This is a genomic window from Pseudomonas sp. GW823-FHT02F05 (assembly GCF_058797315.1).
Genome location: NZ_JBXAJM010000001.1, coordinates 227,192 through 339,019, shown reverse-complemented (window position 1 = coordinate 339,019; position 111,828 = coordinate 227,192). Strand labels below are relative to the sequence as shown.

Here is a 111,828-nt window from a genome sequence, read left to right as displayed (position 1 = left end):
CTACAGCAGGGCTTTCTGTCATCGACGGGCATGCATACTGGAATAACCGTATTTCAGGAGCATCTCCATGATTCGCAGGGCATTACCCGCCGACGCAAGAGCCATTGCCCAGGTGCATATCAGTAGTTGGCAAGACGCCTACCGTGACCTGATGCCTGCCCAGTTCTTGAGCGGATTGCAAGCAACGCTGGCTCGACGCGAAGCCCATTGGGTTCGCTCGATTGCCTCGGGTGAGTCAACGGTATGGGTCGCCGAGGTGGGCCAGCAGGTGGTTGGCTGGATAGCCGTCGGCGCCAGCCGTGACGAATACGCCGTGCAGGCCAATGCAGGTGAGGTCATGGCCATCTACGTACTCGCCGAGCATTGGCACACCGGCGTCGGGCGGGGCTTGTGGAATGCCGGCCTGCAAGACCTGTTGGCGCAAGGCTATGAGCGTTTAACGCTGTGGGTCTTGGCCGGTAATGAAAGGGCGATTCGATTTTATCGCCGGGCGGGGTGCGTCGAGGAGGCCGGGACAGAGCGCCATCTTGAGAGGGGCGGTGTGGCGCTGGTGGAGGTGAGGTATGGTTTGCCGTTGAGATAGCCTAGGTATTTACGCAACTTGGGCATCAGTGGGATCTTTGTCGGCTGCCAGGCCGTCATCGCAGGCAAGCCAGCTCCCACATTTGGATCGCGGGGCATCAGTTATGTCAGCGTCGGCTGCCAGGTCGTCACGGGAGCAAGCTCCCTCGCCACAGGTGCAGCGCCGTACTGAAGGTAGGTGGATACCGATGGCGGCCATCTTCACAGGCGCATTCACACCTCCCTCATGCCTTACGCGCAGTCAACAACACCGCCGCGGCCGCTGACAACAAACCCGCGCAGCAGCGATTGAACAGGCGCTTGCTCTTCGGCTCGGCAAACCAGCGGCGCATATGCAGGCCCATATAGGCGTAGGCGCTGATAGCCACCCATTCCAAGGCCAGGAACATCACACCCAGCAGGGCAAATTGCACGGTGATGGGTTGGCCGGGCACCACGAATTGCGGGAGGAAGGCGGTGAAGATCAGGATCGCTTTGGGGTTGCCCGCCGCCACCAGAAACTCCTGCCGTGCCAAGGCCCACAGGCCCACCTTCCCCGTTGCGGTGTCCACCTGCTGCTGCGGGTCTGCGCGCCATAGCTGATATGCCAGGTAAAACAGATACGCCGCGCCGAGAATCTTGATCCCGTAGAACAACAACTCCGAGGTTTGCAGTACCACCGCCAAGCCAGCGGACGCGAGGGCGATCATGCCGGCGAAGGCCAGCAGACGGCCGAGACCGGCGAGGCAGGAGGTGCGGTAGCCATAGCGGGTAGCGTTGCTCACGGATAGCAGGTTATTGGGGCCGGGGGCCATGTTCAGGGCGAAGCAGGCGGGCAGGAAGAGGGCGAGGGTGGCGAGGTCCATGGCGGCTCCGGGTTGGTAGGTCGTAAGGCATAAAGCGTGGGTTAACACTCCGTGGCTGGGCTTATGGCCCCGCGAGCGCATCAGGTGTCAGGATTGGATGAGTGCTTGGCTTCAGGGGTTGCGCCAAATAACCGATCGGCAATTTGCCTGCCCCGTTCCAAGCCTTCCTGCGTCAACCAAGCTCGTGGAGTCGGTTCATTATTTGAAAGTCGTGGCCTTTCCATGAGTTGCCGTTATCAAAGCTGAAGGTGGTCAGCAGGGCAAGTACGGCTTCCTCAATCAGTTTTTCGTCGTATTCCATATTGGGTACTCCGCTTGAGTGACACAGACCCTGTTGAGTTTACGCTCAACATCACGCAGCACTCCACACCGCTAACTCATACCCATCCGGATCGGTAAAGTGGAACCGGCTGCCACCGGGAAACGAAAATGTCTGGCGGGTTATCACCGCTCCCAGCTGTTGAAGCCGCTGCTGCACACTGTCCAAGTCATCTGCGTACACGATAACCAAGGGGCCGCCCGGTCGCACAGGCTCGCCGGTGGTGAAACCACCCGTGAGCCGGCCATCGCTGAACTCGCTGTAGGTGGGGCCGTAATCGACGAAAGTCCAGCCGAATGCAGCGCCGTAGAAGGTTTTGCTGCGGGCAATGTCGCTTACGTTGAATTCGATATTGTCGATCTGTCGGTCTCTGCCACGAGTACTCATGGGGGCTTCCTTGGCCGGTGTGCAAGGCCGGAGTGTAGCGTACCTCACATCCTTTTCATTCATCGATAGGGCCTTTGTGATTAGCCAGTATCTCTGAACACTGCATCCAGCCAAGGTGTGCTTATCTTTGTCGAGGGCCACTCTAGAATGGCGGCGTACTTCTCCCAATTAAAGGAATGTCGTCATGCCTAATCATTCAATCAACGGCAAGGTTGCACTGATCACGGGTGGTGCGAAGAACCTCGGCGGGTTGATCGCCCGCGATCTGGCCAAGCATGGCGCCAAGGCTGTGGTCGTGCACTACAACAGCGCTTCCAGCCAGGCTGACGCGAACGCAACCGTCGCCGCAATCGAGGCGCTAGGCGCGAAGGCTGTGGCATTGCAGGCGGACTTGACCACGGCGGGAGCGATGGAAAAACTCTTCAACGATGCCGTCGCCGCAGTCGGCAGGCCGGACATCGCGATCAATACCGTGGGCAAGGTGCTTAAAAAGCCAATGGCTGAAATCACGGAGGCGGAGTACGACGAGATGATGGCCGTCAACTCCAAGACTGCGTTCTTTTTTATCAAGGAAGCCGGCAAGCACCTCAATGACAATGGCAAGATCTGCACTATTGTCACTTCACTGCTGGGCGCTTTCACGCCCTTTTACGCTGCATATGCCGGCAGCAAGGCGCCGGTAGAGCAATTTACGCGAGCGGCGGCGAAGGAGCTGGGCGTTCGAGGTATTTCGGTCACGGCAGTAGGGCCGGGGCCGATGGACACGCCGTTCTTCTACCCGGCCGAAGGTGAGGATGCGGTCAGTTACCACAAGACGGCTGCCGCGCTGTCGCCGTTCTCGAGCACGGGCCTGACAGATATCGAGGATGTGGTCCCGTTCATCCGTAACCTGGTGAGTGACGGCTGGTGGGTGACTGGCCAGACAATTTTGATCAATGGCGGCTACACCACCAAGTAAGCGGTCAACGCGCAGGCGCAGACGTGGTGAGCGCCGATCGATCCGTGCCCCCCGAGCATTGAGAGCCCATGGATAGAATCGAACAGTACCGCGTCTTCGTTCAAGTCGCAGAGCTTGGCAGTTTCATACAAGCGGCACGGCTGATGAGGCTGCCACGCGCGAGCGTGTCGGCCGCCATTCAACAGCTGGAGGCCAATGCTGGCACTCGACTGCTGCACCGGACAACCCGCAAGGTCTCCCTGACCGCCGATGGCACCCAGTTACTGCTGAAGGCGCGCCAGGTCTTGCTGGACATCGATGATATCGACCAACTGTTTAACAGCCATCAGGAACAGGTCATGGGCCGTCTGGAAGTGGACGTGCCCAGCCGCATAGCGCGGCGCCTGGTGATGCCTGCGTTGGCCGAGTTTCTCCGCCGCTACCCTGGGCTCCAACTCGGCCTGGGCTCCACCGATCGCGCCATTGATCTGGTACAGGAAGGCGTGGACTGTGTCATTCGTTTTGGCACCCCGCAGAACAGCAGCCTGGTGGTGAAGCCGTTGGGCAAGGTGTTGCTGGTCAATTGCGCGAGCCCCGCCTACTTGACGGAATTCGGGGTGCCCACACAGCCTTGCGATCTGCAAAACCGGCATGTCTGTATCGGCTACAGCACGAGCGCAGGCGGCCAGGAAACGGCCTGGGAATATTGCGTCGATGGCACCGCGCAGGCTGTCATGATGCCCAGCCGTGTGGTGGTCAATAATGCCGAAAGCTATATCGCAGGATGCTGTGCAGGGCTCGGTTTGATTCAGGTGCCGTTGTTCGATGTTCAGCATTTATTGGACAGCGGCGAATTGGTGGAGGTGATGGCGGCCTATCGGCCGGCCCCCATGTGCGTTTCAGTCCTGTACCCGACTCGCCGCCAACGCTCTCGTCGCCTTGGCGCGTTCATCGATTGGTTTGCCGCCTTGATGGCTCCGCATCTGGAGCCTTGATGCACTCCAGCGGTATGCCCACCTGTTCTCTCTGACTCGCCATGTTCCGGGTCGGGCTCAAGGATGAAACCTGCGCCCCAACGCATCCAGCCGCACCGCGATCGGTGGCAGGCGTTCGCTGCTGCGGGCGAGCGTCTCGACGTCGTCGGCGGTGTTCTGGGCGATGCTTTGCACCGACTGCAAGCGCTCGACGATCTCCAGGTTTGCCGAGGTCTGCTCGCGGGTGGTGGTGACGATGTGGCCGTTGAGTTGGTCGATGTGCGCGATGTCCTCGCCCACAGCCCGTAGCATGTCCACGGCCACTTGGCTGTCTGCCACGCAGCGCTCTACGCCTTCGCGGCTGGCGTGCATGGCTTCGACGGCTTGTCGGCTGCCGTGTTGCAGGCCCTCGATGATGCTCTTGATTTCCTGGGTGGAGAGGGCGGTGCGCTGGGCCAGGCTGCGCACTTCATCGGCAACCACGGCAAAGCCACGGCCTTGCTCGCCGGCGCGGGCAGCCTCGATGGCGGCGTTGAGGGCCAGCAGGTTGGTCTGGTTGGCGATGCTGCTGATCACTTCCAGCACCGAGCCGATTTGCTCTGCCTGCACCGCCAGGGATTCCACGGTCGACTCCGTGCCGTTGATGCGCGAGGCCAATTGGCTGATTTCATGTTGGGCGCGGCCGACGCTTTCCTGGCCGCGCACAATCTGCTGGCTGGCCTGGCCTGCATGTTCCACTGCCTGTTCGACCTGCACCGTAATGTGGCCCATGGCGTCTTCCATGCGCTGCATCGAACCGGTCATTTCGCCGATCTGCGCCAGTTGATGCCGTGCGCCTTTTTCCAGGGTGCCGCTCGCGCTGGCCAGTTCCTGGCCAAGCTGGCCCAAGCCATGGGAGTCGCGGGCGACGCCGTCGATCAGGTGGGTGAGTTGCTGCAGGAAGTGGTCGAACCGCTTGGCGAGGGACACGTGGGCCTTGCCTTCACCTTGGGCGGTTTCCACCGTGAACTGCGAGGTAACGGCGAGCATCTTCTCCAGCATTTCCTGGCTCTCCACCGCTTCGGCCTGGCTATGGACGGCCAGGTAGAGCAGGGCGACGGTCTCCATCACCACATAGAAGGCGTGGACGAACACCATCGTCCAGCCGCCGTGATGCTCCATCACAAACACAGGAAAACCCTGGTGCTGCAAGGCATGGAACACCACGTGATGCACCGCGATGGTCAGTGCCGCCACCAAAATCGGCAGCCAGTCACGGTAGAAGGTCAGCACCGCCAACAGCGCGAAAATGCCGAAGTGGGATTCGATCACCCCGTGCGCCTGGTTGATGTGCAACGCCGCCATCACCATCAAGCCGGCGCCCAGTGCACAGCGCATCGCGCGGGTGCCGCCGATGACGCGATACAGCGCCGTGAGCACCACGCCGGTGCCCCCACCGACGATCACGGCCTGCATGAGTGTGTCGTGCCAGAACGCCAGGCCGAGGGAGAACAGGAACATCAGCCAGATCAATGCCAGCATGATGCGGTCGGCCTTACGATAGTGCTCTAGAAAACGGACGGGCATTCACTCTTACTCCATGAGAGGGGGGGCGTCGAGGTCAAGCAAGCACGCGGTGTGCCACACAGGCGCATCGCTGTGGAGTGAAGCAGATATTCAGGATTGTCGCCGGTTACCCACGCGTTATCGGCATGTGGGCGTGGGACTTGAAGAACGGCTGCCCGAGCGGGCAGCCGAGGTGGGCATCAGGCTCAGAAGCTGTACTTGGCGGTCAGCATCATATTGCGGGGGCTGCCATAGGAGTCGCCACCATAGTCCACGTCGTTGGAGATGGACTGGTAGTAGTGGCGGTCGAAAATGTTGTTGGCATTGAGCTGCAAGTCCAAATGCTGATTGACCCGGTAGCCCGCCATCAAGTCGGTGACGGCGTAGCCGCCTTGCTGGAGCCGGTAGTTGCTGCCATCCGCTAGCTTGATGTCGTTGTACATGCGGCTCTGCCAGGAGATATTGCCGCCGACGCGGAGTTTTTCCAGCGGGCCCTGGAAGTTGTAGCGTGTGGTCACTTTGAACAGGTGCTCCGGGATGTCGGTATCGAACTGCTTGTTGACCTTCTGCGGGTTGGCGTCGTCCTTGATGGTGTGGGTGCGCGCATAGGTATAGCCGCCGCCGACCTGCCAGTTTTCGGTCAAGGCGCCTTGCAGTTCGAAGTCGATACCCTGGCTGCGGATTTCGCCCGAGGCTTCTGCACAGGACGCCTGCGGGCAGTTGGGCACCACCACGGCCACGGCGCGGTTTTCCTGGTCGACGCGGAACAGCGCCACGCTGGCATTCAGCGCGCCACCAAAATATTCGCCTTTGACGCCCACCTCATAATTTTTACCGACGATGGGTTTGAGCGGAGTGCCGGCTGTGCTCTTGTCTTTTTGCGGCGTGAAGATGTCGCTGTAGCTCACGTATACCGAATGCTGGTCGTCCAGATCGTAGATCAGGCCGGCGTAGCGGGTGAGGTTGCGGGTGACCTTGTAGTCGCCGGCGGCATCACGGTTGTCGTAGTCGTACCAGTCCAGGCGAGCGCCGAGGATCAGCTTCAGCGGGTCGGCCAGGCTCAGGCGGCTGGTCAGGTAGAAACCGTCCTGGGTGGTGACTTCGCGAACGTTGTTGGTGCGGGTGAAGTTCGGTTTGCCCGCATTGATCGGCCAGTTGAGGTCGTAGGGGCTGTAGTTGTGGGTGGTCATGTCGTAGATGCGCTTGCTGGCGCCCACCACCAGTTCATGGGTACGGCCGAACGCCTCGAACGGGCCGCTGGCAAAGGCGTCGAGCCCGGCCTGGTTTTCATCGTAGCTGGCCTGGTACACCGTGCGGGCGAGGGTGTCGTTGGTCCAGCGCGATTGGTAGGAGCCGGAGAACAAGGCGTTCTGTTCGGCATAGTTGGCGTTGACCTGCAGGCTCCAGTCGTTGGCCAGGCGCTGGCGCAGCTCAGCGAACACGGTGTTGATTTCCTGGTCCTTGTTCTCCCAATCGGTGCCTGGGTTATAGGAGCGCGACAGGCCCAGGTGGCGCCCATCCAGGCCGACCATCGAAGCGCCCCAGAAGTAGTTGGTCTTGTCCTTCTGGTTCGAGTAACCGAGGGTCAGGGTGGTGTCTTCGCTCAGGTCGGCTTCGGTCACGGCATAGAAAAGGCCATGATCCTGCTCGGCCTTGTCGATAAAACTGTTGGCATCGCGGTAAGAGGTGACGACGCGGCCGCGCCAGGTGCCACTGTCATTGAGCGGGCTGGAGGCGTCAAGCTCGCCACGGTAGTCGTCCCAGCTGCCGACCGCGCCGGTGAGGGTAACTTTCTGCTCATCCAGTGGCCGCTTGCGGATCAGGTTGATGGCGGCCGAAGGGTTGCCTGCGCCGGTTACCAGGCCGGTAGCGCCGCGCACCACTTCGACGCGGTCGAACATTGCCAGGTTCGGCTGGGCGCCTACCGACGCACCGTTGTAGCCGCTGGGGATACCGTCATACATGAGGTTGTCGATATCGAAACCGCGTGCGGTGAAGGCTTGTCGCCCAGGGCCGTTGGAATAATTGAGGAACAGCCCCGGCGTGGCGTTGACCACGTCGTTGATGCTGGTCATGGCCTGGTCATCCATGCGCTGGCGCGTGATCACGGTGACGGCCTGCGGGGTTTCGCGCAGGGTCAGCGGCAGTTTGGTCGCGGTCTTCATCGAGCCGGTGGTGTACGACTCGCTGCCTTCGGTGGTTGCGCCAAGCTGTTGGCCCGAGACCTGGGTAGCGCCCAGCTCGATGGTGGCCGGTGCTTCGGCGTCGGCGGCAATGGCCGCATTGGAGGTTGCTAGCGCGATAGTGATTGCCATCAGACTGGGTGTAAAAACGTTGCCGCCGCGTTGTTGCACAGACATGAAAGTAGGGCTCCCCAAGTGCCTTCCGTGGCGAATAGTAAATCTGTTGATAATTATTCGCATCAGTTTGGCAGATTGAGTCTGTAGGGAAAAGCCCTAACTCTGTAGGAGCGAGCTTGCTCGCGAAAGACTCACAGGCGCCGCGTTGATTCCGGAAACCCACGTTATCGTTGAGGTTTTTCGCGAGCAAGCTCGCTCCTACAGGGTGGTGTTCAGGTGAACAGGATTTCGTAGGGCTCGCGCATGCGCTCCAGCAATATCTGCGCGAGCATCGGTGGTAAGCCAATTTGTGGGTCACCCACCAATTGGCTGGCGTAGGCATGGGCGGCGTGCAACTTGCGCGCGACGGTCCAGGTGTCCAGGCGGACCTTGCGTGCACGTTGCCAGGGCATTACCGCGCTTTCCCGGGCCGGCCAATGCCAGGCCCAGATCGGCAGTTCATACAGTTGCGCACCTACCAGGCTGCACGCCCTGGCACTCGCGCGGCCGACGGCGTCGTGGTCGTCATTGCCGTCGTTGCGCCAGGTGGTGAACACCACATCGCCAGGTTGCAGGTAGCGCGCGATGAATTGGCTCATGGGCTGTTCACGGGCGGCCAATGCATCATCACAAAACCCGCCACGAATCCATTTCAGGCTGTGCAAGGGCATACCCAATCGGCGCAGGGCCTCTGCACTTTCCTGAGGTCGCACCACACTCAAGCGGCTGGCCGGCCATACCTGAGAGCCGGGATGGCTGGCGCTGCCATCGGTGATGGAGATCAATTGCAGCGGATGCTCGCGGGTGCTGAGCAGTTGCAGCAAACCGCCGCATGCCAGCACTTCATCGCCAGGATGAGGTGCGATTACCACGACGCGAGCACCGGGTGGTACCAGGCTGTTCAGGGAGATGATGGGTGTTTGCGCCAACTGCGGCGCACTGTTCCAGATTTGCACGGGGCCGCGACGGCCTTCGCTTAAGGAGGCAGGCTTCATGGGGTGTCACATCCTTGTCGGTTGATACCGGGTCGTGCTCCGTTGACGAGACGACGCTCTTGTCTTCACCGCAGGCTCCGCTGGGTGAGTGCGCAGCATGCCAATCAAGGAATGCCATGCAAGGCGTTAAGAGCATAGACAGGCATGGGTATCTGCACAACTTTGATGCGATGTTTGCTGGGCTGACGTCATCGCAGGCAAGCCAGCTCCCACAGGGGTCTATGTTGCCCACAATATCTGCGCCTGGCACGGATCCCTGTGGGAGCTGGCTTGCCTGCGATTTTGTTTTCACCCAGCCCGCATCAAGCTCTTCAAGTAATCACCAAACCCACCCTCAGCCCGGCAATCCAACCGCGCACTGGTCACCACCTGCGGTGCATGGCTCCAGGCAATGGAGGCACCGCAACGCTCCAATTCACGTACGAGTTGTACATCCTCATGGCATTCCAGCGGTTCAAACCCACCGGCCTCTACGTAGGCGCGGGCACTCACGCCCAGGTTGGCACCGTGGATATGCCGATGCCCATCGCGGGCGTGGTAGGCCTGCTGATAGCGAATCTGCGCGGCAGGGTCGAAGCCTTCGCTCCAGGTGTCCACGGTGACTGTTCCACACACCGCGTCGCAGCCTTGGGCCAGTTGGGCCACCAGCCAGTCAGGGGCGACACGGCTGTCGGCGTCGGTGCAGGAAATCCACCGCGCGCCTTGCTCCAGCAAGTACCCTGCACCCACGCCGCGGGCGTGGCCGACATTGCGGGCCTGCACGTGAAGGCAATGCACCTGGTGGGCCTGGGCAATCGCTGCACTGGCGTCGCTGCAACTGTCGAGTACTACCAGAATCTGTACCGCTTCCCCCAGCAAGCCCGGGTGGTCGGCGGCGATCCTCGCAGCTCGCAGGCAATCATCCAACAGGGCTTCTTCGTTATGTGCCGGGATCAGAATACCGATCATCGTAAACCCTCATGGCGAGCGACCGAGGTGCCATCGAGGCTCCACAGGTCGAGCAGGAAATCCGGGTCCTGGTACTGCACCAACGGTGCTACACCCAGACGCTGTTGCAGCACGGCGTGCACCTGTTCGGCGGTTTGCGGGCAACCGTCAATGGGCACTCGCCAATGGCAGGCCAGGATTTGCCCGTCAGCGGTCAAGGCGGCGAGTGCGCAATCGATCAGACGATTAAAATCACCTGCATCGAGGTAATAACAAAGCTCACTCAATAAGATCAGCTCGAATTGCCCGCCGGGCCATTGTTCCGGCAGGCGACGCTGCTCCACCCGGGCATGAGGAAAACACTCCAGCCGCGCTTGTGCCAGCCGTACCGCCGCAGTTGCAGTGTCGCAACACAGCAGGCGTTCACAACGCGGGGCCAACTCGGCACTCAGTTCGCCGTTGGCACAACCCGGCTCGAATATCGACGCATAGCGCGGCCGCGTCAGCACGGCCAAGGTCAGGGCGCGCTTGCGTTGTTCGTACCAGCGCTGACGAAAAGCCCAAGGGTCGTCATTGCCGGCAAACAACTGGTCGAAGTAGGGGGTTGCCACACTCATACGAACACCATCTCAAAAGGTTGCAGCAAGCGCTCCACCACATAGGGCGCCAGCACCGGTGGCAGGCCGATTTGCGGGTCGCCCTCCAACTGGCTGGCGAAGGCGTGGATCGCATGGCGTTTGCGTGCCACTTGCTCAGCGGTCAGCGGAATCTTGCGCGCCCGATGCCAGGGCACCTTGTGGTCTTCGGCGGTGGCCCAGTGCCAAGTCCACACCGGTAGTTCACACAGCACTGCACCGACGGCCTTGGCTGCCTTGGCGCTGGCGCGGCCCACGGCCTCATGGTCGCAATGCCCATCCTCGCACCACGTGGCGAACACCACATCGTTAGGCTTGAGGTGGCGCTGGATAAATTCGCAGAGCTGGGCTTCGCGCTCGGCCACATGGCTATCGGCAAACCCGCCGCGCAGCCATTTCAAACTGTGCAGCGGCAAGCCAAGGCGGTGCAAGGCCTGGGCCGATTCCTGCGGACGCACCACACTCAGACGCTCCACCGGCCAGCGCCGGGAGCCCGGGTGGCTGGCGCTGCCATCGGTGACGGAGATCAACTGGATAGGGCGATCCAGCGCAGCCAGCCCTTGCAGCAGGCCACCACTGCCCAGCACCTCGTCATCCGGATGCGGGGCGACTATCACCGCTCGATGCCCTGGCGGCACCAACTGCGCCACACTGATGTGCTGCAATTCGGCCAATCGTGCGCTGTTTTGCCAGTGACTCAACGGCGTGCCCTGGCCAACAATCGGATTGGGCCTCATAGCGCCCATCTCCCTGTGGGCTCGCCGGCGACCTGTTCACCGAGGGCGGCCAAGTCGCGTTCGGCATGACTTTGCCGCACATACACCGGTAAATCGGCCATCAACTGGGCAAAGTGCGGATCCTTGCAATACGGCCCGGCGCCGACCGCGCGGCCCACATGCTGGATCACCTGCTCGACTGTGTCCTCGATACACGCACGCGTCTGTTGCGCCAGTTGCCGCGCATCAGCGCGAGGCTCGCGGTCGATCTGCGCGGCGCTGGCGCGCAACACGCAGGCGGCGCTGTTCAGGGCGCTGTCGACCGCGCCGAGGTGGGCCAGCGCATGGGGCTCTGCACGTGTGGCGCACTGGGCGCGCAGTACTTCACCCAGGCGTTGCGCCGCGCCGTACCAGCACGCGGCAATGCCGATCCCACCGTGCCAGAAGCCCGGACGGGACAGATAGTCGCCCGGGCCGCCCACGGCAATTCCCCTGGCGGCGCTGAACAGGATGTCGACGCTACCGGTCGCCGCCATGCCCACCGCCTTCCAACCCTCATCCGTCACCGTGATGCCCGGTTGATCCATCGCCACGGCCACCAATTGCTGGCGGTCCTCTTCGTCCCAGGCCGTCAGCAAACCATGGCTGACCACCGCCGCACCGGAACACCAGGCCTTGCGCCCCTCGACGAGCAGCCGCTGGCCGTCGCGACGCACACGCACCTTGGCAGTCGGCGGCTCGGCCGCCCACATGCCCCAGGTGCTGCCCAGCGGCGGCAAGGGGCTGTCGAGTTCGGCAATGATCGCCAGGGCATCGGTATGGCCTTCGAACAACTTGCACAGGCGCAGGTCATGCCCGGCCACCTGGGCCAATTGGCTCAAGCGGGACAGAGTCTGGCCGCTGCCCGGTAACGGCAGTTGATCAAGGCCTTCTTCCTGAAGGGCCCTCAGGGCATTACCCAGGGCTTGCGTGTCGGCATAGCCCCGGTAGCCCTGAAGGAAACCGTGCAACGCCATTTCACACCTCGCCTTCGTGCTGCAGTTCAAACAGCAGCAGCGAGCGAGCGGTGACCGCGTACTCATGCTCGAAATCAAAGCGTTCCTGGCCACGCACAGCCGGGTCGTTGGTGTCGAGCAGGCACGTCCAGAACTCGCCCTCCGGCACCGGCGGCAGGCGGAAATTGACCAGGTCGTGATGGGCGTTGACCACCAGCAGCAACGTGGCGTCGGCCCCGGCACGACGAATCCCGGTTTCCTGGGCGCGGCCATCCATCAACATGCCCAGGCAGCGGCCCTGGCTGTCTTCCCATTGCTCGGTAGTCATTTCGTTGCCATCCGGCGCGAGCCAGGTGACGTCCTTCACGCCGATGTCTTCGTTGTAGTCGCCCACCAGGAAGCGCCCACGCCGCAGGATCGGGTACGCCAGACGCAGCTTGATCAGGCGCTTGACGAACTTGAGCAGGGCCTTGCCGTCATCGTCCAGATCCCAGTTGACCCAGCCGATCTCGCTGTCCTGGCAATAGGCGTTGTTGTTGCCGTGCTGAGTGCGAGCGAACTCGTCCCCGGCGACGATCATTGGCGTGCCCTGGGCCAGCAGCAAAGTGGCGAAGAAGTTGCGCATCTGGCGCAGGCGCAGCGCGTTGATCTCCGGGTCGTCGGTAGGGCCTTCGACGCCGTGGTTCCAGGACAGGTTGTTATTGCTGCCGTCCTGGTTGTTCTCGTCGTTGGCCTCGTTGTGTTTGTCGTTGTACGACACCAGGTCGTGCAGGGTGAAGCCGTCGTGGGCGGTGATGAAGTTCACCGAGCTGTACGGCCTGCGCCCGCGGTGATTGAACATCTCGCCCGAGGCGGTCATGCGCCCGGCGAAGTCTGCGAGTTGGCCGTCGTCGCCTTTCCAGAACGCACGCACGGTGTCGCGGAAACGGTCGTTCCATTCCACCCAGCCCGGCGGGAAGTTGCCCACCTGGTAGCCGCCGGGGCCACAGTCCCAGGGCTCGGCGATGAGTTTCAACTGGCGCAGTACCGGGTCCTGGCGGCACGCCACGAGGAAACTGTGGCGCTCATCGAACCCGTCGCGGTAGCGCCCGAGGATGGTCGCCAGGTCGAAGCGGAAGCCGTCCACGTGCATCTCGGTGGCCCAGTAACGCAGGGAGTCGGTGACCATTTGCAGCACGCACGGGTGGCTCAGATCCAGGGTGTTGCCGGTGCCGGAATCGTTGATGTAGAAGCGCTTGTCGTCGGGCATAAGGCGATAGTAGGAGGCGTTGTCGATGCCGCGCATCGACAGGGTCGGGCCGCGCTCGTTGCCTTCGGCGGTGTGGTTGTAGACCACGTCCAGAATCACTTCCAGCTTCTGCTCATGCAGGTGCGCGACCATCTCCTTGAATTCGGCGATCTTGCCGCTGGCCAGGTAGCGCGGGTCGGGGGCGAAGAACGCGATGCTGTTGTAGCCCCAGTAGTTGGTCATGCCTTTTTCCAGCAGATGCTGGTCGTTGACGAAGGCGTGCACGGGCAGCAGCTCGACCGAGGAAATGCCCAACTGGCGGATATGCTTGAGCACGTCATCTTCCATCAGGCCGGCGCAGGTGCCCCGCACCGACTCGCCAACCGAAGGATGGCGCATGCTGATGCCGCGCAGGTGGGTTTCGTAGATGATCGTGCGGTCCCACGGCACTCGTACCGGTTGGTCGTTGCCCCAGGTGTGCGCCGGGTCGATGACCTTGCACTTGGGCACGAAGGGCGCACTGTCGCGTTCATCGAAACTGAGGTCGTCGTCCGGGTGGCCGATGGTGTAGCCAAACAGCGCTTCGGACCATTTGAGTTCGCCCACCAGTTGCTTGGCGTAGGGGTCAATCAGCAGCTTGTTGTGGTTGAAGCGATGACCATTGGCCGGGTCATAGGGGCCGTAGACACGGTAGCCGTAAATCAGCCCGGGGTGGGCATCGGGCAGGTAACCATGAAAAATCTCGTCGGTGTATTCGGGCAGTTCGATGCGTTCCAGCTCGACCTCGCCGGTATCGTCAAACAGGCACAGCTCCACCTTGGTGGCGTTGGCGGAAAACAGCGCAAAATTCACACCCAGGCCATCCCAGGTGGCGCCGAGGGGGAAGGGCAAACCTTCACGGATCCGCGACGGCTCATGAACCGGCGTCGCTGTGGTGTTGTCGGGTTTGCTCATCGAGTTGCTCCTGCAAAAGGTCTTTTTTCGGGCCGAACGCCGCCGTACTGACGGTGCTTCAGCGCATGGCTTGGACGGAAAAGGGCCTGCAGCGCGCAATGCGTGCTGCAGGCCCGAGAAATCATGGGGCGGGCGGTTTGGGCTTCTTCGGGGCGGCGGGTTTCTTCGCCGCAGGTTTGGCGGCGGCAGGCGCAGCAGGTTTGGGCTTTGCCGCAGCCTTGGGCGCGGTTTTCGGCTTGGCGGCCGGTTTAGGCTTGCTCGGCGTCAGCGCCTCGGCTTCCGCCAGCTTGCGCGCCATCTCCCAGTGGCGATCGTGGGCGCCATCGGGCTTGCCTTCAGACTCCCAGATCTGATGCGCCAGTTCGCGAATGCGTTTGTCTTCTTTACTCATCACAAACTCCTCACAGAAAATTTTCAGCTTTCTTGATTATCAGGATTGATAAAGACATTGACCGGGAGATCCCCCAGGGCAGCGCTGATCAACAGCTCCTTGTTGGGTGTGACTACGCCCGTTTGAAAAAGTCCCTTCCAGTTTTGTGCAGGGGCGGCGAACGGTAATTTCACCCGAGTATCGCCCCAAACCTGCGCATTGATCTGGGGAAACATCCCGTTTTCAAGCAACGGATAAGACCAGCGCGGCACCACCACCAGTAACTGCTTGCCTTGATGTTCACGGTAGAACGCAACCACGCGCTCAGCGTGCTGGCCCACCACTTCCAAAGGCGTATAGCTGCCATGGCGCAGCAGCTCGGGGCAGGCTTTACGCAGGCCCAGTACCTGGGCGATCACTGCCTGTTTGATACGCCCGTCGCGCCAGTTGAACAACAGTTCGCCGATGTCCGGTGGTGCCTGCAAGGCACGTTGCCGCGCAGCGAAGTCCACCGGGCGCCGGTTGTCCGGATCGACCAGGCTGAAGTCCCAGAACTCATCGCCCTGGTAAATATCCGGCACACCAGGCACGGTCAGATGAAGCAAGGTTTGCGCCAGCCCATTCAGGGCGCCGGCGGGGGCGATGGCCTGCGCAGCGCTGTCCAACGCACTGCGCAGCGGCGCACCGGCCTCACTGAGCAGCAGGCGCTTGAGGAACGCTTCCGCCGCCTGTTCGTAAGCCTCGTTGGGCGCGCTCCAACTGCTCTGCAACTTGGCCTCGCGCAGGGCTTTTTGCTGCCACTGCCACAGGCGTTGCTGGTACGCCTCCAGATCGGGGTTGGGCTCCAGCGGCCAACTGCCGAGCAGCACCTGATAGAGAATCAACTCATCGCCAGCCGAGGGGCTGTCGGCGCTCTCGCGCAGGGGTTCGGCCAGACGGCGCCATTGCTCGACCTGTTCGGCATACCAGGGTGCGCACTCGCTGAGCACCGCCAGGCGCGCACGGGTGTCTTCCCCGCGTTTGTGGTCGTGGGTGGCGGTGGCCAGCAGGTTGCCGGGAAAGGTCTTCAGGCGCTGTTGATTGGCCGCATGGAAATCTGCCAACGGCGCACTGAATTGCTCGGTGCTGAAGCCCACATCGTTGCGCGACAACAACACCGCCGAACGGTAGAACGCGGTGTCTTCCACAGCCTTGGCGGCGGCGGGCGAGGTCAGTTGCTGGAAGCGCACGCAGGCATGCTTGAGCATCTTGCGCGCGCGGCCTACCGGGCGATTGCGCCAGGGCTGGCCACCCAACCATTGCTCCAGGTGGTCGAGCACCGGCCAGTCGCCTTCGTTGAGGGTACTGCGTGCACCCTCCATGGCGTGCTGGAACACCTTGTCGTCGGCCGCACTGCGGCCCTTGGCGCTGATATAGGTGCGGTACACCGGGAAATGCACGATCAGTTCCTGCAAGGCCCGGCGGATGGCACCCAGGGTCAGATCGCGGGTCATCACGTCATCGCGGGCCACTTGCAGCAGCGCCTGGGCTACGCTTTCGAAGTCGCCGCCCAACGAACCATTGAGGATCTGCTGGCGCGCCAGCCGCGCTTCCTCGCCGAAGGTTGAGGGCCGCTCGCTGTGACGCGTCCACATCTCAGCCAGCGCTGCAAAACCTTCGGGATGGTGCTGCAGCAATGACAACTGGTTCATGAACTCGTAGCCGGTGGTGCCATCCACCTGCCAGTCTTCACGCAGGGTTTCGCCTTCGCCAAGGATCTTTTCAACAAAGATGGGCAAGTGGCGTTGGGGTGACAGCGCGTCTACGCGGCGGCGCAATTTGCGGCAATAGCCACGCGGGTCGGCCAGGCCATCGATATGGTCGATGCGCAGCCCGTCGACCAGCCCCGCGCTGATCAGCTCGAAAATCTTGCCATGGGTGGCTTCGAACACCGCCGCGCGTTCGACCCGCAGGCCGCCGAGCTCATTGACGTCGAAAAAACGCCGCCAGTTGATGTCGTCTGCGGCTGTGCGCCAACTGGCCAGGCGATAGGTCTGTTGTTCGAGCAGGTGATGCAGGCGCTCGAAACCGTCGGGCTGGCGACTGTCGAATGCGATCAGGCGTTGTTCAATAGCGGGTCGCAGCTCGCTGGCGCGTTCGGCCAGGGCTTGTTTGAGCTCGGTGGCTCCGGCGTAGGCGTCGTGCTGATAGGCGAGGGCGGCGAAACGTTCGGCCAGCGATTTGAGTAACTCGTCGCTACCCAGAATCAAGCCGTAGTCCCTGGGGCAAATCGGAAAACGGTGTTCGTAATGCTCGACGTAGAAACTCCCCTGGGCGGCATCGAACTTGAGCGGAAGCGTGCCGTTTTGCAAGGCTTCGCCGTAATCGCTGCCGAGGAAGGGCATCAGCAACTGGCCCTTGAGCAGCGGGTCGGGGGAGTGCCACTGGATGTCGAAGAACTCGCTATAGGGGCTCAGGCGGCCCCATTCCAGCAGGTCCAGCCACCAAGGGTTATCCGCGCCGCCCACGGCCATATGGTTGGAGACGATATCGAGGATCAAACCCATGTCGTGCTCACGCAGCGCGGCGACCAGGCGACGCAACGCCGCTTCGCCCCCCAGTTCCGGGTTGACGCGGGTCGGGTCGACCACATCGTAGCCGTGCATGGAGCCGGCGCGGGCGCTTAACAGTGGTGAAGCATACAGGTGGCTGATGCCCAGTTGGGCAAAGTACGGCACCAGTGGCACCGCGTCATCGAGGGTAAAATCTTTATGAAATTGCAGGCGCTGGGTGGCGCGCAGGGGCAGTGCGTTCATCGGTCACGCTCATAGGCTTGGTTGCGCGCCACGGCCAGCAGTTCGAGGCGACGCGCCGCGCTGCCATTGTCGAGCAGGCTGGCGGCTTCGCCGGGCAAGCGTCGGCGCCAATTGGGGTGGGTGTCGAGGGTGCCCGGCAGGTTGGCTTGCTCCTCGATGCCCAATGCATCTTCCAAGGGCAACAACACCAGTGGCGCACGGGTATGGCCCAGGTAGCGCACGCTGGCGTCGATCATATGGTCGGTGTCGTTGCGGATCTCGTCGATGAAGTTCTGCGGGTCCTGGCTCAAGGCTTGGCGCAGTGCCTGGCGTTCGCGCAGGCGGTGTTCGCTCCATTGGTCTACGGTGGGCGCATCGATCAGGCCCAGCTGGATATTCCATTCGATATCGCGGCTGTGCCACCAGCCATTGAGGGTCGGCAAGTCGTGGGTACTGGTGGTGGCCAAGGCGTTGTCGGGCCAATCGAGGATGGGCTTGAACTGGCCGTCATGGTTCTGTTCGAACAGCAGCACACGCATGCCCAGGATCGAACGGGCGCTGAGCTTTTCGCGCAGGCCTTCGGGCACGGTGCCCAGGTCTTCACCGAGAACGATGGCCTGGTGGCGGTGCGATTCCAGGGCGAGCAAACGCAGCAGGTCGTCCACCGGGTAATACAAGTAGGCACCTTCACGGGGGGACGCGCCCAAAGGAATCACCCACAGGCGTTGCAGGCCCATCACGTGGTCGATGCGCAAGCCGCCGGCATGGGCGAAGTTGGCCCGCAGCATTTCGATAAAGGCGCGATAGCCATTGCGCTTGAGGCCGTCAGGGGAAAAGGCAGAGATGCCCCAGCCTTGGCCTGCGCGGTTGAGAATGTCCGGTGGCGCGCCGACGGTGAGGTCGGCCAGCAGTTCATCCTGGCGACTCCAGGCCTGGCTGCCGCCGCCGTCGGCGCCCACCGCCAGGTCGGCGATCAGGCCGATGCCCATGCCGCTGCCACGGGCGGCCTGTTGTGCGCGCTCAAGGCTGCGGGCAATCAGCCATTGGGTGAAGGCGAAATAGCCGATTTCGTCGCGGTTGTCCTCAGCGAACTGCGCCAGGGCCGGGCTCTGTGGCGTACGCCAGGCTTCGGGCCATTGGCGCCAGTCCAGGTCCTCACCCGCGGCAGCACGCTTGGCCTGTATGGCTTCGAAGCGGCAGTGGTTTTCCAAGGCTTCGCCGCCGGCCTGGCGGAAGCTTTGAAAGTCGGCATGCTGGGGATGCGCGCCGTGGCGAAAGTCTTCATACAGTGTGCGCAGCAGGCGTTGCTTGGCCTTGGCGGCGGCCGGCCAGTCGATCAGCGGGAGCTGTTCCAGGGCATGCAACTCGTCAGCCAACCCGGCCGCTTCGATGGCGTTGCGCACTTCACGTTCACCAAGGATGCACGCCGGCGAAGCATACAGGCTGTTGAGAAACAGGCGGCTGGAGGGTGAATAGGGGCTGAATCGCTCAGTGTCGGCGCTGAACATCGCGTGCATCGGGCTGATTGCCACGGCGTCGGCGCCGCGTTCGGCGGCGGAACGCACCAGGTGCTCCAGGGCAAGGGTGTCGCCAAAACCGCCATCGCCGAGGCGGCGCAAGGCATAGAGTTGGGCGCTCAGGCCCCAGGCGCGAGCGGGTTGGCTGTCGACCGCGTCGGCCACGCTATAGCAGTGGCTGGGCGCGACGGCCAGGGTGAAGGTTTGCCCGTCGATATGCACCTGGTGATAGCCGAGGGCAATCACGCCGGGCAATACGGCCTCGCCGTCCAGGCGCAGCTCCAGGGTTTCGCCGCCTTCCAGGTTGACGCGACACGGGGTGTCCGGGGCGAAATAGCGTGCCAGGTCCAGGCCCGCACCGCTGTCGGTGGTCATCAAGGGCGGCAGGTGCCGGTCCTGCTGCGCCTGCTCAAGTTGCAGCAGGCTCGCGTCGATCTCGGCATCGCTGTCGGCCGGGTGCCCCAGCCCTTTGAGGACGGCGCGCAGGGCATCAGGCTTTACATGTTGCGGGCGACCGTTGGCATCGATCCAATCGACGGCCAGGCCCGCGCGGCTGGCGAGAATTTCCAGGTTCGCTTCGCTCAAAGAATGTCTCCAACAGGGGATAAGCAAACGCGTGCGCTCAAGGGCGGTAAGTGCGCACCTTGCGGGGCAGGCGTTTGGAAAATAATCGGGTGGGGTGCCGGATGATCCAGGGGCTGTTCACTCAGGTTCAGGTCGATCTGCAGCACACGGCCGTTGCCCAGGCGCCAGCGCGCGGTGACGGCATGGTCAGCCAGCACGTGCGCGCCCAGGGCGACGGTGCCGGGCAAGTGTGGCACCACGTGCACGTGACGCAGGCTCAGCAGGTGGCGGTAGAGCTGGGTGTGGTCGTTCTCGACGAAAGAGGGCACCGACTGTAAAAAGGTTTGCAGCGCGTTGGGGTCGGGGATGCGCTGGCGTTGCTTGGGGTCGTGAAACGCCGCGAAGTCGGCAAATTCATTGCGCCGCCCCTCACGCACCGCCTCGGCCAGTTCGCCATGATGGTCGGTGAAAAACAGGAACGGCTCGGCGGCATTCACCTCGTCGCCCATGAACAACATCGGGATCATGGGGCACAGCAACAGTAGGGCGGTCGCGGCGCTCAGTGCCTGGGGCGAACACATCTGGTGCAGGCGTTCGCCGAGGGCGCGGTTGCCGACCTGGTCGTGGTTCTGCAGGAACGCGACGAAGGCGCTGGGGGGCAGATCCGCACTGGGTTCGCCGCGCGCATGGCCATGGCGTGTCGTCTCGCCCTGGTAGATGAACCCCTCGGCCAGGCAACGCGCCAGCTTGGCGGTAGGCTGCTCGGCAAAGTCGCTGTAGTAGGCGTCGGTTTCACCGGTGAGCAGCACATGCAGCACGTTATGAAAGTCGTCATTCCATTGGGCGTCGAAATCGTGCTGCAACAGGCTGGCCTGGTTCAGTTCGTTTTCCAGCATCAGCCACACGTGGCGCCCGCCGTCCACCTGCTGGCGTACCCGTTGTGCCAGTTCCTGCAGAAACCCAGGGTTGTCGATGGCGTGCACGGCATCCAGGCGCAGGCCGTCGAAGCGGTATTCGAGCAGCCACATCAAGGCGTTGTCGAGGAAGAAATCCCGCACTTCACGACGCTCGAAATCAATGCCGGCGCCCCAGGGTGTGTGCACGTCCTCCTGGAAGAAACCCTGGGCGTACTGGCCCAGGTAATTGCCGTCGGGGCCGAAGTGGTTGTAGACCACATCGAGGATCACGGCCAAACCGTGGCCGTGGGCACTGTCGATCAGCTGCTTGAGTTGCTCGGGAGTGCCGTAGGTAGCGTGGGGCGCATAGGGCAGCACGCCGTCATAGCCCCAATTGCGTTCGCCGGGAAATTGCGCCAAAGGCATCAATTCAATCGCGGTGACGCCTAGTTCGGCCAGGCGGGGCAGGTGTTTCTCGACAGCAGCGTAGCCGCCCATGGCGCCGACGTGGAGCTCGTAGATCACCGCCGTGTGCCACGGGCGACCCTGCCACTGGCTGTGGCGCCATTCATAGGCGAGGGGGTCGACTACTCGGCTCCACCCATGCACGTCCAGTGCCTGGGCCCTGGAGGCGGGGTCGGGCACTGTGTTTTCGCCATCGATGTTAAAACGGTAAAGCGTGCCGGCAGGGCACGCGATTTCGACTTCAAACCAACCACCGGCCTGGGGCAGCATGACGATGGTTTTACCCTGTTCCAATTCAACGCTGACATAAAATGCGTCTGGCGCCCATAACGCAAAGCGCGTGCGGTGCGCGTCCAGCATGATTGCGCCGTGGGGCCAGGTTTCCAGAGTCCTTGACGGCATCTATGAAGACCTCCCTTAGTTGTTCCAGTCGCTACTTGTTCGATTTCCCCAGGGCCTTGGCCACCAGTTGTTCGTAGAGTTCGGCGTAGGGTTCCACGGCCTGGCACCAGTTGAACGGCTGGGTCATGGCACGGCTGCGCATGGCATTGAGCAGACCGGGGAAGGCGAACACCTTGAAGGCGCGGCGCAGCGCCTCTTCGTAGCTTTGCACCGTGGATTCATTGAACAGGAACCCGGTGACGCCATCCTCAATGGTGTCCGCCAGCCCGCCGGTGTTACGCGCCACCGGCAACGAGCCGAAGCGTTGCGCGTACATCTGGCTCAGCCCGCAGGGCTCATAGCGTGACGGCATCAGCAGGAAATCGCTGCCGGCGAACATGCGGCGCGCATCGGTCTCGTTGAAGCCAATGCGTACGCCCACCTGGCCCGGGAAGCGCAGTGCCAATTCGCGCATGGCCTGCTCTTCTTCCGGCTCGCCACGGCCGATGATCGCAATCTGGCCGCCGTTTTCGACGATGAAACCGGCGACGGCTTCGGTGAGGTCCAGGCCTTTCTGGTAGACCAGGCGCGAGACCACAGCAAACAGCGGACCACTGGATGGCTGCAGCTCAAACAGCTCGCGCACGTGGGCGGCGTTGATGGCTTTGCCTTCCCAATCGCCGATATTGAAGTTGTGGGTCAGGTGCGTGTCGGTGGAGGTTTCCCAGCTTTCGTCGATGCCGTTGGGAATGCCGCTGAGCAGGCCTTGCTGGGTCTTGCTGGCGAGGAAGCCATCCAGGCCACAACCGAATTCCGGGGTGGTGATCTCCTGGGCGTAAGTGGCGCTCACGGTGGTGATATGGCTGGAATACGCCATGCCCGCCTTGAGAAACGACATCTTGCCGTAGAACTCCATGCCTTCCTGTTGCAGGGCGTGGGGCGGAATGCCCAACTCAGGCGTCGAGGCCAGGCTGACCACGCCCTGGTAGGCCAGGTTATGAATGGTGAACAGAGTTGGCGTACGTGACCCACGCCAGTGCATATACGCGGGGGCCAGGCCCGCAGGCCAGTCGTGGGCGTGCACCAGGTCTGGGCACCAGTGGATTTGTGCAAGGTTGGCGGCAATGTCCGCGGCAGCCAAGCCCAGGCGGGCGAAGCGAATATGGTTGTCCGGCCAGTCGCGGCCGTTGTTGGCGCCGTAGGGCGTGCCTTCGCGCTCATACAGTTCGGGGCAGATCAGCACATAGATGACCAGGCCGTCCTTGAGGTCCATACGCCCGATCTTGCACGGTGGCAACGCGGCATGGCCACCCAGTTCACCGACGATATGAATCGGGTTATCGCTTTCCATCACTTGCGGGTAACCCGGAATCAGCACCCGCACATCATGCAGGTGCGCCATGGCGCGGGGCAGGGCCGCGGAGACGTCGCCCAGGCCGCCGGTTTTCACCAGGTCCGCGAACTCGGAAGTGACAAACAAGACTTTCTTTCGATTCGGATTCTGACTCACGACCGGCCGCACAGTGTTGGGCAGGTCGGCCAAAGACTTTGGCCCTCCTGCCGGCTGACTAAAACGCTCTCCCTGAGTATCTACTGCGGCACTGATCATAATGCACTCCCATCTGTTGGTTGGCTAATGGCCCGCTGCCATCGGCTCCGAGTGACCGCATCCTGCGGCCAGGCACACAAGCGCTATACAAGCTGGCAAGGCGTATGCCAGTTGCAACGTCGGCTTAAAAAGATTGGATGAGCGGGCATTCGGCCTGAAGCGCGCGTGCTCGCCCTTACCTAAAACTTGACCAGCGGCAGGTTTCGAAAGTTTAGATTTTTTGCGGGGTTTTTGTTTTGGAACGGACCCATCGGTCATGAGTCTAGGACAGATCCCAGCGCCTGCTGGGTTTTCATGCAGATTTTGTAGGACAAAAAACTTTTATCGATATGCCCCTGTGGCGAGGGAGCTTGCTCCCGCTGGGACGCGTAGCGGCCCCAAAATTTTGGGAGCGCTGCGCACTCCAGCGGGAGCAAGCTCCCTCGCCACAGGGGGGGGTGCACTTTAATGGTGCGTCAGGCGAGCCCGCGAATGGGCACACCCTTGGCCCAGGCTTGGATATCTTCGATCATCTGCTGATAGAACTGCCGGTAATTCTGCTCGCTCACATACCCCACGTGTGGCGTTGCGAGCACATTGGGCAAGCGGCGAAACGGGTGGTCAGCCGGCAGCGGTTCCTCGGCAAACACATCCAGCGCCGCCCCGGCCAGGCGTCCGCTGCGCAATGCTTGCAGCAGTGCCTGCTCGTCCACAATCGGCCCGCGTGCGGTATTTACCAGGTGCGCTGTGGGCTTCATCCAGCCCAACGCTTGCGCATCCACCAGACCACGGCTGCGCTCGCTGAGCACCAGATGGATGGTCAGAATATCCGCCTGCTCAAACAGCTCGCGCTTGCTGACCCAACTCACCCCTGATTCCGCCGCTCGCTCGGGCGTGAGGTTCTCACTCCAGGCAATCACCCGCATACCAAAGACCTGGGCGAACCTTGCGACTTTCTGGCCAATGCTGCCCAGCCCCAGGACGCCCAATGTCTTGCCGTGCAGGTCGCCGCCCAGGCCGACCTGCCATCCGCCCGCACGCAGTGAGTTGGCTTCGGCGAGCAGGTTACGTGTAGAGGCCATGATCAAGGCCCAGGTCAGTTCCGGTGCGGCGTGTTTATAGCTGTCGGTGCCGCACACCTGGATGCCCAGGGCCTTGGCTGCGGGAAGGTCGATGGCGGCATTGCGCATGCCGCCGGTCACCAGCAATTTGAGCTGGGGCAGCCCTTGCAGCAGGGCTTTGTCAAAGGTTGAGCGTTCGCGCATCAGGCAAATCACCTCGAACCCTTTCAAGCGCTCAGTCATGGTGGCGGTATCGGCGGGGTAGTCGTGGAGAAAATGCACCTTGCCCACGCTGTCCAGCGCCGACCAATCTGCCACGTCGCTGGCCACGTTTTGCCAATCATCCATCACTGCGATCTGTATCGACATGCACGCGGGCCTCGAAAAGTGGCAATTAAAGGGCGTTCAACCCGTGCAACAGGGCTTTATGAAACTGTTCCGGCTCTTCCACCTGGGGCGCATGGCCCAGGCCGGGGAACTCCACCAACGTGGCGCGGGGAATCAGCTTGGCCACCTGCTTGCCCAGTACCTCGTAATGACCAATTTTGGCCTTGACCGCCGCCGGCGCCACATCTTTGCCGATGGCGGTAGTGTCGCTGGTGCCGATCAGCAGCAGGGTGGGCACCTGCAAGTCTTTGAACTCGTAGTACACCGGTTGGGTGAAGATCATGTCGTAAATCAGCGCCGAGTTCCAGGCAACCTGAAGATGCCCCGGGCCTTGGTTCAGGCCGGCGAGCATGTCTACCCAGCGCTCGTACTCGGGTTTCCAGCGCCCAACGTAATAGGTGTTTCGCTCGTAGTTGCGTACACCGTCGGCGCTCAGTTTCAGCTCGCGCTGGTACCACTGGTCGACGCTCTGGTAGGGCACGCCGAGGGCTTTCCAGTCTTCCAGGCCAATGGGGTTCACAAGCCCCAACTGTTCGGTTTGCTGGGGGTACATCAGCGCATAGCGTGTGGCGAGCATGCCGCCGGTGGAATGGCCGATCACCGTGGCCTTTTGAATGCCGAGCTTTTCCAACAGTTGATGGGTGTTGGTCGCCAGTTGCTGGAAGCTGTACTGGTAGTGGTCGGGCTTGCTGGAGGTGCAAAAACCAATCTGGTCCGGGGCGATGACGCGGTAACCGGCGTCACTGAGCGCCTTGATCGAACCCTCCCAGGTAGCGCCGCAAAAATTCTTGCCGTGCATCAGCACCACGCTGCGGCCGTTTGGAGTGCCGGTGGCGGGGACGTCCATGTAGCCCATTTGCAGGGATTTGCCCTGGGATTGGAAGGCAAAATGATTCAAAGGGTAGGGGTATGCAAAGCCCTGCAACTCAGGGCCGTAGGTGTCAGCTAACACGGGCGCCGCGCTGACCGAAAACAAACCGGCTACGCATAATGTACGGATAAAAGGCATGGGTTTTGGCTCCGAGACAGATGCCCGGATGCTCTTTGCCCGCGATTAACGGGGGATTAACGCCCACTGCAACGTCAGCGCTGCGATTACGCCATAGCGCAGGCTTTTCGCCAGGGTTACCAGCAGTAGAAAACGCCACAACGGCTCACGCATCACCCCAGCCACCAACGTCAGCGGATCACCAATGACTGGCACCCAACTGAGCAACAACGTCCAGTGCCCCCAGCGTGCGTAATGGCTGCGAGCCTTGTCCAGCTGATTGGCGCTCACCGGGAACCAGCGTCGCTCTTTGAAGCGCTCGACCGAGCGCCCCAGCAGCCAATTGACCAGCGAGCCCAGCACATTACCCAGGGTGGCGATGCCCAGCAGCAGCCAAAGGTTGTAATGCCCGCTGAGCAGCAGGCCGACCAGCACAGCTTCCGACTGCAGGGGCAATAACGTCGCGGCGCCAAATGCCGCGCCGAACAGCCCCAGGTACCCCATCAACACCGGTCAGTGAGCCGGGTAGTCCGCTACCACCACGTCTTCGCCGTCGCGGGTCAAGCCAATGATTTGATACGCCTCGCTGCGTCCGTCTACTTCCATGCCTGGCGAGCCCAATGGCATGCCCGGTGCGGCAAGGCCCAGCAGGTCGTTGCGCTTGCGCAGAGCCAGGACCTGCTCGGCGGGTACGTGGCCTTCGACGAACTTGCCGTCGATCACCGCGGTGTGGCAGGAGCCAAGGCGTGGCGCCACGCCCAAGCGTTGTTTCACCGCGCTCATGTCGGCTTCAACGTGGTCGTTGACCTTGAAACCGTTGCTCTCCAAGTGGCTGATCCACTTCTTGCAGCAGCCGCAGTTGGCGTCGCGGTGTACATCGATGGGGATCAGTTCGGCGGCCTGGGCCAGGGTGGTGGTAAACAGGGCACTGAGCAGGGCCAGTCGCAATGGGGTTTTCATCGTGGGTCTCACTGAAGGCGCGGCAATAAGCCGGGCATTCTCCCTGCTTTTGCCGGCATGTTTGCAATGTGACGTCGTGGTAATGTTTCTAAATTATACGAACCCCGGATTGTCCAGCCGCTGCTTGAGCCGGTCCAACGCAATCGCCGACAACGCGACCATGCGCTCATGCAAAGACGCCAGTTGCAGTTCAGTCTCGTAAGTCAGCACCCGTTTGAACAGGGTGCCTCCCTGATGAGCGCGCAAGCAGTAATGGATGCAACCGTCAACCGCCAGGGAGGTGAACACGGTCTTGAACTCGCTGGGGCGGCGGGCGATTTGTACGCGGTAACTCATGGGGACGCGTATGCCCAGCAGGTCGATGATTTCGGTAAAACGCGTGCCGACCGGTAATGAGCCGGTGGTGCCGGTGTCGGCGCTGAGGGAGGTGGGGTGCCACTCGTGCCAGCGGTCGGGCTGGGTCACATAGTCATAAACCGCCTCGATCGGCGCCTGGATGAAGCGTTCCTGACTGATCTGCTCCAAGCGGACCGAATGCTCAGTCGCGTGCATGACACACCTCCTGTGTGGCGGTTTTTACACTAGGAGTTGTGAGAATAGTCTGACTCCCATGCTTTGCACGAGAGTCGGCAGACCGTTGATCAATCCCGCTGAGAACGGCCCCCACAAGGGTTTCCAGCAAACGCTAGATATCCAGCATGGCCAGCACTTCCTTGGGGTAACGCAGGCCTGCGGTTGCATTGGCAGGGAAGATTGCGTCCAGCGCAGCCAGTTCGTCAGCGCTGAGAGAAATCGACAGCGCCTCCACATTCTCTTGCAGATAGGTGCGCCGCTTGGTGCCCGGAGTCGGGATGATGTAATCGCCTTGGGCCAATACCCAGGCCAGCGCCAGTTGCCCGGCCGTGACACCTTTGTCTGCCGCCAGGCTCTTGACCTGTTCTACCAGCAGCAGGTTTTTCGCAAAGTTCTCACCCTGAAAGCGCGGGCTGAAGCGTCGGTAATCATCGGCGCCGAAATCATCCGGGCTCTTCAAGGCGCCGGTGAGAAAACCTCGGCCTAGCGGGCTGTACGGCACAAACGCGATGCCCAGGCGCTGGCAGGCGGCGAGGCAGCCGTTGTCTTGCTGGTCGCGGCTCCACAGCGAATATTCGCTTTGCAGGGCACTGATGGGATGGACCTTATGCGCCCGTTCCAGAGTAGCGGCGGACGCCTCGCTCAGGCCCAGATAGCGCACTTTGCCCTGTTTCACCAAGTCGGCCATGGCGCCGACCGTTTCTTCGATGGCCACGTCGGGGTCGATACGGTGCTGGTAGTACAGGTCCAGCGTATCCACCCCCAGGCGTTGCAAGGTGCCGTCGATGGCGTTGCGGATATACTCGGGCCGGCCATTCACCCCGCGCACTACGGGGTTGGCAGGGTCGCGCACAATCCCGAATTTACTGGCCAGGAACACTTGGTCGCGCTTGCCGGCAATAGCCTTGCCGATCAGTTGCTCATTGGTGTGCGGGCCGTACATGTCCGCGGTATCGAGAAAGTTGACGCCCAACTCCAGGGCGCGGTGCAAGGTTGCGGTGGCTTCGGTGGTATCGGTGCCGGGCGTGTAGAAATCGGTCATGCCCATGCAGCCAAGGCCGATGGCGGACACATGCGGGCCGTTTTTACCGAGTTGTCGAGTGTGCATAGGGAAGCTCCTTGTGATGAGGGGCCCATTGTTACCCTTGAAAAAATGCAGATAAACCCGCTAAAAGTGCTATCACTGTTCGTAATATCTAAACAATTCCCCGCGGGAGCATTCTCTTGGATCGTTTTAACGCCATGCGCGTGTTCACTCGGATTGTTGAATTGGGCGGGTTTGCCAAGGCCGCCGACAGCCTGCAATTGCCACGCGCCTCCGTGACGATCCTGATCAAGCAACTGGAGGCCCATCTCGGCGTGCAACTGCTGCAGCGCACCACGCGCCACGTCAGCCCGACCCTGGATGGCGCGGCGTACTACCAACGTTGCGTGCAATTGCTGACTGATCTTGAGGAAACCGAGGCGGTGTTCTCCACGCGGCGCCAGAACCCCCGGGGCACATTGAGCATCGATATGCCCTCAGGCATTGGGAGCTTGATTGTGATTCCGGCCTTGCCAACGTTCACCGCGCTGTACCCACAGATCGAGTTGGAGATCGGCCTCAATGACCGGCCAGTGGATCTGATTCGCGAAGGCGTCGATTGCGTGTTGCGCGGTGGTCCGGCCCTGGATGAATCGCTGGTGGCACGCCCCTTGGCGATGATGGAACAACTGACCCTGGCCAGCCCCGCGTACCTTGAACGCATGGGCACGCCCACTTGCCTGGAGCAGTTGGCGGGTCACCAAATGGTCGAGTACGTGTCCAGCGCCAGCGGTAAACGTTTTGGCCTGGAATTTCTGCTGGGCAGCGAGTTGCATCCGATCAACCTGCCGAAAGTGGTTGCCGTGAACAGCTCTGCCGGTTACTTCGCTGCGTGCGAAGCCGGCTACGGGCTGATCCAGGCACCTCGTTATCACTTCCTGCGCCAACTGGCCGAGGGCACGCTGGTGCAGGTGCTCCCTGATGTGGCAGTGCCGAAGATGGCGCTGACTGCGTTGTACCCGCCTCATCGGCAGTTGTCGCAGCGGGTGAGGGTGTTCGTCGATTGGCTGGTGCAGTTGTGCGGTCGGCCCGGCACCGGCTTGCAAGGCTAGGCTTGCGCCCTGCGATAGGCGCCAGGCTGTTGCCCGGTGACTTTATGGAAGGCTCGGGTAAACGCCGCCACCGATTGATACCCGGCCGCCAGCGAAACCTCGGCCACCGTCTGGTCCGCCTTGAGCAACCCACAGGCGTGGCGCATGCGGATCATCAGCAGCACTTGCCCGGGCGACTGCCCACACAGTTCGCTGAAGCGCTTGAAAAACGCCGAGCGCGACAACCCGGTACAGGCCGCCATGCTTTCCAGGCTCCAGGGCTCGGCGGGGCGGGCGATCAATTGCTCCAGCAAATGTGCGAACGCCGGTGCCCGGCCCAGCGCCGCAAGGCCGCCAAGCTCGGTGTTGTCGAGCACTTGCTGGCGCAGCACATACAGAAACAGCAGGTGGCACAGGCGCTCAAGCAGCGCGGAAGAGGGCGCTGGGGTGCGTGCGCATTCTTGCAGGATCAATTCGAACAGGTTGCGTGCAGCCATCAGCGACGGGTCGCCGGCGCGCAGGATGATCCAACTGGGCAGGGTGTCGACGATCAGCGTCGACAATCCGGATTGGAAGTGAAAGAAACCGCAGACTAGTCCTACGCCGTCCGTGGCCGTGCTATCGAGAGGCAGCATCGAGCGGCGTGGGCACTGCTGGGCGCCGGCCGCCGTGGCTTGGCCGGAAAGCCTGAAGGCAAAGTCCCGCAGCAGGAACACCGCATCACCATTGTTCAGGTGTTGGGGCGTTGGATCACCGTCGATATGCAGCCAGCAATCGCCTTGCACAATCAAGTGGAAGCTCGCCTGCGCCAGGCCATGGGTGCTCGCGTGCCAGTCACCGCAATAACGGCCGACGTGAAACAGGCTGGTGTTGAGTTCGAGGCTATCTAATAACCAATCGACAAGTACATCGGACGAATTCATCTAATGGAAAGACTCAAGAGCAAGTAATCGCTACTTTAGCCTATTGAGCGCTTTTTTTAGAACCAACAGACTGGGGCATTCAAACCCAACAGGAGTCCACTTCATGTCCCGTGTACCGTTGCTCACGCCTGAAACCGCACCGGAAGCCGCCAAGCCCTTCCTGGAAAACGCGCTGAAAGGCTCGGGTTTTATACCTAACCTACTGGGCGTACTGGCCAACGCACCGGCTGCGCTGGAAACCTACATCACCGTCTCCGGTTTGAATGCCAAGGCCGAGCTGAGCCTGGCCGACCGCGAAGTGGTGCAACTGATTGCCGCCACTACCCACGGTTGTGATTTCTGCGTCGCCGGCCACACGGCGGTTGCCCGCAACAAAGCCAAGTTGCCCGAGGAGGTGATCGAGGCCTTGCGCCGCCGGGGTGAGTTGCCTGACGCGCGCTATGAGACACTTGCCGCGTTTACCCGTGAAGTGATCGCCACCCGTGGGGATGTGAGTGACGCGGGCTTTGAGGCGTTCCGCGCCGCTGGCTACACCGACGGCCACGCGCTGGAAGTCATCCTGGGTGTCAGCCTGGCAACCCTGTGCAACTTCGCCAACGTGTTTGCCCGCACCCCGCTGAACCCGGAGCTGGCGCAATACCGTTGGGAAAAACCGGCCAACTGATTCGGCGTTGGCCCACCTGCTGTAAAAGGAGAGACATGAATGCTTGACCCAATCTTGAGCCGTTGGCTCGATGTTCAAGCGCAGGCCCTGGACGTGGGCAGTTGCGATCCACAGGAAGTGCTGCCACGGCTGGCAGAAGCCAATATTCTGAGAATCGGCGTGCCCACCCACCTGGGCGGCCTGGGCGGCGATGTGGCGGGTGCGGTCGAGGCCATCGCCAATGTGGCCAGCCATTCCCTGGCTGCGGCGTTTGTGTGCTGGGGCCAGCGCTCGTTTATCGAGTACCTGCTGCAGAGCCCCAATCAGCGCTTGCGCGAGCAACTGATGCCAGACCTGCTCAGCGGCAAGTTGGCCGGCGCCACCGGGTTGTCGAATGCGATGAAGTTCCTGTCGGGTATCGAGACGTTGCAGATCAGCGCCGAGCCCAACGACCACGGTTGGATCCTCAACGGTCGCCTGCACTGGGTGACCAACTTGCGCAAGAATGGCTTTGTCGCTGCGGCGGCCATCGAGCATGCCGGGGGCGGCGCGCCATTTATCCTGGCGATTCCGGACTCGGTGGCCGGGTTGCAGCGCTCCCGCGACCTGGAGCTGCTCGGGCTGCAATCGAGCAACACCGCAGCGCTGGGCCTGGAAGGCGTGGAGCTGAGTCGCGAGTGGTTGTTGCACGAGGATGCGCGCAAGTTTTTACCGGCGGTACGCCCGGCGTTTCTGGGCTTGCAGTGCGGTATGTCGATTGGTTTGGCACGGCGTTCCCTGGCTGAAGTAGCCCACCATTTGGGCGCCAGTCGTACCGTGTTGCGCGACGAGCTGGAAGCCCTGCGCGCAACGCTGGATCATCTGGTCAGCGAGCTTGAAAAGGGGCTGTTGGCCGGGCGCTTTACCGCCGAGCCCATACCGCTGTTCAAACTGCGTATCGCCTTGGCCGAAACCGCCGCCAGCGCTGTACAGCTTGAACTGCAAGCCAGTGGCGGAAAGGCCTACCTTACCGCCCACGGCAGCGGTTTTGCGCGGCGCTGGCGCGAGTCGGCCTTTGTGCCGATTGTGACGCCTAGCCTGGTGCAACTGCGTACCGAGCTGCACCGCCAGGCCAGTCTATGAGCCAGGCGGTATTGACGGCCCAGGGCATTTGCCTGGGGTACGGCAGCGGGCCGGTGTTGCAAGGCTTCGACTTGCACTTGCAACCGGGTGAAGTGGTGTCGATCCTGGGCCCCAGCGGCGTGGGCAAATCCAGCCTGCTGCGGGTGCTGGCTGGCTTGCAGGTACCTCAATCTGGCCTTGTGCAGGTATTAGGCGAGCCATTGAGCGGCCCGCATCCGCGCGTGGTGGTGGCCTTTCAGGACCCGAGCCTGCTGCCTTGGTTGACCCTGGAAAAGAACGTCGCCTTTGGTCTGGATTTCGCCCGCCAACCGCACTTGAGTGGTGAAGAGCGCCGCCGGCGTGTTGACCACGCCATTGCAGCGGTAGGGCTGGAACCTGCGCGCCAGCAGTTCCCGGCGCAATTGTCCGGTGGCATGGCCCAGCGCACGGCATTGGCTCGCTGCCTGGCGCGTCAGCCGCAAGTGTTGCTGCTCGACGAACCCTTCGGCGCCCTGGACGAAGTGACCCGCGCCGACATGCAGCACCTGTTGCTCAAGGTCAATCGTGAGCAGGGCTCGGCGGCGGTATTGATCACCCATGACATCGACGAAGCGCTGCTGCTGTCGGACCGCATCCTGCTACTGGGTAACCGCCCGGCGCGGACGTTGGGCGAGTGGGCTATCGATTTGCCGCATCCACGGGAAGAACAGGTCGAGGCCATCGGCGCGCTGCGTATCGAAATTTTGAAAACCTTACGGCAGGCGAGCCGCCCTCAACCCAACCCCCTTGAACGACAGGAGTTTACTTATGTGTCTGGATGACCTGGCCCACTCGCGCCGTGACTTTCTCAAACTCTCCGCCGTGCTCAGTGCCGCCGGCGCCTTGCCTCTGCTGAGCAGCCTGCAGGCGCGTGCCGCCAACGAGCCCGACGCGCCGGTGCGTATTGGCTATCTACCTATCACTGACGCCACGCCACTGCTGGTGGCCCACAACAATGGCCTGTTCGAAGCCGAAGGTATCAAGGCCGAGCGCCCAGTGTTGTTGCGCAGTTGGGCCCAAGTGATCGAGGCGTTTATCTCCGGCCAGGTCAACGTGATACACCTGCTGTCGCCAATGACCGTATGGGCGCGCTACGGCAGTAAAGTGCCGGCCAAAGTCGTGGCGTGGAACCATGTGGGCGGTTCGGGCTTGACCGTATCCCCAGGTATTACCGACGTGAAGCAACTGGGTGGCAAGTCGGTGGCGATTCCGTTCTGGTACTCGATTCATAACGTGGTGGTGCAGCAACTGTTCCGCGATAACGGCCTCACGCCGGTCACTCGTGCCACCGGCAGTTCGATTGCCGCCAATGAGGTCAACCTGATCGTGTTGCCGCCCTCGGACATGCCTCCGGCCCTGGCCAGCAAACGCATCGACGGCTACATCGTCGCCGAACCGTTCAATGCCCTGGCAGAAAACCTCAAGGTCGGTCGCGTGCAGCGCTTCACGGGTGACGTGTGGCGCAACCACGCGTGCTGCGTGGTGTTCATGCACGAGCACGACCTGGCCAACCGTCCGGAGTGGTCGCAGAAGGTGGTGAACGCCATCGTCAAGGCCCAGGTGTGGACCCGCAACAACCGTGAAGAGGCGGTGAAGCTGCTGTCCAAGGATGGCCCGAACCGTTACACGCCCCATGCCGAACCGGTGTTGAGCAAAGTCCTGGCGCCGGCGGCCAGCGACCGCGCCTCCTACGTGGCCGACGGCGCGATCCAGCACGCCAACTGGGACGAGCATCGCATCGACTTCCAACCGTACCCGTTCCCCAGCTACACCGAAGAACTGGTGCGGCGCTTGAAGGACACCTTGATCGAAGGCGACAAAAAGTTTCTCACGGACCTGGACCCAGCCTTCGTGGCCAAGGACCTGGTGGACGACCGCTTCGTGCGCAACGCGATCGAAGCCGTGGGTGGCATGCAGACCTTCGGTTTGCCGGATGGTTATGAGCGGCACGAGGAGATCGGCGTTTGAACAACAGCAGAATCCCCGGCTGGTGGCTGGGGCTGAGTGGCTTGGCGGGTTTGTTGGTGCTGTGGTGGTTGGGCGTGAAAGTGTTCGGCGAGGCCGATGGCCTGTCGGCGCGCTTTTCCCTGGCGGCCACCGCCAGCAGCTTGTGGGAATTGCTCGGGCGGGGTGAGTTGTACCTGCATATCGCCGTGAGCCTGAAGCGTATTTTCGTCGGGCTGTTTATCGCGTTGTTGGTAGGCGTACCCCTCGGGCTGCTGGTGGGCAGTTCGCGTAACCTGGAGGCGGCGACCACGCCGGCGTTCCAGTTTCTGCGGATGATTTCGCCACTGTCCTGGATGCCGATCGTGGTGATGCTGATGGGTGTGGGCGACCAGCCAATCTATTTCCTGCTGGCCTTTGCCGCTGTCTGGCCGATCATGCTCAACACCGCAGCGGGCGTGCGTCAGCTCGACCCGCGCTGGTTACAGTTGAGCAAGAGCTTGAGCGCCACGCGTTGGGAAACCTTGCGCCGGGTGGTCATTCCTGGCGTGGTAGGGCATGTGCTGACCGGCGTGCGCCTGGCCATCGGCATCCTGTGGATCGTGCTGGTGCCCTGCGAAATGCTCGGGGTCAGTGCGGGGCTGGGGTATTACATCCTCGACACCCGTGATCGGCTCGCGTATTCGGAGTTGATGGCGATGGTAGTGGTGATCGGGGTGCTGGGGTTCGCGCTGGATGCGTTTGCGCGTTGGTTGCATCGGCGGTGGGTGCATGGCGGCTAAGTGGTTGAAACCGGCGTCGAGGCTCCGAACCCGCCTGACGAGTAGGTAATGTCGATGCAGTAACGCGTGAAGCCCCCAGGCGTGCTGCACGCGTTGTGCACGAAGCGTTATCCGGATGCAGATCAGCGGCGCTGGTAACCGCCACCACCCTCATAGCGGTGATCATGCCAGCCCCCGCCGCGCGGGAAGAAGAAACAACCGCCCAGGCTCAGCATGATCATCAGTGGAACCAGCAGGATGAGTCGTCGCAGCATTTCACAGTTCTCCAAGGGGTATTCGCAAGGCCTGTCAGGCGGAGGGCAAGCCAAAACTTTTCATCGCCTGTAACATAAGACCCTGCCGAAACCGCGCCATCCCCGTGACTGGGTATGTGCTTGGCATGCACGGCGATACACAGTGGATACATTCTTCAGGTTCAGGAACTCGTCATGACCCAAAAGCAACGCTTGAAATACTCGCTTCTGATTGCCCTGGCTGTACTGGGCGCGATGTTCGGCCTGTCTTATCTGCAGAACACAGGCGTGATCAGTGAAAAAACCTTCCAGTACCTGGCCATCGCGATTGCCGTGGTCGTCGTCGTGATCAACGGCATCATGCGCCGCAAGGTCAAGCCTAACTTCTGACGGGCGTCAGTCAGGCACGACCTTCGAGTACCTTGGCAGCCTCTTCATGGAGGCTGTAGCTCTTGTCAGCGTTGAGGGTGATCACGCCCTCGCTGCATAGACGCTTGAGTACCTCGCGCACGCTGAGAAACGACAACGGTATGCCCAGCTCCAGCAAATGGCTGTGCACGCCGCGTACCCCGAGGGTGCGCTGGTTGTCGGCGGCAGTGAGGAGGGCGTCGATGACCTTCAGCCGGATCAGGCTGGTGCGCAAACCGAAACACTTGAGCAAATGGCGGATGCGCTGGTTGCCCTGCTGTTCGGGCGCGTTACCGAACGCCCGTGCGTCGTTGCCATAGTGGGTATCTGCGGCCTTTGAATGTCCATCCGTGGGCACTTGCGGGTTATACATGCAAAAACTCCTTTTCAGAGCCTGATCAGGAAAAAGATGGTGCTCTTGGGTAATAAGACGAACGAGTGACGCAAATCATGAAACGATGGATGTAGAAAATTTGTCGGTATCAGGTTTGTCACATCCCCTGCGCCGTCGATAGGCAACCTTGTGCGGTTAAATTTTGCCGGGCGATGTGCGTTCTTACGGTGGGGTAACCATCCCTCGTGAGGCTGTTCAATTTGACTGTGGAGTCGGCGTGATTATTTCCAAGGGGTTGTCCAGAGTGGGCACGGCAGGGCTGTTACTCGCCTTGAGCCTGGCCGTATCGGCACGCGAGCAAGTGACGCAAACGTCGGCGGATATACGGCGTACCAGTTATGGCGTGCCGCATATTCGCGCCTCTGATGAGCGGGGCCTGGGGGTAGGTATGGGGTACGCCTATGCCCAGGACAACCTGTGCCTGCTGGCCAATGAAATAGTCACGGTCAATGGCGAGCGGGCGAGGTTTTTCGGGCCGGACCAGGCGACCCTGGAAGAGCGCAACAACCTTGCCAGCGATGTATTCTTCAACTGGCTGAATACACCCGAGGCCGTTGCGGCATTCTGGAAAGCCCAGACGCCCGAGATGCAACAGCGCATCGAAGGGTACGTGGCCGGCTACAACCGTTATCTCAAGGATAAGGGCGCACCCGCACAGTGCCAGGCCGCCTGGGTACGGCCCTTGGTAGTGCAAGACCTGGTGAAGTTGACCCGCAGGCTATTGGTGGAAGGGGGCATCGGCCAATTCGCCGAAGCCTTGGTCGGGGCAGCACCGCCGCAGGCCACCGCCAGTGTGCAGCCCGGTGCCAAAGCCTTTGCCACGGCCGCCGCCAACCAGCAACGCTTCACGCTGGATCGAGGCAGCAATGCCGTTGCCGTGGGCCGTGACCGCTCATTCAATGGCCGTGGCATGCTGCTGGCCAACCCGCATTTCCCGTGGGTGGGCGGCATGCGTTTTTACGAGATGCACCTGACCATCCCGGGCCAGTTGGATGTGATGGGCGCTGCACTGCCGGGGCTGCCCGTGGTGAACATCGGTTTCAACCAGCATGTGGCGTGGACTCACACCGTGGACACGTCCAAACACTTCACCCTGTACCGCCTGACCCTCGACCCCAAGGACGCCACCCGTTACCTGCTGGACGGCAAGTCCATCCCCCTGGATAAAACCGCCGTAACGGTACAGGTCAAGCAAGCTGACGGCAGCCTCAAGGCCGTGACCCACACCGTCTACAGTTCGCAGTTCGGCCCCGTGGTGCAATGGCCGGGCAAGCTCGACTGGGACAACCACTACGCCTTCAGCCTGCGCGACGCCAACCTTGGCAACGACCGGGTGCTGCAACAGTGGTACGCCATGAATCGCGCCGGTAGCCTCAAGGAGCTGCAAACCTCAGTGCATACCCTGCAAGGCATCCCCTGGGTCAACACCCTGGCCGCCGATGACCAGGGCCAAAGCCTGTACATGAACCTGTCGGTAGTGCCCAACGTCAGCGCCGCCAAGCTGGCAAAATGCAGCGACCCACGGGCCGGCCTGCAAATGATCATACTCGACGGCGCCCACAGCGCCTGCGCGTGGGACATCGACCCGCGCGCGGCCCAGCCGGGTATCTTCCCGGCCGACCAGTTGCCCCAGTTGCAACGCACCGACTACGTGCAACACTCCAACGATTCCGCCTGGATGGCCAACCCCAAGGCGCCGCTAAGTGGCTTTTCGCCGGTGATCAGCCAGGACAACATCGGCCTCGGCCCGCGTGCGCGCTTCGCGCTCCAGCGCCTGCAAACCCTCGAGCAGCAGCCGATCACCGTCACTGATCTGCAAGACATGGTCATGGACAACGAGGTGTACCTGGCGGGCCAAGTCATGCCCGACCTGCTGACGTTCTGCGCCAAACACCTGGGCACTGACGCCGCTACGCTACAGCCGCTGTGCACCAGCCTGAAAAACTGGGACCAGCGCGCCAACCTCGACAGCGGCGTCGGCTTGGTGCACTTCATCAACCTGGTGCAGCACCTGCAGCAAATCCCTGACGCCTGGCGCGTGGCCTTCGACCCGGCCCACCCCCTGACCACCCCTAGCGGCCTCGCCATCGACCGCGCCCCGGTCGCCAAGGCCCTGCGCGCAGCCATGCTGGCCTCCAGCGCTGAGGTCAGCAAACTGGGGCCGACCCGCTGGGGCGATATCCAAGTCTCCGGCCAAACCCCCATCCACGGCGGCCCGCAAGAACTCGGTATCTACAACGCCATGCAAACCGTGCCCCGCGCCGACGGCAAGCGCGAAGTCGTCAGCGGCACCAGCTACCTGCAAATCGTCAGCTTCGACGACAAAGGCCCCAACGCAGTCGGCGTCCTGGCATTCTCCGAGTCCAGCAACCCGGCGTCCGCCTATTCAAAGGACCAGACCCAAGCCTTCTCCGAGAAAAAACTGCGCCCATTGCCCTTCACCGAGGCCCAGATCAAGGCCGACCCGCACTACCAAATCCACACGGTGAAGGAGTAGGGCAGAGGCGCAACCCCTTGATGCCAAGGCAGAATATTTTTTGAAATCAAGGGGTTGCAGGCCTAGGCAAATGAGTACATAATGGCGCCCATCGAACGCAACGAAGCATTAAAAACTTCAATGTATTCAATGAGTTAGAGTAGAGGCAGGCTTCACGTAGCCCACTCAAGTTTGTATGCGGTGAATGTCAGCAACCAGGGCATTGATCGTTTGAGGCCGAGTAGCAAAATGGTTATGCAGCGGATTGCAAATCCGCCTACGCCGGTTCGATTCCGACCTCGGCCTCCACTCTTAAAGCCCCGTAGATCAATGGTCTACGGGTTTTTTTATTGCCTGTGATTTGGGATCATTTCCGCAACTTTTAGGATCGTTTCCGCAATCCCGTGCAGAAAATGGGCTGACTGGGTAAATCTTAAGGCTGATTCGCGGAGCCTATTTCAGCTTCGATGAGGAGCTGTAGCTTATTCAGCGCCGCTTCTTGAGTGAGTGCATTTATTGCGGTGCCCCAAAATGCAGTGCATGCCATTAGGAAGTCGATTCGTGGTCCTTCCTTACCAAAGGTTATCCTTTCGCCGGGACGTTTCACAGGGAGTTCGATGTAGCGTTTCTCCAAGGGCGTGAATTCGGGGTCGATGGCGGACATTAAATTTACAAGTCTCGCGAGTTGCTTCACGTCCCCTTTGTCTAGCTGCGGACTATGTCCATGGGCGAGTTTGTTTCGCATATTATTTACTTGATGGATCACTGCGGCTATTTGCATCGGAATTCCGAACGCAGCAGCCATGCCCAACTTCTGGCCGAAGTCGCGCGGAGGCTTAGCGTATTTGCCCACTTCGCCCTGGCATTTTTCATCAAGGTAAAATGATAGGAGGCTTTCTAGCATTAGATGGAAGCGCAGCACGCACCCCAGTTCGTCTTCTGTCTCGGCCGCAGCAATAATAATTTCGACATCTAAAACCTTCTCCACGGCCAGGTCGAATTTATATACGTCCCCATTACCTGTGGTCATGACCATTTCCATATCTGGCATTCCTGTTTTCTTTATGAAGGTGTTTGCGGAGGGAATGTAGCACGTCACTATTTTGTAGGTTTTACGATCTCACCCACGCGCCGGTAAACCTTCTTGGTCATCTCTTCGGTGGAGTGGCCAAGCAAACGGCTCGCATGTGCTAACTCGATCTCGCTGGCGGCTTTAGGCCGGATGTCCTTGAACTGGAACTGGCGGATCAGTATGGCCAAGGCTGCGTCGCCGTCGGCACCAGCTTTGATGGCGGCTTTTTCGCGGGCCTCATCCCAGCGGTTGCGAAGCATCTGCTGGCTCATCCGTAGGCCCGACGTGTTGGTGATCAGCCTCGATGTTTTTATGCCGTTCAGCGCACGACGATCCTGCAGGTCATCGATGAAGGCGCTTAGCGCGGACTGGACGCCGGCGTCCTCCAGGCGTAGGCGTAGTTTCTTTTCGGTTTTCCCTTGCTTGACCATCAAGAATCCAGCGTTCAGGTCGGTGGTGGCCACCTTGAGCACGTCGGCCGGGCGCTGGCCTGTTAGGTAGGCCAGATCCATGGCGTCCTTGAGTTCCTGAACGGCTTCGCCGTACACCGCATTCCACACAAGATCGCCAGCGTAATAGTCGCGGGGCTTTTCCTTGTTGCGCCGTACACCGAAGCAAGGGTTGGCGTTGCTGGTCAGACCCCACTCGCGCGCGATTGTGAACATGTGCGACAGCAGCGCGATTTCCCGATTGGCCCGAACCTTCGCGGTCCTGGCATCCCGGTACTGCGCGATCACCTGGGGTGTGATTGAGTCAATGGGGGCTTTCTCAAACGCTTTTCTAAGCTGTTTCAGTTCCTTCATATTGTCTGACTGGGTGCGTAGCCCCTTCTTCGGGATGATCTCTTTGACGTACCTGTCGAACAGCGCACCTAGCAGGTGGCTGGGTTTTGGTGGTGCTTTGCGTTCTAGCCTTGCCCATTCGACTTTTGCCTGATCGAGATCGCCGCCCAGGGGAATCTCCTTGCGTTTGCCGTCGGCGTCCCTGCCGTTGTAGTAGTACCCCGTCCAGATTTTACCGCTCTTAAGCGTGGTAGTGCGACGTAGCATCCGCGGGGGTAGATCCAGGTTGGCTGAATTTTTCCGGCGCATCGATCAACTCACGTTCGCAAGGTTGAGTGACCACGTTTCAGCCACTGCATTGACTGCGGAAGGTTTAACGCCGGCCAGTTTCATCCGGGCATACACCCGGCCTACGATCGGGCGGCGGGCACCAGTCAGAACAAACTCCCAGTGGTTCTCGGTCAACCACTGGATTTGCTTTGACGGGATCTGATAGCCGGTGATGGTAGCCAGCTCTTCGTCGGCCAGAGTTTCGCTTTGGAATTCCATCATGCTGCCTCCAGCTGTTCAGTGATGGTCTCGCTCATGTTTGCCCGAATCAGCGCGGCCATGGGTTGAGGGGAGACGGAGTTACCCACCATCCGCACCTGGGCGCGCTTGGTGAACTTGCGGCCGTCGTGCCCCACATCGATGACGTAGTTATCGGGGAAGCCTTGGGCGCGATACAGCTCGCGTGGGGTGAGCATTCGCATGCCGATATCGACGATCACATAAGGGGTGCCCTTGATCGTGACGGTTACAAGCGCCAGGCGATCCCGGGTTGTGATGGTCGCTGCTGGGTCGCGCAGGTCGTAGATGTTATCGGTGCCGTAATAACCCATCAGGAACGCGGCTACGCGCATTGCACCCTCCTGGTATTCCGGCGCCAGGGTGTACTCGACCAAGGCGTGGTGCTCGGCGCCGGCGGTGATGGTCGGCACCAGGCCATCGATGGGCTGACCAACGCAGTTTTTGCGGAGCGTGCACAGGTGTGCTGTGACCACGTTCTGCTGGCTGCCGCTTGTGGTGATCGCAGTCAGGGGCTTGCTCGGGTGGTGCCGGGGGGTGACGTTGTAGCCGCCGTTGTGTTGAGCCAGGTAGGCGACGGTCAGGGCGAAGTGTCCACCTTTGACATTTGCGCAGATGGCGCGCAACGGCGAGTCGCCGGGCATGTTGCGCTGGCTACTGCCGTTGGCATGCTCGGTGATGAAGGGTGCGAGCGTTGGGGTCACCAGCGCGAACCCATGGGAGCCAGTGATGGTTTTCGTAGGGATATCGACTGAGTGAACGCGCGAGTCGTCGCTGCCCGAGTGGTTGACGCTGACGATGAAAGGGTCTGCGTGATCGATCACATAGCGCTTGGCTCCCTTGCGCAGACGCTCCATGGTCTTGTTGACCAGCGGGCGGCGCACACCAGCCGCGCGGCCTTCTTCCTTGTCGAGAAAGATGCTGGGGCAGGGGATAGACCAATCAATGCTACTGGCGGCGGTGAGCTGCGGCTTCTGTCCCTTTGCTGGTGCCTTCGCGTGAGTAGGCTCCGGCCATTGAAGTGGCTTGCCGTCGCAGCGGGCCACTAGGTAAAGACGTTCGCGCAATGTTCCGGCGCCGAAGTCACTGGCTTTCAGCTTTCCGTGGCGCAGGTCATAGCCCATGCCGCGCAGAATTGATTCGAACCGGCGCCAGGTTTGGCCTTTGCGTTTCGGATCGGGTATCAGGTACTGGTCTTGCACCGGCACCCGCTCGCCGACATCGGCAACACGCAGGTCGCGGCATATGACCCGGCCTGTTGTTGGGCAGCGCTTGGCGATCAGCGGCCCCCACTGGAGCACCTGTGTCACGTTTTCCATGGTGATCATCTGCGGGCGTACCTGGCCAGCCCATTTGATGACCACCCAGGACAGCGAGCGGCTGGTGGTACTGCGCGGCTGGCCGCCGGCTGCGAGGCTGTGGTGAGTGCATTCGGGGCTGGCATGCAAGTGCAGCACCGGCCGACCCCTGGTGGCCTTGTGTGGGCATACGTCATACACATCGGTGATGTAATGCTCGGCGCTCGGGTGGTTGCGCTTGTGCATGCTGATGGCGTTGGGGTCATGGTTAATGGCGATATCTACCGGCATACCGGTAGCCATTTCCTGGCCCATTGTTGCGCCGCCTCCGCCGGCGAAAAGATCAACGCGAATCCCGCCTACCAGGTTGAGGCCAAACTGGGTATGGACCGCGCTGGTGATCGGGGTTGGTTTGAAAACTTCCCTTTCGGCCTTGCTGGTGCGCTTGGATCTACGCAAGCGCAGATGGGGAGTGCCTGCGCAATCTGGCGAGAGTTGCGATTGGAAGGCAGTCACGCGACACCTCCTGCCAGTTTGGCCTGATCCTGTGGGTAAGCCTCGAGCAGCGCGGCGCGAATATGCGAATAGCCTTCGGTATCAGCCTCCTCATGCGGGAAGCTGATTTGGCTGGTTTCGAACTCACACCACAAGCTTCCTCGCTGATCCAGCCAGTCAATTAGCTGGGTATCGGTGATGTCGACAGATAGATACATCCGGCCTGGGCTTGCTTCTGTTACGTAATCCGCATGCCTTGAGACGGGCGTATACCCCACGACAGGCTGCGCGAGCGGGCGTTCCTGAGCGTTTAGCGTTGCATCAGCGAGCGCTGCCCCGCGCAGCTTTTCGTGGGGTATAAGGACCTCGGCAGTGGCGCTGGAAGGAGCAATAATGCCTGCTGCTTCGCAGCAGAGACTGTTTGTTTCTGGCGTGCTGACGCTGCTGGCAGTGCGGAGCAAAGCGGGCAGGGCAATGGTGTTGTCTTGTTGGGTCTTCATGCCGGTTTCCTCCGGTGTTCGATGGCGAGTTGGTCCATCAGGCGCTGGTGGTAGGTGTTGCGTGCTTCTGCGGCAGGCCATGGACGGATGGTTTCAACCATGGGCTCGATGCCGACCAAACAATCCCAGATAGCCGGATCGGTTGGCATGAGGTCGCGGCGCTCGGTGGCCAGCGCAATCAGGTCAGCCTGGTGTATGCATGCGGGTAGATCGAAGGCCAGGTCGAAGCGCTCACAGATGCGTTCCCACACGACGTCCTCAAATCCTCGGTAGTCGGGCATCCACTGTTTGAGTGGCCGGGTCATATCGCCCAGGTACGCCTCGGTCGCATCGTGGAGCAGGGCCGCCAACTTGTGTTCTTCCGGCACCAGCTCGGCGACGATGCAGCTGTGTTGTGCCACGCTGTAAAACTCGCGGGTGTGGCCGTTGAAGCGACACAGGTGGGCCAATGAGTGCGATATGTCCCGTGGGTCGATCATGTCGACTTCAGGCTCATAGACGTTGAAGTGCTTGCCGGTGAAGGTGAAGATGAAGTTCATGCTGCATCCTCCAGCGTGAACGGATCCATCAGGGCAGCCATGCTCAGAGCCTTGTCGCGTAAGGCTAGTGCTTGCGTTGCCTGGTTCTCGGATCTCACTGCTCGGAAGGTGTCAGCCGCAAGCTTCAGCTTTTCGGCGATAGCTAACAGGGTGAGTCGATCTTGTGGTTGAAGATCCAAGATAAGTTGCAGGCGCCGGCATCGTTCGGTGACTTGCTCAAGTTCGGTAGCGCTTGCTGACTCGCCCTGGTCCATCCCATCCATGAAGCCTTGAGCGTGGCCATCCTCATAGCCCTCAGCTCGACCATCCGTTAAGCCGCCCTTGTAGCCGACCCAGTAGAGGATCCCAAGCGCGATAACGATGCTGATCAGTGCGTATATTTGAATTGCAGTCATGTGGTGTGCTCCTGGTGTTGTTGGCTGGTGGTGGCAGCCGTTGGGGGTTACTGGCCTTGCTCGGTTGAGTCGGTTTCTGGACGCGGCATGTCTTCATCTGCTCGGTAAGCGCGGATGTCGATCAGGGCGGCTACGTGTTTGATGTGGGCGTACCTCAATGCCTTGGCGCTGTGGTCCAGAGTGGTCACCGGCAGTTGGATGCGACCGGCGTTGATCGCCTCGATGAATGTCTTTTCATTGAGGTTCTTGAAGTAGTGCACGCGCAGCTTTTCCAGTGGGATAAGCACGTCGCCGAAGAGTTGATGCAGCATCTCGACGGTTGCGCTATCCGGCGCCGGTTGCAGCCGCAGCGGTGTTTGATTGGTGTTGCTCATGGGGCTCGGCCTCCTTGCGTTTGAGTCGTGATGGATGGTCCCAGGCATTCAGGCAATGGCGCTTGGTCAGCTCCCGCAGATGCTCCGGCACTTCGAGGAGCGCGGCGTTGCGCTGCTCGCGTGTGCGCATGGCGACGATCTGGCGGGCGTACTCCCTAGGCCACGTCACGGTTGTCTGCCGGGATGGCTGGCAGTTCGAGCCCCAGTTGCTCGGCGAGCCAGGGCATTCCGGCTTGCCGGACCTTGGTCGATTGGCTGTACTGCATTCCGGCAGTCTCGTGGTACCAGTTGCCGTTCTTGATCCGCAGGTACTCACGGTCACGGACGGGGAAGGCCGGCAAGTTGCGGTCGTTGAGCAAGCCCTTTTCACGCATGAGCGCGATCAGCTTTGGGCGGGTGATGCCGAAGTACTTGGCGGCTTTTTCAAGGCTACGTTCCATCACGGCCTCCTAGGCTGCATGCGCGGCAGGTGTAGCTGCGGCGGCCAAGTGGTTGATGGATTCGACAACCATGCCGTACAGCTCGACGTCGGTCCCGTATACCGTGAAGCACTTAGTTCGCGGCGACTTCACTCCGATGCCCATGATGGTGGTAATGCCGGAGCGGGTTTTGTTGCGGTGAACAGCCAGATAAATAGGCTGCTCGAAGCCCAGATCGAGACTGATCGCGCCACCGGTGCGTACCAGCTCGAACACTTGTTGCTTGTGTTCAACATCAAACGCGCCATAGCGGCGGTTTGCGTGGAGAGTCGGCGTTGATTCGGGCGCTGTGCTGGGGTCGACCGCGCCGTTGGCAATTTCTTCGATGAAGTCGGCCAGTTTGAGGTGCATTTTTTTGCTGTTGGTCAGGGTCAGCGTGTGGCGTTCGGTGCCCAGTTCAACTGTGAAGTGCGTGTCCGCTTTGCTGCGTTCGACTTTCAAACGGAAAGCCAGCACATCGCGACGTGGTGTGGTGCGCAACGTGTGGCTGAAGGTCTCGCTGAGATTGACCTGGGCATGCAGTAGGGCAAGGGTACGGTTGTCGAGCTTGAACTTGTTCATGCTGCGTGCCCCCCGCCATTCGGATCGAGCGGTGCGGGCTCAGTGCGCTGTTTCAGCTTGGGTTTGGACGCGATGAAGGTGCAGCCGCAATCTTGCGCTAGGCGGCGAATCTCGAAGATGCGAAAGGGGTTAGCAACGGCCGGGTGGACGTGCAGGGTGGCTGTGGTGTGCATGGTTGTACCTCGCTCTGTGGTGGAAGAGTGAGGTAAATATCAACCGATAGTTGCTATTTGTCAACAACCAGTGGTTGATATTATTTTTCACCATTTTTGGTTGTTCGCGTGCGTTCCTTTATAGTGGCTCAACAACATCAATCTCACGGAAGGAACCGGCCCTATGGCTGTGATAGACCTTAGCTTGGAAGACGACGAATTTGACAATGTGGAGGTACCGCCTCACGTACTTGCTGATGCGAAGGAGAAAGTTGCAGCTCGATGTGCAGCTTCTGAAATCACCTTTGATGAAATAACTGATGAGGCAGGTGAAAAGACATATAAATTTGGCTTTAAGTGTGGTCGGGGCGTTAAGCAAGTTTCAACATGGGATGCGGATTCACTATTAGACTTTCTCGAAGTGCCTTTTGAGGATTACTGTTTTTTATCCGATCTTGATGCTATCTGTTCATATAAGGGTGGGGTGATAGAGGTAGGGATTAGGCCTGTCTCCTTCAATGGCCATGTTCCGTCGATGTCTACTATATATAGGCAGTTGTTTGGGCCGCGTTCCTATCGTAAGACTATGAATCCTAAGCTGGTGGTTAGTGGCGATGGTGAAGATCCTGTAACATTTGAAATTAGTCCTGGAACCAGAAACTATCAAGTTATTACACAGACTCCGAGTCATCAGGGGCTGACTCTGAAGCTGTCGGGTCTTAGTATCAATCAGCATGATAAAGCTGTCGAAATTCTTACGCGGAGCGCGGATTCTTTATTGTTTCAGTTAGATTTGCTGACAAATGTTCCGTTTATCTTAAAAAAGCAAAAGAAAAGAATCGGTAGGCCCGTTCGTAAGTTGAGCGGAGACGAAAAAATAGATCTTCAATTTCCGAATTCTGAGTTTGATAGTGCGCCTTTGTCATTGTATTGGTACGGGAGGAGTGCAGATGAGATGCCATTGTTGCAGTTTTTAGCTTATTATCAGGTGGTTGAGTTTTATTTTCCTGTCTATTCTCAGTCTGAAGCTCAAAGAAAACTTAAAGCTATTCTTAAAGATCCAACATTTCGTAATGACAGAGATGCCGACGTCGCTCGATTGTTGGCAGCAATTTACGTTAGCAGGAGCGGTGCGTATGGGGATGAGCGCTCTCAGCTGAAGGCTACAATTCTTGAGTGTACGGACTCTGATTCAATTCGCGAGTTTATAAAAAGCGATGCGGCGCTAAAAGATTTATATCTGAATGGTGGGAAGTTGCTCCCTTTTCATAAGGTGCCGCTAGCTAACGAGTCATTAGATTTAAGAGGCGATATAGCAGAAAGGATTTACGATATAAGGTGCAGGATTGTTCATACGAAGTCGGACGGCCGGGATGTTGGAGGCGAATTGCTACTTCCTTTTTCAAAGGAGGCGGAACTTCTTAGTTCCGATATTAAGCTTATGCAGTATGTGGCTAGGCAAGTATTGATTTCAGGTAGCAGAATATATCGCATGTGATTTGAGGCAAGAGTATTGGTTGTTCTAATGATTAATATGTCAATGCTCTTTCTACTCGGTTATTCGGGTATAAAAGAACCCACAACCTTTCCGCAAATGTGCGTCTCTTCCGTTATATCAATGACTGGATACTGTGGATTAATAGGTCTTAAGAATTGCCGTCCGGCATCTTCAACGAGTATTTTGAAGGTGGCTTCATTGGTGCGTGGTACTCGAGCTATAACGCGATCACCAGTCTTTGTTTCCGCCTCAGGATCTACAAAAATTATACAGCCCGCGGGATAGCTACGCCCAGGTCCTGGATTCGTCATAGAGTCCCCTTGGACTTTTAGGGCATAGCCACTATGGCTTATTGGAACGGGGCACGAAAGCCAAGATTCACCATCATGCAGTTCGAAGTTCGCTTCGCACCAAGCGCCGGCCTGAACCCAGGAAATAAGCGGTACTTTTTCAAATCGCCGCGTGAGTTCAAGGACATTGGGCTCATGTCCACTACCAAGTCTTTGGATACTGGCGTCCCAGGAGCGCTCTTTCGGCTGTACACCGTACTCTAACCATTCCCGTCGTACGTTTAGCCAGGAACACAATGCGACCATGCTGTCAGCCTCTGCAATGGCGTCGCCGTTCAACCACTTGCTGACCGCCTGGGGGCTTTTGTCCACCCCAACACTCTTCAAGTGCTTGTGAATATCCACACCACGGCCCCGGGTGCGTACACCGGCATCGTCGAGTGCTTCGTGAAGGCGCGCCGTGAAAGCTGCCCGTAGCTCGTTCTTATCAACCATGAGTTGATACTCTCACAGGGGTTGCGCAATAGTCAGTTGATGTTAATATCAACCGCGAGTTGATAAATGGAGGTTGCCATGTTGGACCCCGCCGACTTTCCGAACGCCATCGCGTTCGCATTTGAAGCAGTAGGCGGCATCGGTGCCGCCGCCAAGGTGTGTGAAAGGAGCTATCAGGCGCTCAATAAATGGCGCTTGGCTGCCAGTCTTCCCCGCACCGATTACACCGGTGAAACCCAATACGCCGCACTTTTGGCGAACGCTGCAAAGCAAAAGGGCAACGCGTTTGACGCTGCCTGGCTGCTTAACGCATCGGCCCCGCAAAAAGCTGCAGCGTAGACAGAAAAAAGGCGACCCAAGGGCCGCCCAGTTCCTCCCGGCACACACCACCACAGTGCTGTCGGGTCGCGATAAAGAGTTGCGGGCACACCACATGCAAACCACCTCTCTTTACCGCGCTACCAAGACACGGATGTCTTGGGTTGCTGCCTTTTCCACCACAGATTGGGCAGCTGTTGCGCCAGAGGTGAACAACGGATTGTTCGCCTCGGCACGGTGCCGGTTCGATCCCTAGGTCTAGCCGGCGTTTTGGGCCCTTTCAAGCCACGCGGCAAATGTAACACCACTGCATGTCGCGGGGCACTGGCAACCTTGTAGGAATAATGCCATGAGCCGAATAGCTTTAAGCTGTGTTGATCGAGCGCAAAGGGAAGTCCTTACGCTCGAATTAGCCCTGTACCACGCCGCACGGGACTATCCCGGCGGTGCCGCTGCAATCGCCGTCACCACCGGCCGTAATGCCACCACGCTGCAGCACAAGCTGTCTCCCACCCATCCGTCTCACACTGTGAAGATCCAGGAGTTCGGCGAGATCCTCGAACTGACCAAGGACCGCCGCATTCTTGATGCAGTGCATGCCCTGGTCGGCGATACCACATGGCAGGAGCTGGCTGAAACCTATACCAGTGACATGCCCGAGACCCTCACCACGGGTATCGCCTCGTACTTCCGTCAGGTGGCTGATTTGGCTGATACGTGGGCCAAAAGTATTGGCGACGGTGTCGTCAGCGATCAGGAACTGGCCGAGATTCGCCTGCAGGTGTTTCGCGGTATTCAGGGGCTGTTGGGGATGCTCAACCGGGCCACATACGTAAACCAGACTACGCGGGGTACTGGCCGTGGCTGACGTTATCGATTTTGCCAACGAACTGGTGCAAGAGCGGATGGATCAGGCCCTTGCAGCGCGCAATGCGAATAAAACGGCCACCGCTGCACATTCGTTCATGTTCTGCGAAAGCTGCGACACGCCGATCCCGTTGGCACGCCGTGTTGCGATCCCTGGTTGCACCCAGTGTGTGACCTGCCAGTCCATCGACGAAGCCAGGAAGGCCCGCCATGCTCGATGAGGTACTCAATCAATTCTCTGATTACGGGCTGGAGCCTGATCAACCCTTGGTGTTCGGCAAGCTGACCCGTTGCAAAACCTCCCAGGACAAGGGCAAAGAAAAAAACGGCTGGTACGTGGTCCACGAGCATGTCACCGAGAAGAACGGAACGTTGATCTTCGGCAGCTTCGGTGATTGGCGGTCCGGTGAGTCTCAGAAGATCAAGGTCAAGGCCGGACGTATGAGCCCTGAGGAGCGCGAAGTCATGCGCGCTCGCCAGGAAGAGGCCAAACGTAAGGCTGCCGAGGTCGCGGCGAATGCCTCACGTCGAGCGGCCAGCCGTGCAGCGGCTCTGTTCAAGCGCATGCCCGAGAAGGGTAAGAGCGCCTACCTGGATCGAAAGCAAATCGTCGGCTTCAAGGTTCGCTATGCGCCACGTACCGGCGCGTTTTTGGTGCCTATGTGCAACGTGCGCGATCAGATCGTCGGCCTGCAGGTGATCTTCCCGGCAAAGCAGGAAGACACCGGGCGTGACAAGGCCTACTGGCCCTACGGCATGTCGAAAGAGGGTGCCTTTCACTTGATCGGCCCGCACCCTGAACCGGGTGAGCCAGTGCTGGTGTGTGAGGGTTACGCCACGGGCGCTAGCTTGCACATGGCGACTTCGCTGACGGTCGCGATCGCCTTCGATGCCGGTAACCTGTTACCCGTATCCAAGGCCATGCGCGAGCGCTTCCCGGGCTGCCCGCTGATCATCTGTCGCGATGATGACTGGAAGACCAAACGCCCCAACGGCGATCCTTGGAACCCCGGCGAAGAGAAGGCCAGCAACGCGGCACTGATCGTCGGTGGTCAGGTAGTCGCCCCCGTCTTCTCCGGCGAGCGTGAAATCAAGTGGACCGACTTCAACGACCTGCATATCGCCGAAGGGTTGGAGGCCGTCCGCCGCCAGGTGCTAGCGGTGGTCAAGCCTCCAGCAGCTGGTGGTTGGAAGGATCAACTTGCCCGCACCGAAAACGGATCCCTAATCGCGCACATGCAAAACGTCGAACTGATCCTGGGCAATGACGAACGCTGGGCGGGCGTCATCGGCTACAGCGTGTTCAGCTCCAAGATCGTCAAGCTGCGGTCCGCGCCCTTTGGCGGCGGTGCCGGTGATTGGGCCGACATCGACGACATGCGGGTGATGAAGTGGCTTGCGCAGCAGTACAACTTGCGGGTCAAGGCGTCCCATGTGATCGAAGCGGTCAGCGTGGTAGCCCACGATCACGCCTTCCACCCGGTGCGTGAGTACTTGGAGAAGCTTGAATGGGATCGCGTGCCACGCATTGAAACCTGGCTAACCGACGTGCTGGGTGTCCAAGCCAGTGAGTATTCGGCCAAGGTCGGTAAGCGTTGGCTCATTTCGGCGGTCGCCCGTGTGATGCGCCCAGGCTGCAAGGCAGACTCGGTGATGATCCTCGAAGGCGGGCAGGGCGCCGGTAAGTCCACGGCCATGGGCGTGCTAGGTGGCGAGTGGTTCATGGACACTCCCTTTGCCCTCGGCGACAAGGACAGCTTCCAGGCGATTCGCGGCAAGTGGATCGTCGAACTGGGGGAGCTGGACAGTTTTAACAAGGCTGAAAGCACCAAGGCGAAACAGTTTTTCTCTGCGTCCACCGACACCTACCGCGAAAGCTACGGCCGCAGAACGAATGACGTGCCACGCCAGTGTGTTTTCGTGGGCACCACCAACCAAGAGGAATACCTCAAGGACGCCACGGGCAACCGTCGTTACTGGCCAGTGTTCTGCAACAAGGTCGATTTGGAGCAACTGCGCGAGATCCGCGACCAGCTTTGGGCAGAGGCGCTGTTCTGCTTTGAAGCGGGCGATATCTGGTGGGTGAATAAGGACGAATCCAAGATGTTCGCCGAGGCTCAAGACGAGCGCTTTGTGGTGGATGAATGGGAAGGGCCAATCCTGGCCTGGATGGAAGAGTCGCAGATCGGGGAAACCGCTACCGGCAACGAGATCCTGACCCAGGCGCTGAAGCTTGACTTCGGCCATTGGGGCAAGCCCGAGCAGATGCGGGTTGGCGCGATCATGCACCGGCTGGGTTGGCGCAAGCGGCGAATGCCGGCATTGCCGAAAAGCGGCGTGCGGCCGTGGGCCTATGAAAAACCTGCGGGCTGGGGGCGTTTGCCTGCGTTGCAACAGTCGGTGATTGAGGAGCCTTGCTTTGATTAAGCGAATCGACGAGATGCTCAAGCTGTGGGCGCAGGATCTGCATTCGCCTTTACCCGAGAACACTGGCGGGCCGAGCGGCGGCAACATGATCGCTATGCTGATGGAGTGCAAGGGTGAGCTGATACGCGGCACTCGCGGCAGTCGGGTGCTGCTGGATGAATCGGTGGATATCGAGCTGATCGTCAAGAAGCACCTGCCGCCCCGTCTTGCCCTGGTCGTTTGGGAGCACTACTGCAACCATGAAAGCTTCCTCTCGCAGAAGCTGTTGCACTGCGCCTGCAGCTCAAGGACCTATTACATGCGCCTCCATGACGCCCATGTGTTCATCCAAGGGATGCTGATGGGAAAAGCTGCATGACCCTGGGCGTCACTTCGCATGCCTCTGTCCTACTGTCCGACTCGCATTTAGCGCAGTTGGACAGGCGCAGGCCACGCCGTTGCTGGGCTGTCCGACCGTCCAACCTTCACCCGCCCCACGCACACATGAGCATAGCGGGCACGTAATCGCGCCCATGGCGCGCACGCGTGCTTTTAGCTTTCTCTCTGTACACAAGAGAAAGTTAAATAAGGTAGGACAGTTGGACGAAGCCCCGAATTTAGGCGCCTGTAGCTGTCCTACTTCGATTCTGAATAGTGGGACAGGCAGGACAGGGCACCAGAAGCGATAGCCGATTGAATGCGTTGTCCCTGTGTTGCACCTGCGTCATACCTGTATTGCACCCGTATTGCGCCATGGCATTAAAACCCGCTTGCTGCCAGTAAAATCCACCTGTAAAAAGTACCCATCTTCGATAGGTGCGACCGCAAGCAGCGGGACTCACCACCACACTAAACCCGGCCATCGCGCCGGGTTTTTGCGTTTATGGGGTAGGGCGATGACGAACGAGCAGCAAGCGCTTATTGATATGCCGATCTGGATGGTGATCGTGCTGTCCCTGGTCGGCGGGATATCGGGCGAGGCATGGCGGGCAGACAAAGCCGGGGTAAGCGGCTGGTCATTGATTCGCCGGCTGCTCCTTCGGTCTGGTGCCTGCGTGGTCTGCGGGCTGTCAACCATGATGTTGCTGCATGCATCGGGCATGTCGGTATTGGCGGCGGGCAGCATTGGCTGTCTCACTGCAATGGCCGGCGCCGATGTTGCCATAGGCCTGTACGAACGCTGGGCCGCTAAACGGTTGGGCGTGTGCGATGTGCCGCCCTCGGGAAGCGGTCAGGCTTGATGGTCTGGAGGCCACGTAATACGTGGCTTTCAGGGCCGCGCATCAAAATGGTGCATCGAAAAGTCGCCGGGGACCCTGGGAGCATTCGAGGGACACGGGGCATGAAACCCGCGGGAAAGCGTTAGCGGCAGGCTCGCCAGCTTACTGAAATTCAATCCATTGAAATTGAAAGGTTTCCATTGAAAAGCCGTTGAAAAGGAGGGCTTATGACGGATCCACTGTTCCTGTCTAAAAGCGCTTTCGCGGTTCGCATCGGCAGGACGCCGAGCTACATCACCTGGCTGAAAGACAACAACCGCCTGGTGCTTTCGCCGGATGGCAAGAAGGTGGACGTGCTGGCAACTGAAGCGCTGATCCTCGAAACCGCCGACCCCAGCAAGGCTGCCGTCGCGGCTCGACACCAGCAGGACCGGATCCAGCGTGACGTTTACAGTCAACTGTCCCCCCTGGTCGAGCCGACTAACACGGCTGCGCCGCAGCAGCCTATCTCCGGCGGTGCGAAGGGCCACGACTTCCAGAAAGCTCGCGCCATGCGCGAATACAACCTGGCGCAACTGGCCGAGATCGAGTTGCACAAGGCTCAGGGCTCGCTGGTCGCCAGGGACGCGGTAGAGCTTGGTGCCTACAACGCGGGGCGACATCTGCGTGACCAGTTGTTCGGCCTGCTGCCCCAGCTGTCCCACAAGCTGGCAGCCATGACCGACCCTTGGGACATCGAAAAACACCTGACGGCGACACTCCGTAAATCACTGGAAGAGGCTGAACGCATGTCCTCATCCGATCTTGAACGAGCGATGACGACGAGCTGACCTATGAACACGGAATTTCCTGACGGTGACCGTGCGTACCGTGAGGCGTATTTCCGTGGGCTACGACCCGACCCAGACCTCTGGATCGACGAGTGGGCCGACGAGTACATGCGCATCCCGCGAGACACTGGCGCGCCTGAACCGGGCCAGTACCGCACCGACCGGACGCCCTATGCCCGAGAGCCGATGCGGTGCCTGTCACCGGCGCATCCGTGCCGGCGAGTGGTCACCATGGTGGCCTCGCAATTGATGAAAACCCAGATCGCCTTGAACTGGATGGGCGGCCTGATCCACATGGCGCCGTCCAACATCCTGGCGCTGTTGCCCAGTCTGAGCCTGTCCAAGCGGGTCTCCGGGCGGATCAGCAAGACGATCAAGGCAACCCCAGAGTTGGCGAAGCGTGTGGCAGCCAGCCGCTCACGGGATGCCCGCAACACCATGGACACCAAGGAGTTCGAGGGCGGCGCCTTGTACGTCACCACGGCGGGCTCGGCTGCCAACCTATCCGAATTGTCGGCACGCTACATCTACGGCGACGAGGTTGACCGCTGGGAGAACGACGTCGGCCAGGAAGGTGACCCCATCGTGCTGGCAGAAACGCGTGCTACCAACTTCGGGCGCAACGCCAAGATCTACTTCTCCAGCTCGCCGACGATCAAGGGCGCCTCGCGGATCTCGGACTTGTTCGAGTCCAGTGACCAGCGTTACTACTACGTGCCATGCCCTACATGCGGGCATATGCAGGTGTTGGAATGGGAGAGGCTGCTCTACAGCAAGGACTACAGCACGGTTCACTACCAGTGCGCCGCGCCTGAATGTGATGTGCTGATCGAGGAGCATCACAAGACCGACATGCTCGCCCGTGGTGAGTGGCGTGCCCATGGCAACGGCGACGGCAAGACGGTGGGTTTCCACCTGAACGCGCTCTATTCGCCGATTGGTTGGAAGGACTGGGCCTCCCTTGCCGAGGAGTTCGAAGACGCCAAGAAGGCCCAAGCCAAGGGCGACATGGGCTTGATGCAGGTGTTCTACAACACCCGTCTCGCCAAGGTTTGGGACAGCGCGCAAGAGCAAACCAAGGCCGAAGTGCTGGTCGCTCGGGCACGACTGGAGACCTACACCCTCGGCAGTATGCCGTCGGGCGTACTAATGCTGACCGGCGCCGTCGACGTTCAGGCCAACCGCCTGGAGCTGATGGTGATGGGTTTCGGTGTCGGCATGGAGCGTTGGGTGGTCGACCACCAGGTAATCTGGGGCGAACCTGCCGATGAGCGCACCTGGGCGGTGTTGGACGAGAAACTCAAGGTTCGATACCGCCATCCCTGCGGTGTCGGTTTGGCGATCCTGGCGACGGGCGTCGACTCCGGCGGTCATCACACTGACGAGGTATACCAGTTCTGCCGTGTGCGGCGCTGGCGCAACATCTTCGCCATCAAGGGCGCGAGCAAGCCCGGCAAACCGGTGATTGCTCAGCGACCGTCCATGGTCGACGTGACATGGAAGGGCCAGACCGAACGCGGTGGCGCCGAGCTGTGGTTTGTCGGCACCGACACCGCGAAGGACTGGATCTACAACCGCTACGCCTTCGAGGATGGCCCAGGCTCGCTGCACTTTGCCAACGACCTGCCGGACGAGTTTTTCGCCCAGTGCGTTGCCGAGCGCAAGGTCGCCCGATACATCAAAGGCTATAAGCGTATCGAGTGGGTCAAGGGCAAGGCAGAGCGCAACGAAGCGCTCGACCTGATGGTGTACTGCCTGGCAATGGCGCACTACCTCGGCATCAACCGGTACCAGGAACACGACTGGGAGCGGGTGCGACAAGCGCTGGCTCAGTCCGGTTTGTTCGACGATGTGGTGGGCGTAAAGCCGGTGCAGGGCGAACGCTTCGAGGCTGACGAAACACCGGCACCGGTTGCGGCGCGTCAGTCGCTTCCATCACCGGCACCGGTTGCACCTGTCGCCCAATCGCGACCTGCCGCACCCCCGCAACGCCGTCGTTCCACCAGCGGCTATCTGAAGAGAAATTGATATGTCGTTTACCCCGAAGCACCTCGAAGTCATCGAGCGCGCCATCGCACGCGGTGAAAAGACCGTGCGCTACAGCGACCGCACGGTGGAGTACCGCTCCATCGACGAACTGCTCAAGGCCCGCGACGAGATTCGCACGTCGCTGATCCAGGCCGCCGGACCCCGCTCTCGCGTGGTTCGGCTTACCCACGGAGGCAAAGGGATCTGATGGCACGACAATTTCCGACGCTCTCGCGTAGTGGATTCTTGCTTCCTTCGAACATCAAGGCCAGCTACGAAGGCGCCGGGGAGGGCCGCCGTTCGGCGAGCTGGGAAGCCAGCGACAACGGCATCAACAGCATCAACACTCCCGCGCTGCGAAACCTGCGCGCCCGTTCGCGGGCGGCGGTGCGCAATGATCCATACGCCTTCAATGTCATCGACAAGCGTGTCAGCAACCTGATCGGCACCGGCATCACACCCCGGCCGACAACCGATGACGCAGCGCTGCGGAAGGTGAAGCAACAGCTGTGGGATGACTGGGTGGACGAAGCGGATGCCGACGAGCTGACAGACTTCTACGGGATGCAAGCGCTGGTCGCTCGCACCGTTGAAACCGCAGGCGAGTGCTTTGTTCGGTTACGTCCTCGCAGCCTGGATGAAGGGTTGGCGGTACCGTTGCAGTTGCAGACCTTGGCCCCGGAATTTGTCCCACACGACAAGTTTGAGACCACAAAAAACGGCAACATCATCCGCGCCGGGATTGAGTTCAACCCGGCCGGCAAGCGCGTGGCCTATTGGATGTATCGCTCGCACCCACGCGATTCTTCATCGTTGAACAGCGGTTACAACCAATTGGTGCGAGTGCCAGCTTCTCAGGTGTTGCACATCTTTGAACCGGTCGAGCCCGGGCAGTTGCGTGGTGTTCCGCGCTTGGCGCCGGTGCTGAAGCGTCTTCGCAGTTTGGACAACTACGACGATGCCGTGTTGTTCCGCCAAGAGGTTGCCAACCTGTTCGCAGGTTTCATCAGCAGGCCGCCGCCCGATGCAGGGCAAACACCCCGTGATCCTGTCACCGGGCAATTATTGGTCACCGACCGCGACGGCTTCACGCCGATGGTCGCGCTGGAGCCCGGCACCATGCAGGAGCTGGCACCTGGTGAGGAGGTCGAGTTCTCCAAGCCACCGGACGCCGGCAACAACTACCCGGATTTCATGCGGCAGCAACTTATGGCAGCGGCGGCAGGTTCGGGCACGCCCTACGAGATCCTCACCGGCGACATGCGGGAGGTTAACGATAGGGCGCTACGGGTTGTACTCAACGAGTTCCGGCGGCGCCTGGAGCAGCTGCAATTTGGCGTTTATGTGCATCAGCTCTGTCGCCCGGTGCGGGCAGCATGGATGGACATGGCGGTGTTGTCTGGCGCCCTTGTGCTGGAGGACTACGCGCAACGGCGTCGCGAATACCTGCGCACGCGTTGGGTACCGCAGGGCTGGGCCTACATTCAGCCGGTGCAGGACGTTCAGGCGCGGCGGATGGAAGTGCAGGCGGGTTTTGCCTCTCGCAGCGAGATGGTGTTGCGCACCGGCTATGACTCGGAAACGGTCGACGCGGAAAACGCCGCCGACCTCGCCAGGGCTACAGACCTCGGCCTCAATTACACGACTCTTGAAGTCATCGAAGTGATCGATGACAAGGAACAACCATGAGTAAAAAAGCGCTACCGCGCATCTATGACAAGGCTGGCAAGCAGGTAAAAGTCACGGATAAAAGTTGGTACACCCTCAGGGCTAGCGGCGAAGCCGAGCAACACACTATCGAAGTGTTCGTATACGGCGAGATCGGTACCTGGGGCGTTACCGCCAATCAGTTCGTACAGGACTTGCGCGCCATGGATAACGGCGTCTCACCTGTAATCGTCGCGTTCAACAGTATTGGTGGTGACCTGTTCGACGGGCTGGCGATCCACAACGCGCTGTCGCGCTTGGGAGAGCGCTGTACCGGTCGTATTGACGCCCTGGCAGCCAGCGCGGCCAGTGTTGCCGTCTGCGGCGCTCACCGGGTGGTGATCGCGGCCAACGCCATGTTGATGATCCACAACCCCTACACCTATGCCGGTGGTGATGCCGAAGATTTCCGTCGGGTCGCTGATGTGCTGGACCAGACCCTGGAAGCGATTATCGCGGCCTACAAGTCAAAGGCGCCGGATATCGACGAGGCCGAGCTGCGGCGTATGGTCAACGCTGAGACTTGGCTCACAGCCAATGAGGCGGTGGCGTTGGGTCTGGCGGATGAGGTGGGTGATGGTCTCAAGGTCAAAGCCTGTCTCGGCCAGGGCAGTGTGCTGCAGCGGTTCCAGCATGCGCCGGCCGAGCTACTCGCGCAGATGGATGAAGAGCCCGAGGTGGATCCGCCAGAGCCTGGTGATCCACCGGAACCGGTGCCCGTGCTGGATGTGGCCATGCTGGCGCTGATGGTCACTCAGGGGTGTGCGGCGGCGGGCATCAGCAACCTGGTGGATCCGCTGCTCGCGACTACCAAGCTGGAAAGCGAAGCGGTGGTCCAGGCTGCGCTGACCAGGGCGAAAGCGCTTCACGGTCTTTGTGTCGCGGCACGACTGCCGGAACTGACCGGTGAGTTCATCTCTGCGGGCTTGGACGAAGCCGCTGTAAGGGCTCGTCTGTTTGACAAGCTGGTGGGCAACGGCGGTGGCTTTGAGATCGACAACAGCCTGCCGCTGGAAAACGACCCAGCACCCACTATCAAGGCCAAACAGGTCGACACCCAATCAATTTGGGCTTCCCGTCAGGCAGCGCAGAACGGCAACTCGAAAGGAGCAAGAACATGAAAACTGAATCGATGCATGCAGGTGAGTTCCTGCTGTCCGAAGGCGCCGGCAATATTTCCCGCGAAGCGATCAACGTCGCGGCAGGTGCAGCCCTGGAGCCAGGCCAGATCCTCGGCTTGGTCACCCTCACTGGCGAGTTTGCCCCGTACCACCCAACCGCCGAGGACGGCACCGAGAACGCCATCGCGATCCTCTATGGGCCGCTGGGTGAATCCGATGTGCCCCGGCGTGGTCGCGCCATCGTACGGCTGGCCGAGGTCAGCGAAGCGCACTTGACCGGACTCGACCCCGCCGCCGAAAAGGCCCTGGCCGCCCATTTCGTGATCGTCCGCTAAGGCGTTCACCTCATATATCCATCCCGCCGAGTGCGGGATTTTTCGTTTCTGGAGAGTGCCCCATGGCCGATATCGCCATTTTTGAAGACGATGCGTTTAGCGTCTCCTCGCTGACCGCTGCAATCAATGAACAGGAATACTTGCCGGGCCGCATCAGCAGCCTTGGCCTTTTCCGCGAAGAGGGCATCAGCACGTTGACCGTGCAGATCGAGAAAGACGGCGACACCCTGGCCCTGGTGCCATCGGGCGAACGCGGCACCTCGGGCCTGGTGGTTGGCGGGACCAAGCGCACGTTGATCCCATTCAACACGGTGCACCTGCCAGAGCGCTTCACCATCAAGGCTGACGAGATCCAGGGCATTCGCGCCTTCGGTACCCGCAGCGAATTGCAGGCCGTGCAGGATGTGGTCAACAAGCGGCTGGCGAAGGCCCGACGACAGCTGGATGCCACCCACGAATTCCAGCGCATGGGCGCGTTGAACGGCCAGGTGCTGGACGCCGATGGCAAGACGGTCCTGTTGGACATTTATAAATCCTTTGGCGTGAATCGTCAGAAGCTTCAGATGGGCTTGAACAGTCCAGACACCGAGCTGCGGGTCAAATGCGGCGAAGCGTTGGACATGCAGGAGGAAGCCCTTGGCAGCGTCACCAGTAGCGGCTCCCGCGCGATGTGTGGCAAGAACTTCTGGAACAAGCTCATCGTGCATAAGTCGGTAAAGGAAACCTACCTCAACACCATGCAGGCCGCGTCCCTGCGTGGCGATGCCCGTGAAGCCTTCGAGTTCGGCGGGATCGTCTGGGAGCGTTATCGCGGCAAGGTGGCCGGTGTTGCGTTCGTCCACGACGACAAGGCCCTGCTGATCCCAGAGGGTGTGCCGGATCTGTATATCTCGTCCTTCGCGCCGGCCGACTACATGGAAACGGTCAACACCCAGGGCATCCCGTACTACAGCAAGATCGAGCCGATGCAGTTTGGCAAGGGCGTGGCCGGTGAAGCCCAGTCCAACCCGCTGCACCTGTGCACGCGGCCTCGGGCGCAGATCCTGCTGGAGATGTGATTGTGGCCTTCCGCGATCTGATCGACGACATCGACGACGTGGTCTTTGAAACCCTGGGCGACAGCGCCATGATCGAAGGTCGCGCTGAACCGATACTGGGGATGTTTTCGGCGCCTTGGAAACAGCCCCAGTTCGGCAAGCTCAATACCGGCTTGCGGGAGCCACGCTTCGAGATCCGCGTCAAGGATTCGGACGGATTGGTGAAGGGCTTACGGGTCAGTGTTGATCTGCCGGCGTTGGATGGCGGCGGTGACTATGACCTGCTGCAGCTTGAGCCTAACGGTAATGGCCTGGTGGCCTTGATTTTGAGGAAGCGACCATGAGTATCGGCAGCTATCCCCAGCAGAGGCGCGACGGTGGGATGATCACTATCCAACCGTCGGCGGTTCATGTTCAGGCTCTGAAAGAGTTCGGCGAGCTGGTGCCGAAGGCAGCGGCGGCGGCCCAGCGGCGTGCAATCAACAAGACAATCCGTTGGCTGCGCACCCACATTGCACGGGCTGTCGGCAAGCAGGAGCGGATCGCCATCGGCGCTGTCCGGCAACGTCTTCGGGCGTATCCGGTGACCGGCGGCGATATGCGCGGCAAGTTGTGGTTCGGCATCAATGCCATTGAAGCTAGCCGCACTGGTCGGGCACGGCAAACCGGCGCCGGTGTTTCGGTTGCCGGTAGGCGTTACAAGGGGGCTTTCTTCAAGAAGGTCTACGGCAGTAACGCGGATATCTGGATTCGCACGTCCAGCAAACACTTCAATACCACCGATTACCCGGATGCCGCTCAGGGTGGCAGACGCTCAGGCTTTGTCGAGGAAAACGACAACCGTTTCCCCCTGGCTAAAGCCAAGGTGTCGTTGGAACAAGTGCGACCGCACTTCGATGCCTGGGTAAAACGTGCCGACGAACGCCTGCTGGAGATCCTCACGCAGGAACTCAACTTTGAACTGCAGAAGTATTTAAAGGGGACGCTGCGTGTCTGACGAAACGTTGAGCCTCGACCAACTTTATCAAGCTATTGAGCAGCACCTGCAGCAGCACCTGCCGGGTGTTCAAAGCGTTGCGGCCTGGCCGAACATTGAGGATCACATTGCCTTGCCGGCGGTGTTCCTGGAGATGTCTGAGATCGAGCCAGGTACTGATCTCGGAACGGGTGAAACCACCCTGGTCTGTAAGTTCGAAGCGCGGATCATTGTTGACCCGATTAGGCCCGATCATCACCGCCAGGTCGTGCAGCTAGCGACCCAACTGATCGTGTTATTGCGGGCGCAGAACTGGGGCCTGGAAGTCGAATGTGCTGAGTTTATCCAAGCGGTACAGGACTGGACCCGCCCTGAGCTGGATGGCTACACCGTCTGGCTTGTGGAGTGGAATCAGACGATTTATCTCGGCACCGAAGAATGGCCTTGGCCGGATGAGCCCCCGGGCACGCTGCTGATCGGTGTCAGCCCGGACATCGGCCCGGGCAGCCGAGATCAGTACGTCGCGCCGGAGCGCTTGGAATGAGTTACACCAGCGGTGAGAGCGACCGCATGATCGCCGCCATGTTGATGGATTGCGTGGTGGCCGCCGTCGATACCACCGCATCACCGCCTGTTGTACGTGTCAGGGCGGGGGAGTGGACCAGTGCGTGGGTACGTTGGCACAGCGTAGCCGCCGGTAAGGCGCGCCACTGGCGAGTGCCCAGCCTGGGCGAGCAGGGCAAGTTGTTCAGTCCCAGCGGCAACCCGGCGATGGGCACGTTTATCCCAGGCTTGTACGGGGATGCAGGCCCGCCGCCGGACAATCGCGATTACGTCGAGGTGTGGCGCTTTGACGATGGCGGCTCGCTGGTCTACGACTGGCAGGCCAGTAGCTACAGCATCACGCTGCCTTCCGGGACCGTCACCATCAAGGTCGGCGACACCGTAGCCACCGTCACTGAAAGCGCCGTCACGGTGGTGGCCGGGGATATCGGACTCACCGGCAATGTGACGATCACCGGGCCACTGACAGTGTCGGGTGATATCAACGGCGCCGGCAAGATCATTGACGCGGGGGGTAATACCGCGAACCACAAACACTGATTCATCGTTTATTTCTGCCCGCCGTGTGCGGGCGTTTTCATTTCTGGAGTGCCCTTATGAATAAGCCAAAGCCGGACGAGCAGCCACCCGTGGGCCAGCCATTGGTGGCGAAGGTAGAGCCGCCACCGAAATCCCCCGATCTGCCTCGGACCTTTCGCGACAAGGTGTTTACCTCGCGAACCTTGATATCGCCTGAAGGCCAGAGCCTCGCCGTCGCCAAAGGACTGGTGATAGCCACCACCCCAGATCAATACCAGTTCCTCCAACGTCACCCTGACCTCGAACCCGTGCCGGAGTAGCCCAGATGATCGGAATGGATCGCCACACTGGGCAGCCCATCTCCGGCATCGAGCATCTGCAGCAGTCGATTGAAGACATTTTGACAACGCCACTGGGCAGCCGCCGGCACCGGCCGGACTACGGCAGCCAGTTGCGGCGTTTTGTCGACCTGCCCGTCACCGAGGGCTGGAAAAGCGCGGTGCAGGCTGAAGTGGCCCGGGCGCTGGGGCGTTGGGAGCCTAGGCTGAGCATTAGCCAGGTTCGAGTGGTGGCCGTATTGGATGGCCGCATCGAGTTTGAACTCAAGGGCCTGTTCAAAGGCGATAACGCGCTAGTGAGGGTCACCGCATGAGCACCGTGGATTTATCAGCGCTGCCGGCGCCGCCTGTGCTGGAGGAACTCGACTTTGAGCAAGCCTACGCTGAGGAGCTGGCCGCGTTTCGTTTGTACATGGGCGATAACTGGACCGCCGAGCTGGAAAGCGATCCGGTGGTCAAACTGTTGGAGCTGGGTGTCTACCGCCGCACTCAGAACCGGGCACGGGTGAACGATGGGGCCAAGGCGCTGCTGTTGGCTTACGCCATTGATGGGGATCTCGATCAACTCGCTGGCAACGTCCGTCTGAAACGCCTGGTGATTCAGGAAGAAAACCTCAACACCGTCCCCCCGACTCCCCGGGTGATGGAATCCAACGATGCCCTGCGCGAGCGGGTGCAGCTGGTGTACGAAGGTCTGACAACGGCCGGCCCGCGTAACAGCTACATCTTGCATGCCCGCAACGCGTCGGCGTTGGTGGCCGATGCCACGGCTGAAAGCCCGTCTCCTGCGGAGGTGGTGGTCACGGTGCTGCACCTGCAGGGCAATGGCGTGGCCGAGCAGCCGCTGCTGGATGTGGTCATGAGATACCTCAGTGATGACGACATTCGGCCTGTTGGGGATCGCCTCACCGTGCAAAGCGCTGAGGTCATTGAATACCGCATTGACGCGGTGCTGCACATGGCCGGAACCGGCTCTGAAAACGAGGCGATCCTGGCAGCGGCTGAGCAACGCTTGGCGGGTTGGGTCAATCCTCGACGGCGGCTGGGCGTTGAAGTGCCACGTTCAGCCATTGATGCGCAGTTGCACATCAGCGGTGTTGGCCGTGTGGACCTGCTCGATTGGCAGGACATCAAGCCTACCAAGTACCAGGCGGCTTACTGCGTTGGCTTTACCGTCAAGCAGGGAGGCACGCCATGAAAAGCCTGCTACCGATTAACAGCACTCAGCTGGAGCGGGCCATTGAAGCGGCCACCGACGAAGTCACCGATGTTCCGTTGCGCAAACTGTATAACCCCGATACCTGCCCGGCGCATTTGCTGCATCAATTGGCCTGGGCTTGGTCGGTCGACCGCTGGGACAACAAGTGGTCGGAAGCTGTCAAGCGCTCGGCCATCCGCTCGGCGTTCTACGTGCATGCCCACAAGGGCACCATCGGCGCGTTACGCCGGGTGGTTGAGCCGCTCGGCTATCTGATCGAAGTGCTGGAATGGTGGCAGACAACGCCCAAGGGTGTGCCGGGTACCTTCGCGTTGAAGGTGGGTGTGCTGGAAACCGGTATCACCGAAGAGATGTATCAGGAACTGACCTGGTTGATTGACGACGCTAAGCCAGTCAGTCGGCACATGACTGGCCTGGCGATCAGCCTGGAAACCACTGGGGGCATAAACATCTTCGCCAGTGCATACGACGGCGATGAGATCGACGTCTATCCGCCCGTGCTGCAGGACATTGAAGTCACTGGCGTTATCGGTGGCGGAGGGCGTGAGCACTCCATTGACGCGCTGGATATTTACCCGCCGTCACCGGGTGTTATCTCGGTTGACTGTGTGATCGGGGTGTCTGCCCGCGAACATTCCATAGACTTTTTGGACGTATACCCATGATTGATGCCAATTCAAAGTTCTACGCCATCCTGACTGCGGTCGGGGAGGCCAAGCAGGTAAAGGCCGATGCCGGTTTGCTGACCTGGAAAATCACCCACATGGCGGTGGGCGATGCCAACGGCACCGACCCACTGCCAGACCGCTTGCAGAAAGTGTTGATCAACGAACGCCGCCGGGCTCCCTTGAACTCCTTGGCCCCCGATCCTGCCAACTCGGCCATCTTGGTTGCTGAGCAGGTTATTCCCGCTGATGAGGGCGGCTTCTGGGTTCGGGAGCTGGGGTTGTTTGATTCGGACGGCGATCTGGTGGCAGTCGCCAACTGCGCGCCAAGCTTCAAACCTAAGCTGTCTCAAGGATCAGGTCGCACGCAAACTCTGCGTATGAACTTTGTGGTCAGCAGCTCAAATAACATTGTGCTGACCATTGACCCGGCAGTGGTTCTGGCAACACGGAAGTATGTCGACGACTCGGTAGCGAGCGCGGTCAACCGGCTGGATACCAAGCAGTCGGTCCTGGTTGCAACAACCACCCCGATGGTGCTGGCTGGCATTCAGGAGATTGATGGCCTGGCAGTGCCAGCGGGATCCCGTGTGCTGGTTAAAGATCAGGATCAGGCGAAGGATAATGGCCTGTACCTGGTGAGCGCTGATAGTTGGATACGCACAGTTGATGCCGACAATAGCGAAAAGGTCTCGCCAGGGCTGCTGGTGACGGTAGAGCGGGGTGCAGTGAATGCTGACACTATTTGGCAGCTTGTTACTGACGCGCCAATCGTACTGGGCTCATCGTCCCTGACATTTCAATGGACAGCAGGGCAGAACGCGCCTACTGCTCCCATCGATGATCGTTCTAAGCGGCTGGCAAATACAGAGTCAGTTCGTCGGCAGATTGAAAGCTCCAACCAGAGTTTTCCAGCGCACGTATACCGCAAGAATCGATTGATCAATGGCAACTTCGATATCTGGCAGCGCGGAACGACAGGCTTGGTTGGCGACCTGTCGGGTTCACCCCAGGCAGTCTATGGCCCTGATCGTTGGGTTGTTTACATGCCAGCAAATTCAGCCGCAACCTGGGAAAGAATCGCCTTTGAACCAGGTGCGGGATTCAACGAAGGGCGTTACGCCTTAAGGGTCTCGCGCTCAGGTAGTAGTGACGGTGTAAACCTCAGTCAGCGCATAGAGGGCGTAGAAACCTTCGCAGGTAAAACCGTCACGGTCTCTTTCTATCTGCGTTCGTCCATAAGTCATAAATGCGGGGTGCTTTTGCGCCAGGCATTTGGTCTGGGTGGATCCGATGGTGGTCCAGCTGCTGGTACAGAGGTGACCCTTACGACAGCGTTCAAGAAGCATGTCGTCACGTTAGACGTGCCGCCCATAACCGGCAAAAAACGGGGCTCGGAGGGCGACTACCTTGAGCTGGTGTTTGGAAGTTTGGGCAAGGGAACGTATACGCTGGATATCGCTTCTGTCCAGCTTGAAGCAGGGTTTGTTGCCACTGACTTTGAATTGAGGCCGTTGGCTGAAGAGCTAATGTTGTGCCAGCGGTACTACGAAAAGACCTTCTCCCAAAATATCGCTCCGAAAAATGGTGTCGATGTTTCTGGCTCGTTAATCTCAATTGTATATGCCGGTCAAAATGGCCCAGGTAGCCAGCCGGTTGGACATTGGGTATTCAGGGTGGAAAAACGTACCACTCCCAGTATCAGGCTTTACAGACCGATGGGTGATGGGCCTGACGGGCAATGGCGCTCGGGTAGCAATAGCATCTCAAGTGCAAATGCACGCGCCTTGATTGTTGGCACGCGTCAAGCGTCAGTTGATAACAGTGATGTCGGCATCACTCCCCAAACCTATTACATTCATGCCACGGCCGATGCCGAGCTTTAGGAGGCTTAATGAGTTACCGGCTCACCGATAATCCCGATACCGTTATTCAGCTATCCGACGGAGCAACTGTTCCGCGTGGGCATCGGTTTTGGGTTGATTATGAAGAGTGGTTGGAGTCTGGCGGAGCGCCTGAACCGGCATTTCTACTTGATCCCGCTATCGCCGAAAGAGTGTGGCGTGACGCTGAGATAGAAGGCGTCAAGTGGCTACGCGAGCGCCACCGTGATGAGGTCGATTCTGCTCGCCCAACCACGCTAACGGTCGAACAGTCGGGGGAGCTGCTGGATTACGTGCAGGCGCTACGTGATTGGCCTCAATCCCCAAAATTTCCGACAGTAAGGCATCGGCCTAAAAAGCCAGACTGGATCGCACTGCAGACTCAATAACGCCCCGCATCGTCGGGGCGTTTTTGTACCCACTGTTTAACCCTCTAAAGCCTCGCACATGCGGGGCTTTGTCATTTCTGGAGAACTCGCACTATGGCCTCTTCCGGTCGTTTTCACGGCGTTACCGTCACCCTGGTGGATACCGGGGCACGGACCATTGCGCTGCCGTCGTCATCCATTATCGGGCTGTGCGACACATTTACTGTGTTACCCACGGCGTCCGCAAAACCCAACGAGCTGACGCTGATCACCAGCGAGCGAGAAGCGGTAGCCGCTTGGGGGGAAGACTCAGCGATCACGCGTGCATGCAAGGCTATTTTCGTCCGTGCGAAAGCCGTGGTTATCGGTTGCGGTGTCGCCAAAGTTGAAGACCCTGCCCAGCAGACCTCCTCAATTATCGGCGGTGTCCTGGCGTCGGGGCAGCGTACCGGCATGCAGGCGTTGCTGGACGGCAAAAGCCGCTTCAACGCACAGCCGCGGCTGCTGATTGCCCCGGGTCACACCTCGACCCAGGCGGTTGCTACTGCGCTGGACGCGTTGGCCGGCAAGCTGCGGGCCATGGCGCTCCTCGACGGGCCGAACACCACTGATGAAGCCGCCATGGCCTACGCCCAGGAGTTCGGCAGCAAGCGCTGTTTCCTGGTCGATCCGGGGGTGCAGCTGTGGGACACGCTGCAGAGCAAAACCGTCAACGCGCCGGCCTCGGCCTTCGCCGCTGGTTTGTTCGCCTGGACGGATGCGGAGTACGGCTTCTGGTCATCGCCGTCGAACAAGGAGTTCGTTGGCATTACCGGCACCTCGCGCCCAGTCGAGTTTCTGGATGGCGACGAAACCTGCCGGGCCAACCTGCTCAACAACGCCAATATCACCACGATCATCCGTGACGGCGGCTACCGCTTGTGGGGCAACCGCACGCTGTCGTCAGACCCCAAGTGGGCGTTTGTCACCCGTGTTCGCACCGTCGATATCGTCATGGACGCGATCCTCGCCGGGCACAAGTGGGCGGTCGACCGTGGCATCACCAAGACCTACATCAAGGACGTGACCGACGGCCTGCAGGCGTTCATGCAGGACCTGAAAAACCAAGGCGCGGTGATCAACTTCGAGGTGTTCGCCGACACCGAGCTGAACACCGTCAGCCAGCTGGAGCAGGGCAAGGTGTACTGGAACATTCGCTTCACCGACGTGCCGCCTGCCGAGAACCCGATTTTCCGGGTCGAGGTCACCAATCAGTGGCTCACCGAAGTCCTGGAAACCGCTGCCTAAGGAGGCCGCTCAATGATTCCTCAAGTGCTTTACAACACCAACCTGTTCGTCGACGGCATCAACTTTACCGGCGACGTGCCCAGTCTGGGCTTGCCCAAATTGGCAGTTAAGACCGACGAATACCGTGGCGGCGGCATGGCTGGCCCCATCGAGATGGATGTCGGCCTGGAGAAGATGGAAGCCACCTTCACCACCAACGGCGTGCGCCGCGAATCCATGAAGTTCTTCGGACTGGCAGATCAAACCGCCTTCAACGGCGTGTATCGCGGATCCTTCAAGGGGCAGAAAGGGCAGACCACAGCTGTGGTGGCGACCTTGCGCGGCATGCTCAAGGAACTGGATCCGGGCGACTGGAAGCCCGGTGACAAGGCCGAGTTCAAATACTCGATTGCGGTCAGCTATTACAAGCTAGAAATCGCTGGCCGCCTCATTTACGAAATCGACATGGTTGCCGCGATCCGCGTGATCGACGGTGTGGATCAACTCGCCTCAATGCGCAGCGACCTGGGCCTCTAAGGAATTAATCGAATGGCTACCCCTGAACTGAAAAAGCTTCCCACCTGGCTGAAGCTGACCGCCGAACACGCAACAATCACCCTGTCCCGGCCTTCCGACGTCAATGGCGTCAAGGTCGATACCTTGACCATTCGCTCACCTACGGTGCGCGAAGTGCGTGCCGCAGATCGTGCCTCGGGCGACGACGAAGAGCAGCGCGAACTGATGCTGTTCGCCGGTCTTTGCGAAGCCGGTCAGCAGGATCTGGAGGGCCTGAAGCTGGTGGACTACCACCGCCTGCAGGCCGGTTATTTTCGCCTGGTGCAGGACGACGGGGTTTAACCCCGCGCTGCTGAAACTGGCGGCCAAGCGCTTGGCGGCGGAAACCGGATTTTCCGCCGCCGAGATCCAGGCCATGCCGTTTGCCGAGATGGTCTGGTGGCTCTCAGATTGAGCCACCCGCCGTAATCACTCGCTACAGGGAGCCACGACATGGCAAACAAACTCGCGCTCGGCCTGGTGATTGGCGGCGCCGTCAGCTCTACGGTTGGCACCGCGTTCAAGGATGTTCAGGGACGAATCAAGCAGCTCGAAGCCCAAGGCACCAAGGCTCGGGTCCTGCAGCGCACGATTGGCGACACTATCCGTCTGCGGGAAGAATGGAAGAAGGCCAACGACAGCGGCGCCGCTGGTGCCAGCACGTTGCTGCGCAAATTGGAATCCAACCTCAGCACCCTGAAGAAGCAGGGTGTCGAGGTACGCAATCTCGCCAAGGCTTACCAGACCATGGAGCAAGTCGCCCGTAAGGCTGATCTGAAAGCCACCGGGTACTCTCAAATCAAGGAGGGCAAAGAGGGGCTTACTGGCACGCTGGGCAGGGCGGCGGCCGCGACTGCGCTAATCGCTATTCCCACCAAGGTTTCGGCCAACTATCAGACGCAAATTCGGCAAATGGCGTTGTGGGCACACACCGCCGGCACGGACGCCGAACAGCAGATGGCCGACAAAATCAGTGAAGTGGCTGCGAAAAAGGGCATGGGCCAGCAGGCTTTGGCCAGGGCGGTCGGTGGCTTGATCGAGAAGGGTATCGACTGGGAGGAGTCGGTGGACTATGCACCGCTGATTGCTGACCTGGTCGACGGGCAAGGCATGGAAGCGGAAACCATCGCCACCTTGTTCAGCGCCTTCAAGGAGGCCGGGGTCAAGAAGGAAGACATGGGCGCTATGCTCGGCCAGGTGGCGGCTGCTGGTGACATTGGCGCCTTCGGTCCCAAGGACATGGCCAAGTACATGCCGGCTCTGCTCGGCACGATTAAACGTTTGGGCATGGAAGGACCGGAGGCCGTGCGTTTCCTCGGTGCGAGTTTGCAGTCGCAGTTCTCGCAAACCCAGGACGCGGCAGCGGCCGCGACCAACATGAATAACCTGCTCAACGCGGTGATCAGCAGCACCAGCCAGGAGCGGTTCGCGAAGCAGGGTTATGACCTGGCGGGCTCGATCTTGGCGGCTACCAAAAGCGGCAAGGCGTCCAACCCCGTCGAAGCCTTCATCATGCTCAGCGAGCAGCTGATCCAAAAACAGGATCCAGCCACGGCCAAGAAGGTCGCGGCGCTCAAAGCCAAAATTAAGGCGTCCAAGGATGGCAGCGCCGAGGAAGAGCAGGCGATGGTCGCGCTGATTCAGGCGGCTGGCTTGGCGAACATCGTCAGTGACCAGAGTGCCAGTGACGGCTTGCTCGCCCAGATCAAGTACGGCAATACGATCAAAGACAACATGACCACCATCAAGGAGACCGATGGTAAGGCCAAGATCGAGGCCGATGCCGCCAAGGCTCGCGAAACGTCCAACTCCAAGTGGAGCGCGGCGACATCGAGCATGGAAGCGACGATGACAAGTCTAGGTGATGCTTTGCGGCCTCTCACCGATTTGGCGGCCGATGGTCTGACCAAGGTTGGTAACAGCATGGCGGGCCTTGCCAATGAGTTCCCGAAAATCGTCAGCGGGACGACAGTGGCTATTGGGGCGATTGGCGCAGCGGTGGCGGCGTTTCAGACATTCAAGATCGGCAAGGGGCTGCTCAACCTAGCCCGTGGTGGTCTGGGTGGAAAAACGGGTGGCGTGCAGAAGGTTTTTGTCACCAATGCGGAGGCAGGAGGCGGTGAGGGGGGCGTCAAGGGTAAGGCCGGTACCGCGTTGTCGGTGGTTGAGAAAGGACTGAAAGCCGTCGCCGCTGTCCGAGGTAAGGAGAGCTTGGAGGAGGGGGCTGATCCGAAGGCCGGTGGGTTCGATCCAGTCGCTACGGGTTTGGATGTCGTATCGATGATTCAGGATGCTGTGGGGGCAGAGGGCGGAGCTGAATCTGCCGGTGGTGGTGATGGCTGGGTTCGACGTGTATTCGTCGTCAACATGGCATCCATGGGCGGTATGGGTGATAGACGTCCGGGACGGCGGCGTAACAGAAACCCGCCTACTTCTCGACCGTCGCGTCGAAGACCAGCGGCCCCGCCACGGCCACCTCGTCCAGCTGGACCGGTGCAGGCGTCTCCAGCAGCACCGCGATCTTCGGTTCCGCCGCGCAGCCCGGTTGTTAGGCCGTTGCCACCGCCGGTTACCGTTCCGTTGCCGGCGTCAAGGCCGCCTGTTCCAGTGCCTCGTCCTCCTGTAGTACCGAGTCCCGGCAGACAGATGTTGACCTCGGTCGCCGGAGGCGTCGGTAAGGTTGGTAAGGCGGTCAAAGCAGTTCCAGGCGCTTCCCTGGTTGAGGCGGGCAGCATGGTGCTAAACACCTACCTTACCGCTGAAACTCAGGACGAAAAGGCGCAAGGCTATGGTGAAGCCGCTGGAACCCTCGCTGGGACTATGGCGGGCGCCGCTGCTGGTGCAGCTATTGGTTCGGTGGTGCCGATCATAGGCACAGCCATCGGCGGCATGGTGGGTGCTTACCTAGGCAGTATGGGAGGGCAGCAACTGGGCGGCTGGGCAGGATTGTCGATGTTTGGCAGTGACAAACCCAAAGAGCCCGCCGCTCCGATTACACCGATGCTGTTGGCACCGCGACCTGGCCCTGCTGTACCCAGTCTGGCGACTATGGCCAACAGCTTTGCCCGGCAACCCGCTGCCATAGTGGTCGAGGCTGCACCTGCTGCACCTGCTGCACCTGCTGTGCCAGATATTGGAACGGCTGTCGCTCCGGTGTCGCCTGTTGCCAGGCCGTTGATCCAGGCGGCTTCTGCGCCGGTAAACCGTATTGTCGACTCTCAAACCCGTCGACAGCCTCTAATCGCGGCGTCAGCACCGAAGTCAGCAGCTCCAATGATGCTGCCAATGGGACCCGCGCTGGGTGACGTGACTCGCTCGTTGGCGGCGCCTGCTGCTACCAAACCTGCGAACCTGGTTATTCAAACGCCTGCTGCACCCAAGCCAGACCCGGCACGGGTCGACCAGAAGTTCAGCTACTCGCTGAGCATGCCGGTCACGGTCGAGGGAGATGCCAAGGATCCGCAGCAGTTTGTTCAGCAGTTGCTGCCTTTGATGCAGCGCGCACTCAGTGACGCCGCGCAGCAGGAAGCCAGGCGCAATCTTTACGACGATGCTCATACATAAGGAGAGACCATGGAGTACCTGGAGCAGATGCAGTCCGGCTTCAAATACTTGGTCAGCGCAGGGGAGGCGGGCCGACGGAGTTTGGAAGGGATGCTTGGGCCGGTAAATGGTGCCATCAGCGAAATCACGGGTGCCGCGGCTGAACTCGAAAACGTGCCGTTCATTCCCGACGGTGTCGGGGAAAAGCTGCAGCGGGTGATGCGGGGCGTTGGCGCGGCCCAGGCCAAGGTCGGCGCCGTGGTGGAAACTTACAGCCGCGCTTCACGTGCGGCGTCGCAGATTGACGAGCGACTGGGTGTTTTGAAGGAACAAGCCGCTAAGGCGGGCGCTGCGATCAATCAGGTGGCGGGCAAGGTCAGTCCGCAACTGGCGAACATTTTTCCGACCGAAGCGCTGGGGCTGTCGCAAACGCCTCTCGCCGAAGCGGTTAAACCGTTTCCACACCTGTTGATCATCCAGCCGCTCAAACCGAACACGCAACCGTATTACTTCAACCTGGATACGGCGGCCTTCGACGAGTTACGCCGGCAGACGGAGTTTCGCTGGGCCTCGCAAGAGCGTCTCAGCCGTCGGCCGGCGCAGCAGGCCATCGGTATGGGCGAGGAGAAAATGACACTCAAAGGCTCAATCTTTCCCGGGTTCAAGGGAGGACTTAAGCAACTGGACACCCTGCGCAGCATCGGTGCCCAGTTGCTGCCACTGACCCTTACCACCGGCTACGGAGAAGTGCTGGGCACCTGGTGCCTGAAGAACCTCGATGAAGAGCAGAGCGCGCTGCTGCAGGGCGGTATCCCGCGCAAACAAGTGTTCACTCTGGAGTTTGTACGTTATGGCGATGACCTGCAGAACGTCTGACGGCGACGTACTGGATACCTTGTGCAATCAGTTTTACGGGCACTTGAACGGTACGGTGGAGGCAGTGCTGGCTAACAACCAAGGGTTGGCCGACCAGCCGCAGCCACTCAAGGCCGGCCTGCTAATTGTCTTCCCTGACCTTCCACCGATTACGGATGAGACGGTGCAGCTATGGGATTGAGGGCTGATTGCCCCAACGATTCGTCGCCGATAGACTCGCCATTTTTGGATTGAGCGCGGGACGCCTTATGGAAAGATCAACAGCGTTAAGGACGGTTAAGCGGGGCATCTGGGCTGAGTTGGGCTATAGGATGAATTGGATTTTCTTCGGCATCGTGGGGGCGATCCTCTTGGCCTTCATCCCTATCGTCGGCTGGATATTGGCAGTGGGCGTGGTCGTCGCCACGCTGTGGAAGACCTTCGGTTTCCGGGAAACGCAGGTGGTCGGCAGCTGCCCTGTGTGTACCAAGTCGATGGTCATTGAGCCGAAGACCGACGTGTTCGCTTGCCCTGTGTGTCAAAGCTGTATTGCTGTTCGAGAGGACAGCCTGGTGGTGCTCGACATCAACTGAGCACCCATTCATGACAAAGCCCCGCAATGCGGGGCTTTGTCGTTTCTGGGGTATCGAGATGAAACCAACTTTTAGAATTGTCGCGGACGGGACCGATATAACGGCCCTGATCAACGACCGCCTGCTGTCCCTGCGTACCGTCGATAAACCTGGCTTGGAGTCGGATGACTTCGAGTTGCGTATCGATGACCGCGACGGTTCGGTTTCACTGCCCAAGCGTGGTGCCGGCATTGAGATCTACCTGGGCTACGCCGGCAACAGTCTGACGCGCCTCGGCCGCTATGTCGTGGATGAGGTCGAAGCATCCGGCCCGCCGGACACCATCGTGATTCGCGGTAAAGCCAGCGACATGCGTGGAACCGGCAAAACTACCCGCACAGGTAGTTGGGAAAACGTCACCCTCGCGCAGATCGTCGCTGACGTGGCGGCTCGCAATTGCTGGCAACCGGTCTGTTCCATCACCACGGTAGTGCCCCGGGTCGACCAGATAGGCGAGTCCGACTTCAACTTCATCACTCGTCTGTCCAAACAATACGACTGCACCGCCAAGGTCGCTGACGGCAAGTTGCTGGTGATGCAGCGTCAGGCGGGTCAAAGCGCGAGTGGCAAAACTCTAGGTGTGGTCACCATCAAGAAAAGCGACGTCAGCCGCTGGCAGTTTCGTTTCGCTGACCGAACCGCGCAAAAGGCCGTCAAAACGCGCTACCAGAACAAGAAGAGCGGCGAGCTGGTGACCCTGGAGCTAGGAAACGATGACGCGCCGGAAGGCATGCCGCCGGTCCATACCGACCGACATATCCATCCCAACAAGTCTGCAGCGGAACAGGCTGCCAAGGCGCGGCTGAATGCGTTCAACCGTTCTACGGCAGCGGTTCGACTGGAGATGGTGGGGCGCGCCGACCTGTTCGCCGAGCGCCACATCAATGCGCAGGGCTTCAAGGACGGATTGGATGGGGACTTTCTCGTGGACTTGGTGGAACAGGTATTCACCCAGGCCGGCTGGTCCACCACGGTCGAGTGTAATGCCGGTAAGAAAGGCAAAGCCAGGGCCAAAGGGAAGAAAGAGAAAAAGCCGCTCACCGTGCTGACGGTGCCGTGATCGCTTAACGCACTTGTCCGATCCGCAACGATAAACTCAGGAGGCGTCATGCCCATCACCGAGCAACAACTTCAACGCATCATGCCCAACGCCCGCCGCCAAGCGGGCGTTTTTGTATCTGCCTTAAACGCAGCGATGACCAACAGGAAGATCGATACACCCAAGCGCCAGGCCGCATTCCTCGCCCAGGTCGGACACGAATCGGGTCAGCTGCAGTACGTACGCGAACTGGGCAGCGATCAGTACCTCAGCAAATACGACACCGGCTCTCTGGCGGCCAAGCTCGGCAATACCCCGGAAGCCGATGGGGACGGTCAGCGTTACCGTGGCCGTGGGTTGATCCAGGTCACCGGGCACGATAACTACCTGCGTTGCAGCCTGGCGCTGTTCGGCGATGAGCGATTGTTGCGCACACCGGAGCTGCTCGAGCAGCCGCAATGGGCGGCAGAGTCGGCAGCGTGGTTCTGGTCGGTGAACGGGCTGAATACGCTCGCGGATCAGGAGCAGTTCAACACCATCACCCGCCGGATCAATGGCGGCCTGAACGGTCTGGAGGAACGGCTGCAGCTGTGGGCGAGGGCGAGGGCGGTGTTATGCGTCTCTTCGACCTGATCCCTGCGCAGTTCCGCATCGCTGCCGTCGGCGTGCTGTTGTTGATGGTGGTCGCCGGATCTGCGGCGTTGGCCTGGACTGCCCAGGACTGGCGTTATGGCCGAGTGCTGGAGCGCCAAGCCCGGCTGCAAGCGGACACCCTCAATAAGTTATCCCAGGCGTCTGCTGCCCTGCAGCGTACCGAGCAGGAAAAGCGCCTGGCCTTGGAACAGCGCCTGCAGACCAAAGACGAAACCCACCACAAGGAATTGATCAATGCGCAAACCAAGCAGGCTCGTCTGCGTGATCGCCTGGCTACTGCTGATCTGCGGCTGTCAGTCGTACTCGCCGCCACCGATGCCACCAGCAGTTGTTCAGTGCCAACCACCACCGCCACCGGCCGCGTGGTTCATGGCACCACAAGAGCCGAACTTGACCCAGCGCATGCTCAACGAATTATCGGAATCACCGATGCCGGCGACCAAGGATTGATCGCCCTGCGGGCCTGTCAGGCTTACGCAAAAGAAGTTTCCACACCGAAGTAAAAGGAGCGGCCGGGGAGGATGCGTCAACATCCAGCCCGGCCACCTTTCCCGCAGATTGCCCCTGCAAGTCCAGCCAAGGCTCCTGCTTCGTGCAAAAAGCGGAGCGAGCCTAGAACTGTTTGTCCATACAGCAACGGTCTTGCTATTTATGTCTACACCCGTCATTCCTTGGATGGGCGGCAAACGCCGCCTGGCCGCGCCCCCAAATAGGGCTTCAAAGCCAGACCAAAATGGCGGCTGCTGACATCCTGAAGTTGGCATAATGGTGGTGCGTAGTCATGGCATCCACCGCCAGCCGGAAAGGCGGTTGCTCCAGCAGATTGATCCAAGTCGAAAGCGGCCTCCCCCCCCAGCCCTGTATACAACAGAGGGGAAAGTGAGAAAGTTCGGTTCTCATGCTGGTCAGCGCTTCTTTTGCTCAGATGGAACTCGACCGTAGTCTGAGATGACCGCTGGCTGAGTTATGACAGGCAGGCGTCTTTCTGCCTCTTCGACAATCAGTGCGATGGTTTTTCTGGCGATGGGTGACAACGTGCGGCCGGCATGAAACACGATGGTTTCCGGGATGTAGCGCAGATGTTTGGGGATCGCGGGCTGGATTTTTTGGATTAGATCTATCAGCACCCCACTCTCTAAATCAGGCGCTAGCCAAGATTGCCAAGTGAGCAGTAGGGCGTCGCTAGTCAGCGTGGCCTGACGCAGGCAGTTCAGCTCATTGCACACCAACGTCCACGGCAGTAGCGTCGTCGAGGGCATTCCGAATAGCGCCCGGGCGTGCACGTCGTCCGTGGTCACGGCAGCCCACGGGTAGGCGAGCAACTGCTGATACGTCACTGGCTCGACCTGTAGAGCCAGTGGGTGCTCGGGGCGACAGAAGATAGAAGCCGGTTGTGGCGGCAAACTCCGAACATCAAAGCGTGGGTCCACCCCCTGCTCGACCCGCACGCTCGCTACGACAAACTCGATGTCTTCCTGTGCCAGTTGGTTGGCCAGGTGATGCCAGTAATTGACCTCAGGCGTTACCACCAGCTTGGGTGCGTTCTTGCGCAAGGCGAGCAGCACGTTGGGAAGAGTGGTATTGGCGGTCATCATGCCGACGCCGAAGTTAAGTTCACCTCCCTGCCCCCCGGCGATATCGCTGGCCTCCGCGACCAGCTTGTCGGCGCACGCCAGCATCTCGCGCGCCCGAGCAATGAGCTGGTGACCGGCGCATGTCAGCGTCACTGAACGGGTGTCCCGATCAAACAGGCGCACCCTTAGGTCTTTTTCAAGCGATTGGATGCTACGGCTGAACGCCGTCTGCGAAAGATGGGCTCGCTCCGCAGCCCGAGAGAAGTGTAGTTCCTCTCCAAGCAAGACCAGGTGACGAATTCGCTTCAAGTCAATTAAGTCGTTCAATGCATCAATCGCTCTTCATATTTGCATTGGACGGTTGTACCTCACTCCCAGAAACTTCGCCATAGTTTGCGCTTGGGTGGCAGCCTGCGCGTTTGGTTTCGATGTCCTGGAACGATGACGGCCGGCTCAACTTTAAAAAGGGTCAGAACTTTTCGAAGATCCTCAAAGGCATTCACGACCTGCAATTGAGTACGGAGCTCGCTGGTGATCTTGCGGCCTTAGGTCTAATTGGTTGCCGTGAACGGAAAAGGACTACCGGCTACCCGATTGCGACGCAGTCCGAATAATCAAGCGTGCGAAGGAGACAAAAATGCAAGTGAAAATAGACGCTCTGCAAACCTTGCTGGACAGCGCGACCTCGTCAGGTGTTCTGGTCCAGGCTGACGGCCAGCCGCGGTTCCTCAGCGCCGACGACAGCAATCCGCAGGTCATAGGCTGGATGCAAGGTTCACCGCCGGTGCCGGGAAAGGTCGTGCGGTTCAGCGACATCTTGCAGTTCCCGCAGACGCGCTGGTCGTTTTCGCATCTGCGCGAGTTGTTGCCAAGCGTGCAGGTCGCGCGTGGAAAGGGAGCAGTCAGCCCGTTACCTCGCGCCGAACGCGGAGACATCGACGCCTTGGTATTCACTCCACTGGGCAGCGACCGCACTATGACTTGGGAACAGTCACTGAAAGCCAACTACACAGATGGGATCCTTGTACTGCACCGTGGGCAAGTGGTCTATGAACGCTACTTCGGTGCGTTGACTGATCAGGGCCAGCACATTGCGATGTCGGTCACCAAATCTTTTATTGGCACCTTGGGAGCGATGCTGGTCGAGGAGGGTAGTATCGACCCACAGGCTAAGGTCAGCCACTACGTTCAGGAGTTGAAGGACAGTGCATTTGGCGATGCCACGGTACGCCAGGTAATGGATATGACAGTCGGTGTTCGCTATTCGGAAGACTACGTCGACCCCAAAGCGGAAATCTGGGAGTACTTCCGAGCCGCCCATATGATACCGCGGCCGGAGGGATACGCTGGCGCTACCTCGGTGACCGAATATCTGATGAAACTGAGCAAAGAGGGCGAGCACGGTCAGGCCTTTGCATACAAGACGGTCAATACCGAAGTTTTGTCCTGGGTGATCCAGCGCGCGACTGGCAAATCCGTCGCGTTCAATCTACAAGAACGCATCTGGAGCAAGCTGGGCGCCGAGCAGGACGCCTACTTGATCGTTGATGAGGTGGGTACAGCGATTACCGGTGGCGGTTTCAACACCTCGTTGCGTGACTTGGCCCGTTTCGGCGAGATGATGCGCCTGGGCGGCAAGTTTAATGGCCAGCAAATCGTGCCCAAGAGCGTGATCGCCGATATTCGCGGAGGAGCGAGCCAGCAAGACTTCGCCAAGGCAGGCTATGAGCTGCTGCCTAACTGGAGTTATCGCGACATGTGGTGGGTGTCCCACGACACTCATGGCGTCTACTCGGCGCGTGGGCTCCATGGACAATGCTTGTATATCGACCCCAAGGCGAAAATGGTCATTGTGCGCTATGCATCGCACCCCCTGCCTAGCAGTTCCAACTTCGATCCGACTACCTTGCCCGCCTATCGAGCGGTGGCCAATTACCTGATGTCTAACTCGCTATAGTGAGATGAAAAGCGGTAATAACAGACATTGGCGAATGGGCGGCGGTGTACCGCGATGTACCGTTCGCCAATGTTGAGTCGTTTCGCTGGAACGAATACCGCTTAGACCGGTTGACCAACGTAGGTCTGAACAATTACTTGTTTTTTTAATAAGTTAATACTGGAGCATGCTGTGAGCTCGCTAACTAATTCTCAAAAACCTAGTTATAGAAATTGCGTGCTTATAGCATATCTTTTGCTGGCTAGGCGAAAATCAGTTTATGGTTCCTTGGATAAGCTGCTCAAAAATTTTCGAAAATTACGAGAGCAGGGCCCTGCAAGACCAACTATTAAAATGCAAAAAAAAATCTCCATACAACTCCAAATGGTTGATGGTGTCGAAGTTTACAGGTTAGCCCCTAAGGATGACCAAGCAAGCTCCAAACATATTTTCTATCTTCATGGTGGAGATTACGTTTTACCTATCACTTTTTTGCACTGGCGCTTTCTTCAAACTTTAGTCGAAAGATATGGCTATATTATTATAGTGCCGCTCTACCCACTTGCACCAGAAGCCAAATGTAAAATCGTTATTTCTCGCATGCTATCTATATATAAGCTTGCTTGCTTTAACGCTCGCCGTCACGCAATGAATGTAATGGGCGACTCAGCTGGCGGCGGCCTTGCAGTTGCCCTCTGCTACGCGTTAACAGACATCGGATCCATTCAACCTACAAAGCTAGTATTAATTTGTCCGTGGATGGATGTCACTTTGAGCAACGAGTTGATTTCAAAAACCGAAAAGTCAGATCCAATGCTCTCCGCGAGGGGGGTAAGAGCAGCCGGTATGATGTATGCGGGAGATCTTGGCACGGACCACAGCTACGTGAGTCCGATTAACGGAGATCCAGTAAATCTACCTCCGATCCTTATTTTCGCTGGCACCCGCGATATTGTTCACCACGATACAATTAATTTCTGTGAGAAAATGTTGGCTCTTGGAGGTGAGATTCAATTGCATATAGGGCGAGGAATGATTCACGCGTGGCCAATCTTCCCGATACCTGAAGCGAAACAAGCCATGGATAAAATAGCTTGTTTTCTTTAGCGTTAGTATGAGTGTCAGCTATCAAGTACATAAGTGTTTTAGAGTAATGCTATATGGTGCGAATTGCTCTATTTGGAAACTTAGATCTCGCGGCTAACGACGGCATTGAGATTGCGATGCTGACTTCATGCTACAACGCGAACGGAGGGCGCTTCTTTGTAACGTAAGATACGGTAGTTGTAATATATGGCAGGTGTCTCAAAACCAGTAGGTTCGTTATGCGATTAACAGTGGTAATATTATCCTGCTCTGTCTACGTGAGTATTTTTTCACTGTGCGCATCTGCGGATAACGTAATGCTGAAAAATGGTGACCGTGTTAGCGGAGACATCATTTTAATGGAGGGCGCAAATCTTGTTCTAAGTACTAGTTACGGAGGCGATATAACGATTAGTAAGAGCCAGATTCAAACTTTGGAAAGCAAGCAACCACTCATGGTAAAGCAAGTGGGCTAGTTGCAAGGAACTGTTGAATCGATTCAAGCCGCCCCGCAAGGCAATGTGCGAGTTGGTGTGGGCGTTGGTTTGAGTCTCGTCGATCTTAACAATATCAACCAAATTATGAAACCCCAGCCCAACCTCGCGACTGCAATTTGGAAGGGAAATATTGACCTTGCGCTTTATGCCGAAAAGGCTAAGACAGAGAGTGATAATGTTGAGCTTGCGACAAAAACAAGTTTTGTCAATGGCGCTTGGCGGCATAACGCGAATGCTCATTTCCGAGAAGACGAGGCTGAGGTTTCAAGTACGGCAAGCTGGAGTGCCGAGTACTCCGTTGATCGTTTCCTTACCGATAACTGGCTTTGGGAAGGAGGCCTCAATTACAAAAAGGATCAGTTTGAAGACCTAATAACTAGGCGAAAAATTGGCACCGGTCCCGGCTACCAATTCTGGGACGACCAATTAGGCAAGCTTACCGTTGTTACACTGTTGAATCGTATGCATTTCGGTTACTCGAACGGTAGCAGCAATACATTTTACTTCACATCTGTCCGCTGGGACTTCAAGAGATTTCTGGTCGGAAGAAAGTTTGATTTTTTTGCATCGGGTGAGCTGGGAAGGCCACTCAGCGATATAGCATGCTATGCTTATGAATCTGAACTAGGCTTGCGCTACAGCGTCACGGAATGGGCTTCCTTAAATCTGAAATATGAGCGCGCGGTAGTCGCGGGTAAATCCGACAATACCAACTTGGATAGTGCTAGATATACAGCTGGTTTTGGTGTGAATTGGTGATGAATATTTTGCATGCATGGATGAGTGCCCAGTGCGAACTTGTACCCGAATTTCGGCCATCGGCAGAGCACTCGATTATAATCTCAAACACTGCGCAGCGCTGGTGGCTACCGCAACGGCGGGGCTGTGTCCATTGATAGTAATTGGGCGGATGAACAGATCAGCTCATGAGCTATTGGACGTAATTTCGTTTTGGCAGTACCGTCATAGTTGACTGTGTTAACCCAGTAATCAAAAACCGAAAGACGGCGAGTGATATTGCCATACGCTTTGGTGATACTTTAATGACAGCCAAGTGATCTGCTCTGATAAAAACGAACACCAGCACCGGGTAGAAATCAGAAAAATTGATATTCTTAGGCTGACTCCGCCGACCTGGCAATCTGTACTGGATCACGAATATGAGACGTGGGCAAGCGATCCATTTAATTTAGACACAGCCCTGACGTCTCCGGTTCAGCAGTGGCGATGATTACCGAATGTTTTATCCAAAGAGTAGCGTCATCTAAAGTCTAAATCGCAAAAAATGCGATTAGCAGACGCTTACTTAGAAGGTGCTTACGGCGTAACTTAATGCGTCTCGTCTTATATGAGGCGAGCTGTTTAGATGTAAAAACTCAGATTCGGCTATGGAGGGCTGCGATGCCTATCCATTTCAATACTAGGAGATAAAGCGTGAGTCGTAGCAAAAAATTGTTGGGTTGTGCATTTGTTATGGCCGTGTTGGTAGGGGCACTCTGGGGGGCATGGGAATTTTCATCACCCTCGGTTCAACCCTTTGCTTCGCTAAGACCGCAAGTCGGTCAAGGATCTCCAGACTTGACTGTGCGTTTTCTGGGCGCTGGCACATTGAGCTTCGATGATGGGGAAACTGCGATCATGGAGGACGGTTTTTTCTCACGACCAAGTATTTATTCGGTGCTACTGATGCCTATACAGCCTAATGAGCAGCGCATCGATGCAAGTTTGCGCAGCGCTGGCATTTCCAAACTTGCAGCGATATTCGTCGCGCACTCGCATTACGACCATGTCCTGGACAGTGGCTTGGTAGCTCTCAAAACAGGCGCTACCGTATTGGGAACAGCATCGACTGCCAACGCCGTTTTAGGTGCCGGATTACCTTCTGAGCGTATAAAGATAATCAAAGACGGAGAATCTTTTTCGTTTGGTCAATTTCAAATTAAAGCCTTTGAGACCCCGCACTCACCAAATCCCACCTCACCAGGCTTCATAGATCATCCGCTACACACCCCTGTCCGGCAGGGAGATTTCAAAGTTGGCGGAAACTTCTCATATCTGATCATTCATGGCAGCCGTCGCCTTCTGGTGATCGCCAGTGGTAATTACAGTCCAGGCAAGTTCAAGGATGTCAGGGCAGATGTGGTATTTCTTGGCATCGGAACTTTAGGTAAACAAACCCCGGAGTTTGTCGCTCAATATTGGCAAGAGGCGGTTGTCCAGACTGGCGCTAAAATCGTGATCCCGATCCATTGGGATAATTTTTTTGAGCCCTTGGACCAACCGTTGACCGCTATGCCGCGTATATTGGACGCATTCGATCAGAGCATGGGCATGTTGATCCCTCTGGCACAACGGGACGCTGTGAAGATGCAACTGCCTGTCGCTTTCGCCCCTATCAATCTAGATGCCTGGTAGCCATCGAATAGGCCCGCCATTCGGTTGGCATACGGAAGCCTCGGCCAAATTATGAAAGCGCAAGGACCTGATTTTATTAGGGAAATACGGGCGGGCTATGGCGTCCAAAAAATAGCCCCATGTGCTCGGTCTTGTGTCGGTTAAAGGCAGCAGTAACCAGCCAATTCAAGCTCTTTCTGAAGGAATGCTTTAGGCCGATAGTTGCGTCTTGCCGTTGTGTCGAGGGCCAATTCAGGGAGTGGGTGAAGCGATGGCGGCGATGCTGACCAGCCAAGATTGGAGCGAAAACAGTTCCGCAATGAAAAATCAACGTCGCGCAAACGAAGGTCTCCAGCCGTTTTGATACATCACAAATGCGGAAAAGTAGTTTGTTTAACTAATTGATTTTTAAGGTTTTACTTGTGGATTGCAAATCCGCCTACGCCGGTTCGATTCCGACCTCGGCCTCCACTCTTGGAAACCCCGTAGATTAACGTCTACGGGGTTTTTTATGCCAAAAATGCAGCGATACCGCCACCGCCCTGATTCCGTGAAACTGATCGAAGCAAATGATGTCCGATTGCTATCGGCCAAGAAAGAGGTCCGCCAAGCGCGCATTGGGTCTACGCTCAGTAGAGCCTCAAGCGACCTCCTCATGCCGGTTTAGCCGCGCGCTTATCCTGCCTGCGCAGGATAACGCCCGCACTCATCAAAGCTGACAGAGTGACCCATGAAACAAAAAATTCTTCTTGTAGCCGTGTGTGCTGCACTCATCCAAGGCTGTGCCGCCCCTTCCAAAAGCCATGAAGAATCACCTTCAATGCCTATTACCTCAGCAGCCGTAGCCCAGCCAACCTTATCCGCTTACGACTGGAACCTGGTCTCGGCAACGGATGCGTCGGGCAAGCCTCTTGTGGCGATGAACAAAGGCATCGAGCGCAAGTTGCGCGTTGCCTTCGGTGACAAGAACCTGAGCATCAGCGGTGGCTGCAATCGTCAGTTCGGCGGCTTTCACTATCAGAACGGAGTTCTGAAGGTTCAGCCACTGGCCTCTACGCTGATGGCCTGTGACAAGAGCCTGATGGACCTTGATGCCCAAGTAGGGCGGCTGTTCAAGGGTGATCTGCGCGCTGTGATCACCGGCGATAACGTGGCGCCGATGCTGCAACTGACGACAGCGGATGGCTCGGTGCTCAAGCTGCAAGGCGAGGCCACCCCGCAGACCCGCTACGGTAGCGAGGGTGAGGTCAAGTTTCTGGAAGTGGCGGCCAAGACGGTCAAGTGCAGCCATCCTTTGATCCCAGGTTATCAGTGCCTGCAAGTGCGCGAGCGTCGCTATGACGACGCGGGCCTGCAACTGGCGACCCAAGACACCTGGCATCCGCTGTACCAGCCTATCGAAGGCTTTGTGCATCATGACGGCGTGCGCACTGTGCTGCGGGTCAAACAGTACGAATGGAAGAATCCGCCAGCGGATGCGCCTTCGACGGTCTACGTGTTGGATATGGTGGTCGAGCAGGACGCTTCTGGCAGCAAGTAAGCGAACACAAACCCCGTAGATCAGCGTCTACGGGGTTTTTTATTGCCTGTGATTTATGCGTGTTTTCGACGAGTGACACGTCTAGATCAAGGGTCCTGGGTCGATCAGGGGTTGTCACGTGCGGATTTGCCGACTACCCTGAAAATGTTTGAATTATTACAAACAATTTCGGTGTGACTGTTTTTTAGGTCATACGGCTTCAGGACGAGGAACGAAAAATGTTTTCACATGAAGGTACTGCACTAGAGCTGTTGGTCTTGGTTTTTGGCGTCACTGGGTTATTGTTGATCGCCTGGTTTATTCACCATCAATACGAGCTAAAGTCGCGTAGGCATGTAAAAAAACAACATGTTTCTGGCCAGCAGCGTGAAGCTCAGAGCCGCTGACTGTCCCTTCACCCGTGCCAGCCTTTACGGCTGGCTTCAGCATCCGGTTTTCAATGGACTGCAAGGTTTTCCCGAGCCCACTGCTCAGCAGTGGTGACAGGAATCGATTGTTGCTCGTTGAACGTGGCCGCCTTAGGCCAGGCCACACCTTTGCCTTGTGCGAATACAGCACGGTACTTCTTGATGTGGTGCGTGGGGTCTTTTTCCAGTGCCTGCATGAGATAGTCAACCGTCCACACGTTGCGTTTGAACGGGCGATCCAGAACGCGTTCCAGCATGCTCGCAACCTGCCCATACGTGACGGTGTCGCCGGCGAGATAGACAATCTGATTGCGCATGCGCGGTTCGAAGAACACGATTTGCGCTGTCAGCGTACCGATGTCGTCCGGTGTCGTGAGCGTCACGCTGTTCTCGAGGCTGCCCAGGGCGTTCACTGTGTTGTTGTCGAAGTCGACGACCTCGAACACCGGCTCGAACAGGAAGCTGGTGAACATGCCTGTCGAGATGATGACCCATTCAGTGTTGTCCTGGGCGCGCAGCAACTCACGCACATCCAGTTGGGCATCGAACAGATCCTGGGGGCTGCCCCGGCCAATCACTTCGAAATCCACGCCAAACTGCCAGGGGAAGTAGCGCTTCACGCCGGATTTGAGTGCGGCGGTTGCCAGCTTCATCGGGGTTTCTCGGCCCGCGATCATGCCCGCGCAGCCGATCACGGTATCGAAGCGTGCGAAGACCTTGGCAAGTTGATCGATTGAGTCGTTCACCAGATCTGCGGCGACCATCTGGATGCCCAGGCTGCGCAGCTCATCGATGTCTGCCTTTTTCTCGGGCGCTTGAGTGTTGATGGTCGATTCCCTGAGTAATACGCTGATGGTGGAACCGGGCGCGCGTTTGGCCTCCCGCGCCAGGTTGCGCAAAACCGGCAGGCCGAGTTCGCCGGCACCTAGAACGAGGATCGATTGAGGGGGAAGTGGGGTCATTTCAGGCATGATTTCTCCGCAGACCTGTTGGCGATAAGATGAGCCCATGCTGGCACGATTCGGCAGCGCTCATAAGAAGGCACACGTGTGATACCAGGGGTAGAAATGACCGATCAGGAAACGCTCAGCCAGGCAGAAGTTATCTGCCAGTCGCTCAGGGAGGAGGACGATGGCGTCAGGCGTGAAGTCCTTGCTCATGCCGGTAGCCGCTGGGCATTGGGCATCCTGCATGCCCTGGGTGTGTACGGTGCAATGCGTCATGCCGAGATAAAACGACAGATGACGGGTGTGACTCAGCGCATGTTGACCAAGACGCTTCGTGCCATGGAGCGCGATGGTTTGTTGGTTCGGCGCGAGTTCGGTGAAATTCCTCCCCGCGTCGAGTACGAGCTGACGCCGCTGGGCAGGGAGCTTTTGATTCGCATGTCGCCTATCTGGACCTGGGTGGTGGAAAACGTGGAGGACTTTCGCAAGGCTCGGCGTATTTTCGACAGTCAGGAGGGCAAAAAACCGGCATGGCAGGTTCCCACACCGGTTTCCGATGCGCCTCGGTAAGCGCTACTTCTCGATGAAGACTTTGCAAGTGTACGCCTCGATCCACCCCTAGCTGTACGGGGCGCAGCGCGCCATAACCCACTACTGTCGCAGGCACATCACCACCGCTTGGATGCCGCGCCATGTTCATGTCTACCAGCCTGTTATCAGCCTTCGTGCTGTTCGCTTTTGTCTCTTCGATCACCCCAGGGCCCAACAACACCATGTTGCTGGCCTCAGGCGTAAATTTCGGCTTTCGCCGTTCGATGCCCCATGCACTGGGGATAAGCATCGGCTTCATGCTGTTGGTGATCTGTGTGGGGCTTGGCTTGGGCGAGGTGTTCAAGCTGTTCCCGTGGGCCTATACGCTGTTGCGGTATGTCGGCGCCGCGTATTTGTTGTATCTGGCGTGGAAGATTGCCAATGCGGGCGGCATGTCTGATAACCCGGATGAACATGGCAAGCCGATGACCTTCCTCGGTGCGGCGGCCTTCCAGTGGGTCAACCCCAAGGCGTGGATCATGGCGCTGGGGGCGATCACTACGTACACGCCGGCCGAGGGTTATGTCACCAATGTGCTGGTGATTGCCTTGGTGTTTGCGGTGGTTAACCTGCCGAGTGTGTGCGTGTGGGTGGGGTGTGGCAGCGGCTTGCGCAACTTGCTGCGTGAGCCGCGCTGGTTGCGGATGTTCAACTGGTCCATGGCCGGGCTGTTGGTGCTGTCGCTGTATCCGATGCTGTTTGTGGGCTGAGGTGGCGTAGGTAACGCGTTGACTGTCAGGCCGTCATCGCAGCATAGGTATCTACATAACTTCGGCACGACGCTAAATCTGTGGCGAGGGAGCTTGCTCCCGCGACGGCCTGGCAGCCGACACAGATATAACTGATGCGCCGCGATCCAATGTGGGAGCTGGCTTGCCTGCGATGACCATAGGTATCTATACAACTTTGCAAAGCACCCGTAGCAGCCGACGGTAACCACGATGCGAAGCGAGTCGCTCTTGATCTGCTTTTGATCTTAGGCGCCCCGTCAAACCACGCTGGCGGAGTACGGGCACACCCAGCCTAAGCGAGGTGCCGAGTGGTGGGGCAAGAGCGTTTTGCTTACTTTTGTCTGGGCCGGCATTCCGGCTTTTCAAAAGTGAGCCGCTGTAAAAGCGGAACCCTAAGTGGCCGCTACCGCAGGAATGGGTATGTACACGGTCCAACTGAGTTGACCGTCAGGCCGTCTTCGCAGGCAAGCCAGCTCCCACATTTAGGTCTCGGGGCGTCAGGTGGATCACCGTCGGTTGGCAGGCCGTCACGGTAGCAAGCTCCCTCGCCACACTAATGCGGGCTTAGACCGGCGAGATGGTCGCCAACATGCCGATGCCAATAGTCAACACCAAAAAGCCAAACAGGAAAATTGCCATCTTGGTCATAAGGCCTCCGAGGGGAAGGGGACGACAGGAGTGTCGGGATGGGGCTATTGTCCGCCTCAAGCGGTTTTCAATACAGGCGCAGATCGAAAAGAAAAAACCGTATCAGATCACCGCGCAGCGCCTGGGCCGTGGCTTTTCAAGCGAACAGTTTTTATCAAGATCAGTGCAATGGCCGCTGCCAGCCTCGAGCGTCACCTGAGACAGGCACTGCATTTGCCCCTAAGATAGCGCCCACTGCACAACAATAAGCGTGGGCCGACCCTCGATGGAAAGACGCCAGTTCAGCGGTGGCATGCAAGGCAAGAACCTGCGCTACCTCAGTGATAATCCCCAGCAATCGACCTCGGTCACCCGTGTCGGTTTTTTGCTGCTCGAACACTTCTCCTTGCCGGCCTTCACCCAGACCCTCGACACGCTGGTGACCGCCAACCTGTTGCGCCCTGATCTGTTCGCTACGCGCACCTTCGGCTGGGGTGAGGGCGAAGTGATCAGCGACCTGGGCCTGGTCATTCGCCCGGATGCGAACCTGATGCTGGCGAGCTTGCAGGACTTGGACCTGTTGGTGATCTGCGGTGGTTTTCGTACCGAACTCAAGGCGAGCGAGCCATTTATCCAATGGCTGCGCAGTGCGGGTGAAGCGGGCGTGCGCCTCGCCGGTTTGTGGAACGGCTCGTGGTTCCTCGGGCGTGCGGGGCTGCTGCAGGGTTACCGCTGTGCCATCCACCCCGAACATCGCCCGGCGCTGGCCGAAGTGTCCAAGGCGGCGCAGGTCACCAGCGAGCCCTACGTGATCGACCGCGACCGCCTCACCGCGTCCAGCCCCTCGGGGGCTTTCCATATGGCCTTGGACTGGATCAAGAGCCTGCATGGCAAAGCCTTGGTCGAAGGCATCGAAGATATCCTGGCGTTCGAAGAGTCGCGCTACCGCCGCATCAAACCCACCGAAAACATCTGTGTCAGCGCGCCGCTGCGCGAGGTGGTGAAGTTGATGGACGCCAACCTCGAAGAACCCCTGGAACTCGATCAACTCGCCGTCTACGCCGGCCGTTCCCGCCGCCAGTTGGAGCGCCTGTTCAAAGAACAACTGGGTACCACGCCGCAGCGCTACTACATGGAACTGCGCGTCACTGAGGCGCGACGCCTGTTGCAGCACACCGAGTTATCCCAGGTGGATGTGCTGGTGGCGTGCGGGTTTGTCTCGCCGAGCCATTTCAGCAAATGCTACAGCGCGTATTTCGGCTATCGCCCCTCCAAGGAGAAGCGGTTGGTCAAGTAGCCTGGCGGTTGTAGAAAGATTTTCACAAGGAGTGGCAATGGACATCACGCTTTTGGATCGTTATCGCGGCAGCCTACTTGGGCTGGCGTGTGGCGATGCTGTAGGGACGACGGTTGAATTCATGCCCCGCGGCAGCTTTTCTCCCGTGACGGATATGCTAGGCGGCGGACCGTTTAGCCTCAAGCCTGGCCAATGGACTGACGATACGTCCATGGCACTGTGTCTGGCCGAAAGCCTGTTGCGCAAAGGCGGTTTTGACGCGATGGACCAGATGGGACGTTATCTGAATTGGTGGAAGTGGGGTTACTTGAGTTCTACCGGAGAGTGCTTTGATATCGGCATGACGGTTCGCGAAGCGCTGGAGCAATTTCAGCGAAGTGGCAACGCTTTTGCGGGCTCAACGCATCCGTATTCGGCCGGCAATGGTTCAATGATGCGTCTCGCACCTGTCGTGTTGTTTTACTTTCCAGATAGGGCGGACATCCACCTGTTTGCCGAGCAAAGCTCGCGAACTACGCATGCCGCGCATGAGGCTATCGAGTGCTGCCTGCTGCTGGCCGAGGCTATCAGCAATGCCCTGAGCGGCGTGCCAAAGAAACAGGTGCTTAGTTTTTCCCACACCGCGCTGTCGGCTCCTAAGGTCAAGGGCATCGCCTCTGGCGACTATCGCGATAAAACCTCTGCTCAAATCGTTGGCTCAGGTTATGCGGTGGCTTCGCTGGAGGCCGCATTCTGGTGTTTCGATCAGACCTCCAACTTTGCTGAAGCGATACTGGCCGCCGCCAACCTTGGGGATGACGCAGACACTACTGCCGCAATCGTTGGGCAACTGGCGGGGGCGTATTACGGCGTCCAGGCTATCCCTGTCGGTTGGTTGAACAAGCTATGGATGCGCGATGAAATCCAAGAAACGGCTGATGCGTTATTCAGCACTTCGCGCCTACCACAGTAAGGTTCAGAAACGATCCAGCCGATAAGGCTGTAGTTCTGGCACCTGCTCACCCGCAGCAAGCTGCCCAACCCGCTCGGCCGTCACCGCCGCTTGTGTCAGCCCCAGGTGCTGGTGACCAAATGCAAGCAGCACTTTGCCGTCGCACACCCGGTCAATGATCGGCAGCGAGTCGGGCAGGGAAGGGCGAAACCCCATCCAGGGCGTGGCTTCGCTGTCGCTCAGTTCGTGTCGGAACAACCCTTTGCTCAAACGGTGCAACTGCCAGGCCCGTTGCATATTGGCCGGGCGGTCGAGGCCGGCGAATTCGACCGTGCCGGCCAGGCGCAGGCCACCGGTCATGGGCGTCATGATGAATTTGCGCTCCAGTGAAGTGACCGCGAAGGGCAGGCGCTGTTGTTCGTGGGGCAGCATCAGGTGGTAACCGCGTTCGGTGTCCAGCGGCACTTGTTTGCCGGTGAGAGCTGCGGTGAGTTTGGCCGAGTAGGCGCCGCAGGCAATCAGCACTTGCTGCGCTGTCAGTACGCCTTGGTCGGTCATCAGGGAAACGCCACTACCCTCCAGGCGTCCGTCCAGAACGCGCTGCTGAAGAAATTGCACCCCCTCAGCCTTGGCCGCGTTCACCAGTTCGCCAACCACCGTGTACGGGTCCAGAAAATGTCCGGTAGCGGGAAAGAACAAACCGCCTTGTATGGCGTCGCTCAGTTGCGGCGCAGCCTTGCGCACCGCATCGCCGCTCCAGAAGTCCACGACGACGCCTTGCTGCCGCATGCGTTGCTGCACTGCATCCAGTGCAGCGCGGGATTCGGCGCGCTCATACACCAACAGCGAACCGTCTTCACGCAGCAATGGCGCTTGCCCAATCGATTGCAGCAAGCGTTGCCACGCGCCCAGGCTGCCTTCGTTCAGCGCGCGAAGGCCGGCTACGGTGCGCTGATAACGCACTGGCCGCAGGTTCAGCAGCAGGCGAATAAACCAGGGCAGGGCGCGGGGCAGGTAGGTCCAGTCCAGGCGCAGCGGGCCCATGGGGTCCAGGAGCATGGCGGGCAAGCGCTTGAGGATCGACAGGTCGGCGATGGGGAACACCTGCTCCGTTGCCAGGTGGCCGGCGTTGCCGTAGGAGGCGCCCATGCCGGGTGCCTGCGGGTCGAGCACGACGACTCGGCGGCCTTGGCGTGCCAGCTGCAAGGCGCAGGCGACGCCGATAATGCCGGCGCCGACTACTACGATGTCTGCTTGCTTGGGATCGGCCATGATCATGCTTCTCGCTGGCCGTCGAGCAGGCGCCGCAACCGCAGCGGGTTGTCGTGCTGCAGCGCGGTGGGCAGCAAGGCGTCCGGGACGTCCTGGTAACACACCGGGCGCAGGAATCGCAGGATCGCCGCCGTGCCCACCGAGGTACTGCGCGCATCCGAAGTCGCCGGAAAGGGCCCGCCATGCACCATGGCGTCGCACACTTCTACGCCGGTCGGCCAGCCGTTCACCAGCAGGCGCCCAGCCTTGCGCTCCAGCACCGGCAGCAATGCCCGCGCCTGTGGCAGGTCGTGGTCATCCATGTGCAGGGTTGCGGTGAGTTGACCTTCCAGGTGCTCGGACACCTGGCGCATGTGCTCGACATCACGGCACTGCACCACCAGCGAGGCGGCGCCGAATACTTCGGCTTGCAGGTGTTGATTGTTCAGGAACGCCTCGGCCTGGGTCACGTACAGATGGGCCTGGCCCTGGTTCGGCCCGGTCGCTGGCAAGCCCTTGGCGGCGATGTGAGCGTGCTGGGCCAGGGTCTTCAGGCCGGTTTCGTAAGCGCTGAAGATGCCCGGTGTGAGCATGGTCTGGGACGGGCAACGCGAGAGCCGCTCACTGGCAGACTGAATAAAACGGTCCAGAGCGGCGCCTTGCAGGGCAATCATCAGGCCAGGGTTGGTACAGAACTGGCCGGCGCCTTGGGTCAGCGACGCGACGAATCCTTCGGCCAAGGCTTCGCTCCGAGCTTCAAGCGCAGCAGGAAACAGGTACACCGGGTTGATCGAGCTCATTTCCGCGTACACCGGGATCGGCTCCGGGCGTGCCTGCGCCGCTTGGCACAGGGCGATACCGCCACTGCGCGACCCCGTGAAGCCTACGGCCTTGATGCGCGGGTCGCGCACCAATGCGATACCCACCTCGTTACCCGCGCCGTAGAGCAGTGAAAACACACCCTCCGACAAGCCACAATCTTTGACCGCCTGGGCGATGGCGCGCCCCACCAGCTCGCTGGTGCCGGGGTGCGCGTTATGCGCCTTGACGATCACCGGGCAACCGGCGGCAAGGGCCGATGCGGTATCGCCGCCCGCCACGGAGAAGGCTAGAGGGAAGTTGCTGGCACCGAACACGGCTACCGGACCCAGGGCGATATGGCGCTGGCGCAGGTCGGCACGGGGCAGGGGTTGGCGCTGGGGCTGTGCGGTATCGACGCGCACGTCGAGCCATTCGCCCAGGCGCACGGTGCGGGCAAAAGCGCGCAGTTGCCCGCAGGTACGGCCGCGTTCACCTTCAATGCGTGCGCGAGGCAAGCCGGTTTCGGCGCAGGCGCGTTCGATCAACTCATCGCCCAGGGCTTCGATGTGGGTGGCGATGGTTTCAAGCAACGTGGCGCGATCTGCCAAGGTGGTTTCGCGGTAAGCGTCGAACGCGGCCCACGCCAGTGCGCAGGCCTGGTCGACGTGCTGCTCATCCCCGCCAGCGTAGGCGGGTTCCAGTGGGGTGTTGGTAGCGGGGTTGATGGCCCGGATCGCATCGCGATGGCCGCAAACCGATTGCTGACCGATCAGCATCTTGCCTGTCAGAGTCATGGGGACATCCTGGAAAAAAAAGAGGTGTTGTAGGCGCGAGCTTATGTGGCGAGCAAGCTTGCTTGCGCTGGGGTGCGAAGCGCCCCCAATAAAAGCCGGAGACTGCTGCGCAGTCAGCGGGAGCAAGCTCCCTCGCCACAGCAAGCTCGCGCCTACAGAAAATCAAACGACGTTCTGTTCGGCCGACCAGTTGGCATACCACTGACGGAACAGCGCGTACTGCTGCTCGGCATACCGGCGCTGGGCAGCGCTGAGCCCGTCGGTTTCGTTGAAGTGCAGGGCGTAACCCTGGTCGCCGTTGAGCACCATCAAATGCTTGTAATACAGCACCAGATCGCAACCCTCGTCGAACGAGGACAACACCGCCAGTGCAGCTTCCAGTTCGCGGGCCTGGCGACGCGCCTTGGCATCGCCCTTGGCGGCCTTTTTGCTCAGGGCCACCAGTTGCAGCACCTCGCGGGGCAGTGCATTGCCGATGCCGGTGATAGCGCCGGTGGCGTTGCAGTTGACGAAGCCGTGTACCACCTGGGTGTCGACGCCGACCATCAGGGTCACATCATCATCCTGGGAGGTGATGTTTTCGGCGGCGTAGCGCAGGTCGGCGGCGCCGCCGAACTCCTTGAAGCCGATCAGGTTCGGGTGTTCGCGGCGCAGTTCGAAGAACAGGTCGGCGCGGGTGGCGAAACCATAGTAGGGGCTGTTGTAGATCACCGCCGGCAGGTTGGGGGCGGCGTTGAGGATTGCTGCAAAGTGGGCCTTTTGCGCAGTGACCGAAGCCCCTCGGGACAGCACGCGGGGAATCACCATCAAACCATCGGCGCCGACTTTGGCGGCATGGGCTGCGTGGGATACGGCTTCACGGCTGTTCACCGCCCCCGTACCGACGATGGTCGGCACACCCGCAGCCACCAGGCGCGCCACGCCTTCCTGGCGCTGGGCCTCGGTGAGCAGCGGCCAGTCGCCCATGGAACCGCAATACACCACGGCACTCATGCCGATGTCGATCAGCTCGCGGCCCTTGGCCACCAGTGCGTCGAAGTTCGGTTGGCGCTCGGCGGTGCAAGGGGTCATCAGGGCGGGCATGCAGCCGGTGAAGATGTTGTCGCTCATGGTGCTAACTCCGGTTTCAGTTGAATGAATAATGGGCTCAGATGCCCCAGGCAAACGGGTCTTGTTCGTCGATCAGCAACGTGCTGTCGGCGGTCATGTAGGCGCGGCCGGTGATGAATGGACGTACGCGTTCGCCGTCCCACTCATAGCGGCCCAGGAACTGGCTGCCGGTGATGCTGGCTTGGACCCAGGGTTCTCCTGCGGCCAGTTTTGCGTCGGCGGCCAGGCAGGCGAGCTTGGCGCTGGTGCCGGTGCCGCAGGGGGAGCGGTCATAGGCTTTGCCGGGGCACATCACGAAGTTGCGGCTGTCGGCGTGGGCGTCGTCGGCGAACAGTTCGATATGGTCGATCAGCGCACCGTCTGCGCCACGGATGCCTTGGGCTTCGAGGGCGTTGAGCATGGCCCAGGTGTAGTCGGTCAGGGCCTCCACGTTGTCCATCTGCAACTCATGGCCGTGGTCCGACACCAGGAAGAACCAGTTGCCGCCCCAGGCGATGTCGCCCAGCACCACGCCATGCCCAGGCACTTCAACCGGCACCTGCTTGCGGTAGCGGTAAGCGGGTACATTGCGCAGGGTCACGCTGCCGTCGTCGTGCAAGGTGGCCGCGACCGGGCCGACCGGCGTGTCAAGGCTGTGCACGCCCGGTTGGATCAGCCCCAGGTGGTGCAGCGAGGCAACCAGGCCGATGGTGCCGTGGCCGCACATGCCGAGGTAGCCGGCGTTGTTGAAGAAGATCACCCCGCAGGTCGCCCCCGGCGTAACCGGCGCGCAGTACAGCGCGCCCACCAATACATCATTACCTCGGGGCTCCAGCAGGCAGGCGCGGCGCCATTGATCGTGGTGGGTGCGCAGGTGCTCCAGTTGCTCGGCGATCGAGGCACCGACCAGTTCGGGAAAGCCGCTCATGACCAAGCGTGTAGGTTCACCGCCGGTGTGTGAGTCAATCACATGCAGCCGTTTCATAAGGCGCTCCATCAGTGGGTAGTCGGGGATAGTGGGGCGCTGTAGTGCGCGCCGCTGACGGCTTCGCTTTCGTCCTCTTCCTGCTCCAGGCGTACCCAGTGGGCGGGTACGCCGGTGGCGGCGCCCCAGTAGTAAATGCCCAGGGCGCAGGCCGCCACCACCAGGGTGTCAAACGGGTGGCTGATCACCCCGATACCGCCAAAGCTGCCGAGTTTTGAGAGCAGGATGGTCACGGCGTAGAAGCCGATCAGCCAGGCCGAGGAGCGTACTTGTTGCTTGAGGTTCAGGTGCGCGGTCGGCACCCAGCGTGCGCACAGCAGGTACACTGCAAACATCAGAATTTGCAGGCCCAGCAGCCAGGACACGGTGTTCCAGCCCGACCAGTACACGATCAACGCAGCGATGATGAATGACAGCGGGCCCAGCACCGCCATGCCCTTGACCCGAAACGGGCGCGCCATGTCGGGTGCATTGCGGCGCAGGGCGGCGACCGTCACCGGGGCCACGGCATAACTGAGGATCAGGGCGGCAGACACCACGTTAATCAGCGCTTCCCAGGACGGGAACGGCAAGGTCCAGAACACCGACAGGCCAAAGGTCAGCCACAGCGCCGGGCGCGGGATGCCGGACTTTTCATCGATGCGCGTGAATATCTTGAAGAAGGTGCCAGTCTGCGCCCAGCCATACACCACGCGCGGGGTGGCGTTCATGTAGATGTTGCCGCAGCCGCTGGGGGAGATCACTGCATCGGCCACCACCAGGTAGGCCAGCCAGCCCACGCCCAGCGCCAGGGCGATGTCGCGATAGGGCAGGGCCAGTTCCTTACTGATGCCGGCCCAGCCATTGGCGAGCATTTCGGTAGGCACGCCGCCGAGGAACGCGGTTTGTAGCAGCACATAGATGGCCGTAGACAACAGTACCGAGAGGATCAGGGCGATGGGGATGGTGCGCTGTGGGTTTTTCACTTCGCTGGCCACCGAAATGATCGGCGTCAGGCCCAGGTAGGCAAAGATCACCCCGCCTGCCGACACGGCCATCTCGATGCCCGACAAGCCGAACGGTGCAAAGCCATGCACCTGGAAGTTCTCCGGCTTGAAGAAGGTAAACAGCACGCCGATCACCAGCAACGGCACGATGAACTTGAATACGCTCACCAGATTATTGGCGATGGCAAAGGTCTTCACGCTGCGGTAATTGAGCACAAAGAACAGGCACAGCAAGGCAAATTGCACCAGCCAGCCCAGGGTGGTGGGGTCGCTGGAGCCGGCCTTGGTCAACTGGGGAAACCAGGCTGCCGCATATTGGCGCGAGGCGACCACTTCAATCGCCACCAGGCTGGAAAACGCGATCAGCGTGATAAAGCCCATCAGGTAGCCCAACAGCGGGCCATGGGAGTACACCGGGTAGCGCACCACGCCGCCAGCGCGGGGCAGGGCGGCGCCCAGTTCGCAGTAGACAATGCCCAGCAACAGCACGGCGAAACCGCCCAGCAGCCAGGAAAAAATCCCCGCCGGGCCTGCGATGGCAGACACGTGACTGGCGGCGAACAACCAACCCGATCCGAAGATGGCTCCCAACCCGATAAAGGTGAGGTCCATCAGTGACAGCTGTTTCTTGAACTTGCCTTGGCCTGACATAGCGGCGCCTTTTTGTGAGTTATTGGATAGGCATGCAGTGGCGCTATCCTGAACCCATCAGGCAGGCTGACGATTGATGTTTTGCGCAGGGATGGATGACGAATTCAGCACAATTTGCCGCGCTCGACAGCGCTCGCCCCATGCCTCAATCTGCTGGCTGTCGACGAATAAAGGGGCTGAGAAAGTCATGTTGCAAAGCGCGTTCGCGAGCCTTTTCCAAGGCAGCCGACCCCACAGCATCGAGCAGCTATTAAGCGGAGTAGAGCAGTTGCTGCCGATGCTTGATGTACTGCCCAACGCCGCGATTTTCATCAAGGACATCGACGCTCGCTACGTGCTCGCCAACCGCACCCTGGTGCAACGCTGCGGCCTCAAGCACCTGCAACCGCTGCTGGGCAAGACCAGCGCCGAAGTGTTTCCCGCACAATTGGGCCCCGGCTATACCGAACAGGACCGTCGTGTGCTGAGGCAGGGCCTGGTGTTGGAAGATCAACTCGAATTGCACCTCTACGGCACCCGCGAACCCGGCTGGTGCCTGACCCACAAGTGGCCGCTGTACAACCAACTCGGCGCGATCATTGGCCTGGCCGGAATTTCGGTGGACTTGCAGTCTGCCAGCGAAACCCACCCGGCCTATCAGCGTCTGGCGGCGGTGGACGAACACATCCGCAGCCATTTCAACCGACGTGTCACCCTGGGGGAATTGACCCGAATCGCCGGGATTTCCGTGGCGCAACTGGAGCGCTACTGCAAGCGCGTGTTTCACCTCACGCCTCGGCAAATGATCCAGAAAGTCCGGCTGGAACATGCCCGGCGGTTGTTGCATACCGAGCTGCCGATTACCGAGGTTGCGCTGCAATGCGGGTACACCGATCACAGCGCGTTTACCCGGCAGTTCAAATCTTCAACCGGGTTCACCCCTAGGCAGTACCGGCAAGCCACGCAAGGCAGCAGCGCAGGTGAATGTCTTCTGTAGGAGCGAGCTTGCTCGCGAAAAACTCACAGGCGCCGCGTTCATTCAGGAAGCACGCGTTATCGTTGACGTTTTTCGCGAGCAAGCTCGCTCCTACAGGGTAAGCGTTCTATTGCGATGCAACGAATGCCGCCCACGCCCCTCATATGCTTACACCGACCCTTTTCACCACGACAGGTACCGAGCTTATGACCGCGGCGAACAACGATCATGTGAACTGGCTGGTGCAACATTCCATGCTCCACGCAGCGCGGCAGCGGGCCAAGCTCTATTCGGGGCAAGGCCGCCTGTGGCAGCAGCCTTATGCACAGACCCGGCCGCGTGACGCTTCAGCCTTGTCGTCGGTGTGGTTCACGGCCTACCCCGCCTCGATTGTCACCCGCGAAGGCGGCACCGTGCTGGAAGCGTTGGGGGACGAAACCCTGTGGCATACCCTGTCGAAGATCGGCATTCAGGGCATTCACAACGGCCCGCTGAAGAAGTCCGGTGGTTTGTCTGGCACCGAGCACACCCCGACCATCGACGGCAATTTCGACCGCATCAGCTTCGACATCGACCCGCAACTGGGCACCGAGGCACAATTGCAGGCCTTGACGCGCATGGCTGCCGCGCACAATGCGGTGATCATCGACGATGTGATCCCGTCGCACACCGGCAAGGGCGCGGACTTTCGCCTGGCAGAAATGGCCTATGAGGACTATCCCGGCCTGTACCACATGGTCGAAATACGCGAGGAAGACTGGCCGTTGCTGCCCGACGTGGCTGCCGGACGCGATGCACAAAACCTCAGCCCCTCCCAGGTAGACGCACTGCGCGACAAGCACTACATCGTCGGCCAATTGCAGCGGGTGATTTTCTTCGAGCCCGGCGTCAAAGAAACCGACTGGAGCGCCACCCCGGTGGTGCTCGGCGTAGATGGCAAGCCGCGGCGCTGGGTGTACCTGCATTACTTCAAGGAAGGCCAGCCGTCGCTCAACTGGCTCGACCCTTCGTTTGCTGCGCAGCAGATGATCATCGGTGATGCGCTGCACGCCATTGATGTGATGGGCGCGAAAATCCTGCGCCTGGATGCCAATGGCTTTCTCGGCGTGGAGCGCAAGCTCGATGGCACGGCCTGGTCCGAAAGCCATCCGCTGTCGATCACCGGCAATCAGTTACTCGGCGGCGCCATTCGCAAGGCGGGCGGGTTCAGTTTTCAGGAACTCAACCTCACCGTGGACGACATCGCGTCCATGTCCCACGGCGGCGCTGACCTGTCTTATGACTTCATCACCCGGCCGGCCTACCAGCATGCATTGCTGATGGGCGACACCGAGTTCCTGCGTCTGATGCTGCGCCAGATGCACAGCCTCGGCATCGACCCCGGCTCGCTGATTCACGCGCTACAGAACCACGATGAACTGACCCTGGAGCTGGTGCACTTCTGGACGCTACACGCCCATGACAGCTTCCTGTTCCAGGGCCAGACCTTCCCCGGCAACATCCTGCGCGAGCATATCCGCGAACAGATGTACGAACGCCTGACCGGTGAGCATGCGCCGTACAACCTCAAGTTCGTCACCAACGGCGTGTCCTGCACCACCGCCAGCATCATCACCGCAGCCCTGGGTATTCGTGACCTGGAGGCGATCACCCCGGCGGATATCCAGCAGATTCGCCAGATCCATTTGCTGCTGGTGATGTACAACGCCATGCAACCTGGGGTGTTTGCCTTGTCCGGCTGGGACCTGGTGGGCGCGCTGCCGTTGGCGGCCGAAGACGTGGCGCACCTGATGGCCGATGGCGACACACGCTGGATTCACCGTGGCGCCTATGATCTGGTAGACCTGAACCCCGACGCCGAACTGTCAGCTGGGCAAATGCCGCGCTCGAAAAGCCTGTATGGCAGCCTGAACAGCCAACTGCAGGACCCGGAGTCCTTTGCCTCCCAACTGCAAAAAATCCTCGCCGTACGCCGCGCCTACGACATCGCCGCCAGCCGCCAGATCCTGGTGCCGGACGTCGAGCATCCAGGCTTGCTGATCATGGTGCACGAACTACCGGCGGGTAAGGGCACGCAAATCACTGCGCTGAACTTTGGCGCCACGCCGATCACCGAAACCCTGCACCTGCCCAACATCGCACCGGGGCCGGTGGTGGATATCATCAATGAGCGGGTGGAAGGCGATTTGACCGAGGAGGGCGCGTTCACGATTACCCTGGACGCTTATGAAGGGTTGGCGTTGCGGGTGGTGAGCAGCACGCCGATGTAAAGGCGACGAAACGGTAACTGTGGCGAGGGAGCTTGCTCCCGTTGGACTGCGTAGCAGTCCCAGCCTCTTTGAACAAAAGAGCGGGGCGGCTTCGCGCCCCAACGGGAGCAAGCTCCCTCGCCACAGGTTAGTGTTTGGTGGCTAACAGCGCCGTGCCACGCGATCAGTGGTGCTTGTTCTTGTGCTTATGTTTGTTGCCTTTGTGCTTGCCACCACCGGAACGATGACCGCTCTCGTCATCCGCCAGGTTGTTACCCAGCGCGCCACCGGCTGCGCCACCCACGCCGGCGCCGATGGTTGAACCGGTGGTGCCGCCCAGGCGATTGCCAATCAGCGAACCGCCTGCCGAGCCCAAACCGCCGCCAATCGCCGCTTCGGTCTTGTTGCCCTTCTGCGCACCCACTGCACTCCCGGCTGCGCCCCCCACGCCGGCGCCGATGGCCGCACCTGTCGAGCCACCAAGCTGCTGGCCCACCACGTTGCCCAATACACCGCCGACACCGCCTCCCAGCGCCGCCGTACCATCTCCAGCGGCCAGGGCCCCTTGGGAGATCAGAATGCCCAATGCCAGGGCCGGGAATGTCATTTTCATTTTTTTGTACCTCAAGGGCTGTCTCAGGCGCTCACGGGGTAAAGCACGCCTGGCATTTTGATTAGAGCACACGCCATAACACTTGGGCTTGGGTGATAGCCCCTTGCACAAGAAAATTTTTTCGGCCCTCTTGAATTCCTTTTGCGCGTCCATAAATTTTTGATCACGCGATGCCGAATCCGGGTCGCGTACTAAATCACTTGGAGAAACTCAGGAGATTTTAAAATGGCTACTACCCTGTCGTTGGCCCCACTGTTCCGTCAATCGGTGGGCTTTGATCGCTTCAATGACCTGTTCGAGTCGGCGCTGCGCAGCGAGGCTCCGAATTCCTATCCACCTCACAACGTGGAAAAGCACGGTGACGACGCGTACCGCATCGTGATCGCCGTGGCTGGCCTGACCGAGGAGGATCTGGATATCCAGGTCGAGAGGGGTGTATTGACGGTTTCCGGCGGAAAACGCGAAACCGACGATAAGGTCGCTTACCTGCACCAGGGCATTGCCCAACGTGCGTTCCGGTTGTCGTTCCGCTTGGCCGACCATATCGAAGTACGTGGCGCATCCCTGACTAACGGGTTGCTCAACATCGACCTGCTGCGTGAAGTGCCTGAAGAGGCCAAGCCAAAACGCATCATGATTGGTGGTGAGACCAAACCCGAGCTGCGTCAGGTCAGCTTGCAGTAAAACAATCGGCGGTAAAAAGGCGCTCTACGGAGCGCCTTTTTGTGCGCGCTGCAAACGCAGGCCGGCTAAGCCTGGGTATTGGGTGCAAACAACCGCCTGGCCTCGGCAAAACACTTCTCTGCGATGACCGAGCGCGGTTCGGTCTTGCGCATCACCATGCCCAGGGGCGCAAGGACACTGGCGTCTGGCAGGTGGATAAATGCCAGGTTTTCGATGGGGTTTTCCAGGCCGCTGTCCAACGGCATGATTGCGCAACAGAAGCCTTCGTGGATGGCCTGGAACAGTTGATAGGTGGAGTCGCTTTCCAGAATCGGCTGGGGATCGATACCGCGGCTGCGGAAACTCAAGTCGATGGATTTTCGGTAGTGCATGCCATTGCTGATCATCCCAAGGGGCAGTTCGGCGGCTTCTTCCCAGCTCATCTGTGTGCCTTCGAAGTGGAAGTGGCGGGTGTCGTACAGCAGGCCGACGCGGGTTTCGCCCAGCTCGAAAAACTCCAGGTAATTGGGGCTGACGTGGTCCAGGTAGCACACGCCCAGGTCCAGTTGGTTGGTGCCCAAGGCTTCGATGATTTTGTCCGAACTCATGGAGGTGAGGCTGAACTTGAGTTCCGGGAAGCTGTGGGACAAGCCCTGGATAAAGCTGATCGGGTTGAAGCCGCTCAGGGGCACCAGGCCCAGGCGCAGGTTACCGACCAACTGGCCGCGGCACGCAGCGGCTTCGGCGAACAGGCCGTCGTGGGCGGCGAGCAGAGTCCTGGCCCAGGCCAATACGCGTTCGCCGGCCTGGGTGAAACCTTCGAAGCGTTGGCCGCGGGTTACCAGCTCCAGGCCCAGTTCCTCCTCCAGGTTGCGCAGGCGCATCGACAGGGTGGGCTGGGTGATGTTGCAGCGCGCGGCGGCCTGGCCGAAGTGGCGGGTCTGCTCCAGCGCGATCAGGAATTTAAGCTGCTTGATGTCCATGAAGGCACCTGCCTGGAAATAAGTGAACGGTCATGATTGGCGCAAGTGCCTGAAACCCACGGGGTGGAGCCGATGATCGCATTGTAACGACCGCCACGTCCAAGTGCCCTTGCCACCGTGCGGCTGCATTGTTCCATTTTTGAGATGGAGCGGCCCGTTTCAGCCACTACCTAACCCTGAACGCGATGCTTAAGGTGGTCCCACTGTTTTTTTGGGGTGGGCCTGCTGACACACGTCCAGGTCGTTGCCCAAGCGTATCTGTACAGGAAGTACAGGCACGGCCGGGCGCAGTTCCGGCGCACACGCCAGGGAGGTATCGCCAAGCAAGAGGAAATGCAAATGACTGCATCAGGTAACGCTGCAAACTTCAATGGGCAAAAGCCGACGATTGACCCCGCTGACACCGCCATGTTGCTGATTGACCACCAGAGTGGTCTGTTCCAGATCGTCAAGGACATTGATGTTCCTCAATTGCGCGCCAATGCCATCGCGCTGGCCAAGGCCGCGACCCTGCTTAAAATACCGGTCATCACCACCGCCTCGGTGCCGCAAGGCCCCAACGGCCCGTTGATCCCGGAAATCCACGAAGCCGCGCCGCACGCCCAGTACGTGGCCCGCCGTGGCGAAATCAACGCGTGGGACAACCCGCAGTTCCATGCCGCAGTCAAAGCCACCGGCAAAAAGACGTTGGTGATCGCCGGCACCCTGACCAGCGTGTGCCTGGCATTCCCGTCCATTGCGGCGGTGCATGAAGGCTACAAGGTGTTCGCGGTGGTCGATGCCTCGGGTAACCACTCCAGGTTGGCCACCGACCTGACCGTTGCGCGCCTGGCCCAGGCCGGCGTAGTGCCGATCGACATCATGGGCACGCTGTCGGAGCTGCAAGGCTCCTGGAACCGCCCGGATGCCCAGGAGTGGGCCAACGTCTATACCCAGGCCATGCCGCACTACCAGCTTCTCATCGAGAGCTATGTCAAGGCTCAGGAAGTGGCAAACAACCACGAAGTACTAGACTCACAGCGCTAGTAAACACGCTGGGTTCTTTACGGGGCGCCCACTCGGGGCGTCACCTTCTTTATCAGGAGTACCACGATGTCTACACCTTACGTTCGCTTGGACAAAGACAACGCCGCTGTGCTGTTGGTCGACCATCAGGCCGGCTTACTGTCATTGGTCCGCGACATTGACCCGGACAAATTCAAGAACAACGTGCTGGCCCTGGCTGACCTGGCCAAGTACTTCAAGTTGCCGACCATCCTCACCACCAGTTTCGAAACCGGCCCCAATGGCCCGCTGGTGCCCGAGCTCAAGGCACTGTTCCCGGATGCGCCGTACATTGCGCGCCCAGGCCAGATCAATGCCTGGGACAACGAAGACTTCGTCAAGGCCATCAAGGCCACCGGCAAGAAGCAATTGATCATTGCCGGCGTCGTGACCGAAGTGTGCGTGGCGTTCCCGGCGCTGTCGGCCCTGGCCGAGGGCTTTGAAGTGTTTGTGGTCACCGACGCCTCCGGCACTTTCAACGAACTGACCCAACAGTCCGCCTGGGCCCGCATGTCGGCCAACGGCGCGCAACTGATGACCTGGTTTGGCCTGGCCTGTGAGCTGCACCGCGACTGGCGCAACGACATCGAGGGCTTGGGGACGTTGTTCTCCAATCACATTCCGGACTACCGCAACCTGTTCACCAGCTACAACGCGTTGACTGAAGGCAAGTAAGCCTGATGGAAGGCGGCCGCTAGCCGTGGGGGGAGCGGTAGAACGCCTATTTCCCTGACACCCCTAGGTCCAAATGTGGGAGCTGGCTTGCCTGCGATGGCGGCATTGCGCCCGACGCCTATTTACCTGACACACACGCGATCCAACGGTGGGGTGTGTGTCAGGTAAATAGGCGTTGGCTGTCAGACCGTCATCGCAGGCAAGCCAGCTCCCACAGTTGGATGGCGCAGCTTCAATGGGATCAGCTTCGACCGTCACGGGAGCAAGATCAGTACCGCTAGAGGGATGACAACACTGTAGTCGTATTTTGTTACTAACCCATGCCCTAAAAATACAGCGCTGTGGCGGCAAAGCGGGACAAAACACCCCCTCGCCATTCAATTTTCATAAAAATGTAACAACCCTGCTTCACAGTTCGGGAGCCCGTCACCACAACGAGTTCCTTTTAATGAAAAGCTTGATGAAGTCCGCAGCACTCGCCGTTACGGTATCCCTGTGTGCCTCCTCCATGGCCTTCGCCGCCGAAAACGTACGCCTCACCGGCTCTGGCGCCAGCTTCCCTGCACCGATCTACCTGACCTGGTTCAAGGATTTCAGCAAGAAGACCGCTGGCGTCACCGTGGATTACCAGTCCAAGGGCAGCGGCGCAGGTGTGCAGGACTTCCTGAATAAAACCGTCGACTTCGCCGCCAGTGACTCGGCCATGAAAGACGAAGACATCGCCAAGGTTGCCGAAGGCGTGCAGTTGCTGCCAATGACCGCCGGTGAAATCGTGCTGGCCTATAACCTGCCGGGCAATCCCAAGGGCCTCAAGCTGCCACGCGACGTTTACTCCAATATCTTCCTGGGCAAGATCACCAAGTGGAACGACCCACAGATCGTTGCCGCCAACCCGGACCTGAAGCTCACCGACACGCCGATCACCGTGGTGGTACGCGCAGATTCCAGCGGCACCACAGCGGTATTTACCAAGCACCTGGCCACCATCAACCCTGAATTCAAAACGGCGCTGGGGGAGGGCAACACTGTCAACTGGCCGGCCAGCGACAAATTCATCAAGTCGCCCAAGAACGATGGCGTGACCGCCACCGTACGCCAGACCCCAGGCGCGATTGGCTACATCGAGTACGGCTTCGCCAAACTGGCCAAGGTTGACTTCGCTCAGTTGCAGAACAAGGCAGGCCAGTACGTGGTGCCGAACGCCGAAAGCGGCGCCGAGGCCCTGGCCGCAGTGAAGATGCCGGAAAGCCTGGTGGCCTGGTTGCCGGACCCGGACGGTGCCAAGTCTTACCCGATCACCTCTTACACCTGGATGATCTTCCGCAAGGACAACGGCAACCCTGCCAAGGCCAAGGCCATGCGCGAAATGGTTGAGTACAGCCTGACCGAGGGGCAGAAAATCGCCGACTCCATGGGCTACATCCCGCTGCCGCCATCGGTGGTGGAGCAGGTGCGCAAAGCCTCCGCCAACATTCAGTAACACCCGTGAGGCCGCTCTCGGTGTGGGCTGTTTGCCGCGCCGGGGGCGTTTCCCCCCTGTTCCGGAATTAGCCAATGAACAAACCTTTCGTCGTACCGGTTAACCGGGATTCTGCCTGCCAACCTCCCTCGGCCAAAGACTTCCTGGTCGATCGCACCTTCCGTGGGCTCGCGCGAATCGGGGTGGTACTGATTCTGGCGTTGGTCGCAGCCTTGGTATTCGAGGTGGGACGCAAGGCCTTGCCGGGCATGGAAAAGCACGGGTTCGATGTGCTTTTTGGCAGTGTCTGGGATGTTAACCAGGGCAAGTACGGGATCTTGCCGGCCATTTGGGGCACGCTCTACAGCGCTTTCATCGCGCTGATGATTGCAGGCTTTTTCGGTGTCAGCATGGCGATTTTCCTGACTCAGGATTTTCTGCCGGCCAAGCTGGCCGCTGTGTTTCGCACCATCGTTGAACTGCTCGCGGCCATCCCCAGCGTAGTGTACGGCTTGTGGGGCATCTACGTGGTGATCCCGGCCATTCGGCCACTGACCACCTGGTTGAACAGCGAACTGGGTTGGATACCGTTTTTCGGCACGTCCCTGAGCGGGCCGGGGTTGCTGCCGGCGGCGCTGGTGTTGGCGATCATGATTCTGCCGACGATTGCCGCCGTATCCCAGGACGCGCTCACCAGCGTGCCGATGAAGACCAAGCAGGCCGCCTACGGCATGGGCACCACCCATTGGGAGGCGATTCTCAAGGTGATGGTGCCATCCGCCGCCACCGGTATTTTCGGCTCCCTGGTACTTGGCCTCGGCCGTGCGCTGGGCGAAACCATGGCGCTGGCGATGCTGGTGGGCAACGCCAACAACATTTCCCTCTCGCTGTTCGCGCCGGCCAATACCTTGGCAGCCTTGTTGGCGCTGAACTTCCCCGAAGCCGGGCCCAACGAGGTGGAGGTATTGATGTACGCCGCTCTCGTCTTGATGTTCATCACGCTGCTGGTGAATGTCATCGGTTCCATGATCATGCTCTACGCCCAACGGGGTAACCGATGATGACGAATCTCACATCCCCTATCACCGCTGTGCCGAGCCTGCAGCGCAAGTTCGAAGGCCGCGCCTTGCGCAGTCTGGTGTTGACCACATTGGTATGGTTTGGCGCGCTGCTGGCCAGTGTGCCGCTGATTTCCGTGCTCTACATGCTGATCACCCGTGGCGGCGCACGCCTGAGCCTGGAGGTGTTCACCGAACTGCCGCCCACCGGCTTCGAAACAGGCGGCGGTTTCGGCAACGCCATGGCCGGCACCTTTGTGATGGTCGGTATCGCTGCGGCGATTGCGGTGCCGGTCGGCATCATGGCCGCGATCTTCCTGGCCGAACTGGGGCCGGACAGCAAATTGGCCAACGCTGCACGCTTTGCCGCCAAGATGCTCACCGGCTTGCCTTCGATCCTGGCCGGCGTGTTTGCCTATGCCTTGGTGGTGATGACCACCGGCACCTACTCGGCACCGGCCGGCGGCGTGGCCCTGGCGGTACTGATGCTGCCCATCGTGGTGCTGACGGCTGAAGAGTCGATGCGCATGGTGCCCAAGATCATGAAGGACGCCGCCTATGGCATGGGCTGCACCCGCTCCCAAGTGATCTGGAAGATCATCTTGCCGACCGGCCTGCCAGCGATCCTCACCGGCGTAATGCTTGCAGTGGCACGTGCCGCAGGCGAAACCGCGCCGTTGTTGTTCACCGCGCTGTTCAGCAACTACTGGATCTACCACGACGGCGACTTGGCGGTGATGAACCCCACGGCCTCCCTTGCAGTGTTGATCTACAACTTTTCCGGCATGCCCTTCGACAACCAGCTGGAGCTCGCCTGGGCGGCCTCGTTGGTGTTGGTGATGATCGTGCTGGTCGTGAATATTGTGAGCCGTATCTTCGGCAAGCCTAAGTATTAAGAACGGGAGCATCTGAATCTTGAACGTCTCAACTGCGCAAATAGCCGCTCCGTTTGTTACCCAATCGCCTGTGGTCATGGACTGCAAGCTGGACAGGATTTTCTACGGCAACTTCATGGCAGTGCGTGACAGCCATGTGCCGATCGAGAAAAACAAGATCACCGGTTTCATCGGCCCGTCCGGCTGCGGCAAAAGTACGGTACTGCGCAGCCTCAACCGCATGAACGACCTGGTGAAGGGCTTTCGCTTCGAGGGCCACGTGCATTTCCTGGGTCAGGACGTATATGGCAAGGGTGTAGACCCGGTGGTGGTGCGCCGTTACATCGGTATGGTGTTCCAGCAGCCGAACCCGTTTTCCATGAGCATCTTCGACAACGTCGCCTTCGGCCTGCGCTTGAACCGCTACAAAGGCGACCTGGGCGACCGCGTCAAGCACGCCCTGCAAGGCGCTGCGCTGTGGGATGAAGTCAAGGACAAGCTCAAGGTCAGCGGCCTGTCGCTTTCCGGTGGCCAGCAGCAACGGCTGTGTATTGCCCGTGCGATTGCCACCGAGCCGGAAGTGCTGTTGCTCGATGAGCCTTGCTCGGCACTCGACCCGATTGCGACTCGCCGGGTAGAGGAACTGATGGTGGAACTGAAGAAGGATTACACCATCGCCCTGGTCACCCACAACATGCAGCAGGCGATCCGCGTGGCGGACACCACGGCGTTTTTCTCGGTGGATATTTCCCAGGGCACGCGTACCGGCTACCTGGTGGAAATGGGTCCGACCGCGCAGATTTTTGGCAGCCCGCGTGAACAGATGACCGAGGATTACATCAGCGGCAAATTCAGCTGAGTAACTCCATGTTCGATAGAAACCACACGTGCGCCACCGTCAGCCCAGGAACGCCAATGTCTGCAACGCATCGTCTTGATTTGTCAGCGATTGAACGCGCGCTCCGCAAAGTGCAGAGCCGCTTTGCCCAGCTCAGCACGCAATTTACCGAGCCGCGCGACCCCTTGACCGACGAAGTGCTGCACAACGTGCTTGAAGGCTATGCGCTGGTTGACGACTATGTCGCACGGGGCGTTGACCTGTTTGACCTTCATCATCTGGACCTGATGCTGGAGATCAACGCCACGGTGCTCTGCGGTAGCGACCCGGCGCGCCGCGTGGAATACGCGCAGCACCTGGCCGCCACCGAGGAGCACTTCTTCAACAACGTTGAAGGCGGTATCAAGGACTTGTTCAATTGGTACTGCGCGTATCGCAGTGAATCGGTGTGGAAGCGTGCGGCCGGTGTGTATGTGCGCATTCTCAGCAAGCCCCAGTTGTTTATCGAAGGCAACAACCGCAGTGGCTCGCTGATCGTCAGTTATCTGCTGATGCGTGCCGGGTTGCCACCGTTCGTGCTGACGCTGGAAAATGCCGAGGGTTACTTCAATCCTTCCTCGGTCATCCGTAACTCGGCCAAACATGGCGTCAAGGCGTTGTATGAATTGCCCAAGATCAAGAAAAAGTACGCCGCCTTCCTGGAGGAACAGGCCCCGGATCCCAAGGCGTTTTTCTTGAGCGACGTACCACAGCCTATTTATCAGGGAGGCCATTAATGCGCCGGTATCCGACACTCGCCAGCCGAGCCGTGCAAGCCATCCAGCAGGCGTTTCTCACGCGTGCCGCCAAGCGACCGCGTGTACGCATCTCCTTTGATATCGACGACACGCTGGCTTGCCAACTTGACCACGCTGATGTCGAGAGCAGTTGGCTGCCGGCCTGCGCTCATCGCTGGTGGGGAGAGCCGCTGCGTATCGGTACCCGTTCGCTGACGCGGGAGCTGCGACGCCAGGGTTGCAGTATCTGGGTCTACACCTCATCGGGCAGGGCGCCTTCCTACATCAGGCGTTGGCTGATGCTGTACGGCATTCGTGTCGACGGCGTAGTAAACAGCGTGCGGCATAACCACGCCCTCACGGTGCATGGGCTGTCGAACACCCCCTCGAAATTTCCGCCGGCCTTCGACATTGATTTGCACGTGGATGATTCCGAGGGTGTGCGCCTTGAAGGTAACGACCACGGCTTTCGCGTGGTGGTGGTCGATCCGCAGGATGAGCACTGGGCGCAACGAGTGCTTGAAGCCGTCGCGGGCGTGCAGGCGCAACTGGCCCGGCAGCAATTACCCAGGTTCAAGCAGCCTGTCTGCCAAGGTGCTGAGGTTTATTCTTCCTGAGTTCCAGAGAAACCTGAACTTCTTGAGCCCTTATTGCAGTTCACAACTTGCTATAAGGGTTTGATTTTCTTTGACTCGCCAGTCACGAACAACACAGAACTTCACCTCTTGTTCGACAAACAGCGCTTATGGCGCTTTTGTCGTCTATCTCCCCAAGTACATACCCTTGTCATCCGATAGTCGGTCACTTTAACGCGGCACTTCTAGGCTAGTGTTGACGAGCTTCCTTAATGGTCAACCTCGATATTAAGCAACGAAGCAGCCTGAACAGAATGCACAACAACAACTTCAATGCATATTGTTTAGCCCGGCGCATCAGGTATTACCGTTGACTTTCGGTGTTGATCGCTGGGCTCAAGGAGTACTGACATGGCTATATTCGATTACAAGGGGCAAGATGCCCGCGTCCTGATTTCAGATGCCTGGACCCTCGCCACTTACACCAGTGGTGTAGCGACCGTCGGCGCGCTCTACAACATTCCGGGGCTTGTGCTGGGCGAGGGCAACACCTTCGCGCTGCCCAAGGGCTGGCGTGAGATCGGCGCGAGCGAACTGCAGGTTGATAGCAGCCACACCGACATCACTGGAAGTTTTACCGGCGACGGCGTCTTTGGTTCTCAAGCCAGAGTGTTTGGTCAATACGATGACAGCGGCCAATTAGTCAAAATGGGTTTTTCCATTGCCGGCACCAACTCGCCAATTGATCTGCTGGGTTGGCCGGCGATGATCGATAACTCTTATATCAACGGCTATGACTACCTGCTCAATTCAATCAAGGATTACGCCACCGACCATAACCTGAGCGGTAAAGATGTTCTGGTAACCGGCTACAGCCAAGGTGGCTCCGTTACCAACAGCATGTATATCGGCAAGGACACTTTGGCCGACGGTTTTTTCAAGGATTCGGACTACTTTGGCATGGAGTCGCCCAAGTCCAGCAACAGCGACGGAATCTTCAACTTCGGTTTTGAAAACGATGTGGTCCACCGTCTCACGGGGCAAGAGACCGACGTGGGTAGCGCAATCATCGACGCGCTTCAAGGCAGTGACGCCAGTTACACCTCGACCACCGATAACATCGTGCTGTTCGACACAATCTACGCGCTGCCAACCTGGCCCAATGGTCCGTTCTCGATTGCCAACCTGTCAGGATGGGCCGCGCACCTGGAAGGCATTTTCATCAACCCTATCCAGCGTATCGCCCAATCGACCTTCTACGATTACATCGAGCGCGACAGCACCATCATCATCAGCAACCTCGACGCCATCAGCCGCAGCTTTACCTGGGTCAGCGACAAACAGACCGCCACCTCCAACCACTACGGCACACCGGCTTTCCTGCTGGGCACCGACAGTTCGGACAAGCTGCAGGACGGCCGCAGCGATGACTTCCTCGACGGGTTCAAGGGTGACGACAGTTTCCGGGTGAGTACCGGTACCGATATCGTCGCCGGCGGCGAAGGCAACGATAAAGTCTTCCTCAAAGGCACCGCGTCTTCCTACGAAGCGGTGAAACTCAGCGATGGCACGTTGTTTCTGAACGACGGCAGCGGCCAATATGGCCTGAAGGAATTGCACGGCGTAGAGCATGTAGAGTTCGAAACCGGCCTGGCCAACAGCCTCGGCCATGTGCCCGTGCTCGGCGGGCTCTTCGGTGGTATTGGCGAGGTCCTCACGCCGGCCTATACGGTGACCAGTGGCAAACTCGACTTCGAAGGCCTGTTCGGCGCCGATAAGGCGTATGCCAAATCCATCGAAGGCAGCCAGCTGGCCGACACCCTCAAAGGCACCGCCGCTCGCGACCTGATATTCGGCCAGAACGGCAATGACCGGCTCGACGGTGGCGCCGGCAATGACCTGCTGCACGGCGGTGAGGGCAACGACACACTGCTGGGCGGCACCGGTAACGACGCGCTGTATGGCGCCAACGGCAATGACGTCTTGATCGGCGGGCAGGGTAATGACCAACTCAGCGGTGGCGTGGGCAGCGACCTGTTTGTTTTCGACCAGCGCGGGTTCGGTCACGACGTGATCAGTGACTTCAACATTCATCAGAATGGGAAAGACCTGCTGGTGTTCGCCAAGTCGCTGTTTGCCAGCGCCGATGCTGTGCTCGGTGCGACTACCCAGCACGGCAGTGACAGCGTGATTCTGGCGGGGGACAGCAGTGTCACCCTGGTGGGGTTCAATGCGGCGCAGTTGAGTGCAGAGATGATCAGCGTGGTTTGATACCGGATCGGTAAAGCCGGTGATAAAACCTCACAGGATCGTTGATGCTGTGGGGTTTTTTCTTGCTTATCGCTTTATAGCAATCTGTCAGTGCGAGAGGCAGCATCAGGTTTGTATTTGGTTGAGATCCAGATCTCGCAGTATTGCGCTTTCTTTACTTGCTGGTAGCCATCATGTGTTTGCTTCGCATGACTACGGCTCGATCAGGTCGTAATCGCTCCACGCTGCTTGGGCAATCCAATCCAGGTGCGATGCCCGTACGAAGGCTTTCTTCGAGGACTTCTTGCAGCATCAACAACTCCTCACGCTGCACTTTTAGCGTGGCTTCGATGTGCTGTATCTCCTCCAGGCGTACATTGATCTGTTCCAGAGTGAGGGATTTGGAGCAGCTACCGTCATGAAGGAAGAGGCCACGAATGGTGTCGAGGGAAAACCCCAGCCTTTGCGCGTGAATCACGACTTCCAAGCGTTTAATGGTGGTTTCGCTGTAATAGCGATAGTTGTTCACGTCACGCGTGGGAGCGTCCAGCAGGCCTTGCTCCTCGTAGTAGCGTATTGCTGAAGCAGCAAGGCCTGTGCGTCGCGAAATCTCGCCGATCTTCATTTTTTGCTTGACCTTCAAGTTGACTTTAATCCGCAGTATAAGCCGGAGCGCAATCCTGAAGGTATTCGGATTGGGCTGGATAAAGACCGTTGACCTACGTGGAATATGAAGAATGAGCAAAATAACCGAGTTACTGAATTGGCGTTATGCGACGAAAAGTTATGACCCGTCCAAGACCGTGCCGGCTGAAAAGCTGGAGCGAATTCTGGAAGCGGTACGACTGACGGCGACCTCGAGCGGCCTCCAGCCATTTGAATTGCTGGTGGTGACTAATCCGCACATTCGCGAAAAGATCAAGGCGGTCAGCTGGAATCAGTCCCAGGTGACCGACTGCTCTCATTTGCTGGTGTTCGCCGCCTGGGATGACATAACGCCTGAGCGCGTCAACATGATGTTCGACCTGACCAATACTGTACGAGCTACTGTCAACCAGGGGTGGGAAGATTACCGTCAAATGCTCCTCGGCATAGTCGCCGAGCGTGGGCAGGAGGCCAATTATCAAGCGGCTGCGCGCCAAGCCTATATTGGACTGGGCTCGGCTTTAATCGCCGCAGCGTCCGAGCAAGTCGATGCAACGCCCATGGAAGGCTTCGATCCCTCGGCTGTCGATGAGATTCTGGGACTGGGGGCCAGGCATCTGCGCAGTGTGGTGCTCCTGCCGTTGGGGTATCGG

General features: G+C 59.5%; 114 protein-coding genes, 1 tRNA gene and 2 pseudogenes (1 of these 117 running past the window's edge). 70 read left to right on the top strand and 47 right to left on the bottom strand.

The features are described 5' to 3' along the window. Nucleotides 1-67 precede the first annotated feature (67 nt). Entirely contained in the window at nt 68-583 is a 516-nt protein-coding gene (locus AC1RAC_RS01610) for a GNAT family N-acetyltransferase (RefSeq protein WP_197900190.1), read from the top strand. Between the two features lie 223 nt (nt 584-806). On the opposite strand, the gene AC1RAC_RS01605 is transcribed toward AC1RAC_RS01610, so the two are convergent. From AC1RAC_RS01605 to AC1RAC_RS01595, 3 genes are all read right to left on the bottom strand, one after another. Next, nucleotides 807-1,427, bottom strand: coding sequence for a LysE family translocator (locus AC1RAC_RS01605; protein ID WP_492616057.1), 621 nt, complete (start codon nt 1,425-1,427; stop codon nt 807-809). A gap of 172 nt (nt 1,428-1,599) precedes the next feature. Then, entirely contained in the window at nt 1,600-1,728 is a 129-nt protein-coding gene (locus AC1RAC_RS01600) for a DUF6429 family protein (protein WP_492616056.1), read from the bottom strand. A gap of 51 nt (nt 1,729-1,779) precedes the next feature. Then, nucleotides 1,780-2,133 carry a VOC family protein gene (locus AC1RAC_RS01595; RefSeq protein ID WP_057975785.1) on the bottom strand — a complete coding sequence of 118 codons (354 nt, stop codon included), beginning with the start codon at nt 2,131-2,133 and terminating at the stop codon, nt 1,780-1,782. Between the two features lie 184 nt (nt 2,134-2,317). Between AC1RAC_RS01595 and AC1RAC_RS01590 the strand changes: the two genes are divergently transcribed. Then, complete coding sequence (locus AC1RAC_RS01590; protein ID WP_089041786.1) at nt 2,318-3,091, top strand: SDR family oxidoreductase; 774 nt, start codon at nt 2,318-2,320, stop codon at nt 3,089-3,091. 68 nt (nt 3,092-3,159) lie between these two features. Then, a complete protein-coding gene (locus AC1RAC_RS01585) occupies nt 3,160-4,065 on the top strand; it encodes a LysR family transcriptional regulator (protein ID WP_492616055.1) in 906 nt (301 codons plus the stop codon). A 57-nt stretch (nt 4,066-4,122) separates the two neighbouring features. On the opposite strand, the gene AC1RAC_RS01580 is transcribed toward AC1RAC_RS01585, so the two are convergent. From AC1RAC_RS01580 to AC1RAC_RS01490, 19 genes are all read right to left on the bottom strand, one after another. After that, nucleotides 4,123-4,815: a methyl-accepting chemotaxis protein gene (locus AC1RAC_RS01580; RefSeq protein ID WP_256660487.1), complete on the bottom strand. Its 693-nt coding sequence runs from the start codon at nt 4,813-4,815 to the stop codon at nt 4,123-4,125. Nucleotides 4,816-5,795: 980 nt separating this feature from the next. Then, the gene (locus AC1RAC_RS01575; RefSeq protein WP_057975789.1) at nt 5,796-7,949 is read right to left on the bottom strand and encodes a TonB-dependent siderophore receptor; all 2,154 of its coding nucleotides are present in this window, start codon (nt 7,947-7,949) and stop codon (nt 5,796-5,798) included. 212 nt (nt 7,950-8,161) lie between these two features. After that, nucleotides 8,162-8,923, bottom strand: coding sequence for a PIG-L deacetylase family protein (locus AC1RAC_RS01570; RefSeq protein WP_054897371.1), 762 nt, complete (start codon nt 8,921-8,923; stop codon nt 8,162-8,164). 288 nt (nt 8,924-9,211) lie between these two features. Further along, the gene (locus AC1RAC_RS01565) at nt 9,212-9,871 is read right to left on the bottom strand and encodes a glycosyltransferase family 2 protein (RefSeq protein WP_057975791.1); all 660 of its coding nucleotides are present in this window, start codon (nt 9,869-9,871) and stop codon (nt 9,212-9,214) included. Next, nucleotides 9,868-10,467 (bottom strand): SAM-dependent methyltransferase, encoded by a 600-nt coding sequence (locus tag AC1RAC_RS01560; protein ID WP_057975792.1) that lies wholly within the window; start codon nt 10,465-10,467, stop codon nt 9,868-9,870. The genes AC1RAC_RS01565 and AC1RAC_RS01560 overlap by 4 nt, the downstream gene beginning before the upstream one ends. Beyond that, on the bottom strand, nt 10,464-11,222 hold the full coding sequence (locus tag AC1RAC_RS01555) for a PIG-L deacetylase family protein (protein ID WP_198791769.1): 759 nt from the start codon (nt 11,220-11,222) through the stop codon (nt 10,464-10,466). Before AC1RAC_RS01555 ends, AC1RAC_RS01560 begins: the two co-directional genes overlap by 4 nt. Then, nucleotides 11,219-12,217 (bottom strand): acyl-CoA dehydrogenase family protein, encoded by a 999-nt coding sequence (locus AC1RAC_RS01550; RefSeq protein ID WP_054897375.1) that lies wholly within the window; start codon nt 12,215-12,217, stop codon nt 11,219-11,221. Before AC1RAC_RS01550 ends, AC1RAC_RS01555 begins: the two co-directional genes overlap by 4 nt. 1 nt (nt 12,218) lies before the next feature. Next, nucleotides 12,219-14,378 (bottom strand): glycogen debranching protein GlgX, encoded by a 2,160-nt coding sequence (gene glgX, locus AC1RAC_RS01545; protein WP_034127560.1) that lies wholly within the window; start codon nt 14,376-14,378, stop codon nt 12,219-12,221. A gap of 121 nt (nt 14,379-14,499) precedes the next feature. Continuing rightward, nucleotides 14,500-14,769 (bottom strand): DUF2934 domain-containing protein, encoded by a 270-nt coding sequence (locus AC1RAC_RS01540; protein ID WP_003191595.1) that lies wholly within the window; start codon nt 14,767-14,769, stop codon nt 14,500-14,502. Nucleotides 14,770-14,792: 23 nt separating this feature from the next. Further along, nucleotides 14,793-17,543, bottom strand: a complete 2,751-nt coding sequence (locus AC1RAC_RS01535; protein ID WP_492616054.1) for a malto-oligosyltrehalose synthase — start codon at nt 17,541-17,543, stop codon at nt 14,793-14,795. Continuing rightward, nucleotides 17,540-19,624, bottom strand: a complete 2,085-nt coding sequence (malQ, locus tag AC1RAC_RS01530; RefSeq protein ID WP_492616053.1) for a 4-alpha-glucanotransferase — start codon at nt 19,622-19,624, stop codon at nt 17,540-17,542. The genes AC1RAC_RS01535 and malQ overlap by 4 nt, the downstream gene beginning before the upstream one ends. After that, on the bottom strand, nt 19,621-21,366 hold the full coding sequence (treZ, locus tag AC1RAC_RS01525; protein ID WP_492616052.1) for a malto-oligosyltrehalose trehalohydrolase: 1,746 nt from the start codon (nt 21,364-21,366) through the stop codon (nt 19,621-19,623). Before treZ ends, malQ begins: the two co-directional genes overlap by 4 nt. A gap of 31 nt (nt 21,367-21,397) precedes the next feature. Next, nucleotides 21,398-22,954: a glycogen synthase GlgA gene (gene glgA / locus AC1RAC_RS01520; RefSeq protein WP_073521523.1), complete on the bottom strand. Its 1,557-nt coding sequence runs from the start codon at nt 22,952-22,954 to the stop codon at nt 21,398-21,400. Nucleotides 22,955-23,409: 455 nt separating this feature from the next. Then, entirely contained in the window at nt 23,410-24,363 is a 954-nt protein-coding gene (locus tag AC1RAC_RS01515) for a D-2-hydroxyacid dehydrogenase family protein (RefSeq protein WP_259284340.1), read from the bottom strand. A 25-nt stretch (nt 24,364-24,388) separates the two neighbouring features. Then, nucleotides 24,389-25,390, bottom strand: a complete 1,002-nt coding sequence (locus AC1RAC_RS01510) for an alpha/beta fold hydrolase (RefSeq protein ID WP_089041778.1) — start codon at nt 25,388-25,390, stop codon at nt 24,389-24,391. 45 nt (nt 25,391-25,435) lie between these two features. Beyond that, nucleotides 25,436-25,879 carry a YqaA family protein gene (locus AC1RAC_RS01505; protein ID WP_054897382.1) on the bottom strand — a complete coding sequence of 148 codons (444 nt, stop codon included), beginning with the start codon at nt 25,877-25,879 and terminating at the stop codon, nt 25,436-25,438. A 3-nt stretch (nt 25,880-25,882) separates the two neighbouring features. Further along, the gene (locus tag AC1RAC_RS01500; RefSeq protein WP_034127552.1) at nt 25,883-26,329 is read right to left on the bottom strand and encodes a DUF411 domain-containing protein; all 447 of its coding nucleotides are present in this window, start codon (nt 26,327-26,329) and stop codon (nt 25,883-25,885) included. A gap of 93 nt (nt 26,330-26,422) precedes the next feature. Next, entirely contained in the window at nt 26,423-26,881 is a 459-nt protein-coding gene (locus tag AC1RAC_RS01495) for an SRPBCC family protein (RefSeq protein ID WP_054897383.1), read from the bottom strand. A gap of 133 nt (nt 26,882-27,014) precedes the next feature. Further along, nucleotides 27,015-28,010: an aldo/keto reductase gene (locus AC1RAC_RS01490; RefSeq protein ID WP_492616051.1), complete on the bottom strand. Its 996-nt coding sequence runs from the start codon at nt 28,008-28,010 to the stop codon at nt 27,015-27,017. Nucleotides 28,011-28,126: 116 nt separating this feature from the next. Between AC1RAC_RS01490 and AC1RAC_RS01485 the strand changes: the two genes are divergently transcribed. After that, nucleotides 28,127-29,038, top strand: coding sequence for a LysR family transcriptional regulator (locus AC1RAC_RS01485; RefSeq protein WP_492616050.1), 912 nt, complete (start codon nt 28,127-28,129; stop codon nt 29,036-29,038). Here AC1RAC_RS01485 and AC1RAC_RS01480 read toward each other — a convergent pair. Next, complete coding sequence (locus tag AC1RAC_RS01480; protein WP_492616049.1) at nt 29,035-29,940, bottom strand: AraC family transcriptional regulator; 906 nt, start codon at nt 29,938-29,940, stop codon at nt 29,035-29,037. The genes AC1RAC_RS01485 and AC1RAC_RS01480 overlap by 4 nt on opposite strands. 103 nt (nt 29,941-30,043) lie before the next feature. Here AC1RAC_RS01480 and AC1RAC_RS01475 point away from each other — a divergent pair, with 103 nt between their 5' ends. From AC1RAC_RS01475 to AC1RAC_RS01455, 5 genes are read left to right on the top strand one after another with little or no spacing between them, the layout of a single operon-like run. Then, nucleotides 30,044-30,604 (top strand): carboxymuconolactone decarboxylase family protein, encoded by a 561-nt coding sequence (locus AC1RAC_RS01475; RefSeq protein ID WP_054897387.1) that lies wholly within the window; start codon nt 30,044-30,046, stop codon nt 30,602-30,604. A 39-nt stretch (nt 30,605-30,643) separates the two neighbouring features. Then, complete coding sequence (locus AC1RAC_RS01470) at nt 30,644-31,705, top strand: acyl-CoA dehydrogenase family protein (RefSeq protein ID WP_127882237.1); 1,062 nt, start codon at nt 30,644-30,646, stop codon at nt 31,703-31,705. Next, nucleotides 31,702-32,505 (top strand): ABC transporter ATP-binding protein, encoded by an 804-nt coding sequence (locus AC1RAC_RS01465; RefSeq protein WP_492616048.1) that lies wholly within the window; start codon nt 31,702-31,704, stop codon nt 32,503-32,505. The genes AC1RAC_RS01470 and AC1RAC_RS01465 overlap by 4 nt, the downstream gene beginning before the upstream one ends. Then, on the top strand, nt 32,492-33,691 hold the full coding sequence (locus AC1RAC_RS01460) for an ABC transporter substrate-binding protein (protein WP_034127545.1): 1,200 nt from the start codon (nt 32,492-32,494) through the stop codon (nt 33,689-33,691). Before AC1RAC_RS01465 ends, AC1RAC_RS01460 begins: the two co-directional genes overlap by 14 nt. Next, the gene (locus AC1RAC_RS01455) at nt 33,688-34,449 is read left to right on the top strand and encodes an ABC transporter permease (RefSeq protein WP_054897391.1); all 762 of its coding nucleotides are present in this window, start codon (nt 33,688-33,690) and stop codon (nt 34,447-34,449) included. The genes AC1RAC_RS01460 and AC1RAC_RS01455 overlap by 4 nt, the downstream gene beginning before the upstream one ends. 122 nt (nt 34,450-34,571) lie before the next feature. On the opposite strand, the gene AC1RAC_RS01450 is transcribed toward AC1RAC_RS01455, so the two are convergent. Next, entirely contained in the window at nt 34,572-34,703 is a 132-nt protein-coding gene (locus AC1RAC_RS01450) for a hypothetical protein (protein WP_254914091.1), read from the bottom strand. A 174-nt stretch (nt 34,704-34,877) separates the two neighbouring features. Here AC1RAC_RS01450 and AC1RAC_RS01445 point away from each other — a divergent pair, with 174 nt between their 5' ends. Then, nucleotides 34,878-35,072 carry a hypothetical protein gene (locus tag AC1RAC_RS01445; RefSeq protein ID WP_014718591.1) on the top strand — a complete coding sequence of 65 codons (195 nt, stop codon included), beginning with the start codon at nt 34,878-34,880 and terminating at the stop codon, nt 35,070-35,072. Nucleotides 35,073-35,082: 10 nt separating this feature from the next. Here AC1RAC_RS01445 and AC1RAC_RS01440 read toward each other — a convergent pair whose 3' ends face one another. After that, nucleotides 35,083-35,463, bottom strand: coding sequence for a hypothetical protein (locus AC1RAC_RS01440; protein WP_034127544.1), 381 nt, complete (start codon nt 35,461-35,463; stop codon nt 35,083-35,085). Nucleotides 35,464-35,701: 238 nt separating this feature from the next. Between AC1RAC_RS01440 and pvdQ the strand changes: the two genes are divergently transcribed. Both pvdQ and AC1RAC_RS01430 read left to right on the top strand, forming a co-directional pair. Continuing rightward, nucleotides 35,702-37,981, top strand: a complete 2,280-nt coding sequence (pvdQ, locus tag AC1RAC_RS01435; RefSeq protein ID WP_492616047.1) for a bifunctional acylase PvdQ — start codon at nt 35,702-35,704, stop codon at nt 37,979-37,981. A 214-nt stretch (nt 37,982-38,195) separates the two neighbouring features. Further along, a tRNA-Cys gene (locus AC1RAC_RS01430) sits at nt 38,196-38,269 on the top strand. A 124-nt stretch (nt 38,270-38,393) separates the two neighbouring features. Here the strand turns inward: AC1RAC_RS01430 and AC1RAC_RS01425 are convergent. Genes AC1RAC_RS01425 through AC1RAC_RS01375 form a run of 11 tightly spaced genes read right to left on the bottom strand, consistent with a single transcriptional unit; the run spans nt 38,394 to nt 45,022 of the window. Further along, the gene (locus tag AC1RAC_RS01425; RefSeq protein ID WP_492616046.1) at nt 38,394-39,002 is read right to left on the bottom strand and encodes a hypothetical protein; all 609 of its coding nucleotides are present in this window, start codon (nt 39,000-39,002) and stop codon (nt 38,394-38,396) included. 56 nt (nt 39,003-39,058) lie between these two features. Beyond that, nucleotides 39,059-40,123 (bottom strand): tyrosine-type recombinase/integrase, encoded by a 1,065-nt coding sequence (locus AC1RAC_RS01420; RefSeq protein ID WP_492616045.1) that lies wholly within the window; start codon nt 40,121-40,123, stop codon nt 39,059-39,061. Nucleotides 40,124-40,126: 3 nt separating this feature from the next. Continuing rightward, nucleotides 40,127-40,363, bottom strand: a complete 237-nt coding sequence (locus tag AC1RAC_RS01415) for a DUF4224 domain-containing protein (protein WP_134327662.1) — start codon at nt 40,361-40,363, stop codon at nt 40,127-40,129. Continuing rightward, nucleotides 40,363-42,195, bottom strand: a complete 1,833-nt coding sequence (locus AC1RAC_RS01410) for a DNA cytosine methyltransferase (RefSeq protein ID WP_492616044.1) — start codon at nt 42,193-42,195, stop codon at nt 40,363-40,365. Before AC1RAC_RS01410 ends, AC1RAC_RS01415 begins: the two co-directional genes overlap by 1 nt. Next, nucleotides 42,192-42,674 carry a hypothetical protein gene (locus AC1RAC_RS01405; protein ID WP_492616043.1) on the bottom strand — a complete coding sequence of 161 codons (483 nt, stop codon included), beginning with the start codon at nt 42,672-42,674 and terminating at the stop codon, nt 42,192-42,194. The genes AC1RAC_RS01410 and AC1RAC_RS01405 overlap by 4 nt, the downstream gene beginning before the upstream one ends. Further along, on the bottom strand, nt 42,671-43,213 hold the full coding sequence (locus tag AC1RAC_RS01400; protein WP_492616042.1) for a phosphohydrolase: 543 nt from the start codon (nt 43,211-43,213) through the stop codon (nt 42,671-42,673). The genes AC1RAC_RS01405 and AC1RAC_RS01400 overlap by 4 nt, the downstream gene beginning before the upstream one ends. Continuing rightward, on the bottom strand, nt 43,210-43,608 hold the full coding sequence (locus tag AC1RAC_RS01395; RefSeq protein ID WP_492616041.1) for a FliH/SctL family protein: 399 nt from the start codon (nt 43,606-43,608) through the stop codon (nt 43,210-43,212). Before AC1RAC_RS01395 ends, AC1RAC_RS01400 begins: the two co-directional genes overlap by 4 nt. Before the next feature lie 47 nt (nt 43,609-43,655). Next, nucleotides 43,656-43,982, bottom strand: a complete 327-nt coding sequence (locus AC1RAC_RS01390; protein ID WP_073453738.1) for a pyocin activator PrtN family protein — start codon at nt 43,980-43,982, stop codon at nt 43,656-43,658. After that, entirely contained in the window at nt 43,933-44,151 is a 219-nt protein-coding gene (locus AC1RAC_RS01385) for a hypothetical protein (RefSeq protein ID WP_492616040.1), read from the bottom strand. Before AC1RAC_RS01385 ends, AC1RAC_RS01390 begins: the two co-directional genes overlap by 50 nt. Next, entirely contained in the window at nt 44,138-44,422 is a 285-nt protein-coding gene (locus tag AC1RAC_RS01380; RefSeq protein WP_003207591.1) for a phage antirepressor KilAC domain-containing protein, read from the bottom strand. The genes AC1RAC_RS01385 and AC1RAC_RS01380 overlap by 14 nt, the downstream gene beginning before the upstream one ends. Nucleotides 44,423-44,431: 9 nt before the next feature. After that, nucleotides 44,432-45,022: a hypothetical protein gene (locus tag AC1RAC_RS01375; protein ID WP_492616039.1), complete on the bottom strand. Its 591-nt coding sequence runs from the start codon at nt 45,020-45,022 to the stop codon at nt 44,432-44,434. A 336-nt stretch (nt 45,023-45,358) separates the two neighbouring features. Between AC1RAC_RS01375 and AC1RAC_RS01370 the strand changes: the two genes are divergently transcribed. Further along, on the top strand, nt 45,359-46,672 hold the full coding sequence (locus AC1RAC_RS01370) for a hypothetical protein (protein ID WP_492616038.1): 1,314 nt from the start codon (nt 45,359-45,361) through the stop codon (nt 46,670-46,672). A gap of 59 nt (nt 46,673-46,731) precedes the next feature. Here AC1RAC_RS01370 and AC1RAC_RS01365 read toward each other — a convergent pair whose 3' ends face one another. Then, entirely contained in the window at nt 46,732-47,457 is a 726-nt protein-coding gene (locus AC1RAC_RS01365; RefSeq protein WP_492616037.1) for a LexA family protein, read from the bottom strand. A gap of 78 nt (nt 47,458-47,535) precedes the next feature. On the opposite strand from AC1RAC_RS01365, the gene AC1RAC_RS01360 reads away from it, so the two are divergent. The 33 genes from AC1RAC_RS01360 (at nt 47,536) to AC1RAC_RS01200 (ending at nt 74,905) form a co-directional block, all read left to right on the top strand. After that, nucleotides 47,536-47,796: a hypothetical protein gene (locus tag AC1RAC_RS01360; protein WP_492616036.1), complete on the top strand. Its 261-nt coding sequence runs from the start codon at nt 47,536-47,538 to the stop codon at nt 47,794-47,796. 328 nt (nt 47,797-48,124) lie between these two features. Next, the gene (locus AC1RAC_RS01355) at nt 48,125-48,643 is read left to right on the top strand and encodes a phage regulatory CII family protein (protein ID WP_492616035.1); all 519 of its coding nucleotides are present in this window, start codon (nt 48,125-48,127) and stop codon (nt 48,641-48,643) included. Then, nucleotides 48,636-48,863, top strand: coding sequence for a TraR/DksA family transcriptional regulator (locus AC1RAC_RS01350; protein WP_492616034.1), 228 nt, complete (start codon nt 48,636-48,638; stop codon nt 48,861-48,863). Before AC1RAC_RS01355 ends, AC1RAC_RS01350 begins: the two co-directional genes overlap by 8 nt. After that, on the top strand, nt 48,853-51,069 hold the full coding sequence (locus AC1RAC_RS01345; protein WP_492616033.1) for a VapE domain-containing protein: 2,217 nt from the start codon (nt 48,853-48,855) through the stop codon (nt 51,067-51,069). The genes AC1RAC_RS01350 and AC1RAC_RS01345 overlap by 11 nt, the downstream gene beginning before the upstream one ends. Further along, complete coding sequence (locus AC1RAC_RS01340) at nt 51,062-51,427, top strand: PA0613 family protein (RefSeq protein ID WP_072446460.1); 366 nt, start codon at nt 51,062-51,064, stop codon at nt 51,425-51,427. Before AC1RAC_RS01345 ends, AC1RAC_RS01340 begins: the two co-directional genes overlap by 8 nt. 517 nt (nt 51,428-51,944) lie before the next feature. After that, complete coding sequence (locus tag AC1RAC_RS01335) at nt 51,945-52,289, top strand: phage holin family protein (protein WP_043046669.1); 345 nt, start codon at nt 51,945-51,947, stop codon at nt 52,287-52,289. Nucleotides 52,290-52,495: 206 nt separating this feature from the next. Beyond that, a complete protein-coding gene (locus AC1RAC_RS01330) occupies nt 52,496-53,098 on the top strand; it encodes a terminase small subunit (RefSeq protein ID WP_072446462.1) in 603 nt (200 codons plus the stop codon). 3 nt (nt 53,099-53,101) lie between these two features. Continuing rightward, nucleotides 53,102-55,126, top strand: a complete 2,025-nt coding sequence (locus AC1RAC_RS01325; RefSeq protein ID WP_492616032.1) for a phage terminase large subunit family protein — start codon at nt 53,102-53,104, stop codon at nt 55,124-55,126. A 1-nt stretch (nt 55,127) separates the two neighbouring features. Then, the gene (locus tag AC1RAC_RS01320; RefSeq protein WP_023658791.1) at nt 55,128-55,334 is read left to right on the top strand and encodes a phage head-tail joining protein; all 207 of its coding nucleotides are present in this window, start codon (nt 55,128-55,130) and stop codon (nt 55,332-55,334) included. Further along, nucleotides 55,334-56,815, top strand: coding sequence for a phage portal protein (locus AC1RAC_RS01315; protein WP_492616031.1), 1,482 nt, complete (start codon nt 55,334-55,336; stop codon nt 56,813-56,815). Before AC1RAC_RS01320 ends, AC1RAC_RS01315 begins: the two co-directional genes overlap by 1 nt. Continuing rightward, nucleotides 56,812-57,954, top strand: coding sequence for a head maturation protease, ClpP-related (locus tag AC1RAC_RS01310; protein WP_492616030.1), 1,143 nt, complete (start codon nt 56,812-56,814; stop codon nt 57,952-57,954). The genes AC1RAC_RS01315 and AC1RAC_RS01310 overlap by 4 nt, the downstream gene beginning before the upstream one ends. After that, nucleotides 57,951-58,289 carry a head decoration protein gene (locus AC1RAC_RS01305; RefSeq protein ID WP_072446470.1) on the top strand — a complete coding sequence of 113 codons (339 nt, stop codon included), beginning with the start codon at nt 57,951-57,953 and terminating at the stop codon, nt 58,287-58,289. The genes AC1RAC_RS01310 and AC1RAC_RS01305 overlap by 4 nt, the downstream gene beginning before the upstream one ends. A gap of 62 nt (nt 58,290-58,351) precedes the next feature. Continuing rightward, nucleotides 58,352-59,347, top strand: coding sequence for a major capsid protein (locus tag AC1RAC_RS01300; protein ID WP_056845396.1), 996 nt, complete (start codon nt 58,352-58,354; stop codon nt 59,345-59,347). 2 nt (nt 59,348-59,349) lie between these two features. Further along, nucleotides 59,350-59,670, top strand: coding sequence for a head-tail joining protein (locus AC1RAC_RS01295; RefSeq protein ID WP_309254919.1), 321 nt, complete (start codon nt 59,350-59,352; stop codon nt 59,668-59,670). Then, nucleotides 59,667-60,323, top strand: coding sequence for a phage tail protein (locus tag AC1RAC_RS01290; RefSeq protein ID WP_072446473.1), 657 nt, complete (start codon nt 59,667-59,669; stop codon nt 60,321-60,323). The genes AC1RAC_RS01295 and AC1RAC_RS01290 overlap by 4 nt, the downstream gene beginning before the upstream one ends. Further along, nucleotides 60,316-60,846: a hypothetical protein gene (locus AC1RAC_RS01285; protein ID WP_169907955.1), complete on the top strand. Its 531-nt coding sequence runs from the start codon at nt 60,316-60,318 to the stop codon at nt 60,844-60,846. Before AC1RAC_RS01290 ends, AC1RAC_RS01285 begins: the two co-directional genes overlap by 8 nt. Further along, a complete protein-coding gene (locus tag AC1RAC_RS01280; RefSeq protein ID WP_492616029.1) occupies nt 60,843-61,406 on the top strand; it encodes a phage baseplate assembly protein V in 564 nt (187 codons plus the stop codon). The genes AC1RAC_RS01285 and AC1RAC_RS01280 overlap by 4 nt, the downstream gene beginning before the upstream one ends. Before the next feature lie 56 nt (nt 61,407-61,462). Further along, nucleotides 61,463-61,705, top strand: coding sequence for a hypothetical protein (locus AC1RAC_RS01275; RefSeq protein ID WP_492616028.1), 243 nt, complete (start codon nt 61,463-61,465; stop codon nt 61,703-61,705). Between the two features lie 5 nt (nt 61,706-61,710). Then, nucleotides 61,711-62,037 (top strand): GPW/gp25 family protein, encoded by a 327-nt coding sequence (locus AC1RAC_RS01270; RefSeq protein ID WP_492616027.1) that lies wholly within the window; start codon nt 61,711-61,713, stop codon nt 62,035-62,037. Beyond that, the gene (locus tag AC1RAC_RS01265) at nt 62,034-62,921 is read left to right on the top strand and encodes a baseplate assembly protein (RefSeq protein ID WP_492616026.1); all 888 of its coding nucleotides are present in this window, start codon (nt 62,034-62,036) and stop codon (nt 62,919-62,921) included. Before AC1RAC_RS01270 ends, AC1RAC_RS01265 begins: the two co-directional genes overlap by 4 nt. Next, a complete protein-coding gene (locus AC1RAC_RS01260; RefSeq protein ID WP_072446483.1) occupies nt 62,918-63,607 on the top strand; it encodes a phage tail protein I in 690 nt (229 codons plus the stop codon). The genes AC1RAC_RS01265 and AC1RAC_RS01260 overlap by 4 nt, the downstream gene beginning before the upstream one ends. Continuing rightward, nucleotides 63,604-65,493, top strand: coding sequence for a phage tail protein (locus AC1RAC_RS01255; RefSeq protein WP_072446485.1), 1,890 nt, complete (start codon nt 63,604-63,606; stop codon nt 65,491-65,493). The genes AC1RAC_RS01260 and AC1RAC_RS01255 overlap by 4 nt, the downstream gene beginning before the upstream one ends. 8 nt (nt 65,494-65,501) lie before the next feature. Then, entirely contained in the window at nt 65,502-65,879 is a 378-nt protein-coding gene (locus AC1RAC_RS01250) for a phage tail assembly chaperone (RefSeq protein WP_072446487.1), read from the top strand. A gap of 93 nt (nt 65,880-65,972) precedes the next feature. Beyond that, a complete protein-coding gene (locus AC1RAC_RS01245; RefSeq protein WP_072446498.1) occupies nt 65,973-67,145 on the top strand; it encodes a phage tail sheath subtilisin-like domain-containing protein in 1,173 nt (390 codons plus the stop codon). A 12-nt stretch (nt 67,146-67,157) separates the two neighbouring features. After that, nucleotides 67,158-67,661 carry a phage major tail tube protein gene (locus AC1RAC_RS01240; RefSeq protein ID WP_072446500.1) on the top strand — a complete coding sequence of 168 codons (504 nt, stop codon included), beginning with the start codon at nt 67,158-67,160 and terminating at the stop codon, nt 67,659-67,661. Between the two features lie 12 nt (nt 67,662-67,673). Then, the gene (locus AC1RAC_RS01235) at nt 67,674-67,982 is read left to right on the top strand and encodes a phage tail assembly protein (RefSeq protein ID WP_072446502.1); all 309 of its coding nucleotides are present in this window, start codon (nt 67,674-67,676) and stop codon (nt 67,980-67,982) included. 150 nt (nt 67,983-68,132) lie between these two features. Further along, nucleotides 68,133-71,243 carry a phage tail tape measure protein gene (locus tag AC1RAC_RS01230; RefSeq protein ID WP_492616025.1) on the top strand — a complete coding sequence of 1,037 codons (3,111 nt, stop codon included), beginning with the start codon at nt 68,133-68,135 and terminating at the stop codon, nt 71,241-71,243. Between the two features lie 9 nt (nt 71,244-71,252). Further along, a complete protein-coding gene (locus tag AC1RAC_RS01225) occupies nt 71,253-72,098 on the top strand; it encodes a phage tail protein (protein ID WP_072446504.1) in 846 nt (281 codons plus the stop codon). Beyond that, nucleotides 72,073-72,279 (top strand): tail protein X, encoded by a 207-nt coding sequence (locus AC1RAC_RS01220; RefSeq protein ID WP_072446505.1) that lies wholly within the window; start codon nt 72,073-72,075, stop codon nt 72,277-72,279. Before AC1RAC_RS01225 ends, AC1RAC_RS01220 begins: the two co-directional genes overlap by 26 nt. Before the next feature lie 130 nt (nt 72,280-72,409). After that, nucleotides 72,410-72,670, top strand: a complete 261-nt coding sequence (locus tag AC1RAC_RS01215) for a hypothetical protein (protein ID WP_492616024.1) — start codon at nt 72,410-72,412, stop codon at nt 72,668-72,670. Nucleotides 72,671-72,728: 58 nt separating this feature from the next. Beyond that, complete coding sequence (locus tag AC1RAC_RS01210; protein WP_492616023.1) at nt 72,729-73,769, top strand: phage late control D family protein; 1,041 nt, start codon at nt 72,729-72,731, stop codon at nt 73,767-73,769. Nucleotides 73,770-73,817: 48 nt separating this feature from the next. After that, entirely contained in the window at nt 73,818-74,381 is a 564-nt protein-coding gene (locus AC1RAC_RS01205; protein ID WP_072446511.1) for a glycoside hydrolase family 19 protein, read from the top strand. After that, nucleotides 74,363-74,905 (top strand): lysis system spanin subunit, encoded by a 543-nt coding sequence (locus AC1RAC_RS01200; RefSeq protein WP_072446513.1) that lies wholly within the window; start codon nt 74,363-74,365, stop codon nt 74,903-74,905. Before AC1RAC_RS01205 ends, AC1RAC_RS01200 begins: the two co-directional genes overlap by 19 nt. A gap of 402 nt (nt 74,906-75,307) precedes the next feature. Here AC1RAC_RS01200 and AC1RAC_RS01195 read toward each other — a convergent pair whose 3' ends face one another. After that, complete coding sequence (locus AC1RAC_RS01195; protein ID WP_072446515.1) at nt 75,308-76,303, bottom strand: LysR family transcriptional regulator; 996 nt, start codon at nt 76,301-76,303, stop codon at nt 75,308-75,310. Nucleotides 76,304-76,407: 104 nt separating this feature from the next. On the opposite strand from AC1RAC_RS01195, the pseudogene AC1RAC_RS01190 reads away from it, so the two are divergent. The 7 genes and pseudogenes from AC1RAC_RS01190 to AC1RAC_RS01160 all read left to right on the top strand — a co-directional run. Then, nucleotides 76,408-76,491 (top strand): annotated as a pseudogene (locus AC1RAC_RS01190) (hypothetical protein); the annotation flags it as partial. A gap of 122 nt (nt 76,492-76,613) precedes the next feature. Then, complete coding sequence (locus AC1RAC_RS01185) at nt 76,614-77,933, top strand: serine hydrolase domain-containing protein (RefSeq protein ID WP_072446518.1); 1,320 nt, start codon at nt 76,614-76,616, stop codon at nt 77,931-77,933. A gap of 171 nt (nt 77,934-78,104) precedes the next feature. Further along, complete coding sequence (locus AC1RAC_RS01180; protein ID WP_239695912.1) at nt 78,105-79,019, top strand: alpha/beta hydrolase fold domain-containing protein; 915 nt, start codon at nt 78,105-78,107, stop codon at nt 79,017-79,019. Between the two features lie 455 nt (nt 79,020-79,474). Continuing rightward, nucleotides 79,475-80,254: a DUF481 domain-containing protein gene (locus tag AC1RAC_RS01175; RefSeq protein WP_492616022.1), complete on the top strand. Its 780-nt coding sequence runs from the start codon at nt 79,475-79,477 to the stop codon at nt 80,252-80,254. A 188-nt stretch (nt 80,255-80,442) separates the two neighbouring features. Further along, nucleotides 80,443-80,770: pseudogene (locus tag AC1RAC_RS01170) on the top strand (AAA family ATPase); the annotation flags it as partial. A gap of 159 nt (nt 80,771-80,929) precedes the next feature. Then, on the top strand, nt 80,930-81,910 hold the full coding sequence (locus tag AC1RAC_RS01165) for an MBL fold metallo-hydrolase (RefSeq protein ID WP_204840107.1): 981 nt from the start codon (nt 80,930-80,932) through the stop codon (nt 81,908-81,910). Between the two features lie 799 nt (nt 81,911-82,709). Further along, entirely contained in the window at nt 82,710-83,429 is a 720-nt protein-coding gene (locus AC1RAC_RS01160) for a DUF4377 domain-containing protein (protein WP_492616021.1), read from the top strand. A gap of 436 nt (nt 83,430-83,865) precedes the next feature. Here AC1RAC_RS01160 and AC1RAC_RS01155 read toward each other — a convergent pair whose 3' ends face one another. Further along, nucleotides 83,866-84,807, bottom strand: a complete 942-nt coding sequence (locus AC1RAC_RS01155; protein ID WP_034127534.1) for an aromatic alcohol reductase — start codon at nt 84,805-84,807, stop codon at nt 83,866-83,868. Nucleotides 84,808-84,903: 96 nt separating this feature from the next. On the opposite strand from AC1RAC_RS01155, the gene AC1RAC_RS01150 reads away from it, so the two are divergent. The 4 genes from AC1RAC_RS01150 to AC1RAC_RS01135 all read left to right on the top strand — a co-directional run bounded on the left by AC1RAC_RS01150 (nt 84,904) and on the right by AC1RAC_RS01135 (nt 88,981). Continuing rightward, complete coding sequence (locus tag AC1RAC_RS01150) at nt 84,904-85,353, top strand: winged helix-turn-helix transcriptional regulator (protein ID WP_054897395.1); 450 nt, start codon at nt 84,904-84,906, stop codon at nt 85,351-85,353. A 122-nt stretch (nt 85,354-85,475) separates the two neighbouring features. Beyond that, nucleotides 85,476-86,084 (top strand): LysE family translocator, encoded by a 609-nt coding sequence (locus tag AC1RAC_RS01145; RefSeq protein WP_014718583.1) that lies wholly within the window; start codon nt 85,476-85,478, stop codon nt 86,082-86,084. Between the two features lie 961 nt (nt 86,085-87,045). Then, nucleotides 87,046-88,029, top strand: a complete 984-nt coding sequence (locus AC1RAC_RS01140; RefSeq protein ID WP_198833157.1) for a GlxA family transcriptional regulator — start codon at nt 87,046-87,048, stop codon at nt 88,027-88,029. A 37-nt stretch (nt 88,030-88,066) separates the two neighbouring features. After that, nucleotides 88,067-88,981, top strand: a complete 915-nt coding sequence (locus AC1RAC_RS01135; RefSeq protein WP_492616020.1) for an ADP-ribosylglycohydrolase family protein — start codon at nt 88,067-88,069, stop codon at nt 88,979-88,981. Nucleotides 88,982-88,984: 3 nt separating this feature from the next. Here AC1RAC_RS01135 and AC1RAC_RS01130 read toward each other — a convergent pair whose 3' ends face one another. The 5 genes from AC1RAC_RS01130 to AC1RAC_RS01110 all read right to left on the bottom strand — a co-directional run bounded on the left by AC1RAC_RS01130 (nt 88,985) and on the right by AC1RAC_RS01110 (nt 95,517). Further along, nucleotides 88,985-90,232 carry an NAD(P)/FAD-dependent oxidoreductase gene (locus AC1RAC_RS01130; RefSeq protein ID WP_492616019.1) on the bottom strand — a complete coding sequence of 416 codons (1,248 nt, stop codon included), beginning with the start codon at nt 90,230-90,232 and terminating at the stop codon, nt 88,985-88,987. Nucleotides 90,233-90,234: 2 nt separating this feature from the next. Continuing rightward, on the bottom strand, nt 90,235-91,806 hold the full coding sequence (locus tag AC1RAC_RS01125) for an aldehyde dehydrogenase (NADP(+)) (protein ID WP_034127529.1): 1,572 nt from the start codon (nt 91,804-91,806) through the stop codon (nt 90,235-90,237). 162 nt (nt 91,807-91,968) lie between these two features. Continuing rightward, complete coding sequence (locus tag AC1RAC_RS01120; protein ID WP_054919134.1) at nt 91,969-92,916, bottom strand: dihydrodipicolinate synthase family protein; 948 nt, start codon at nt 92,914-92,916, stop codon at nt 91,969-91,971. Between the two features lie 37 nt (nt 92,917-92,953). Next, a complete protein-coding gene (locus AC1RAC_RS01115; RefSeq protein ID WP_492616018.1) occupies nt 92,954-93,880 on the bottom strand; it encodes a 4-hydroxyproline epimerase in 927 nt (308 codons plus the stop codon). 11 nt (nt 93,881-93,891) lie between these two features. Next, complete coding sequence (locus AC1RAC_RS01110; protein ID WP_492616017.1) at nt 93,892-95,517, bottom strand: APC family permease; 1,626 nt, start codon at nt 95,515-95,517, stop codon at nt 93,892-93,894. Nucleotides 95,518-95,704: 187 nt separating this feature from the next. On the opposite strand from AC1RAC_RS01110, the gene AC1RAC_RS01105 reads away from it, so the two are divergent. Together AC1RAC_RS01105 and treS are read left to right on the top strand one after the other, a co-directional pair. After that, complete coding sequence (locus tag AC1RAC_RS01105; protein ID WP_181124276.1) at nt 95,705-96,493, top strand: AraC family transcriptional regulator; 789 nt, start codon at nt 95,705-95,707, stop codon at nt 96,491-96,493. A 185-nt stretch (nt 96,494-96,678) separates the two neighbouring features. Further along, the gene (gene treS / locus AC1RAC_RS01100; protein WP_034127524.1) at nt 96,679-98,742 is read left to right on the top strand and encodes a maltose alpha-D-glucosyltransferase; all 2,064 of its coding nucleotides are present in this window, start codon (nt 96,679-96,681) and stop codon (nt 98,740-98,742) included. Between the two features lie 163 nt (nt 98,743-98,905). Here treS and AC1RAC_RS01095 read toward each other — a convergent pair whose 3' ends face one another. Next, nucleotides 98,906-99,334, bottom strand: a complete 429-nt coding sequence (locus AC1RAC_RS01095) for a glycine zipper domain-containing protein (protein ID WP_034127523.1) — start codon at nt 99,332-99,334, stop codon at nt 98,906-98,908. A 225-nt stretch (nt 99,335-99,559) separates the two neighbouring features. Between AC1RAC_RS01095 and AC1RAC_RS01090 the strand changes: the two genes are divergently transcribed. Then, nucleotides 99,560-100,018, top strand: coding sequence for an Hsp20 family protein (locus AC1RAC_RS01090; protein ID WP_014718573.1), 459 nt, complete (start codon nt 99,560-99,562; stop codon nt 100,016-100,018). 65 nt (nt 100,019-100,083) lie between these two features. On the opposite strand, the gene AC1RAC_RS01085 is transcribed toward AC1RAC_RS01090, so the two are convergent. Continuing rightward, on the bottom strand, nt 100,084-100,980 hold the full coding sequence (locus AC1RAC_RS01085) for a LysR family transcriptional regulator (RefSeq protein ID WP_294204310.1): 897 nt from the start codon (nt 100,978-100,980) through the stop codon (nt 100,084-100,086). A 339-nt stretch (nt 100,981-101,319) separates the two neighbouring features. Between AC1RAC_RS01085 and AC1RAC_RS01080 the strand changes: the two genes are divergently transcribed. The 9 genes from AC1RAC_RS01080 to AC1RAC_RS01040 all read left to right on the top strand — a co-directional run bounded on the left by AC1RAC_RS01080 (nt 101,320) and on the right by AC1RAC_RS01040 (nt 110,551). After that, the gene (locus tag AC1RAC_RS01080; protein ID WP_057975819.1) at nt 101,320-102,006 is read left to right on the top strand and encodes an isochorismatase family protein; all 687 of its coding nucleotides are present in this window, start codon (nt 101,320-101,322) and stop codon (nt 102,004-102,006) included. 66 nt (nt 102,007-102,072) lie between these two features. Beyond that, the gene (ycaC, locus tag AC1RAC_RS01075) at nt 102,073-102,699 is read left to right on the top strand and encodes an isochorismate family cysteine hydrolase YcaC (RefSeq protein WP_003191542.1); all 627 of its coding nucleotides are present in this window, start codon (nt 102,073-102,075) and stop codon (nt 102,697-102,699) included. A 448-nt stretch (nt 102,700-103,147) separates the two neighbouring features. After that, the gene (gene pstS / locus AC1RAC_RS01070) at nt 103,148-104,179 is read left to right on the top strand and encodes a phosphate ABC transporter substrate-binding protein PstS (protein WP_089041766.1); all 1,032 of its coding nucleotides are present in this window, start codon (nt 103,148-103,150) and stop codon (nt 104,177-104,179) included. A 74-nt stretch (nt 104,180-104,253) separates the two neighbouring features. Further along, nucleotides 104,254-105,219, top strand: a complete 966-nt coding sequence (pstC, locus tag AC1RAC_RS01065) for a phosphate ABC transporter permease subunit PstC (RefSeq protein ID WP_127881570.1) — start codon at nt 104,254-104,256, stop codon at nt 105,217-105,219. Next, nucleotides 105,219-106,112: a phosphate ABC transporter permease PstA gene (gene pstA / locus AC1RAC_RS01060; protein ID WP_014718563.1), complete on the top strand. Its 894-nt coding sequence runs from the start codon at nt 105,219-105,221 to the stop codon at nt 106,110-106,112. The genes pstC and pstA overlap by 1 nt, the downstream gene beginning before the upstream one ends. Before the next feature lie 76 nt (nt 106,113-106,188). Further along, on the top strand, nt 106,189-106,950 hold the full coding sequence (gene pstB / locus AC1RAC_RS01055) for a phosphate ABC transporter ATP-binding protein PstB (RefSeq protein ID WP_019817112.1): 762 nt from the start codon (nt 106,189-106,191) through the stop codon (nt 106,948-106,950). A 56-nt stretch (nt 106,951-107,006) separates the two neighbouring features. Then, entirely contained in the window at nt 107,007-107,705 is a 699-nt protein-coding gene (locus tag AC1RAC_RS01050) for a hypothetical protein (protein WP_057975821.1), read from the top strand. After that, nucleotides 107,705-108,322 (top strand): hypothetical protein, encoded by a 618-nt coding sequence (locus AC1RAC_RS01045; protein WP_057975823.1) that lies wholly within the window; start codon nt 107,705-107,707, stop codon nt 108,320-108,322. Before AC1RAC_RS01050 ends, AC1RAC_RS01045 begins: the two co-directional genes overlap by 1 nt. Nucleotides 108,323-108,691: 369 nt before the next feature. Further along, nucleotides 108,692-110,551 carry a calcium-binding protein gene (locus tag AC1RAC_RS01040; RefSeq protein ID WP_492616016.1) on the top strand — a complete coding sequence of 620 codons (1,860 nt, stop codon included), beginning with the start codon at nt 108,692-108,694 and terminating at the stop codon, nt 110,549-110,551. Between the two features lie 154 nt (nt 110,552-110,705). Here AC1RAC_RS01040 and AC1RAC_RS01035 read toward each other — a convergent pair whose 3' ends face one another. Further along, nucleotides 110,706-111,173 (bottom strand): MerR family transcriptional regulator, encoded by a 468-nt coding sequence (locus AC1RAC_RS01035; protein ID WP_229999364.1) that lies wholly within the window; start codon nt 111,171-111,173, stop codon nt 110,706-110,708. A gap of 94 nt (nt 111,174-111,267) precedes the next feature. Here AC1RAC_RS01035 and AC1RAC_RS01030 point away from each other — a divergent pair, with 94 nt between their 5' ends. Then, nucleotides 111,268-111,828 carry the 5' portion of an NAD(P)H-dependent oxidoreductase gene (locus AC1RAC_RS01030; RefSeq protein ID WP_034127517.1) on the top strand. 78 nt of this gene lie beyond the right edge of the window, so the window shows 561 of its 639 coding nt (coding positions 1-561); the start codon lies at nt 111,268-111,270; its stop codon lies off the right edge, out of view.

What these genes read in the sequence shown, in the direction of transcription:
- AC1RAC_RS01610 (WP_197900190.1), top strand. Translation starts at nt 68, where the DNA reads ATGATTCGCAGGGCATTACCCGCCGACGCAAGAGCCATTGCCCAGGTG.
- AC1RAC_RS01605 (WP_492616057.1), bottom strand. Translation starts at nt 1,427, where the DNA reads ATGGACCTCGCCACCCTCGCCCTCTTCCTGCCCGCCTGCTTCGCCCTG.
- AC1RAC_RS01600 (WP_492616056.1), bottom strand. Translation starts at nt 1,728, where the DNA reads ATGGAATACGACGAAAAACTGATTGAGGAAGCCGTACTTGCCCTGCTG.
- AC1RAC_RS01595 (WP_057975785.1), bottom strand. Translation starts at nt 2,133, where the DNA reads ATGAGTACTCGTGGCAGAGACCGACAGATCGACAATATCGAATTCAAC.
- AC1RAC_RS01590 (WP_089041786.1), top strand. Translation starts at nt 2,318, where the DNA reads ATGCCTAATCATTCAATCAACGGCAAGGTTGCACTGATCACGGGTGGT.
- AC1RAC_RS01585 (WP_492616055.1), top strand. Translation starts at nt 3,160, where the DNA reads ATGGATAGAATCGAACAGTACCGCGTCTTCGTTCAAGTCGCAGAGCTT.
- AC1RAC_RS01580 (WP_256660487.1), bottom strand. Translation starts at nt 4,815, where the DNA reads ATGGGCCACATTACGGTGCAGGTCGAACAGGCAGTGGAACATGCAGGC.
- AC1RAC_RS01575 (WP_057975789.1), bottom strand. Translation starts at nt 7,949, where the DNA reads ATGTCTGTGCAACAACGCGGCGGCAACGTTTTTACACCCAGTCTGATG.
- AC1RAC_RS01570 (WP_054897371.1), bottom strand. Translation starts at nt 8,923, where the DNA reads ATGAAGCCTGCCTCCTTAAGCGAAGGCCGTCGCGGCCCCGTGCAAATC.
- AC1RAC_RS01565 (WP_057975791.1), bottom strand. Translation starts at nt 9,871, where the DNA reads ATGATCGGTATTCTGATCCCGGCACATAACGAAGAAGCCCTGTTGGAT.
- AC1RAC_RS01560 (WP_057975792.1), bottom strand. Translation starts at nt 10,467, where the DNA reads ATGAGTGTGGCAACCCCCTACTTCGACCAGTTGTTTGCCGGCAATGAC.
- AC1RAC_RS01555 (WP_198791769.1), bottom strand. Translation starts at nt 11,222, where the DNA reads ATGAGGCCCAATCCGATTGTTGGCCAGGGCACGCCGTTGAGTCACTGG.
- AC1RAC_RS01550 (WP_054897375.1), bottom strand. Translation starts at nt 12,217, where the DNA reads ATGGCGTTGCACGGTTTCCTTCAGGGCTACCGGGGCTATGCCGACACG.
- glgX (WP_034127560.1), bottom strand. Translation starts at nt 14,378, where the DNA reads ATGAGCAAACCCGACAACACCACAGCGACGCCGGTTCATGAGCCGTCG.
- AC1RAC_RS01540 (WP_003191595.1), bottom strand. Translation starts at nt 14,769, where the DNA reads ATGAGTAAAGAAGACAAACGCATTCGCGAACTGGCGCATCAGATCTGG.
- AC1RAC_RS01535 (WP_492616054.1), bottom strand. Translation starts at nt 17,543, where the DNA reads ATGAACGCACTGCCCCTGCGCGCCACCCAGCGCCTGCAATTTCATAAA.
- treZ (WP_492616052.1), bottom strand. Translation starts at nt 21,366, where the DNA reads ATGCCGTCAAGGACTCTGGAAACCTGGCCCCACGGCGCAATCATGCTG.
- glgA (WP_073521523.1), bottom strand. Translation starts at nt 22,954, where the DNA reads ATGATCAGTGCCGCAGTAGATACTCAGGGAGAGCGTTTTAGTCAGCCG.
- AC1RAC_RS01515 (WP_259284340.1), bottom strand. Translation starts at nt 24,363, where the DNA reads ATGTCGATACAGATCGCAGTGATGGATGATTGGCAAAACGTGGCCAGC.
- AC1RAC_RS01510 (WP_089041778.1), bottom strand. Translation starts at nt 25,390, where the DNA reads ATGCCTTTTATCCGTACATTATGCGTAGCCGGTTTGTTTTCGGTCAGC.
- AC1RAC_RS01500 (WP_034127552.1), bottom strand. Translation starts at nt 26,329, where the DNA reads ATGAAAACCCCATTGCGACTGGCCCTGCTCAGTGCCCTGTTTACCACC.
- AC1RAC_RS01495 (WP_054897383.1), bottom strand. Translation starts at nt 26,881, where the DNA reads ATGCACGCGACTGAGCATTCGGTCCGCTTGGAGCAGATCAGTCAGGAA.
- AC1RAC_RS01490 (WP_492616051.1), bottom strand. Translation starts at nt 28,010, where the DNA reads ATGCACACTCGACAACTCGGTAAAAACGGCCCGCATGTGTCCGCCATC.
- AC1RAC_RS01480 (WP_492616049.1), bottom strand. Translation starts at nt 29,940, where the DNA reads ATGAATTCGTCCGATGTACTTGTCGATTGGTTATTAGATAGCCTCGAA.
- AC1RAC_RS01475 (WP_054897387.1), top strand. Translation starts at nt 30,044, where the DNA reads ATGTCCCGTGTACCGTTGCTCACGCCTGAAACCGCACCGGAAGCCGCC.
- AC1RAC_RS01470 (WP_127882237.1), top strand. Translation starts at nt 30,644, where the DNA reads ATGCTTGACCCAATCTTGAGCCGTTGGCTCGATGTTCAAGCGCAGGCC.
- AC1RAC_RS01465 (WP_492616048.1), top strand. Translation starts at nt 31,702, where the DNA reads ATGAGCCAGGCGGTATTGACGGCCCAGGGCATTTGCCTGGGGTACGGC.
- AC1RAC_RS01460 (WP_034127545.1), top strand. Translation starts at nt 32,492, where the DNA reads ATGTGTCTGGATGACCTGGCCCACTCGCGCCGTGACTTTCTCAAACTC.
- AC1RAC_RS01450 (WP_254914091.1), bottom strand. Translation starts at nt 34,703, where the DNA reads ATGCTGCGACGACTCATCCTGCTGGTTCCACTGATGATCATGCTGAGC.
- AC1RAC_RS01445 (WP_014718591.1), top strand. Translation starts at nt 34,878, where the DNA reads ATGACCCAAAAGCAACGCTTGAAATACTCGCTTCTGATTGCCCTGGCT.
- AC1RAC_RS01440 (WP_034127544.1), bottom strand. Translation starts at nt 35,463, where the DNA reads ATGTATAACCCGCAAGTGCCCACGGATGGACATTCAAAGGCCGCAGAT.
- AC1RAC_RS01425 (WP_492616046.1), bottom strand. Translation starts at nt 39,002, where the DNA reads ATGGAAATGGTCATGACCACAGGTAATGGGGACGTATATAAATTCGAC.
- AC1RAC_RS01420 (WP_492616045.1), bottom strand. Translation starts at nt 40,123, where the DNA reads ATGCGCCGGAAAAATTCAGCCAACCTGGATCTACCCCCGCGGATGCTA.
- AC1RAC_RS01415 (WP_134327662.1), bottom strand. Translation starts at nt 40,363, where the DNA reads ATGGAATTCCAAAGCGAAACTCTGGCCGACGAAGAGCTGGCTACCATC.
- AC1RAC_RS01405 (WP_492616043.1), bottom strand. Translation starts at nt 42,674, where the DNA reads ATGAAGACCCAACAAGACAACACCATTGCCCTGCCCGCTTTGCTCCGC.
- AC1RAC_RS01400 (WP_492616042.1), bottom strand. Translation starts at nt 43,213, where the DNA reads ATGAACTTCATCTTCACCTTCACCGGCAAGCACTTCAACGTCTATGAG.
- AC1RAC_RS01395 (WP_492616041.1), bottom strand. Translation starts at nt 43,608, where the DNA reads ATGACTGCAATTCAAATATACGCACTGATCAGCATCGTTATCGCGCTT.
- AC1RAC_RS01390 (WP_073453738.1), bottom strand. Translation starts at nt 43,982, where the DNA reads ATGAGCAACACCAATCAAACACCGCTGCGGCTGCAACCGGCGCCGGAT.
- AC1RAC_RS01380 (WP_003207591.1), bottom strand. Translation starts at nt 44,422, where the DNA reads ATGGAACGTAGCCTTGAAAAAGCCGCCAAGTACTTCGGCATCACCCGC.
- AC1RAC_RS01375 (WP_492616039.1), bottom strand. Translation starts at nt 45,022, where the DNA reads ATGAACAAGTTCAAGCTCGACAACCGTACCCTTGCCCTACTGCATGCC.
- AC1RAC_RS01370 (WP_492616038.1), top strand. Translation starts at nt 45,359, where the DNA reads ATGGCTGTGATAGACCTTAGCTTGGAAGACGACGAATTTGACAATGTG.
- AC1RAC_RS01365 (WP_492616037.1), bottom strand. Translation starts at nt 47,457, where the DNA reads ATGGTTGATAAGAACGAGCTACGGGCAGCTTTCACGGCGCGCCTTCAC.
- AC1RAC_RS01360 (WP_492616036.1), top strand. Translation starts at nt 47,536, where the DNA reads ATGTTGGACCCCGCCGACTTTCCGAACGCCATCGCGTTCGCATTTGAA.
- AC1RAC_RS01355 (WP_492616035.1), top strand. Translation starts at nt 48,125, where the DNA reads ATGAGCCGAATAGCTTTAAGCTGTGTTGATCGAGCGCAAAGGGAAGTC.
- AC1RAC_RS01345 (WP_492616033.1), top strand. Translation starts at nt 48,853, where the DNA reads ATGCTCGATGAGGTACTCAATCAATTCTCTGATTACGGGCTGGAGCCT.
- AC1RAC_RS01335 (WP_043046669.1), top strand. Translation starts at nt 51,945, where the DNA reads ATGACGAACGAGCAGCAAGCGCTTATTGATATGCCGATCTGGATGGTG.
- AC1RAC_RS01330 (WP_072446462.1), top strand. Translation starts at nt 52,496, where the DNA reads ATGACGGATCCACTGTTCCTGTCTAAAAGCGCTTTCGCGGTTCGCATC.
- AC1RAC_RS01325 (WP_492616032.1), top strand. Translation starts at nt 53,102, where the DNA reads ATGAACACGGAATTTCCTGACGGTGACCGTGCGTACCGTGAGGCGTAT.
- AC1RAC_RS01320 (WP_023658791.1), top strand. Translation starts at nt 55,128, where the DNA reads ATGTCGTTTACCCCGAAGCACCTCGAAGTCATCGAGCGCGCCATCGCA.
- AC1RAC_RS01315 (WP_492616031.1), top strand. Translation starts at nt 55,334, where the DNA reads ATGGCACGACAATTTCCGACGCTCTCGCGTAGTGGATTCTTGCTTCCT.
- AC1RAC_RS01310 (WP_492616030.1), top strand. Translation starts at nt 56,812, where the DNA reads ATGAGTAAAAAAGCGCTACCGCGCATCTATGACAAGGCTGGCAAGCAG.
- AC1RAC_RS01305 (WP_072446470.1), top strand. Translation starts at nt 57,951, where the DNA reads ATGAAAACTGAATCGATGCATGCAGGTGAGTTCCTGCTGTCCGAAGGC.
- AC1RAC_RS01300 (WP_056845396.1), top strand. Translation starts at nt 58,352, where the DNA reads ATGGCCGATATCGCCATTTTTGAAGACGATGCGTTTAGCGTCTCCTCG.
- AC1RAC_RS01290 (WP_072446473.1), top strand. Translation starts at nt 59,667, where the DNA reads ATGAGTATCGGCAGCTATCCCCAGCAGAGGCGCGACGGTGGGATGATC.
- AC1RAC_RS01280 (WP_492616029.1), top strand. Translation starts at nt 60,843, where the DNA reads ATGAGTTACACCAGCGGTGAGAGCGACCGCATGATCGCCGCCATGTTG.
- AC1RAC_RS01275 (WP_492616028.1), top strand. Translation starts at nt 61,463, where the DNA reads ATGAATAAGCCAAAGCCGGACGAGCAGCCACCCGTGGGCCAGCCATTG.
- AC1RAC_RS01270 (WP_492616027.1), top strand. Translation starts at nt 61,711, where the DNA reads ATGATCGGAATGGATCGCCACACTGGGCAGCCCATCTCCGGCATCGAG.
- AC1RAC_RS01265 (WP_492616026.1), top strand. Translation starts at nt 62,034, where the DNA reads ATGAGCACCGTGGATTTATCAGCGCTGCCGGCGCCGCCTGTGCTGGAG.
- AC1RAC_RS01260 (WP_072446483.1), top strand. Translation starts at nt 62,918, where the DNA reads ATGAAAAGCCTGCTACCGATTAACAGCACTCAGCTGGAGCGGGCCATT.
- AC1RAC_RS01255 (WP_072446485.1), top strand. Translation starts at nt 63,604, where the DNA reads ATGATTGATGCCAATTCAAAGTTCTACGCCATCCTGACTGCGGTCGGG.
- AC1RAC_RS01250 (WP_072446487.1), top strand. Translation starts at nt 65,502, where the DNA reads ATGAGTTACCGGCTCACCGATAATCCCGATACCGTTATTCAGCTATCC.
- AC1RAC_RS01245 (WP_072446498.1), top strand. Translation starts at nt 65,973, where the DNA reads ATGGCCTCTTCCGGTCGTTTTCACGGCGTTACCGTCACCCTGGTGGAT.
- AC1RAC_RS01240 (WP_072446500.1), top strand. Translation starts at nt 67,158, where the DNA reads ATGATTCCTCAAGTGCTTTACAACACCAACCTGTTCGTCGACGGCATC.
- AC1RAC_RS01235 (WP_072446502.1), top strand. Translation starts at nt 67,674, where the DNA reads ATGGCTACCCCTGAACTGAAAAAGCTTCCCACCTGGCTGAAGCTGACC.
- AC1RAC_RS01230 (WP_492616025.1), top strand. Translation starts at nt 68,133, where the DNA reads ATGGCAAACAAACTCGCGCTCGGCCTGGTGATTGGCGGCGCCGTCAGC.
- AC1RAC_RS01225 (WP_072446504.1), top strand. Translation starts at nt 71,253, where the DNA reads ATGGAGTACCTGGAGCAGATGCAGTCCGGCTTCAAATACTTGGTCAGC.
- AC1RAC_RS01220 (WP_072446505.1), top strand. Translation starts at nt 72,073, where the DNA reads ATGGCGATGACCTGCAGAACGTCTGACGGCGACGTACTGGATACCTTG.
- AC1RAC_RS01215 (WP_492616024.1), top strand. Translation starts at nt 72,410, where the DNA reads ATGAATTGGATTTTCTTCGGCATCGTGGGGGCGATCCTCTTGGCCTTC.
- AC1RAC_RS01210 (WP_492616023.1), top strand. Translation starts at nt 72,729, where the DNA reads ATGAAACCAACTTTTAGAATTGTCGCGGACGGGACCGATATAACGGCC.
- AC1RAC_RS01205 (WP_072446511.1), top strand. Translation starts at nt 73,818, where the DNA reads ATGCCCATCACCGAGCAACAACTTCAACGCATCATGCCCAACGCCCGC.
- AC1RAC_RS01200 (WP_072446513.1), top strand. Translation starts at nt 74,363, where the DNA reads ATGCGTCTCTTCGACCTGATCCCTGCGCAGTTCCGCATCGCTGCCGTC.
- AC1RAC_RS01185 (WP_072446518.1), top strand. Translation starts at nt 76,614, where the DNA reads ATGCAAGTGAAAATAGACGCTCTGCAAACCTTGCTGGACAGCGCGACC.
- AC1RAC_RS01160 (WP_492616021.1), top strand. Translation starts at nt 82,710, where the DNA reads ATGCCTATTACCTCAGCAGCCGTAGCCCAGCCAACCTTATCCGCTTAC.
- AC1RAC_RS01155 (WP_034127534.1), bottom strand. Translation starts at nt 84,807, where the DNA reads ATGCCTGAAATGACCCCACTTCCCCCTCAATCGATCCTCGTTCTAGGT.
- AC1RAC_RS01150 (WP_054897395.1), top strand. Translation starts at nt 84,904, where the DNA reads ATGACCGATCAGGAAACGCTCAGCCAGGCAGAAGTTATCTGCCAGTCG.
- AC1RAC_RS01145 (WP_014718583.1), top strand. Translation starts at nt 85,476, where the DNA reads ATGTTCATGTCTACCAGCCTGTTATCAGCCTTCGTGCTGTTCGCTTTT.
- AC1RAC_RS01140 (WP_198833157.1), top strand. Translation starts at nt 87,046, where the DNA reads ATGCAAGGCAAGAACCTGCGCTACCTCAGTGATAATCCCCAGCAATCG.
- AC1RAC_RS01135 (WP_492616020.1), top strand. Translation starts at nt 88,067, where the DNA reads ATGGACATCACGCTTTTGGATCGTTATCGCGGCAGCCTACTTGGGCTG.
- AC1RAC_RS01130 (WP_492616019.1), bottom strand. Translation starts at nt 90,232, where the DNA reads ATGGCCGATCCCAAGCAAGCAGACATCGTAGTAGTCGGCGCCGGCATT.
- AC1RAC_RS01125 (WP_034127529.1), bottom strand. Translation starts at nt 91,806, where the DNA reads ATGACTCTGACAGGCAAGATGCTGATCGGTCAGCAATCGGTTTGCGGC.
- AC1RAC_RS01120 (WP_054919134.1), bottom strand. Translation starts at nt 92,916, where the DNA reads ATGAGCGACAACATCTTCACCGGCTGCATGCCCGCCCTGATGACCCCT.
- AC1RAC_RS01115 (WP_492616018.1), bottom strand. Translation starts at nt 93,880, where the DNA reads ATGAAACGGCTGCATGTGATTGACTCACACACCGGCGGTGAACCTACA.
- AC1RAC_RS01110 (WP_492616017.1), bottom strand. Translation starts at nt 95,517, where the DNA reads ATGTCAGGCCAAGGCAAGTTCAAGAAACAGCTGTCACTGATGGACCTC.
- AC1RAC_RS01105 (WP_181124276.1), top strand. Translation starts at nt 95,705, where the DNA reads ATGTTGCAAAGCGCGTTCGCGAGCCTTTTCCAAGGCAGCCGACCCCAC.
- treS (WP_034127524.1), top strand. Translation starts at nt 96,679, where the DNA reads ATGACCGCGGCGAACAACGATCATGTGAACTGGCTGGTGCAACATTCC.
- AC1RAC_RS01095 (WP_034127523.1), bottom strand. Translation starts at nt 99,334, where the DNA reads ATGAAAATGACATTCCCGGCCCTGGCATTGGGCATTCTGATCTCCCAA.
- AC1RAC_RS01090 (WP_014718573.1), top strand. Translation starts at nt 99,560, where the DNA reads ATGGCTACTACCCTGTCGTTGGCCCCACTGTTCCGTCAATCGGTGGGC.
- AC1RAC_RS01085 (WP_294204310.1), bottom strand. Translation starts at nt 100,980, where the DNA reads ATGGACATCAAGCAGCTTAAATTCCTGATCGCGCTGGAGCAGACCCGC.
- AC1RAC_RS01080 (WP_057975819.1), top strand. Translation starts at nt 101,320, where the DNA reads ATGACTGCATCAGGTAACGCTGCAAACTTCAATGGGCAAAAGCCGACG.
- ycaC (WP_003191542.1), top strand. Translation starts at nt 102,073, where the DNA reads ATGTCTACACCTTACGTTCGCTTGGACAAAGACAACGCCGCTGTGCTG.
- pstS (WP_089041766.1), top strand. Translation starts at nt 103,148, where the DNA reads ATGAAAAGCTTGATGAAGTCCGCAGCACTCGCCGTTACGGTATCCCTG.
- pstC (WP_127881570.1), top strand. Translation starts at nt 104,254, where the DNA reads ATGAACAAACCTTTCGTCGTACCGGTTAACCGGGATTCTGCCTGCCAA.
- pstA (WP_014718563.1), top strand. Translation starts at nt 105,219, where the DNA reads ATGACGAATCTCACATCCCCTATCACCGCTGTGCCGAGCCTGCAGCGC.
- pstB (WP_019817112.1), top strand. Translation starts at nt 106,189, where the DNA reads ATGGACTGCAAGCTGGACAGGATTTTCTACGGCAACTTCATGGCAGTG.
- AC1RAC_RS01050 (WP_057975821.1), top strand. Translation starts at nt 107,007, where the DNA reads ATGTCTGCAACGCATCGTCTTGATTTGTCAGCGATTGAACGCGCGCTC.
- AC1RAC_RS01045 (WP_057975823.1), top strand. Translation starts at nt 107,705, where the DNA reads ATGCGCCGGTATCCGACACTCGCCAGCCGAGCCGTGCAAGCCATCCAG.
- AC1RAC_RS01040 (WP_492616016.1), top strand. Translation starts at nt 108,692, where the DNA reads ATGGCTATATTCGATTACAAGGGGCAAGATGCCCGCGTCCTGATTTCA.